Below are 115,343 nucleotides of genomic sequence, written 5' to 3' on the forward strand. Positions count from 1 at the left end.
TACTGAAATAACCGTTCCTTCGTCTGCTTCGGTAATGGTGTAACGATCACCAGTAACGCCCGTTGACCACGCGTAAACGAGCGTATCTTGGCGAATGCCATCAGCATCGCTGGCCGATGCAACAAGCTCGCCTCCGGCAACAAAATCGCTCCCGCTGATGGCAACGCTGCCGCGATTATTACCTTCTATCTCGTTGTTATCTTCACTACCACAGCCAACTAGGGCGGTAGCGACAACAGCGAGTATAAGTGATTTTCTAAACATGCTTTCTACTCCTGAAAGTTTCACTGTTAAGTATTAGCAGTCACCGTGTAGCTTGGGTCTTATTTGTGTCGCCGGTGACTGTCTTTTTACTTTGCGTAATGTCTGAGCCACAATTCGATTCGTGGCTTTTGCTTTTTGAGTAAGGCTTGAGGTATCTACTCACTTAGTATTTAAAGCTGATACCGGCGAATAAACGTGGGCCGTAGTCACTGACTTGACCTAAATTATCTTGTACAAAAAAGTCGTCTGAGCGTGGCGCGCTAAACAAATTAATTGCTTCGACTTTCACACGGATATTTTTGTTTATTTTATAGGAAGCACGTGCTTCCCAAACGCCTACCTCGTCAACATAACGCAGTCGCGTGCCGTTGCTTGTGTATGGTTGAAAATATTCGCTTCGGTATTTGTAGATTATGGCAGTATCAAAATCACCAATTTGGTAATACACCTGACCACTAAATACATGCTCAGAAAACCCAGGCACTGCACCAGGTGGAATAATGCCTTCGGTAAGCTGAATGGTGTTTCCATTGAGGTCGGTTACGAAAGTGTCGCCGTACAGACTGTCTTCAAACTCAAAATCAGTATCTGCGTAGTTATAGCCAATCTTTACACCTAAGCCATTGTCCCAACGGTAAGCAAACGACGCTTCAATACCAGCTAGGTCACTTTCTTCGTCTGTCGTCACGGAGTTGGTAATTGGAAGGGCAATATCTACGCCTTCAATGGTAAAGTTTTCAAGCACAGTTTGTTGCTGGAAGCCTCCGTTAAATTGCTTGTAGTAAAATCCTAAGGCAATGATGGAGTCTTCGTTTGGATACCATTCAAATGCAAGGTCATAGTTCCACGACATCAGTGGTTGCGTATCTGGGTTACCTGAACCATTGATGCCTACTAAGAGGTCTTCAATTGACTCAGGCGCATCGTCATCATCCACTTGAAAGGTACGGCTGTAGCTTAAGTCAGAGGGGTCCGCTCGCGACATACCGCGATAAATGCCGGCTCTTAAAAGGATGTCTTCGGAATAATCCACGACTAAATTAAAGCTCGGCAATACCTCGGTGTAGTCACCGCCCGCTTCAATTTGCTCAATAGTATCGTTCGTTTCTAGGCTTATAATCCCAAGTTCGTTGGTAACTATGTCAAAGCCTTGTCTAAATCCAATTGAGGTGACCTCGGTATTAACGACGCGTATGCCAAAGTTACCGCGAATAAATTTATTGAACATTTCAGTATCGAAGTTCGCCATGGCATACGCTGAGATAGTTTTTTCGGTCACGTCGATGGTGCCAGCGTTCTCATACTCAAGCTCAGGATAGCCAAATTCACCGCCTTGCGAAGCAACAACAGCTTGCGAAAAACAAACATTGTCATAGGTTGCCCATGAAGAGCCGGTGCCACTGGATATCACGTTGCCATCAGCGCCCACATTAGTGATGAGGTTTCCGTCTGACACGTTCGACAAAAAGTCAGATTCTGGGAAGTCGATTTGGCAACTTTGGAGAACATCTAATGCAGATGCCACGCCTTCATTTAAAACAAATTCATTTCTCGAACCATTGCCTTGCGTTCCACCTAGTTGCAGAAAGGTCAGTTCAGAGTATCGAAGGCCAGCCTGAATGCTGGTAAATGCCTCATGGTTTAAAACGTAATCAAAATCTAAGCGCCCGGCAAAAATTTCATTTTCTCTTGTATTTTCGCGGTCTAATCGAGTACGCAAGCTGTCGGTAAAGTTTGCAATATCAGTTACGTCAAAATCAGTGACTGTAAAATTCGGAATGTACTCACCTAGCTCCCAAGATATGAATGGACGGTTTGACGTACGCCCACGGTTAGAGATTTGCAGCTCTTCGCGTTTAGTTTGCGAGTAAGAAATGTCGGCAGTAACGGTGAGAGAATCATTGAAATAATGCTCAATGTTAAGACCCCCTCCACGGTAGTTCTCTTCACGAGAAAACTGTTCCCCGGCGGATTCAATTCGTTCTTCACCCGCCCACTGTAAAATGCCGCCAACGCTGTTGGTAATAAGGCTTTCACCAGTGACCCCTGGAGTAACACGCTTTTGTAAGAAAACTAAATCATGACGGGCCTCGGCCTGAGTTCGGTCCGAGATTTGTGCGTCTAAGTTAATATCCCACGCTTCAGATGGACGATATTGAAGGCCAAAAAACAAGGCATCTCTTTCGTCTGAGGTTTCGTTTTGACGAAAACTGCGGCTAGAGCCTGTCCAAGCGTAAGGCGTTCCTGTGCTCTCTGCACGACCGGTAGTTGGGTCGATAGCGGTTTGATAACCTTGGTTGTTACTTCCGCTGACTTGATCTTCACAATCACCCGCAGCGCTTCTAAAAAAGCCTTCGTTACTGTTTGTAGGGTCGTTTAAACAGGCCCACAAGGATGAACCTGATGGGCTAGAACTACGATACTCAGCTTCAGGTTGAGTAATATCCTGACGCTGCCAACCCACTGTTAAGCCCAATGATTGACCGTTATCAAACTCAAATTGGTCTACATAGCTTAAGGTACCTCGGTAACCAACATCACCATGAAGAGAATTATCAACGTTTGCTTGGTCAGGGTTATAGTTTGCTTTCACTTCGGCTTGAAAACGTTGTTCGCCAAACTCTAGCGGCTTCAAGGTTTCTAGCGTGATTACGCCGGCAACACCCCCTTCAATCATGGATGCGTCTTGCGTTTTATATATCGCCACCTTTTTCATTAACTCAGAAGGAAACTGCGAGAAGTTAACAGAGCGATCACCGCTACCATTTGTGGCCTCGCGCCCATTTATATGGGTAGCACTTAAAAAAGGACCCAGACCACGAATAGTGATTTCAGTTGCTCCGCCATTCTCGCGATGTGAAGCGGCCCCCGTGATTGATTCTAGTGCCTCACCAATTGAGAGAGCGGGCAAGTCGCCAATATCGGTAGCAGATAAACCATCGACTACTGTGGTTGCCTCACGCTTAATCGCGATTTGATCTTGGATAGTTTTCCGAGTGCCTGTTACCTCTACAACCTCAACGCCATTGCCTTGATTGTTTGTAGTTTCTGTTTGGGGCTCTTGTGCTGACGCGGAAAATGCAAAAGAGCTCGCAACACCGGCAAAAACGGCTACTTTCACCCATTTAGCCACAGGCGTCAGCGTAAATGTATCCTGATGTGTTGATGAGTCTCTATGTTTCCCTGATGACAACGACATATCGAGTTCTCCATTGTGTTAATGCGAGCATTTAAATGCTGTCCGCTTGTTATATTTATGTAAGTGGTTTGTTATCTTGCAATATAATCCATTAAAACCAATAACTCAACCAATTAAGCGACCAAAGCCTATACTCAAACCCACTATTGGCATTACCAATTTTATTTTAAGTGTAAGCGAGCGGCAAAAACACCCGTGTTTTCGAGGGAAGGTAGTTAGAAGCGGTAGCCGTGATGGCTGTTGTGAAGATGGTAGAAAGTGGCCTGCACGTAATCGCCGTCAGCACCACCATTGTTTTGGTTGTAAACGCCAGCTTTGAAGTACATATACTGATTGCCCGCACTGTATCCACTGCCAGACATATCATAAAATTTGGTGATATTTTGTTTGCCCTCACGGATTATGGTCACAAAGAGCACTTCGTTTTCTACGGTAATCTTATAAGAAAACTTCTCATTTAAGGCAATACCATCTTGTGGGTTGCTAAGCGTGTGGGATCGAGTGCCAATCATATTTATCCAAACATCATCAGCACCATTGATTTCGTGAGCAAAATAAATAGCGCCTTTGTCATTATTTGGCAGTTTGCGGTAATACAAACGAACAGGCTCGTCGTCTGTGGCGTGTATTTGGCCAATTATAACTCGACCTATCATTTTGTCGTCGCCTGTTGTTGACACACGATTGACCGCAAGACTGGCCTCTAAAGAACCTTCTATTCCTCCCGCCTTTCGCTTCATTGAGCCATGTGCATTGCTAAACACCCAATTGTTTTTAGTCACTCCTCGAACCTTTACTCGTGTGTCGCCTCGGCGCAGCATTTCACGTAATTCTGTTCTTGCGTATTTAGTATTTTTTGACGTTGTTGCACCCACATTCCAAGACGCGAACACCAAGCCACCATCGTCAGCAGTGTAAAACAAAGGCTTTAGTTCAAATCCCTCATCTAGCGATCTTTCGTAAATGGTGTCGGCTTTAGCATCTTCGTTGAGATCTGTGGGTAGGGTCAGTGACCAGTCTAGTAAATCAAAGTTTTCTCCGGGCTTTTTATTCGGAGAAAGGGCAGAAAAGTCACCCAACAATACGCCGTCTTGCAAGTTTTGATGAGACTCAGGAATAGTAATTTGCGCTTCAGGCTCTTTTGCATTGATAGGAGCTATAAAGATACATTGGCTCGTTAGCATTATTACAAAAAAGTGTATTCGTATTGCCATAACTCGCTTTAAGAATTTATTGGAAAGAGAGTTAACAGTATTTTTCATATTCGATTCCTATCCATATACTAAGTTGGCGGCGCTCAATGTTTAAAGCTCAGCATATAAACATCAGAGCATCTACGTGACTGTCGAATCTCTTTTTGACTTGCCGCAAGCTGAAAATACAGCCACAACAGCTTTGCTTCAATACCAAGTAGCACGCTAATATCGCTGACATTTAGCTGCCATGTAGCTGTCATATAAGTGCGTGGCTCTTATGGTATTTGTCTACCTTGGATAAGAAGAGCCGCCTCATTTGAATAACATGTAACTAAGTATGGAATTATTTGTCAACCAAATATTAAATAATTTATTACCAAAATTAAATATATTGGTAAGCAATATCGTTTATCGCTTGTTTTGCAGGGAGCATAAATAGACTTCAAAAGCATTTTGTTTTTTTATGAAGCTTTACTCATATTTAATTTATTCATCCTTAATTTACTCATCCTAAAATAACGCGCACCTACGATTTGGGCAACAATCAGGCGAGCATAATTTGGCAAATCAATCCCTTACTTCAGCACTCATTATTATCAATCATTAATAATAGATAAGGCATATCCATCTTTGTTGATTGTGTGATAGCGCTGTTAAACACGCTGTAATTGCGGATTTGTAAAAATATGATATCTGGCATCTTTGAGCTGCACGTGATGCAGGAAATTTTTCTGTGATGATTTCTTGGGCGGTTGTTACGAAGTATACCGCATATCTGCCTGCGGACCTGATACAAAATCGGGTCTGCCGACAGATATACGATGAATTGGTTAAGCTTATACCGCTTTTTTAAGCGCTGCTAAGCGCAGGCTCTTTTGCCCTTAAACGACTATTTACCTGCGTGTATCTTTAGCACTTTTCCATCGGGTGCGTCGGTAATTACATATAAATTACCGTCTGGGCCTTGCGCCACATCACGGATGCGATGGTCGAGCCCTTCAAGTAAGTTATTTTGTGCCACTACCGTGTCGCCATCCATCTCCAAATGCTTTAAATAGCGAAATTTCAGCGAGCCTATAAATAAGTCTCCCTGCCACTGAGGAAATACATCTCCGGTGTAGAAAGTCATACCGCTAGGCGCAATAGATGGGTCCCAATAAATTAATGGCTGACGCATACCGTCCATTTCGGTTTTATCGGTAATAATTGAGCCGTTGTAATTCACACCATAGGTGATGCTCGGCCAACCATAGTTGTCACCTTTGTTTAGGATATTGATTTCGTCCCCGCCCTTCGGACCATGCTCATGCGTCCAAATAGCGCCGGTTTGTGGGTGCATCGTCATGCCTTGAACGTTGCGGTGCCCATAGGTATAAATTTCAGGCGCCTTGCCATCAATAAATGGATTATCTGCAACTGGCTTGCCATCTTGGGTGACTCGCACAACCTTGCCAAAATGCGCGTCAGTTTCTTGCGCTTTTTCTTTAAACGAGCCTCTATCGCCAAGGGAAATGAAGACATCTCCTGTCCGGTCAAATGTGACTCTACAGCCAAAGTGAAATGCAGTATCTACTTTAGGAAGCGCTTGGAACACGCGTGTGACAGAAGTTAAAGCGCCATCTTTGAGCACGCCTTTGTGCACTTCACTTGAATGACCACCTTCGCCGGCAACCGACAAGCAAACGTAGACTTCGCTGTTACTCTCAAAGTCAGGATGCACTGCCAAGCCTAAAATACCACCTTGGCCTTCAACCACCGCGTCGGGCAAGCCTGGGATAGGGTCTGACAAGTCGCCGTTTGCCTTCATGTGAATAAGGCCACCGGCACGTTCAGTAATAAGAGCGCTGCCGTCGGGTAAAAATGCAATTCCCCATGGGTGCTTTAAGCCACTGGCTATTTCAGTCACTTCAAACTTCGTGTCAGCCATTACCTGCGTGCTAAGCAACATACTTGCGCTAAATGCGCTTAAAAGAAATGATTTCATACTTTACCCTTGTTGAGTTTGAGTTGCGCGTAACATCCAAGCCGTTTTTTCATGCACCCTCATGCGGTCGCCTACCAATGCAGCGGTAGACTCATCGTCTGCGTTCTGTGCAAGCTTTAACGCGTCTCGGCATGTTTTAACTACCGCTTCGTGCCCTTGCGTAAGTATGGTAACCATGTCTTTCGCGTCAGGCACACCGTCTACTTCTTTTATGCTGCTAAGTTGAGCAAACGATTTGTAAGTGCCCGGAGCGGCAACACCCAAAGTGCGAATGCGCTCTGCCACTTCATCAACCGCTAAGGCAAGTTCAGTGTAGTGCTCTTCAAACATAAGATGCAGCTCACGAAATTGCGGGCCGGTTACATTCCAGTGAAAATTATGCGTCTGCAAGTACAGGGTATACGAGTCAGCGAGCAAACGCTTAAGCCCTTCGGCAATCGCTAAACGATCTTTTTCATTAATTCCAATATCAATTTTAGACAAAACTGTCTCCTCATTGCTTAAGCCATTGTTATTTGTGGCTAGCTACCTGTATTTATAGGCGAATCTGAACCTTTTGGTTTAGTCTATTGAGCTGCGCATTCTCATATCTTGAATATACATATCTACGCTTTTTTCAGAGCCGTCTTCAAAGCGCAAAGTGATGTTTAGTTCCTTTTCTGCCTGAAGAGGCCCTTTCAGCCCCATCAACATAAAGTGCTTGCCACCGGGCTGAAATTCAACCTTTTCACCTGCATCAATCACCAATCCGTCTTCAAGTTCCATCATGCGCATCATGCCGTTATTCATTTCAGTGGTATGAATTTCAACCATATCGGCCACGCTCTCATCAACACTTGCACTAACAAGTCGCACCGACTTATCGCTAGAGTTACTCATCGTAATGTAGGCTGCTCCCGTGCGCGCAAGCTTAAACGTTTCTCGCGCCCACGCCTTTTCAACCACAATATGACTCGCCATCGACGCTTTTGCTTCTGACGCTGCCTCTGCAGTTTCATCAGCCGAATGATTGTGTGCAGACACCTTAAGGTTTAAGCCAAAAGCGCATAAAACTGCTAAAGAAATTACTGTTATTTTTTTCATGAATTACTGCCGTGATATAGGTTTTATTATTAGGCCAATAACATAGCGTCAAAAACGTAAACGGGCAAGAATAAGCGCATAAAACCGATGTCATTTGGCATCTGATGAATGAACTATTATTAGCTTGAGTCTACAAGCTTGAATGCGCTTTGATTTTTGCAAATGCGTGAGTAAATAAAAAGAAAAGAGAGACACTTGGCGTGGTAATCAGGTGGTTTATCGAAAACGTGTGAGCGAGAACGGGTGATTCTAGAAGGTGTGAATGAAGAAAGTGTGAAAATGGTGCCGACTGCCGGAATCGAACTGGCGACCTACTGATTACAAGTCAGTTGCTCTACCAACTGAGCTAAGTCGGCACACTTTACACAGAAATATTCTGAGCGGCGCATTTTATGAATTTACGCGCGCTTGTCAAGCCTCAATCGCAATTAAACGCTGCGCTTCACCGCGCAGTAACACAAAATATTCTTCAGGCAAGTATTGCAATAGCAGCAAGAGCTTTTCACCCAATTCACGATATGAATCGGCAACAACATTAATATGGCCCATTTTGCGTTTTTCGCGCACCTCTTTACCATACCAGTGCAGGTGACAGCCAGGAATACTAATCAGGTCACGCGAAAAGCTAGTGCAGCCAATGATATTTATCATCGCCGTTACGCCTTTGCTTGCGGTATCACCTAAGGGGAAGCCTAAAACAGCGCGTATGTGCTGCTCAAACTGACACGTATCGGCTCCTTTTTGCGTCCAATGCCCGGAGTTATGCACTCTTGGCGCAATTTCATTTACCAATAGCTCATCGCCCGATTGAAACAGCTCAACGGCAAGCACACCAATATAATTGAGCGCATTGGCAAGGGTTTCAAATATCTGTTCAGCTTGTTTTTGAACCGCAGCCGATACGGCTGTCGCTGGTGCTACCGACACATGCAGTTGACCCTCATGATGCAAATTCTCTGCAATATCAAAACAACATACATTACCTTTCGCATCGCGCGCGCCAATAATTGAAATTTCGCGATCAAAGCTCAGCATTTTTTCGGCCACTAACGGTACGCGTTTTAAGTCTAAGCTTGCAAAAGCATGCTTTAACTTTGGCAATTCTTCACTATTTATTAATCGCCACTGACCGTAGCCGTCATAACCGTCTCTGCTGGCCTTAAAAATAATTTTTTCGCCGAGGGCTTGTACGGCCGCATCGAGATCACTCACGTCAGACACAATGAGATGTGGACAGTTTTGAATATTGTTAGTGTCGAGCACGTACTTTTCGCGCACTCTATCGGCGCCGGTCAATATGGCTGCCATATTAGGATGTAATTTCCCGCTTTTTTCAGCCATATCCAGTAAATCTTCAGGAACGTGCTCAAACTCCGCGGTAATCACGTGCACATCAGACACCGCATACTCAATGCTCATGTCGAATTTACTTTTATCTACGGGGTTAATGACCTCACGGGCAACAACATCCACCGCATACACTTCAACACCGAGGGGGGCGGCGGCTAAGTACATCATTTGCGCCAGTTGTCCGGCGCCAAAAACTAGCACCTTCATTCAAGCTCCAAATTTTGATTTTCTAGCACGGTTGCGGTTTGTTTTTGCCTAAATGCAATAATATTTTGTCTAACACTTTCATCATTAAGCGCAATAACTTGGGCGGCAAGTAAGCCAGCGTTTGCAGCGCCTGCTTCTCCAATTGCAAGCGTACCAACGGCAACGCCTTTAGGCATTTGCACAATTGAGAGTAATGAATCTAAACCGCTCAACTGACTCGAACGCACCGGGCAACCGAATACTGGCAAATGCGTGTGTGCCGCTATCATGCCCGGCAAATGCGCCGCGCCACCTGCGCCGGCAATAATGACTTGGTAGCCCGCATCGGCAGCCCCTTCTGAAAAGGTCGTCAGTAGCTGCGGCGTTCTGTGCGCAGAAACCACTTTAGCCTCGAAAGACACGCCTAAATTTTTCAGCATTTTTGCTGCTTGCTGCATGGTGGGCCAGTCTGATTGAGACCCCATTACAATAGCTACCTGAGCCATGAATCATCCTCATAAGAGATATATACGCGCCAAGTTATCGATTAATTGCGCGGTAAAAACCCGACATTATATGCAAAACCATCAAAAAGAGCGACAACTGTCGCTCTTTTTCACACCCAATGGTAGTTTGCCCCATCGACAGGGCTTATGAAGATGCAGTGCTTACTCAGCGCTGTTCATATAATCGAGTGTTAAGTTAGTCAGCAGTTTTACCCCTAATTTCATGCCGCTGTCGTCAACAAAAAACTCTGGCGTATGGTGAGCTGGCGCTTCATCTTCCGGCACGTCTAGCGGCTTACCGCCTACCCAAAGATAAACGCCGGGTACTTCTTGTTGAAAAAACGAGAAGTCTTCTGCACCAGTTACCGCTTTAGAATTTATCACATTCTCTTGACCTGCCGTGCGCACTAACGTGGGCAACATTTGGTCCATTAAATCATGATCGTTGAAGGTAATCGGATAATTATAATCCAAAGGAAGTATCACCTCAGCTTCTGCGCGCATGCTTTCGGCAATGCCTTTAACTTTGCGCGGAATAGCTTCATACATATGCTCTCTAGCCGCTTCGTTTAGGGTTCTGATGGTGCCCACCATGGTGACTTCCATCGGTATGATGTTAGACCGATTGCCCCCCTCAATAGAGCCAATACTGACTACCGCCGCGTCGTCAATCACCTTGATTTCGCGGCTTACAACGGTTTGTAATGCCATAATAATTTGTGCAGAGGTCACAATTGGGTCTACGCTTTTCCACGGATAAGCACCATGGGCTTGTTTACCTTTTACAACAATTTTAAACGGGTCTACCGCGGCCATAATACCGCCATGACGATAGCGAACTTTACCCACATCGGTGTTGGCGCTAATGTGCAGACCAAAAATCGCGTCAACATCAGGATTTTTTAGCACGCCCTCTTCTACCATCACCTCAGCGCCACCGCGCTCACCTGTTGGCGCGCCTTCTTCAGCGGGCTGAAAAATAAACTTCACCTTACCGCGTAGCTTGTCTTTCATCTGCGTTAAAATCTCGGCAGCGCCCATCAGCATTGCTACGTGCGTATCATGGCCACAGGCATGCATCACAGGTACTTGTTTACCGTCGAGTTCACCCATTTGCACAGACTTATAAGGCAGGGCATTGTCTTCTTTTACCGGCAGGCCGTCCATATCGGCTCTCAGCGCAACGGTTGGGCCTGGTTTGCCTGAATCAAGCACCGCGACAACGCCAGTAATAGCAACGCCGGTTTGCACCTCGAGACCAAGACCGCGCAAATGCTTTTCAATATATTTTGCAGTTTCAAACTCGCGGTTTGAAAGCTCAGGATACTGGTGCAAATGATGTCGCCACTCAATCACCTTTGGCTCAATTGCGATGGCCTTTTGCTCTACCTCGTCGTTTGCCGAAGCCGCGCTAGCCGCAAATAATGAAGCCGAAAGCAAAGAGGCGCACACGCCTAAATATAGTGATTTAAATTTCATAGTTTATCCACATCTACAATTGTATAAGGCAATGATGATAACCATAGCCCAAGCGATACTATTTTACGAGACTTATGCTGGCAAAATAGGTTTTGGATTTAACGATTAAGAAATATTATGCAAATATGCCGAATTTTCATACAAGTTTTTGACAGCGATATGGCTTGTGGTTATGCTCAACGCAATTAAATGCTATCGCACCTTTAATTTTTGAAACTCGCACTTTCAAATTATGGTTTGTGAGTTACTTTGTGGCACTCAAATCTGTCAATAGCAAAGCGTTGTTTATTAGTTTTTTTAGCAGTTTTACATTCGTTGTTCATAAATAGCTGGCGCATACATTGCCAAAAAGCTAATTAATAACGGTTGTAAAATTAACAGCGGCGCTCTTATACAATTTGCCAAACACGATTTACGCCAGACGCTGAGAAATCAGCCGATAAAGGATTTTAGCGCGTTAGTGTTTGTTGCGTTTTAGCTCGCAGCAAACCATACCAAACAAACAGGAAACGGAATGAAAAAGGCTCTGTTGGGCATAATTTTGTTGATTACCATTGCAGCGGGCGTGCTGTACGTCAAATCGCCGCTGCGTCCGGTTAACTGGTATCCAGACGCCACTATTGGCTTAAACAATATGTTTAGCCCAAACACCGCTTTAAGTGCGGTGACTATTTATAACCGCAGTGCACTCATAGGCCCAGAAGATATTTACGTTAGCGATGACGGGATCGCGTATACCGGCCTTGCCAATGGCGCTATTGTGTCGTTTCCGGTGAGCTCTCCAAACAACTCTCGCGTTATCGCTAATACCGGCGGCAGGCCCCTTGGCATTAGAGGTGACAATGAGGGTAACCTCATTGTGTCTGACCCAATAAGAGGCCTTTTGTCTGTTTCGCTTGGCGGCAGGGTAAACGTATTGGTGAACTCTTTCGAAGGCGCCCCGCTGCGTTTAATCGACCATCACGACATTGCTGAAAATGGCGACATTTATTTTTCAAACGCCAGTAGCCGTTTCGGTATAGATGACTACCTTCACGATTTTTTAGAAGCCTCTGCCACTGGCAGTATATATCGCTACTCTCCTGAAAGTGGCGAGACAAACATGGTAATGAGCGGTATATTTTTCGCGAATGGTGTTGCTGTTGGGCCTAACGACGAATTTTTATTAGTCGCTGAAACGGGTAAATCGCGCATTTTAAAATATCACTTAAAAGGCAAACGTAAAGGCGAAACCAGTATATTTGCCAATAACCTACCTGCCATGCCCGACAATATCAGCTTTAACGGCACCGACACCTTTTGGGTCGGCATGGTGAGTTTAAGAGACTGGCGGGTTGAGGCACTTGCCGCATTCCCTGCTATAAGACGCATGCTAGGCGCGCTTCCTATGGAGTGGCTAGAGCCAAAAGAGGGCTATGGCTTTGTGCTTGGCTTCGATATTCACGGAAACGTGGTCGCCAATTACCAATCGCCCAATGTATATAATACGGTTACTGCAGCTTACGAACATAACGGAAACCTCTATTTAGGCTCGCTGCATTCAAACGGTGTGGCTGTGCTTTCGCTGGGTCGTTGATTTCTTAGCGTGGTTTTCCGCTCAGCCCTTTGCGCGCAAATGCGCAGGCATAAAAAAGCCCGTGTCGCCATAGGCTCACGGGCTGATAATACTTTAAGGAGATTAACCCTTTTGACGCTTCATTGAGTCAAAGAACTCATCGTTAGTTTTGGTCATCGATAAACGACTGATCAAAAACTCCATCGCATCAATCTCAGACATTTCATGCACAATTTTGCGCAATATCCACATCTTCTGCAGTTCGTCTTGCGTAGTTAACAACTCTTCTCGACGTGTACCGCTGCGATTAAAATCAATAGCTGGGAATACGCGCTTTTCAGCAATCTTACGGTTAAGATGAAGTTCCATGTTACCGGTGCCTTTAAACTCTTCGTAAATAACTTCGTCCATTTTAGAGCCGGTATCAATAAGCGCAGTTGCAATAATGGTTAAGCTACCGCCCTCTTCAACGTTACGTGCCGCACCGAAAAAGCGCTTAGGTTTGTGCAAGGCGTTTGCGTCTACACCGCCGGTAAGTACTTTACCCGATGACGGAATAACCGTGTTATATGCGCGAGCCAAGCGGGTGATAGAATCGAGCAAAATTACCACGTCTTTTTTGTGTTCAACTAAACGCTTGGCCTTTTCAATCACCATTTCAGCCACTTGCACGTGGCGGCTAGCAGGCTCGTCGAAGGTTGAAGCGATAACCTCACCTTGCACCAAACGCTGCATCTCTGTTACTTCTTCTGGACGCTCATCAATGAGCAATACCATAAGCTCGCAATTAGGATGGTTAGCCGCGATAGACTGAGCAATATTTTGCAGTAACAGTGTTTTACCTGCTTTTGGCGGCGCAACAATCAAACCACGTTGGCCACAACCCACAGGCGATGCTAAATCTAACACACGAGCGGTAATATCTTCGGTACTGCCGTTTCCGCGCTCCATGCGCAAGCGATCGTTAGCATGCAGTGGGGTTAGATTTTCGAATAAGATTTTGTTGCGAGAATTTTCAGGACGGTCAAAGTTGACCTGACTAATTTTTAGTAGGGCGAAATAACGTTCGCTGTCTTTTGGCGGACGAATTTTACCTGAAATGCTGTCGCCTGTTCGTAGGTTAAAGCGCCTAATTTGGCTCGGCGAAACGTAAATGTCGTCGGGGCCGGCAAGGTAGGATGAGTCGCTTGAACGTAAAAACCCAAAGCCGTCTTGTAGGATTTCAAGCACGCCGTCGCCGAAGATATCTTCGCCGCCTTTAGCATGTGCTTTTAGGATTGAAAATATAATGTCTTGTTTGCGAGCACGCGCCAGATTTTCCAAGCCCATATTTTCAGCTAGGGCAACAAGTTCGCTAATGGGTTTTTCTTTTAATTCGGTTAAATTCATGTTGGAGGGTCTTTGAGTTTATGTAAGGCAAACGAAATATATTCAGCTTGTAAGATAAATTAATTTGATTGACGTTTAGTAATCGAAATCGACGGTTGGACCGTTTCAGTTTGCGTGCTTGGTGCAAACTACAGATAAATGTTATGAAATGCCCTAGGGCGAAGCGATTACACTTGGTGAGTGTGCTAAAGGTAGCACCTTAATTCGTTATCGTCCAGTTTTACCGCAGATTTAATAAAATTTGCGATAAAAGTCAGTTTGGGTGCGAGTCACGGTCAAACTGACTTTTGTCAAAGCTATGCACAGCGCGGGTTTGGCATGAACATAAGGCAAACAAAATGCAGGCATAGCGCAAATGCTTAGATGTTGTCGTTCAAAAATTCGGTAAGTTGCGTCTTCGAGAGCGCACCAACTTTTGTTGCGGCAACCGCGCCATTCTTAAACAATAACAAGGTTGGAATGCCGCGAATACCGAATTTAGGCGGTGTTTCACTATTTTCATCGACATTCAGCTTACCAACTGTTACCTTGCCATCGAATTCGGTCGCGATTTCCTCTAAAATAGGAGCGATCATCTTACAGGGGCCGCACCATTCTGCCCAAAAATCAACTAAAACAGGACCAGATGCATTGATCACATCGGCTTCGAATTTGTCGTCACTTAACGCGATAATTTTGTCGCTCATTCTTTTCTCCAGGTTAGGAACTTGTCTGAGATGTTCAGATTTACCTAATAGTGTTATATAGAACCGGTTTTCAATGCAAGCAATGATAAGCTATAAGCTATGCCAACTACACATTTAACCAATACGTTATTTTCGTCGCTTCCGATCCACCCCTTAGTACTCAAGGCGTTGGAAGAAGCCAATCTAAATCAATGTACGCCCATACAAGACATGAGTTTGCCGCTTTTACTTTCACACAAAGATGTTGCAGGGCAAGCGCAAACCGGCACGGGTAAAACCATAGCCTTTTTGGTCGCGACATTTCATTATTTATTAAGCAAGCCTAAAGAGGTTACCAAAAATGGGCCTCGCGCTATTATAATGGCGCCAACTCGTGAACTTGCTGTCCAGATTTACAATGATGCAAAGCTGTTGAGTAAACACACTGAATTATCAGTTGGAGTAGTATATGGGGGCGAAGGTTATGAAAGTCAACGTGACACCTTAAACGCCGGCGTAGATATACTAATAGGCACTTGCGGACGCATCATTGATTATTATAAGCAAGACGTGTTCAGCCTCGAAAACATTCAAGTAGCGGTGCTCGACGAAGCCGACAGAATGTTTGATTTAGGTTTTATTAAAGACATTCGTTTCTTGTTCAAACGCATGCCACAGCCCAGCGAGCGCCTTAATATGCTGTTTTCAGCTACGCTCAGCTACCGTGTTCAAGAGCTTGCTTATGAGCACATGAACAACCCTATCAGCGTTGAAAGCACCCCCGACACAAAAACCAATAACCGCATTAGTGAAGAGTTGTTTTATCCGTCAAACGAAGACAAACCTGTATTGCTGCTTACGCTGATGGAAGAAGAATGGCCCGACAAGGCAATTGTATTTGCAAATACCAAAAACGATTGCGAATGGGTTGCAGGCTGGTTAGAAAACGACGGGCACCGAGTAGGTTTACTAAGCGGTGACGTGCAGCAGAAAAAACGCCTGAGTATTTTAGAAGATTTTACTAACGGTAAACTCGATATTTTAGTGGCAACCGACGTAGCCGCACGCGGCCTGCACATCGATAAGGTCACCCACGTATTCAATTATGACCTGCCCGACGACGCTGAAGACTACGTACATCGAATCGGACGCACCGGACGCGCTGGCGAACTGGGCAAAGCCATTAGTTTTGCTTGCGAAAAATACGCACAAAACCTAACGGCGATTGAGCTTTATATTGGTCATGATGTGCCGGTAACCGACTACAATCCGCTGTTTTTACTAGACGATGTAAAACCACCGCGCATGAAACCACGCAATACGCGCGGCAGACCGGGTGGCTCTAGAGGCGGTGCACGCAATACCAAAGGTCCGCGTAAAGACAGCAATCGTCGTCGTGGCCCAAGAAAGCCTCAGGCATAAAAAAGCTAAACATTGGCATCGAGTGAGCGAGCAGCGAATATGGGCGAATTTCAATCTTCTGCAACCCAAGACGAGTATTACGCGGCAGTTGATTTAGGTTCAAACAGTTTTCACATGGTAATTGTGCGCGTGCTTGCAGGCAGCGTGCAAATTGTGAGCAAAAATAAGCAAAAGGTTCGCCTCGCTGCTGGCTTAGACAAGCGCAATACCTTAAGCGATGAAAGCATTGAGCGCGGACTAGACTGTTTGCGTAATTTTGCCGAAAAGCTGCAAGACATCCCTCCCAAAAATATAAAAATTGTGGCCACCGCCACACTTCGCTTGGCCAAAAATGCTCAAGACTTCATTACTGCCGGTGAGAACATACTCAATCATAAAATAAGCATCATTAGCGGCGAAGAAGAGGCCAAGCAAATTTATTTAGGCGTGGCTTACACCTCGGCTAACCAAGGTAACTCTTTAGTTATTGATATTGGCGGCGCAAGCACAGAGGTCATTGTTGGCCGAGATTTACAGCCGGTCTATTTAAGTAGCCTAAACATGGGCTGCGTTACATATATGGAACGTTTTTTTACGGGCGGAAGCATTACCGAAGAAGGCTTTGAACAAGCCATCGCGCAAGCAAGCGAAGAAATAAACCAGCATGAAGACACCTTTTTGTGCTTTGACTGGGAGCAATGCTTAGGCGCTTCTGGCACACCGCAAGCGGTTACCGGCATTTTAGTTAAACAAGGTATAAATGACGCCATCCGCCTACCCTACCTGCATGAGCTAAAACAACTGTGCATTGCAGCAGGGCACATCGACACCCTTGAAATAGATGGGCTAGTGCCCGCCCGACAGGCGATATTTCCAAGCGGTTTAGCGATTTTGATAGCGCTTTTTGAACGTTTACAGATAAACAATATGCAAATATCTGGCGGCGCGCTTCGCGAAGGCATTTTATACGGCATGCTCGAAAACTATCAAAAGAGCGACCGCCGTCAACAGGGCATTAACCAGCTTGTTTCACGCTTTCATATCGACCCCCATCACAGCCGGCGCTGCCGAAAAATAGCGGTTAGTCTATGTCGGCAAATGTGCAAGCAAACCGATTTTTGCGACTTTGACACCGAAGTCATAACAGGTGCGGCCGCAGCACTGCATGAATTAGGCCTGCATATTGGATTTAAGTCTTATCATGAGCACGGCGCTTACATATTGTCGCACGTAGAGCTTACCGGATTTACTACGCTGCAGCGCATGATGATAATGCATCTGGTTAATATGCATCGCCAAGAAATTGATTTAAGCATTCTTAAAAACTACAAGAGCGCAATGAGGCAGATGTTGATTAACGCCATGCGCATTTTGCGAATTAGCGTTATTTTAGTGAATCGGCGTAAAGATGAAGCCATTCCTGAGGTATCTTTGCTGGTCAAAGACAATAACGAGTGGCATTTGCAATTTACGCAAGATATGAAAGTTGCCCATCCGCTGATCAGAACCGAGTTAGTGCACGAGTGCTGGCTTCAACACAAAGCCGGCTGGCAACTCATTTTAGATTAGTCAGACAATAGCTTAAACGAGCGATACCACGCATACAGGGCGATTGCCCCTAATATCACGCTGTAATAATGATGCTGACCTAGCAAATGAGCGGCGAGTGCGCCAATGCTGAGCGCAATCGCTAAATGGCCCGTGATACGCGCTTTCTGAATCCGAGCGGCCTGCTGCAGAGCCTGCTGATGTTGCTTTTCAAGCTGACGCGGCAGCTGCTTCATGTGCCTGAGGCCGTCATAAATTAAATCAGGCATTTCAGGGAGTTTTTCACTCCAAAACGGAAGATTCTCTTTTATGTGGTTGAACATTGCCTTAGGGCCAATTTGTTCTTTCATCCAATTTTCTAGGAAGGGTTTGGCGGTTTTCCACAAGTCGAGCTGTGGATAAAGCTGACGCCCCAAACCTTCAATGTAGAGCAAGGTTTTTTGCAGCAGCACCAATTGTGGCTGCACTTCCATATCAAATCGACGTGCAGTATTGAACAACTGCATCAACACATTTCCAAATGAAATGTCGGCCAAAGGCTTTTGAAAAATCGGCTCACACACCGTGCGAATGCCCATCTCAAAGTCGTCGATGTTGATGTCGGCGGGCACCCAGCCAGAATCCACATGAAGCTGGGCAACTTTGCGGTAATCTCGATTAAAAAACGCAATAAAATTTTCGGCTAAATAACGCTTATCGTCTTTATTTAGGGTGCCAACAATGCCGTAGTCGATACCAATAAATTTGGGGTTTTCAGGATGCTCGCGCGACACAAAAATATTCCCCGGATGCATATCAGCATGAAAGAAGCTATCGCGAAACACCTGCGTAAAAAATACCTCAACGCCACGTTCAGCCAAAACTTTAAGATTGGTGCCTTGCGCGATAAGTGCATCAATATCTGACACGGGAATACCGTAAATACGCTCCAATACAATGACCTGCTTGGTGCAGTGCTCGCTGTAAAAATGCGGCACATAAAGCGCATCAGAGCCTTCAAAGCTACGTTTAATTTGAATGCCGTTTGCCGCTTCTCTCAGCAGGTCGAGCTCATCTAAAATTGTGCGTCGATATTCTTTGACCACGTCAACCGGACGCAAGCGCTTACCGTCGGGTAGCCAGCGCTGGACCACGCGAGCAACCGAAGACAGTAAATCTACATCTGCCTCAATGGTCTGCTTAATGCCAGGGCGCAGCACTTTGATCACCACTTCTTCATGATTTTCTTTTAACTTAGCCGTATGCACTTGAGCCACCGACGCAGACGCAAGCGGCACCGGGTCAAAATCGTCAAACAGTTCGTCTAAACTATCTAAACCTAAGGATTCTTTAATAATGGATTGGGCTGCCTCAGAATCGAAGGGCGGTACTTTATCTTGCAGTACCATGAGTTCGTTGGCCAAATCGTGCGGAAGTAAGTCGCGGCGAGTTGACAGCATTTGACCAAACTTTATGTAAACCGGCCCGAGGGTTTCAAGGGCAAGACGCAAACGCCGACCTTTTGTTTCGCCTTTGTGCTGATTAGGCAACCAGAATATGCAGCGGCGCATCATCCGAAAATACCAAGGCCTAAAGCGTTTGGGGATGAGCTCGTCAAGACCATGCTGTAGCAATACGCTGCCTATGCGATAAATACGGCCAATTTTCATTTATCTTCCTTTGCGCTAACAAGCAAATTGATGCGGGCTTCGAGTCGTTCGGTGTCTGTATTTAAGCGCCGTACCTCGTCTACAAAATTCGCTACCATGACGGGGCGCACGGCAATGGGTTTTTCTTCTAAAGCGGCATCAGATACCATTTGCATAAACGCAGAAAACTGTTTTTGAGCATGCGCTTGAAAGGCTTTTGCCTGCGACACAAAAGTGTACGCTCCCGCGTCTCCCAAATACGTCGACAAACTCTCTTCAATATCAAACTCAATGCCTGCAAACAGCTGACTGAATTTTTGCACTATGGCTAAGTCGCCGTAAAAATCGAGCTTATTTTGTCGAATCAGCTTGGTAAGCTGACTGGTATGTTTGAGTTCAGGCAGCGCAAATAATGATACCGACACAAAGCACTCGTTGTCAGGCAATTCTTGTAGGGCTTGCTCGCTTGGCTTTTCGAGGTTAAGCACATCCACGCGCGAGTCTGAAAATTGAAAGCCAAGGGTAAGTTCGAGCTCTTGCAAATGCAAAACGCAGCGCTTACCGGCAAGTGGTGCCACTAACTCAAAGCCATTTACCGATATACCAAGGGCTTGGTTAATACCTAGCTCAATCGCGCTGCTAAGAGCCTGAGTCATCGGTATAGGCATACTAAAACTTGAATCCGCGGTGCAGGGCAACAATGCCGCCTGTTAAATTATGATAACTAGTTTGTTCAAAGCCTACCTCTTGCATCATGCCCTCAAGAGTATCTTGGTCGGGGTGCATACGAATAGACTCTGCCAAATAACGATAGCTCTCGGCGTCGTTTGCTACCAGTTGCCCCATGCGCGGCAATACATGAAAAGAGTAGGCGTCGTACACTTTACTCAATGCCTGTGAGCTCGGTTTTGAAAACTCTAATACCAATAAACGCCCGCCGGGTTTTAGCACTCTATACATACTCGCAAGCGCTGCCGATTTATCGGTAACGTTACGCAAGCCAAAGGCAATGGTGATTAAATCAAAGTGATTATCGTCAAATGGCAAGCACTCTGCGTTTGCCTGCACATAATCAACATTGCCAATAATGCCCATATTGGTGAGCTTGTCTTTACCCACTTTGAGCATTGAGTGGTTTATATCGGCTAATACGACTTGGCCTTTTGGGCCCACAATGCGGCTAAATTTTGCGGCTAAGTCGCCTGTACCGCCGGCTAAATCGAGCACACGCTGGCCAGATTTAACGCCACTGCAGTCAATAGTGTAGCGTTTCCACAAGCGGTGCACTCCCATCGACATAAGGTCGTTCATTATGTCGTATTTTGCGGCCACCGAATGAAAAACATCGGCCACCATCGACACCTTTTCGTCTTTTTTGACCTGCTTAAAGCCAAAGTCGGTGGTATCGCTTGTTGCGCTGGTGGGTTGCGCTTGTTTTTCAGCGTTTGCAGGGGCGCTTGATGTATCGGTGCTCATAGGAAATAACTCATTGATTTGATGCTGTTAAGTGTAGCGTAAAAGCCTTGTTGATTGTAGTTTTTGCAAACCTAGAATTATCAGCTGTAAATCAGCGCTGTCGATTGCTCCTAAGGCCCTGCTAGTTTATGCTTTGGCGGTCTAATTTAAATAACCTCAGCTGAGGTTAAATCGTCTTCTAAGAGGTCAACATGTTGAACAACCGAAGTATTTTGCTCGCGTTTTTACTAACAGTTTTGTGCTTAGTATCTCATCACGCTTTAGCGGCAAACCGTGCTATCGAAGCTGAGTCGCTCGTTGTCACTGAGCATAAAACTGAGATTAACGGCAAGCGCTTAAATTACACAGCCACTACCGGCACACAGCCGGTATGGAATGATAAAGGCGAGGCCACCGCCACGCTTTTTTACACCTACTATCAGCGCACCGATGTAAAAGATAAAAGTACTCGTCCGCTGATAATGTCATTTAACGGTGGTCCGGGCTCTGCCTCGGTTTGGATGCATGTAGCCTATACCGGGCCACGCATTTTGAATATTGACGACGAGGGATATCCGGTGCAGCCGTATGGCGTGCAAACTAACCCCTACTCCATTTTAGACGTTGCCGACATTGTGTTTGTTAATCCGGTAAACACAGCCTACAGCAGAGTATTGCCTAACAGTGCAGGCGAAATGCCCTCTAAAGATCAACAAAAAGAGATGTTTTTTGGCGTAAACGCCGACATCAAATATTTGGCCGAATGGCTAAACACTTTTGTGACGCGCAATGAGCGCTGGACCTCGCCCAAATATCTTATTGGCGAGAGCTACGGCACAAATCGCGTATCGGGATTGGCCCTTGAACTGCAAAACAGGCAGTGGATGTACTTAAACGGCGTGGTGTTGGTATCGCCCACCGAAATTGGCATTGAGCGCGAGGGGCCTGTTGAGGCAGCCAACCGCTTGCCATACTTTGCAGCCACCGCTTGGCATCACAACAAACTCGCACCCGATTTACAAAGCAAAGACCTGTATGAGGTACTAGAAGAAGTTGAGGCCTACACTATTGGCACCTACATTCCGGCACTTGCTAAGGGTGGTTTTATTAGCGAAGCCGAAAAGGCAGAGGTTGTTGCAGCTGTGTCGCGCTACTCTGGCCTGAGTGAAGAGGCGGTTAGCAGCAGTAATTTAGATATTAGCAATAACTTTTTTTGGAAAGAGCTACTGCGCGATGAAGGGAAAACCCTCGGCCGGCTCGATAGCCGCTACTTGGGTATAGATAAAAAACGCACCGGCGACCGCCCCGACTATTGGGCAGAACTTACCTCTTGGCTGCACTCTTTTACGCCCGCCATTAATCACTACATTAGAACGGAGCTTAACTATAAGACCGATATCAAATACAACATGTTTGGTCCTGTGCGCCCGTGGGATAGAAGCGACGACAACACCGGCGAAAATTTGCGATTGGCGATGGCGCAAAATCCGTATTTAAACGTATTAATTCAGTCGGGTTATTACGACGGCGCCACTAACTATTTTGACGCAAAATACACCATGTGGCAGCTCGACCCAAGCGGCCAAATGAAAGACCGCTTAAGCTTTAAAGGCTACAGAAGCGGACACATGATGTACCTGCGCCGAGACGATTTAGAGGCCTCTAATCAAGACTTACGCGAGTTTATACTAGGCACTATTCCCGCTGAAAATGAGCCTGCGCAGTACGCTAGATAACCGTGATATAGAAGGAAAGGCCTGCATGGAAAAGCCCTCAATAGAAAAATTTGCCCGCATTTATGAGCGGGCAGCTAAACGCAAGGGCGGTAAAGCCGCCCTTGAGAGCATTATTGCTAAACCCAAAAGTCGCAAAGAACTTGCACAAATTGACGACAGCAGAGTGCTCGCTGAAATGACAAAAAAGATATTTCAGTCGGGCTTTGTGTGGCGAGTTGTTAGGCAAAAATGGCCAAATTTTGAAGAGGTTTTTTGGCAATTTGATATTGATAAAATACTCATGATGCCCGACGAAATGATGGAACAAAAAGCCACTAATCCTGCGATTATTCGTAATTTGAATAAAGTGCGCACTATTCGCGACAACGCCATGATGCTTAAAGACATCAGCAACGAGCACGGCAGCGTGGGAAAATGGTTAGCAGACTGGCCAGAAGACGATACCGTGGGCCTCTGGGGCTACCTAAAAACGCACGGCGCGCGCCTAGGCGGTAATACCGGTCCGTATTCGCTCAGGGCGATTGGTAAAGACACCTATATGCTGTCGCGCGATATTGAGGGCTACTTTCGTGCGCACAAAATTATAGACGGCGGCCTCGGCTCAAAACGCAGTCAACTGGCCATCCAAAATACCTTTAACCAGTGGCGCAAAGAATCTGGCCGCAGCCTGCAAGAAATTTCAATGACCGTTGCCTATTCGTGCGGCGACAACAGCATTACAGTTGAGTAGGCTCGCTATTTAAGCGGCCTGCTCGTCTGCGTTGATGCCGCTGTGACGCAGCAGAGCATCAATATTTGGCTCTCGCCCTCTAAAGGCTACAAATAAGTCCATGGGCTCCTGAGAGCCGCCTTTTTCCAAGATATTTTCTAAGAAACTGCGACCGGTTTGCGGATTGAATATTCCCTCTTCTTCAAATCGAGAGAAAGCGTCAGAAGACAATACCTCGGCCCATTTATAGCTGTAGTAGCCAGCAGCGTAGCCGCCCGCAAAAATATGGCCAAAGCTGTTTTGAAAGCGATTAAACGCAGGCGGTGTAATTACCGACACCTTGCTTCTAACGTCATCAAGCACGGCCTGCACATTTGCACTGCTACCCGGCAGCTGATGCAGGGTAAAATCAAACAAGCTGAACTCAAGCTGCCTGAGCATTTGCATAGCCGATTGGAAATTTTTAGCCGCCAAAAGCTTGTCGAGCAAATCGCTTGGAAGTGGCTCCCCGCTCTCATAATGTCCTGAGATAAAAGCAAGGGCTTCTGGCTCCCAGCACCAGTTTTCTAAAAACTGGCTGGGCAGTTCAACTGCATCCCACGCTACGCCATTAATCCCCGATACGCCGCCAACGGTAACTTTAGTTAACATGTGGTGAATGCCATGACCAAACTCATGGAACAAGGTCACCACCTCGTCGTGCGTAAATAGTGCGGGCGTATCGCCCACCGGGCCATTAAAATTACAGGTTAAATAGGCAACTGGCGTTTGAATCTCACCGGCTGCGTTTGCACGTTTTACGCGGCACTCATCCATCCATGCCCCGCCCCGTTTTTTAGCCCGGGCGTACAGGTCGAGATAAAAGCTACCGCGCAGCTTACCGCCACCGGCGTTTGCCTTAGCGGAGTCACCAGCATCGCGGATTTCAAAAAATCGTACGTCTTTATGCCATGTGTCTACACCTTTTACCTCAATAATTTCGAGAGAATACAAGCGCGAGACCACTTCAAACAGGCCGGCAATGACCTTGTCTTCCGGAAAATAAGGACGTAGCTCTTCGTCAGACACCGCGTATTTTTGCTGTTTGAGTTTTTCCGAATAGTAGGCGTAATCCCACGGATTGAGTGAATCAACGCCGTGCGTACTTTTTGCAAACTCTCTAACCTCTGCCACGTCAGCAAGGGCTTGGGGCTTTGAGCGGGTCGCTAAATCATCTAAAAAGCCAATTACCTGTTCGCTCGACTCAGCCATTTTGGTGGCCAGCGAGTAGTCAGAATAACTCTCAAAGCCTAGCAGTTGCGCCATTTCATACCGCAAAGCCAAGGTTTGTTTAATAATGTCGGTGTTATCAAATCTAGCGTCTGGGGTGTCTAGCTCTGAGGCACGCGTACTGTAGGCACGGTACATCTCTTCACGAAGGGCGGCATCGTCAGCGTAGGTGATCACAGGCAAGTAGCTTGGAATATCGAGGGTGAATAAATAGCCGTCGAGTTCTTTTTGCTGGGCTGCTTGCGCGGCGGCTGCTTTAGCCGATTCAGGCAAACCCGCTAATGCGCTCTCATCTTTTATATGTTTGCTGTAGTTAAGCGTCGCGTCCATCACATTATTTGAAAATTGCGACGACAAATCTGAGAGCTCACTTCGAATTTGCGCAAAGCGTTTTTTCTTATCAGCTTCAAGCGCCACTCCCGACAGAGTAAAATCGCGTACGGCGTTGTCTACCACTTTCTTTTGCGGACCGCTCAGCGACTCATATTCGCTTGAACCTTGCAAGGCCTGATATAGCGCGCATAACTTTTCGTGCTGACCTAAATAGGTTGAATAGTCTGACAGCAGTGGCAAGCATGCGTCGTGCGCTTCGCGCAGTTCATCTGAACTCACAACCGAGTTCATATGACCAATCGGCGACCACAACTGACTGAGGGCGTCATCGGCTTGCTCTAAACGTTCGACTAAATTTGCGTAGCTTACTTCGCCGCTGGCAACAGCCGCTTCTACTTCGGCCTTACAGTGCTCAATTGCGTCTTTAATATTGGACACTATATTCGCTGTTTGAATTTTTGAAAACTGTGGAAGCGCGGGTAAATCAACAAGGGCTTGGCTTGCTGGAATGCTGTTGATCATAAAAAATCACCATCGGTTAAAGTAAATATATACACACGGCTAGAAGTGGGGGATGATCATAAAAACTCAAGCCTTTTAGCCACATTATCAGCCTTTGATTTTTGCCGCCACGAACAAATATTTGAAAGAAAACTTGAAATATCGGGTCATGTCAGCATAGTTATAGACAGCGCAACACAATAATGCAAAAAAGCGATGCAGGCTGGCGATGCGTTTAAACAATGCGCAGCAGCGAAGCACGCTATACCTTAAGCGAATGTATCACTTCACTTATTCATTACTAACATTGGACACTCATGACATCTTCAGACACTCATTTTGATTACATATGTATAGGCGGCGGCAGCGGCGGCATAGCCTCGGCCAATAGAGCCTCTCGCTACGGTAAAAAAGTGGCCATAGTAGAAGCAAAAGCCATTGGGGGCACCTGCGTAAATGTAGGCTGCGTGCCTAAAAAAGCAATGTGGTTTGGCGCACAAGTCGCAGAAGCCATTCATAAATATGCACCCGACTACGGCTTTGACGTAAAGGTAAATCAGTTTAGCTGGCAAAAACTCGTTGAAAGTCGCGATGCCTATATTGACCGCATTCACCAGTCGTACGACCGCGTGCTGGGCAATAATAAGGTGACGCTCATAAACGGTTTTGCCACGTTTATCGACAATCACACCATAGACGTAGACGGCACGACCTATACCGCCGACCATATCACCATTGCCGTAGGCGGTCGTCCAATTAAGCCGCCGGTTCCTGGTGCTGAGCTTGGTATCGATTCAGGCGGATTTTTTGACCTAGCCGAGCAGCCCAAGCGCGTGGTAGTGGTAGGTGCAGGCTATATTGCTGTTGAGCTAGCCGGTGTATTGCATTCTCTAGGCACAGAAACTCATTTGCTCGTGCGCCGCGATAAACCCCTTAGACATTTTGACGACATGCTCTCAGACACCTTGGTTGAGATTATGGAAGAAGACGGCCCTACTCTACATAAGCATACCGAAGTTGAAGCGGTTGAAAAGCAAAGCGACGGTAGCTTACTCGTTAAACTCAACGGCGGACGCACCCTTGAAGCCGACACCCTTATTTGGGCAATTGGGCGCGAACCCTCTACCGACAAGCTTAAGCTCGAAAACACTGATGTGAAGGTTGACCAGCGCGGTTACGTTATAGTGGACGAATACCAAAATTCGAGCGCAAAAAATGTGTACGCCGTGGGCGACAACATTGGCAATGTTGAACTAACCCCCGTGGCGGTTAAAGCGGGGCGGCTATTGTCGGAGCGTTTGTTTAACGGTAAGACCGACGCAAAAATGGACTATACCAACGTGCCCACCGTGGTATTTAGCCATCCGGCCATTGGCACCATGGGACTGAGCGAAAAAGAAGCGCGCGAAGCTTTTGGCGATAGCGTGAAAGTGTATAACTCGAGCTTTGCAGCGATGTACACCGCGGTAACATCGCATCGCCAAGCAACCAAAATGAAGTTGGTGTGCGCGGGTGACGACGAAAAGGTCGTAGGCATTCATGGTATCGGTTTTGGCATGGACGAAATTTTACAAGGCTTTGGTGTAGCGATGAAAATGGGCGCGACCAAAGCCGATTTTGACAATTGCGTTGCCATTCACCCCACATCAGGCGAAGAATTTGTCACTATGGACATTTAAGTCTGGAAAATGCACCCTAGACATTTGTATACTCTGGAAAACCATTATATATTGATCGTATTCAAATTCTCTTGAGTGATTTATTTTGGTTTTCTCTATCGTGTCTAAAGACTTTGATGTACTTGTAGAAAATAAACATGTTGGTCACTCGAAGAGTAAGCTCACCTTCAAGGGATTCCCCACCTTCTACAATAAAGCAGGACAATATATTAGACCAATTAACCTATGGCTAAACTACCTGCAAAATGAAAGGTGTAGAAAAGACATTTCCCCAGCCGTTAGGGCTATTAAAAGATATTGGGATTATCTTGAAAAGTATGAACTTAAGTGGGATAAATTCTATGCTACTAAGTCACTAAATCCTACATTTAGATATAGAAACGATGACCTATTACTTGCTGTTAAAAATGGGACGCTAAATGCAAGTACGGCCTCTTTATATATTCAACTAGTTATTAATTTTTATGAGTGGGCTGCACAACAAAAGCTTGTCAAGTTTTCACATTCTTCTAAACCATTCGATTATCAAATTGTACAAATTCCAAACCGTCAAATGATGCGTCACGTTAAAAGCAGCTTTAGTGTTAAGTCGACAGATTTAAGAATAAAAGTACCTCGTAGGACTATGCAACAGAGTATTAATCCTTTAAGTCAGGACGAAATAAAAATTTATTTTTGTAATTTACAAGAAGTAAATCCTGAGTTTAGACTACATCAATTGCTTCAGCTCAACGTCGGTTTAAGAATAAAAGAAGCCTGCACTTTCCCTCTTTCGACAGTAATTGCGCCGCCATATTCAAGCGCTCGATTCGATATATCAATAGGCCCATTCAATGGTGTTGCAACAAAGTTTGGTACGACGAGAACTGTTGAGATATCAGCCTCACTTATGAAAGAATTATATGATTATTCAGTTAGCGAGCGCCGATATAAAAAGTCCTTAAAGGCGGAAGATGATGATCGTAGTCGTTTGCTATTAAACCGAGAAGGAAAAGTGTTTTCGGTGAACACCATTCATAAACATTTTTACCGTGTAAAAAAGCAAATAGAACAAAAGAATAAATGTAACTTCTCGCACAAACCACATGATCTGCGTGCAACTTATGCAACATATAGACTAGCATCTTTGCTTGACTATTTATCTGAGAGTGACGCGTTATTATTAATTATGGGATGGATGGGTCACAAGAATGAATCAACAGTTTGGAAGTACATTCGATTTTTACGCCGCAATGAAATAAACCAGGAAGCTACATGTTTGTTAGACAAGTTTCTAGATGAGGCGCTAAATTGGAAACTGTAAACGATAGTGAGTTAATTTTAAAATTAAACAACGGTGTAAGCCAATTTAGGACTATTGATTTTGCGAGACTTAGATATAGAGGAGTGCCAGGAAAAAAACGATGTGACCTTAAGACCGCTAAACTTCTTAATCGCGATAATACAGTGCGACGCTGGTTTGCCTTTTTTAAAAATACAAATGACTACCGTGATACAACTAAAATTAGTTACTTCAACGAGTTAATTAAGTATGTACGCGTTTGTGATCTTGAACGCATAGATTTTGAGTCTGAAGTTGCGATTGTTGTCTTCGAAAGACATCTCGTCGAGCAAGTAAGACTAGGCAAGATCAATGTAAATTCGGCAAGAAAATCATATGCAGCTACAAAGAATCTTATGACAAGAGTTGTTGAGACCTCTGAAGCGTGGTTTTCTCAATATGCTCTTTTTCGAGCTGATTATAACCCTACAAGGTCCTATTCGGATAAAGAGTTAGCGGCTCTACTACGTGTATTGCACGCCTTATTTAAATGTTTACATCGGGGGATTTTTGACAACAGTCACGTAAACCAACACATTGGTTGTAAGACGATTCAATTTGTATATGAAGGCACCTTAGTCGATATTACAAGTCCTTTAACCAAATATTTTTGTTGTGCGTTTTTTTTGTTCTCATATTTCACCTGCGGAAATAGCACCACAATCCTTAATGTGACAACCAATAAGAAAAATGAAACAGACGATATATTATTTGAACATTCCGTACTCAAAGCTCGTGCCAACAAATATGTCTGCATATCAATTGGGGATAATGGAACATTAGATGTACCAAAATATGCACTTTCTTTTTTCAGAAAGCTATTGCAGGCAAGTTTAAAGTGCTCTGCAGCTCAACATCTTTTTTTCAAAGAAAAAAAAGGTGAAATAAAGCCTTTGGAATATACTGATGTTGCAAATTTTAGTGCATGGTTACAGCAAGCATTTGAATTAAAGACAGATGACAACAAAAAACTCAAACCTCTAAATACTAAGTTTAGAGCTAGCGGAAGTATGCGTTATTTCAATGCCACAGGAAGCGAAATAAAAACAGCATTTTTTCTTGGAAATACACCTCAAGTACTAAAACGCCACTATAGTACAGGCAATAAAAATGAAAATGATTCACAACTAAAATCAGCAGCCCTCACGTTAGAAAATGCAGTCCGATGCTCAGATATAGAGACTGCAAAACACAAAACACGTTCAGACATGGATGTCGAGGTTCTGCCCTATGAAGATTTTTTAGCTAAATACTCCAGTTCGAGTGCTCAGAAGACCCCACTTGGAACCGGATGCAAATCACCTTTTTCTGAACAAGTTGAAAAGTATAGACGAAAAATGAATTCTTTAGGAGACGAGACATTTGCTCAGTCATTATCCTGCGCGGACCTTACAAACTGCTTTTTCTGTAAGAATCAAGTGATTATCGAAACCATTGAAGATATTTGGTGCTTGCTTAGTTATAGAGAAACAATAAAAGAAAGCAGACAGAACCATCTTAGTAACTCTCAATTTGATAAAAATTACTCGGAGCTTTTAGAGCAAATCGATTCAATACTATTTAGTGTGTCCTCGGTTACAAGACGCAATGCAGAAAAAAAACTTTTAAGTTTTGGTCGACACCCTCTTTGGTCAGATGAGCTAAATCAATTTTATTAAGGGCTGACAATAATGATTCCTTTATTGGATTTACCAGATGAAGTTACTCGTGCAAACTACAATGATAATCAAACAGTGTTTTCCGCATATGAAAGCGAAAACTGGACAATTATTGATAGCATTCCCGTAAGCAAAAACTCAAAAGGTGGAATCGAAAGTACGTTTAAAGATGACCTATGGGACTTTACTGCTTATGTCGATGGCAAAATTTCATATAAAAACAAACTAATATTTTCTGATTTATCATGTGAAAAACTCAAGCGTGAGTGCAAGCTCGTTTGCTATTGTTGGTTATATGCAGCTGGAAATGCTAGAAAAAATGTCAATATAAAGCCATCAACGGTTTTTGCTAGGCATTCAAAGCTTATGTTCACATATAAGTATTTAGATAAAGCAAAACTAAAAACAATTGACAGTCTTTCAAACAATCTAAGATTTAATCTCTATTGCCAACATATCAAAAAGAGTCAATTGAGTACTGGTTCTATAACCTTAATATTAAATGCGATTAATCACATCGAGCGACTCTCTAAGATAGCGCCAATCCAATTCAGAAACCCATACAAAGGAACGAACCAAGATCTTATTAAAACGCTTGTTGTAGAAACAGACTCAGGAAAAAGCGAACAGTTTTTTGCAATCCCCACAAGACTAATGGAAAAGTGTTATAGCTACTGTATATCTAAAGTTGAGCAGTCATTTGAATATCGTGAAGATATACATGACGCAATGATTGAAATGAGAGAAAACTACATGCAAGGTAAACGTATTGTAGACAAAAAGATAGATACTGGGATTTGGAATTGGATTACAAAAGACTCTGATCAATATAAAAGTGAAGTTTCAAAACACAAGCCAAATTCTTACGATAGTATTTTATCATCATATTTTGACGGGCACCCTTTAGATAAAGAAATACCAAGAGATGCGCCGGGTTTCTATGGCTGGATAAGTGAGTTACAAACATGCTGCTTTATTCTGTGCGCTGCTTTCACAGGAATGAGGAGAAGCGAAGTCTATAGTTTGCACTCCAACAGCTACAAAAGTCATGAGTTGTTCGGTAAAAAATATCACACCCTAGAATCGACTTATTTTAAAATGACTCAAAGTCTTGGGGTTACTGCAGAATGGATAACAATTCCTTTTACAGAGAAAGTCATAGGTCTCGCAGAAGCAATATCAAGAAATATGCGGCATCAATTAATGTTAAGCGATAATCCATTGGATGTACACAAATCGAGCTGTTTATGGTTGGGCCAAAGCAATAAAAGATATTTACCAAAAGTCAGAAGAGAAGGGAATATGCGAAACAACTTTGACAAAATTGCTAAAAAGTCTGGCATGACTATGACTAAGGAAGATATCACTGAATTTAAATTAATCAACCCTAACTGCAGTGAACTTACCGCGCAAAAAAAATTAATAGTTGGAAACCTTTGGTCAATTACAGCGCATCAGTTCCGAAGAACTTTTGCGGTGTTTGCTAAGCGACATAATTTATGTTCAAGCATTGCCATAAAGCAACAGTTTAAGCATTTAGATCTCCCTACATCTGAGTGGTATGGAGAAGGCGGTTTAGCTGCTCGCCTAGGAGCCTTACACGAAGATAAAGAGCTAGGCGCCTTGTTAAGTAATGTTGTCATTGAAAACAAAACACAAAAAATTCATTCTTGGTATAATTCTGAAATAACCTTGTTTGGTAAGATGGGGCAATCTTTAGTAAGAGAAAGAGCATCATTACCCCAAATTTATAAAGATTGGGATGTAATATATGAACATGTTAAAGATGGCCGGTTAGACGTCGTTGGAACTCTGCATGCTTATTGTATGGCTGGATATGAATGCAAAATGAGTAACATGACTTCTCCCGCAAACTGCCAAGGGTGCGAAAATCAAATTGTAGACGAAGAAAACGCATTTGTATGGGGTAAGAGACGTGGTTGGTGTATTAAAATGCTCGAAGAACTTGACGAGAACAAAACATTAACACAATCCATTTATAGTCATTTGATAACTCAAGTTCGAGCAGCTGAAAAAATCATGACCTTTTTCAAAATCGAACATAAACCTTTTTTGTTTAAAGGAAATTTTCATGAATAAATCAGAAACAACATTGAGCGTTTTACAGGAAGCATTACAACGCTTGATAAGTGGACAACCTCAACGGGTATCAAAAACTCGCAGAATATCAGTGCGAGCAGTGGAGGAAGAAGCCGGGATGGGAGATGGTTCTGCATACTATTACTCAGGCTTTATTAAAAAAATAAAAAATATTCAGGTAAAGACGAAAAGCGTAAAGCCAAATTCATCGCTTGATCAAACACTCAGCAGCGTACGAAATAAATTAAAGAAGGAAATACAAATTAAGGAACGGTATAAACTGCAATTGGAAGAAGCAAGACTTAACCTGTCAATGTTGGCGACACAACATAATGAATTTATGCTTGAGATTCTACAACTAAAAGAGCGAATTAATGAACTCCTATCAGATAACACTACAGACATAAATTCAAAATCACCTTCATAAAAGTTTTACTTTTTTATGCTATTTAAACAACTAGCTACATTAGACTCCAATATCGGCTGAACTACTGTTTAGGTCACTAAATTATGATGTCATTCCGTAAGTGACTGAATTAAAGCGCTAATTATTGGCTTTTCGAACAACATTCTTAAGCGGTAAAAGTGTCGCAATGAACATATTTGTCTCAAAACAGGTTTATTAAATTTTTATCGATTAATAGTAAATCTACTAGGAACTCCTTAGTTAAGAGAGAGCAACAACCATATACGCAAGTATCAAAAAAAGTGTCTCTGAATTCAGCACAAGTAAGTTCGACTAAATTTTATTGTGAGTGAACGACAAGTATCGGATTAAGCACATGAATCAACTACATTTTGTTTAATTGTTTTTAGTTAACCGTTCGATGAATGTTTTTAGCTCAAAGATACTAAAACTACCTATATCGCCTTTGGTAAGGTTCCGAGCTTGAGACGGTGTAACGCCCAATACTTTTACGGTATTCTTTATAGGCTTATTAAAATCTAATAGATCGTGTATTTCAATCATTGCATCAGAAAGCTCTTTATCGATGACAGCTTGTTTTGATGACGTTGACGTAACATCAAAAATGTTTCCATAGTCAAATTCATAGAAGTAGTACCTTTGTAAGGTATTGAGTTTAATTCAACTCAATTAGTTTGAATAGTATGGCCGTTTAAATCACAAATAAATGTGTAGAATGGGACAGTGGTTATATCACTGGAAGTGGATATGTAATGCTGCTCAATGAATTAAAACATCGAATGTCTAATGTAAATATAGAGTGTACCGACGATATATTGACTTTGATGCGCGATATTGACAAGTCCATTTGTGCTTGAGCTTCTATCAATATGGCTGCTGCGCGTGCCGAGTATGTGATTTTATAGATTCCCCCTCTTCGCACAATAACAGCACCTGCAACGGATAGTTCTATACTCGAAAAATCTCTGCAGCGACTGATTCAGTCATGGATTTGTCCTCCTGATGGTTATAAGAATGTCGTGCAATTTATAATCTATGTGAGTTTTAACGGCTATTTGCATTCTAGGGCTGGAAATTGAAAAAATAATTGAACAGTCAAAAGTATCAGTTGGTTGGAAGCTTATATTTGGGTATTTAAGAAGTGGTGCTTTTGAGCCAAACCGGAATCTCAAGATATTGTAATTTTGATCGATTATTTATTAATTTGTGTGTTCGTTCAGTGCCAAATGCGGCTATTTCTCTCTCAGAGAAAGCTTGCTTTACTGCTGGAGCGGTCAGTCAGACGTGATTTATAAAAGAGCTGTCGCATCGAAAAATACGAAATAGGTAAATAGAATTTAGTTTTTTGAATTAAGCAGGACAATTTAAATCATCTTTTCCATAAATATTTCAAACCATAATACTCATTGAAAGTGCTCTAAATTTGCTGACGTTATCACAGACGTCATAGTTGGACTTTTTAAAGTTACGACCCCAAATAGGCGATCGCAATAGTCAGCTATCACCCTAAAAAATGTAGGGTACGAAAGTCCTTAGTATTTAAGCGTCAACACTAAAATCGCAAAAGCTTTGGTATGTATCGGTTGGTCTTGGACTGATATTTTAGAAAATCATCGCCATGCACGTTCTTCAAATAAGGCTCTTCAATTTTTCGAACAATCACTTCAATGCAAATCCAACATACAAAAGCACATGCCCAAAGCAGTATATGAGGGAACGTTATACATACTCCAATCCAAAGTAGGAAAATACCGAAGTAAATGGGGTTGCGAGACGTTGCGTAAATCCCGTGAGTAATCAGTGAAGTCCTTTCTTTCTGGTCAACCCCAATACGCCATGAATCTCCCATTTGAATTTGAGACAACAAGGTTACAGCAATTCCGCAAGCGCCAATCAAGGAGCCGAGAAGTTGAAATGGAGTTGAAGGAACAAATATGAGGGGCACGCGTCCTAAGTAACCAAAAAGAATTAGACCAAATCCTAGGCAAAATGTAACCACGAATATAGCCCCTGGCAAAATTTCTATTAACGGTGCGTTTCTAGATGCTGCTCTGATACCAAAATCACCATTTCTCTTATATTGTACAAAGCTCCTACCGAGGACGGCTAGCAATAAAAAACTACTAATTAAAATAAGCGAAACCATATCAATCCTTATCGTATATGTCGTTAAGAATATGATTGTAAAGTCTATACTTAATATAGAGTCAATAGGTACCTAAAAATCGTTCTGGTAAAAATTGGGCATTAATGAATAAATGCCCAAGAACACTACTGTTCCCCTTTACTATGCACGAGTCGATAGAGTACAGGCAGCACTACCAGTGTAAGCAAGGTTGACGATATTATCCCCCCGATTACCACTGTTGCCAAAGGCCGTTGTACCTCGGCGCCAGTACCCACGTTGAGCGCCATGGGCACGAACCCAAGGCTTGCTACCAATGCGGTCATTAAAACAGGACGCAATCTCGTAATGGCCCCTTCAACAATAGATGTGATGAGCTCCCCTGTTTCTTTGAACTGTTGCTTTATAAACGACAACATCACAAGACCATTTAGTACCGCAATACCAGAGAGCGCAATAAACCCCACGCCTGCGGATATCGACAATGGCATGTCCCTCAGCCACAGTGAGAACACGCCGCCCGTCAATGCAAGCGGAACACCGGTGAATATAATAAATGCATCTCGCAGCGAGTCAAACACCACCACTAAGAGCACCAAGATGACGAACAAGGTAGCAGGTACCACCAGAGATAAACGCTGACTCGCGCTTTCTAACTGTTCAAAGGTGCCACCATAGTCGAGCCAGTAGCCTGCTGGCAAATCCACTTGTTCAGCTATTTGGGTTTTAGCTTCATCAACAAAGCTGCCCAAATCGCGGTTTCTCACATTGGCGGTGACGACCACTCGTCGCTTACCATTTTCTCGGCTAATTTGATTCGGGACGCTTGAATAGCCTAATTCAGCTACCTCCGACAAAGGCACAAAACCGCCATCGGGTATCGCGATAGGAATATTCCCAATTGCCTCTAAATTACTTCGCGTTTGTTCATCAAAGCGCACCAGTAATTCAAAACGACGGTCACCCTCAAATATCAGCCCTGCACTATTGCCTCCCACTGCTGATGCTAACCACGCTTGCAAGTCAGTGACATCCAATCCATATCGCCCTAGAGCAATAGATTTAGGGTTAAAGGTAAATAATGGAATGTCGTCGACTTGTTCAAGCCGTGCATCTGCTACGCCATCTATGGATTGTAATACGCTGAGAATGTCGTTAGCCGAGGCGACCAAAGTATCTAAATCGTCACCAAATACTTTAATACCTAAATCTGAGCGAACACCGCTTATCAATTCGTTAAAACGCATCTGAATAGGTTGAGTGAACTCATAGTTATTTCCTGCCACCTCCTGTAAGTCTTGCTCTAACATTTCAACAAACTCAGCTTTAGAGAGACTGGGGTTAGGCCATTCATCACGTGGATGTAACATCACAAAGGTGTCGGTCACATTAGGCGGCATAGCATCGGTCGCTACCTCCGCTGTGCCGGTTTTGGCAAACACGGTTTTCACTTGCGGATAGCTCATGATTTTATCTTCAAGTGTTTTTTGCATCGACACGGCTTGTTCAATCCCCGTGCCGGGGATGCGCATAGCATGAAGTGCAATATCACCTTCATCAAGCTGCGGAATAAACTCCGTACCCAGTCTCGTTGCCATTACAATGCTGACCACGACAAGTGATGCAGCGCCCGCCAAGACAAACCATCTGAATTTAAGTGCGCCGCGCAAGATAGGTCGATACACCGACTTGCCCGCCACTATGATGGGGCTTTCTTTTTCACTGACTTTGCCTGTCATGAACATGGCAACCGCCGCAGGCACAATAGTGATTGAGAACACCATCGCTGCTAGCAGTGCCATAATCACAGTCGCGGCCATGGGATGGAACATCTTGCCTTCTACGCCTGTTAATGAAAATAGCGGAATGTACACGACCGTGATGATGAGCACACCAAACAAACTAGGCCATATCACCTCATTCGTGGCTTGAAAAACCAACTCTAGGCGCTCTTTTAATGGCAATACGCCACCTGAGCGCTTTTGGGCTTCGGATAATCGCCTAATGCAGTTTTCTACAATAATCACAGCGCCATCGACAATCAGGCCAAAATCCAGTGCGCCTAGGCTCATCAAGTTAGCCGATACACCATAATTGACCATACCCGTGATGGTCGCAAGCATCGCAAGTGGAATTACGGCAGCGGTAATTAGCGCCGCACGAATATTACCCAGCAATACAAAGAGCACCACAATGACCAGTAATGCACCTTCTACGAGGTTTTTTTGCACTGTATCAATCGCTTTATCGACAAGCTTTGTTCGGTCATAGACAGGGTCAATCACAATCCCACTGGGCAGACTTGCTTGTATGTCACCTACCTTGTCAGCGACTGCTTGTGCCACAGCGCGGGAATTACCGCCCACAATCATCATCGCTGTACCAAGCACGGTTTCTACCCCTTCTTGCGTAGCTGCGCCGGTTCTAAGCTCTTTGCCAATCGCCACGCTGCCAATGTCTTTCACCGTGACAGGAATAGAATTAACGCGTTTGACCACAACGTTTTCAATATCGCTAATGGTTTGTAACTGCCCTTGCGAACGGATCAGTATTTGCTGCCCATTACGCTCAATAAAGCCTGCCCCTTGATTGGCATTATTGCGAGCTAAAGCTTCATGAACATCAGCAAGACTTACCCCAAAGTTGAGCATTTTGAGTGGCTCAGGATTGACGTGATATTGTTTTACATAGCCCCCGATAGCATTGACCTCAGTAACGCCTTTTACTAATGAGAGCTGCGGTTTTACAATCCAGTCATGGATTTCTCGCAGAGCCATAGCATCATAGGCCTCGCCATTTTCTTGCCGGGCGTTTTGGTCGGCGCGAAGCGTATACATGAATATCTCACCGAGGCCAGTGGCAATCGGTCCCATTTCTGGCTCTAAACCTTGCGGCAGTTGGCTTTTTATCGCACCTAATTTGGTATTGATAAGATTACGCGCAAAGTAAAGGTCGGTGCCTTCATCAAACACCACCGTGACTTGCGATAAACCATAGCGCGACAACGAACGGGTGTAAGATAGATTAGGTAAGCCTGCTAGCGCAGTTTCCACCACAAAGGTAATTCGCTGCTCGGTCTCAAGCGGTGAATAGCCTGTTGCTTGAGTATTGATTTGCACTTGTACATTGGTGATATCAGGCACTGCGTCAATGGGTAGCTTGTTATAACTGAAAAAGCCCAAACCCATCACCAAAAAGGTCAGCATCAGCACCAAGCCTTTGCGCTCTATGGAGGTCCTTAATATGGATTCAATCATACAAGTACTCCTCTATCGCAATTGCCATCACTATAAACAAGGTAAGCGCTTATGCGTTGGATCAGAAAGTTCAGATGATTAATGATCATGTCCGGCCTCCGATTTTTCCAAGTCGGCTTTAAACAGAAAACTGTTGTTCACAACCACTACATCCGATACTGCAATACCGCTTAGCACTTCAATGTTATCAGCGTCTTGTTTCCCTAGACTGACAGGCTTAGGGTGGTATTCATCCCCCTTTTTAACAAAGACCACATTGTTACCCTCGTATTCTTGTATCGCTGTTTTAGGCACAAGCATAGAAACATCAAGCGTATCAATCGTGATATTACCTAACACAGCAGCACCAACCGGCCAATGTCCGGAGGTATTGTCAATGTTGGCGTAAGCAAGCACATAAGGTTGCTCATCAGGTGAGGGCAAAATATGACTGATAACGGTATCAAACGTTGAATCGGCCAGTGTGAGTTGCACAGCCTGTTGCTCTGCGACTGAACGGAGTTGATTAGGAAACACTTTAAGCTGCGCCCACACGCTGTCGTAATTCGCTAATGAGAAGAGCACTTGTCCATTAGACAATTCACCTTCGTTTGCATGTCTGGCAATGACAGTGCCCGCAAAGGGGGCGGTAAGCGAATAGCTTTTCAGGCTTTCATTGGATTCAACGACTGCCAGTGCAGCGCCTTTTTTGACTTTGTCGCCTAAATTGGCATTAACGCGTGTGACCACGCCATCAAATCTGGCGCGAATATGACTGAGCGAGGCAGGATCGGTAACAACATTACCATACACTGTCTTGGTAATGTTAAGGGTGCCTGCACTTACCGCTTGCGTCGTTACACCCACTTGTGCTGCCATTTCTTGGGTCATGGTTACAAACTCATTGCGATGCTCATCTTTTTTCTCATCGTCATGGTCGCCCTCGCCACTGATAGCAGCAAAAGAAATGAGTAATGCGCTTGCCAATAAGGCAACTCTGCATGAGGATAAAATAGTGATGGTTAGTGTTGAACGTTTCATTTTGACACTCGCTGAAAATTAGGGACTGATGATGTGGGTAAAGCAGACTGCGCCGATGTTGCCGAAGTGCTAGATAACAGCGTTGCCGTTAACGATTCAATATCAGCGGCTCGCTGATGGGCTTGTCTTGCTGAGTGAATAAGGGCTTGTTTTGCATCAAGCAGTTCTTGACGTGTACTCACCCACTCAAGGTAGCTAAAGCGACCATCAAGGTAAGCCTGCTCCACCAGTGTCAAGGCTTGCTCAAGTGGAGGGATAATTGCATCTTGCAATGTTTGTACATTAAGCAATGCATTATTCCTTGCCAAGAGTGCCGTATTGAGTTGGTGAAAAAGCGCTAAGGCAGCGCCTTGTCGTTGTTGCTCTATTTGATCAAGCACGGCTTTTTGTTGCTCGTACTCACCCAAGTTTCGCTCGCTAGCGAACAAGGGCATGCTGACCCCTGCCACAAAGGCGGTTTCATCAATACCGTTCATACGCCGAATGCCCGCTGTCCAACTCAAATCAGCTTGATTAGCCGATTGAGCTAGCCTGACTTGCGCCTCTTGGAGTCGATATTCCTGTGCAAACACATCAATGTTTGGACTATTGGCGACTTGCTCAAATAAAACCGAAAGAGATGGCGATGTTGACAATGCAAACAAATTGCCTTCCACTTTAGTAAAGCGTGGTGCTTGCTCGCCCCACATAATGGCGAGGCTTTTCATCATCGCCGCATGGGTTTGTTTAGCCGTGAGTACTTCAAGCCTTGCACGCGCCAGTGCTGCATCGGCGCGTTGTTGTTCAAATGCGGGAGATGCGCCTGCTTCAACACGTTTTGCAACCGATTGATAAGTGTATATCGCTAATGCTTGTGCTTCTTCATAAGCTTCAATTAAGGCTTGCTGCGCCAATACATCCACATAGCGGCGGGTGACCTCAGCGAGAATATCCAAGGTTCGGATTTGCTTTTGTGCCTCAATCACTTGTGACTTGGCGCTAGTAAAGTCACTTCGCGCTTGTAGTTTATCTCCAAACTCAATCACCGATGATAAGCTTAAGGTAAGCTCGGTATCTTTTATGCCAGAGACCTCACCAGTACCCAAAAAGTTTTCAAGCTCAATGCCAGCGTTTAATTCAGGTTTGAGTGCTGCTGTTTTTAACTCGCCTTCGAGCGCTTGCTGCTTAAAGGCAAATTCATGCAAATAAGGTGCATTTGCCAAAGTGCGCTTGATGGCACTTTCTAAGGTTATTGACTTTGTTTCGCTGTTACTTTGCAGCTGCGCATGGGCAGGCAAATAGGCAAAAACAGCTATGCTATACACGCTCAAGGCGCAGGTGCGCACCGAGCGTTTCAATGATAAAAATGTCATTGTTTACATCCTACTATTTCAAAAAATATTTCCCGCTACCGAGATAGCGAACCAAGATTTGATATAACTAGGAGGTGTATTTGGGCGGCCTAAGTAAGCGCGAGATTGGGGCGTCAATGACTTTTGACAGATAGAAAAAGGCGTGACCTTCGTTGACTAAAAATGGTTTGAGACTTGATGAATCCCCCACCCATTGGGTATGAGAGCCATGGCAATGACCGCAGTGATGGCAATCTGCTGGATTGTGGATATTATCTACTGATGAAGATGAATCTTGTGACGGCGAGTTGATAACAGCTTCAAGAAGTGATCTTGCGTTGTGCCCATCGTGCTCATCATGATTGTGCACTTCAGACAAATGCGTAACATCAAGCGTATGAAAGTCCAATAGACTGGCGACAGCCGTGAACGACTGACATAAAATCAGCATGATCACTAAATAACTCGTCGCTTTTGTTTTAAACATCTATTACTGTTCTTCCATAGTTTGGCGTGTGAAGCATAGCATAATGCACAGGATTTATCTGTTAACGAAAATCGCTAAAGCGCATCTGCCTCATCTCTGCACGCCTCATCAGCAAATTCAAATTCGATGGTCGTATGCACAAAATCATAGTTAGCAAGAGACGCCCTAAGCGCCTCTTTTAACTCGCTCATGGTTTGCAATGAAATATTCTGCGTTAACTGTATATGTGCAGTCATCACATTGTGCTCACCGTCGAGTGACCAAATGTGGAAATGATGCACACTGTCCACGTTATCACTTTCTAATAGAATATTGCGCACCTCTTCCAATTGCTTCTTATCGGGTGTGGCTTGCAAAAACAACAGTACGGTCTCTTTTAGATTACGGCCTACATTAAATAAGATAAAGAGTGTAAAACCAATCGATAATATCGGATCGAGTATCGCCCACGGCTTAAACATCAACACAATAGAGACGATGAGCACGGCTACCCAACCCAATACATCTTCTAACAAATGCCAGTTAAGCACTTTTTCGTTAAGCGTACTGCCACCGCTCAGTTTGTACGCCGCGAAACCGTTGACGGCAATACCAAAAATAGATAGCAGCAACATACCTTCAGCTTGTGGCATTTCAGGGTTAGATAAACGCGGAATGGCTTCAAACAAAATCCATACCGAGCCGGTAATTAATACCAAACCATTGATTAATGCACCTAACAAGGAAAAGCGCTTATAACCATATGAAAAAGTCTTGTTAGCCTCTTTATCACTCAGTTTGTTTAAGCCCCATGCCGTGCCGATTGACAAGCTATCGCCTAAGTCATGCACCGCATCGGCCATAATGGCCGTGCTATTGGTGAGCCAACCACCAATAAACTCGATAATGGTAAAGACCACATTAAGAAAAAACGCCCAACCGATGCGTTTGGATGCTTCACCCCCGTGTGAATGATTGTGGTGATGACTATGATTGTGACTGTGCATGCTTGATCTTATCTAATATTATTTGGTTACTTTGGCTGATAGGTAGCGGTTTAAATGGGCTAATGTTAGCACCGCCTGTATTGCCATTTGGAATAAAACCTACGGCAGTTTTTGTAAATGCGCCGATAAGCCTTAAGACTTGACCTAAGCATTCTTTTACGTCGCCATGTTTGAGTCCGTGTTTGAGCATGTAAAAATGCGCCACGCAATGAAGCTTTGTCGAGTGTTGTCCAATCACATGTGCATCTTCTAAATGTCGAAATGCGTCCTTACCTCTACCTTCGGAAAGTGCGTTCGAATATGCGTTAAGCTTTTCTTGTACAAATGGTTTAGCTGCTTGATAAAAAGTCACGACTGGCCTCCTGATAGTGTGTTCGCATTTTGATTTTCATTTAATTCTTTTGTGGCGTCTTTGAGTATCATCCAAGCACCGCGCAGCACAACGATTGAAACAACCATACCAATGATTAGATCTGGCAGGCGACTATCAAGCCATAGCACTAATACACCTGCTGCAATCACGCCCATATTGGCTATCACGTCATTGGCAGAAAATATCCAACTGGCTCGCATGTTTACGTCACCATCTTTGTGCTTACGAATGATCGATAAACACATCACGTTTGCCACCATGGCTACTGCTCCCATTCCCATCATAAGATGGGATACAGGCTCGCTCCCCATGATGAAGCGACGAATGATGTCGATGAGAATAATCACGCCAAGCATTAATTGAAAATACCCACTGACTTTGGCTGCGTTGGCTTTGTGAATAATGGATTTACCCACGGCATAAATCCCAATGGCATATATAACGGCATCTGCAAGCATATCCATTGAGTCAGCGATTAATGCCGTGGAATCAGCCAACAGCCCTACGGCTAGCTCAATGATGAACATGGCAGCATTGATAGCTAATAGCCAATAAAGTACACGTTTTTGTGATTTATCATTAATCGTGACTTCGCATCCACATCCACTCATATTGCCCCCAGCGCTATTATTTAGACACAGTGTAAAGTCTATACATGGTATAGGGTCAAGCCTTCTTAATCATTTCTTTGTAATTTGGTTTTTTTAGCACCTTTCAAGCCAAGCGCAACAAACAACAGCCCGAATAACACGGTGATTGGATGCACTAGCAAGCTATGAAGCATATTGATATCAGAGAAGAAACCGTGCGTGAGTGACACAATTGTAATTCCCAATCCTAGTAACACAAAAAATACTTTCATCATGAATCCTCTTGTTACTGACATAATTAGTTTATGAAAAAGTGCGTTTGCTTTACAAACAGTAAAGTGAAGTATAAAGTCTATACTTAGAATAGAGTCAAGAGTGGATGTGTTATGAAAATTGGTGAGTTGGCGAAACGCTCAGGTTGCAGTATTCAAACAATCAGGTTTTATGAGCGAAAAGGTCTATTATCCAAGCCCAAGCGCACTGAAGCTAATTACAGAAGCTATGATAAAACCTTGTTAGATGAATTGATTTTCATCAAGCAGTGTCGCTCGCTAGACATTTCAATGAAGGAAATTGAAACCCTGATCCATAATAAGAACAATCCAGAGCAGAGCTGTTCAAGTGTGAACAAACTCATAGACGAGCACATTTGCCAAGTGAACGAAAAAATAAAGGAGTTATCCTCCCTGAAATTAACACTTGAGCAAATGGCTCAATCCTGCGATGCCAACAAAACAATCAAAGAGTGCGGTATTTTAAGTGAGCTTACTGGGAGCTGATGTGGGTTTGTGAAAACTGGATACCAGTGACTTCGAAGAACGCCACGCCTAAATTCAGTTTTTGTTCAGTGCTCAAATTAATTTGACTAGATCACTTGCCAAAATATCGGCGGGTAGTATTTATGTAGTTTTTGTAATCTACTCCATGGGTTTTCAATAAGTACGGTTATTCTATTTTTCTTACGAAATAATCAATACAGATACAACATACTAATCCAATTTAAAAATATTCCCAGATAAATGGGATTCCTAGAATACCGATATAAGCCCGTTTTTATAAGGTTTTTTTCTCCATGGTCAACCCCAATGCTCCACGAGCGTCCCATTTGAATTTGCGCAATCAATACAATAATAATACCTTTCGCACTTACTGCTGGAGCGAGGTATCGAAGGTTGTCAGAAAAAACGACGCTCAACACAAAAAGCCCTATCGTTTCAAGCCAAATCAGTCCGATACTTACTGCAAAAGATATAACTAACCCTGAAGTGGAAACAATGTCAGCTAGCGGACTGGAAACTCTTAAAAAACGTAAGCCGTGATCGCGGGTGTAGTGATATTGCATCAGCATGCGTCCAATAACCGCAAACAGAATGAAACAAGTTGAAAGTAATATTGCCATAAGTCTTATCCACTGGTGCTTGCAAAAAAAAGTGCAATATAATTGCTCTAGTAACTAGAGGTTCAAGGGGTCTATTAAAAATGTTTTCAATTGGTGAGCTTTCAAAGCAACTTAATGTAAAAGTACCTACCATTCGATAATATGAAAAAATTGGGATTATGCCAGAACCGACAAGAACCTGCGGAAACCAAAGACGTTATACTGGTGTGCAAATTGAGCGTCTATCTTTTATAAAAATGCGCGCAAGCTAGGCTTTTCGATAAAGGCCATAGAAAGCTTATTAATGCTACAAAACGCTTCTTCAAATAGCTGTCAGGCAATAGATGATGTTGCGCGCGCTCATCTACAAAATGTTAAAACTAAAATAACCTTACTTAAGGAAATGGAAAAGCAACTCAGCCGCATGCTATCTGGATGTGATGATAAGGGGTGTTATGTAATTGAGTCGCTGGCGAAGTATGAGTTGTGTACTAGTGAGCATAGTTAGTTTGGTATTTGTAGGTTGTAAGCTACAAAATTGTGAGTAAAGATTTGAAGCGGTGACATACAAACTTATTCGGTTTTACTTACTATGAAACAGAAGGAGAATTATAGTTCACGTCTGGTGTGAACTGGACCTGCCAGTCAGCTCTTACAGCAGTCGAAAAGAGGTTTTATTGCGCGACGAATCAAAGTTTCAACTTGACCGGTTATCGATGGAGGTTGCCGTCAGTCAACCAGCTATTGTCTTTTTGCAGGTTTAAGCCAAAAAGAGCCGAGAGCAAATAGTCGTGCTAGCACAGCTAAAAACACCAAAGCCTCTTTATCTAGATATTTCTAAACTTGCAATGTGTTCCTCGATTTGTGCTTGAGCTTCTATCAATATGGCTGCTGCGCGTGCCGAGTATGTGATTTTATAGATTCCTCCTCTTCGCACAATAACAGCACCTGCAACGGATAGTTCTATACTCGAAAAAATCTCTGCAGCGTCTGATTCAGTCATGGATTTGTCCTCCTGATGGTTATAAGAATGTTGTGCAATTTATAATCTATGTGAGTTTTAAGTAACGAGATTTTTAATAGTTAATCAATTTTTTTGTAAACCTTCCGCGAAATAATAGACTTCCGAAAAAAGCGTCGGCCATACTCGTCGGTGAATCTGGTGTTAAAACAGAAATGCTAGACGTTTGCTTTTGCAGAATCCGAGTACTATCGAGATTATCTTTAGGTGCTTCATCTACCACTTTTGGTGGCAATAGGATTACATTCAGCGGCTTTTCAACTACTATTCTAGCAAATGTCGAATTGGGAATATCACAAGTAAGTCGTGTTGCATACTCTACTAACTTTGGTTGTGCCGGTGCGAACAAATGCGCTTCTCTGTTGTTATCTTCAGCACTTAAACGCATTATTCTTCCGAGCACCTGCCTAAAATGCAACTCAGTCTTGATCCTAGTAAGATGACAACAAACTTGAAGACGAGGTATGTTTGTGCCTTCACTCACCATACCAACCGACACAAGCCATTCAATATTGGTACGCTGAAAACGATCTATTATGTTTGCACTTTCACTATCTTTGTAATTAACAACTTGAACTGTTTTGTTAAGTTTTACTCTAAGAATTTGAGCAATTTTATTAGCATGTGTAATTGAGTAAGCAACAACAAGACCTGCCGCATTGGCGTCTGAAGTTTTTATTCTTTTAAGCCTATTACTTGCTTCTAGTAGGCAATGTTCTATCACAGCATCTGACTCTATTATTGATTGATAAGCAACTTCTGACTTTTCTAGCGCTAACGCGATGCTTTTGTAAATACTTCTTTCTTTTAAATCGTTTTCCACGATAATCTTGTCGTTGTCAATGACAGTAACATGAGGCGTGCGGCAAACGTCTTCTTCTATGGCTGCACTTAGCCCAAATTTATAATCACAGACTATCCGACCATTTTTATCACTATATTTAGATAACGTTACTGGCTTTTTGTCTGAGCGCCATGGTGTGCCGGATAGTGCTAAGGTGAACGTAGCTTTATTTTGAATATTTACTAATATGTGTTGGCCCCAAATATTTGAGTCAGTAAAGCTGCTGCCTCCACAATGATGTATTTCGTCAAAAATCGCTATTGTTCTATGTGTTTTGAAAATGTTCCAAAAAGCAGAATCTTGATGGCTAAGGGACTGATAGGTAACACACGCGCCGTATGCTCCAATTTTACCCGAAAGAGAAGCTGAGATTGTTTGCTCTATAGTGCGTCGCATTCCGTTGCAAGTGGTAATAGAAGGAGCGAAACAAATCACAAAGTCGATCCTATTTTCATGAAACAATCGCTTTACTACCTCTGCAGCCATTATCGTTTTACCGGCTCCCGGCGTGGCAAGACAGAGAAAGTGTTGGCGTTCTTCCGAAAATTTTTTTAAAACCTTATCAGCACAATCCGCTTGCCATTTTCTAAGTTGCATTATTCAAACTCAGAGATAAGTGTTTCAAGGACTTTTATGCGGCCGATAAGCTCAATATTATTCTCTTTGGCAACGTTGTATTGTTTTTGGACTTTATTGCGCATTGCTGGGATGAGTTCTGCAATCTCCTCGCACTCCTTGGTTTCGCCAGAACTTATTAAAATATCCATTTGATAGTTTCGCAATCTTTTTTTCAACATTGTAAGTTGGTTGAGTGGGATCATTTGCTCGATAGCTTGCTCATTAAATTCAATATTCTCATTAGTGTCGAACAGTTTATCGGTATTATTGAATTGAGCGCGCTTGCCAATAGATGGCGAGCTTTCAATCAGCCCATGCTTTAACAGCGTCTTGAACTGCCCGTTAATCCATCGACGCATATCACTTTTATTACGCTTTTCTTTACCTGATTTGAGAAGCAAATCTCTTATCCCAGTAACTGTATATACGACTCTTCCTTGGTTTAATAGAGTATTATACAAGTTCTTATTAGGTTTATAACATCCTCTGGCCATAACCTTCCTTTTTCGGTCTATTCGATTAATTTCAACTAAATAAAGAAACAAATGCGGATTATAGTCCGTGGATAATAAAGCCGCAACTAGCGATATTATTGTTTTTGATTTAAAGAATCCCAAATGTCCAAATTAGCCACTATAGTTGGCACAAATATCCGGCAAATAAGAAAAGAAAAAGGTTTCTCTCAAGAGGGATTAGCCCTTAAAGCTAAAATTGATAGAAGTTATGTTGGTCGAATAGAAAGAGGAGAGGTAAACATAACCTTGGAAGCCCTTTATGCATTAGCTACAGCTATCGGTTGTGACGCTAAAACGTTACTTCCTTAGCTATATTGCCGAAAACTTACATTCAACCTTCTTTCCCAATAAAGTATTCTATTGTTTGCCATAGGGGTTCTGTTAGTTAGCCCATTTTTATTTCTTGTTTTGAAAACTCTATTACCAAGTCACTACTTGTACTTGTTTGTGGTTTTTTCTTCAGATACTTTCGACAAGTATTGAATTCCAAAAGAAAGTAGTTAATTAAATTCTTATCTCGCCAAGCTGGAGAATGTATAGGTCTAAAATCTCCAATATTATTGAAAAAATCACCATAGTTAACAAACGACCGTTTATTTTACTTATATTCCGAATTCATATTAGTTTTAATTTTTGTTGCTTTGCTGTAAAACAACTCGTAAAGTTATCTATGTAAAGAAAACGGGCTTTTTGTTTATGAAAATTGGTTATGCTCGAGTAAGCACTGATGATCAATGCGAAGATGCACAAATTGACTCTCTTAAAGCTGCAGGCTGTGAAAGGATTTTTTTGGAGAAACTGTCCGGTAGGTCTAGTAATCGAACAGAGTTGGTACGAATGCTAGATAATCTCAGGGATGGAGACATCGTCGTTGTGCAAAGACTTGACCGACTAGGACGGTCACTGTCAGACCTCATTAAATTGCTAGATGGTTTCAAGAAACAGGATATCAAGTTCGCTAGTCTACATGAGAATATTGATACCACTACTGCAACCGGTGAGTTAGTGTTTCATATGATTGGAGCAATTGCTCAGTTTGAACGCCGTTTAATATCCGAACGAACAAAAGTTGGATTAATCGCTGCGCGAGCTAGAGGCCGGAAAGGGGGACGAAGAGCTAAGATGTCTCCATCTGATATCAAGAAGGCGCGTGCAATGTTACAAGATCCTCGAATGACAAAAACAGAAGTTGCTAAGCACTTTTGTGTAAGCCGCCCGACACTTAACAAGGCGCTATCATGACAAATATAGGGAACGTAAGCATGAGTTATAGAGAGATAAAATTAGAAACTGAAAGTGATGTTGAGCAAAAATTTATATACCAATTGCTCACAGCTGAAGAGCCTTTCGGCTTAGGATTTGCAGATCGTGATTTTGTAACAAAAAAAAGTATAAAAAAAATCAAAATAGACAAAGGTAACAAAAGCAAACTCTACTATCCTGATTATGCGATAGTCATCGATGGAGTTCCTTTGGCGATTATTGAAGCAAAGGCGCCTGGTGAGCTCGGTGAGGCGTATAGAGAAGGAAGGCTTTATGCAGCAGAGATAAATTCCTCCTATCCTAAGAACTCCAATCCTTGCACTTTAATTATCGCTACCGACGGCAATATCCTTGAGATAGGTTTCTGGGACAGTGAGCATCCTGCGCTAACACTTACTCTAGAAAACCTTGTTTCAACAGACCCTAAATTTGGTGAGCTTTTAGAATTAGCTTCATATCGAACTCTGCAAAAAAATGTATTTGAATTTCTAAAAGGAATTAAAAAAACAGCTCGTTATTTTAAACCAAAACATATGCTCGGTGGACAGTCGATTATCAATGAGACAGTTGGAGATAACTCCTTTGGTGCAAATGTTTCAATTGAGTATAAGTATCTGTTCAATCCAGACACATTTGAAGATCGGAATGCAATTGCTGAAAATGCGTATGTGACGTCGAAAAGAAAGCTATCGCATGTTTCACCAATTGACAAAATAGTTCGTTCTTCATTACCTAGTGCATCAAAAAACAGTACACAAATTGAGAATACCGAAAAGCCTAGAGAAATTATCTCATCATTGTCTAAGCATATAGGCTCTGCTCATGAAGTTTGTCTACTTGTCGGAAGTGTAGGATCAGGTAAGTCAACATTCACGGACTATTTAAAATTAAAGGCGCTACCAGAAGATATTAGAAATCAAACTGTTTGGTTAAATTTAAACCTGAACTACGCGCCACTAAGTAGAGAAAAAATTTATGATTGGACGCTGAAAAGCTGCATTGCAAGGATCAAAGACGTATTGCCGGAAACAGACTTTGATAGCCTCGAAACGATGTTAGAAATTTACAAAGATGATCTGGAAAAACTCAAAAAAGGTCGGGCAGCTCTTTTTTCTGAAGACTCATTAGAATATAGGCAATTACTTTCTGAAAAACTAGCAGATTTAGAAAATGATCTAGAGAAAACACTCGATCAAACAATATCTTATTTGAAACGTAAATTTTCAAAAACCACAGTTATTGTTCTGGATAATTGTGACAAGGGTAACAAAAACGACCAACTACTCATGTTTGAGGTCGCTACTTGGCTTAAAAAGTCTTTCAGCAGTATTGTGTTTTTGCCATTGAGAGACACTACATACGACCAATATAGAAACGTAGCACCGCTCGATACCGTAATAAAGGATCTTGTTTTCAGGATCGATCCTCCGCTTCTAGAAAGAGTAATATACGAGAGGTTGAGCTTTCTTTCACGTTCTCTTTCTTATCACTCCCAGAACTTTTCCTATACTCTTTCGAACGGTATTAGAGTTGATTGCGATAAAAGTGAAGTGGAAAGATATTTCAAATGCATCATTACGGCTTTATTCCAAGAGCAATTTTTCAAACGAATCATTGTTGGCTTAGCAGGCAGGAACATCCGAAAAGGCCTTGAGATTGTTCTAGATTTTTGCAAAAGCGGACACATACCGGAAGATTTGATACTGAAAATAAGGCAAAGCGATGGGCATTTTGAAATACCTGTGAATTACGTTTCAAAAATCCTATTCAAGGGAAACCGAAAGTACTACGACGATTCGGCTTCTTATATAAAGAGCCTATTTCACTCTTATGTTGAAGACGCTCTTCCAGACCCATTTATGCGTATTTCCATCTTAGAGCTTCTAAAGAGTAAAAGTCGGGAGTTCGGTCCTAATAAAATTCGGGGATTCCATAAGATTCAAGACCTTCTTAAAACTCTGCAGCAAAGTGGGCATTCACACCAAAGAGCTTTAAGTGAGATATCTGTTTTAGCTGACGCAGGCTGTATTTACACCGAATCTCAGGATAGCCATGTTGCCGACGACGATTTAATTTCAATAGCACCATCAGGTTTCATACATTTAGATTTACTTAAGAATATTTATTACCTATCAGCAATTTCTGAAGATACATTTTTTCGAGAGAATCAGGTAGCCGCAGGCATCAAAGACAACATAATTGGTAATGGTAAATTTAGTGTTTCTTCTAGGCAAACTGCAATATTGAACTCTAAGTTGTTACTCGATTACATGATTAAATATAAAGAACGATTTTTTGTGGGTTCCGTTCCAGTGTTAAAAGAGTCAGATATCGCTCATCTTGATAAGTTCTCAGAGGTTTTCAATTATGTGCAGCTAATAGCTAATAATGATGTGAAACTTAACGAGGTTTTTGAGTTAGAAAGACTTTACCCAATTGGGTCAGTTCATGAAGGGCAAGTGGTTTCTGTTCAAAATGCAGGTTTAATTGTTGAGTTCTCGCTCAATGGGTCAGGATGGGTGCATAAGTCAAATTTTAATGGAAGCTTATGTTTTGACGACATGGAAAATGGCGATTGGCTGAGTGTAGAAATCATTGATTACAATAACAAACACGGTCGTTTTCAACTAAGGGCTTTTGATTGAAAGCTCTGTCTGATATTTCAAGCCACTTTTAGAGTTAACGTTAGAACTTCGCCAAAACCAAGTAACGTAAAACCGATATTCGGCCTAATTATTCTGGAAATTTGTTTTCCAGACGTTTAATTCTGGTTTGATTTATTGCCAATTTTTCCGAAATCTGGAAAATTCGTGAAACATATATTGAGCTTACGTTTCCAGATTTTTTCCAGAACTGAATCTCAAGGGTAAATGAAAACTATGTAGACCTTTGTGACTGACGTTTGTGACAAATCATAAAACGTAAACTCTTTGTTAAATAAATGATAAGAAGCATGCGCTTAGTACTTGCATACTAGGGCATGCTTTTTTTTATTTTGAATGAAGAGGATTTATGCAAACGCCATCGCGGCCGGCAAACCGGCTAATAGCAACGCTCACAAAACCGAGCGCAGAACCGAGCGCTAACGAAAGCACAAAACACAACGTAACGCGCCATGCTATACAAGCTGCACAAACATCACCGAACTTAGCGGGTAAAAACCGTCAAAGACTACTGGCTAAGCTTGGCGCTTCAGCACTTTCTCTTGCTGTAGTGTTAAGCATTGGCTCCGCCAGAAGTTACGCAAACGAACAAGCGCAAACCGAGGCGCAAACTCAGGCACAACAAAACACCGCAACTTATATTCTCGAAAAGCCCACTAAACCAGGTGGCGGAGACCTAAACCCCGGCGTGTATACCCACCCAAAAAGCATTGCAGATTTTCAAGATATGAAGGTTGGCTTAAGTGTGCACTGGGGCCCGAGCAGCATCGGCGGTAAAGAAATTAGTTGGTCGCGCGGTAAAGAAATCCCGCAGGCAGAATACGACGCCTATTATAAACAATTTAACCCAACTCAATTTGACGCCCAAGCATGGATGGATTTAATGCATGAGGGCGGCATGAAGTACATCATGCTTACGTCTAAGCATCACGACGGCTTTGCCCTTTGGGATTCCAAACACTCCGACTACGACATAGCCAATACGCCATTTAAGCGCAATATTGTGGCCGAGTTGGTAGACGCAGCCAAACAAAACGACATTGTATTTGGCACTTATTTCTCCATTATTGATTGGTATCATCCCGACTATCAGCCATACGACCATGGTGGGCCCGGAGAGCTTTACCCCACCGACAGCACCACGCCAAACTTTGAGCGCTATCGCATGTTTATGAAGCAACAGCTGCATGAGCTTATAGTAGATTACGGCGCCAAAATTATTCAGTTAGACGGTGAGTGGGACCCAACATGGAACCATGACTTGGGCAGTCATTTGTATGCCTACTTGCGCTTGCTCGACCCTACAGTGATAGTTAACAACCGCACTGACGTGGGCAGAGAATACCTCGACCCGAATACGAACATGTGGGATTGGCAGCGCTATGCGGGCGATTTTGACGAGCGCGAACGCATGGTTGACTGGATTCAAAAAGAAAGCCATGTATTTGGCAAGAGCGTTAACCCTTGGCAAGCATGGGTAACCATTGACCAAGCGCAGTGGTCGTACAATAAAACGCCGCGCTTGCTCTCAAGCGACGAAGTCATTATTGATCTGGCAAAAACCATTGGCGATGGCGGTAACTACCTTATTAACTTAGGTCCTAAGCCCGACGGTAGCTTTGATGCAACCCAAGCAGATATTATCCGCACTCTTGGTAAGTGGATAAAAGCAAATAGCGAAGGCGTGTATGGCACAAGAGCAGGACCTTACGTAAACGAAGGGGTGTATACCTCTACGCAAAAAGGCGATAGCACTTTTGTATTTGTGTTAAGTGCGCAAGACGGCATGGTAGATATAACGACAGACGCAGATGCTACCAGCAAGTCCATTCAAAGCGTGATTGACAGTGAGGGAAATAAGCTAGGCTTTGACAAAACCGACACCGGCATTCGCATTACATTAAATGACGTGCCAAGTGCAGGTAATCCGGTAGTGATGCTAAAGCTAGACTGATGTTGCCGTAGAACATCACGAGCATGGGTTGACGTACATCCTTACACAAATAGCTATGCAAATACTCACGCATACATTCATGCAGATTCTAAAAAGCGCCGCTCAAGATTTGAGGGGCGCTTTTTGTTAGGCGAATGTAACATCGCTGTAAACGCAATAAATCTAAGCTGACTGACGCAAATTTGCTACAGTAAAAGCGTGATCCTGATGTTGGTAATCTACGAATAATAAGAGTAATATCAAACACGTACAGCTTGTTCTACTTAAGCTATTCTTGCTTGAGTTTATATACATCACATCAACAACACACAAGGGAAATTCATATGAATGATACGATACAAAAAGCATCAAAGTTTCGGGTTAAGAAGCTTGCTTGGTTGATAGCATGTAGCCCTCTCGCATTTGCTGCTCCTACAGCCTTTGCTCAGAGCCCCGACGCAAGCGCAAACAATGCTGCCGATAGCAGCGTTGAAAACATCAGCGTGATTGGTTCGCGCCGCGTAGGACGCACGGTTAACGACTCGTCGGTTCCCATCGATATTATTGATGCAGACGCCATTAGCGCAACCGGCCTAACCGAAACCAACATGATTTTAAATACATTGCTGCCAAGCTTTAACTTTCCGCAGCCTTCTATTACCGACGGCACCGACCACGTGCGCCCTGCCCAGCTTCGTGGCCTTGCGCCCGACCATACCTTAGTACTGGTAAACGGTAAACGCCGTCACACCAGCGCCTTGTTAAACCTAAATGGGTCAAGCGGGCGTGGTTCTTCAGCGGTCGATTTAAATGCTATTCCAGCTAATGCAATAAAGCGCATTGAAGTATTACGCGACGGTGCAGCCGCGCAATATGGCTCAGACGCTATTGCCGGGGTCATCAACATTGTACTAAAAGACGCCAGCGAAGGCGGCGAGTTTTCATTAACCTATGGCGCCAACGTCACCACCATGGACGGCGTACCTGACTTGGTCGGCGTAAGCGAAGATGCCAACGGCAACCTTGCCTTTACAGAAGGCGACGATAGAGAGCTTACCGATGGTCAAACCGCCACATTACGCGGCAACATGGGCTTTGAATGGGGCGATGATGGCTTTGTTCATATTTCAGGTGAGTATAGAGACCGCAGCAACTCAAACCGCGCCGACTATGACCAACGCGAAAACTTTGCGCGCACCGCAGACGGCAGCCTCGACGCACGCGAGCGCTTAGTAAACCGCTACAACCATAACTTTGGGAACGGTGCGGTTGAAGACTTTGCCCTATTTGTAAATACCGCAAAGGGCCTTAATAACGACATGGAATTTTATGCCTTTGGCGCAGCCAGCAAGCGTAACTCTAAAGGCTCTGGCTTTTACCGAAGAGCACAAGACAGCCGCAATGTGGCCGGTATTTATCCAAACGGCTTTTTACCCACCATAAAAACCGATATCAACGACTTATCGATTGTTAGCGGTGTAAAAGGTCAGGGTGACGTATGGGCTTATAATGTATCGATTAACCATGGTCGAAACGAGCTAGATTATTCAGTGATTAACTCACTAAACACCTCCTTTGGTTTGCAAAGCCCCACTGACTTTGATGCGGGCGGCCTTACCTACGAGCAAACTTTATTTAATGTAGATGCCAGTCGCTTGGTTGAGATTGACTGGATGTACAGCGACATGAACCTTGCACTAGGCTTTGAATATCGTAACGAAGGGTATGAAATTCGTGCAGGTGAGCCGGCCTCTTACGAGCGAGGAAACTTTGGTCCGGGCGGCGCCCCAACCGATCCAGTTGCCGGTCCTTTTGGCGCACAAGGTTCACAGGTATTCCCCGGTTTTACGCCAGCCTCTGCCGGTACCAACAGTCGTAGCAACATCAGCGCGTATATCGACCTTGAAGGCGACGTGATGGAAAACTGGAATGTTACCCTTGCGGGTCGTTTTGAAGAGTACAGTGACTTTGGCAATACCTTTAACTGGAAGATGTCGCATCGCTTTGATGTTACAGACGCTTTCGCGTTACGGGCGTCAGTTTCAACAGGCTTCAGAGCACCGTCGTTACAGCAGCAATTTTTTACCTCAGTAGCAACCGTGTTTGTAGACGGCGTACCAACCGAAACCGGTACATTCAATCCGTCTAGCGATGTAGCTGTGGCATTAGGCAGCCCCGGCTTAGACGCTGAAGATTCGACCAACTACAGCGCCGGCTTTACTTATACGCCCACCGCAGATTTCAACTTAACCGTTGATTTTTATCAGATTGAGATTGAAGACAGAATTGTGCTGTCGAATAACTTGTCTGGCTCTGGCGTTGAATCACTGTTAGCGGGCACCGGTGCAACGCGGGCAAGGTTCTTCTTAAACGCGATTGATACCGAAACTAAAGGCGTAGATATTGTTAGTACCTACACCCTCAATACCAACGATTGGGGCAGCGTGTTGTTTAACGCGGGTATTAATATTAACGACAATGAAGTGACCGATATTTTGCCGCCACCATCAGTACTACAAGGCATTGGCTTTGACCAAAACAACTTGTTCTCAGGTGTTGAGCTGCGACGATTTGAAGTGGGCTCGCCGAGCGACAAAATTAATCTAAGCGCCTCGTGGAGCTATGACGCAGCAGCCGTGACGCTTCGGACCACTCGCTACGGTGAAACGCAAGACCCATCATCGATTGCTGAGCGAAACGAAGTGTTAGACCCTAAATGGGTGACCGACATTGACGCAAGCTATCAGCTTAACGACAATATTACGCTCACTCTCGGTGCCAACAACGTGTTTGATGTGTACCCTGACCCAACGCGTGAAAATGTAGAAGATGTTACCACCTTCTCTCGCCTGTTTGCCTACAGCGGATTTTCACCCTTTGGTTTTACGGGCCGCTTTGTATACGGACGCGTAAGCTACAGCTTCTAAACGCAGCGGGCTCAAGCGCCTAAGACTCGGGTTTATACACCATAAGCTGCGAGTCCATTAACAAGAAAAGCGCCTGTGGATATTATTCCGCAGGCGCTTTTTTATTGGTATGAGTGCTTGTTTTGAAAAAGCTTAAGCTGTTTGTTTTGACAAAAGTTACGCAAATAGTTACGCCACCAGTTACGCCAAGCTCTTTTTCAAATCGCCTAACATTTGCGATAGCTTTATTTTGGTGCGCGGGCTTTGCAGTAAGGCATTTAAATGCCCCAAACCATTTTGCTCAAGCTGCTCGTTAAGTTGATACAGTTCAGGCTTGTGCGTTATAGCATAACTTAGGCTAGGCGCTCTGGCATAGCTTGAATCAGCCTCAAGGGCAAAGTACTCAGCCAGTCGGCACAGGCTGTAGCAAAACAAAATGCTTTGTTTTTCTTCTGGCGTAACATCAAGGTCTTCCCACTCGTTAGACAGTGGCTGATAGCTCAAACCAATGCCCTGATGCAGCTCTTTCGGCAGTTTCAAGTGCTGGGCAAAAACACCGCCCATTACCGCAGCGTTCGACTTAAATAAAGACTGCATACCACGAATACGCATGTAAAGCGGCGTTGAACCGGTATAAAAGTTAGCGGCCTTTGGCTCAATCGACAGCAAGGTTATGTCACCTAAATAACAAAGCAGGCAGCGCGTAGACAGTTCAGAGGGGTTTTCAAGGTTGGCTTCGCGGGCAACAAATAGCGCCATAGCGCTTGCTAAAAAGCTCGTTTTCCAGATTTTATCGTAGGCTTCTTGCTGAGCGGCACTTTCAAACTCAAAGCTTTGCGAAATCGCAAACTGCGTAGCCAAGTTTTTAACTTGTGCAATACCTAAATAAATTACTGCATGGTTTATATCGGTAATCGCTTTGCGCAGTCCAAAAAATGGCGAATTAGCCATATTCAACACCATCGCCACGAGTTCAGGGTCGCTGCGCACAATGTTAATGAGCTCTTGCGCATCGGTAATGCTTTTGCTCAAAGACATTAGTAGTGGATGAGGCTTACGGAGGCTTTTAAAGGTTTTGTCTGTTTTATACTCGCCTTGAAAGCTCTCGTAACTAAGCAGCTTTAAATCGAGAAGTTCGTCGGGGGCGTCAGGCACGTCTTGCGGCTGGTCAACAACAACAGGCTCACTAACCATTTTGCGCATGGGTTCAGCATGTGGATTAGCGTCTGCATAAATACTGCCTTTGCGCTTTTGCCTTACTTTTAGCAGGGTGTTGGAATATTCCTTACCGTTGCTTGAGTTTTTAATGCGCCACAACAGCAGCATCACCAATAAGATGATGGCAACAGGTATCAGTATGCTTGTAGTATCCATTCGCTATAATTTACCTAAAAGAGTTACTCGGGAGCGCCCCGATATTCTTATCATTTATACGTACTTTGTAGCATAAACCGCGAGGTCTTTCGGTATGTTTGCCAATACTCGCTTGTGCAAACACATGTGCCACCCGTAGTTACTTATAATGGGTTATCGGCACGGGGGCGGTTTTCTAAACCATATTCAGTGCGCCGTCAGACGAGCCGGCTAGGTCTGCAATACGCATTCTGTGACATTGCTCCATATGATGAATCACTAAACTGTCTTCGGGATCTATCATAAGTGCACCATGGAAGGATTTCATTGCATTCTTCCAGTCTTTTTGTTTGCGATACTCCACGCCCTGCTGGATCATCGAACCTGTTTTATAGCGCGAAAGCTGCACATCTTTGGGCAAGTGATTCAATATTTCGTAAACTTCAATGGGCTCTTTACGACCTTTTACTCGCACAAAATCTACAAAACGGTAGGCAATTTCGGTTTTCGAATCGAGTGAAAGTTGGTCTAAAAGCTGAGAACTTACAATAATGTCGGCATTATAACGCGGCGCTAAAGACTCCAAGCGATATGAGATATTTACGCTATCCCCAATTACCGTGGTATCCATGCGGTCATCGCAGCCTACAGTACCAATAATCACCGGACCAAAATGCACACCAACGCCAATCTCAATGGGCGGATAGTCTACGCTGTTACGCTGTTTGTTGTACATGGCCAACGCGGCTTGAAGGTCAATTGCGGCACGAATCGAATCGAGGGCTTTATTTGAATTGTTTCCGCCGGGGTGGTCGAAGAGCGCCATAATTGCATCGCCAATAAACTTGTCGATAAAGCCATTATTTTGATGGATGGCGTCGTTCATGCGTAAAAAATAAGAATTTAAAAACTTCATCAGTTCGTGGGGCTGCATTTGTTCCGATAAACCGGTAAAGCCGCGAATATCGCAAAACAAAATCGCTACCTCGTCGGCCGCTGCCTTACCGAGCTCAATTGAGCCGTCATTTTGACCTTTAATGTGGTCAACAAATTGTTTAGGCACAAACTTTTGAAAGGTTTTAATGAGGCGCTGGGCTTCGTCAGCTTTGTCTACAAAGCGGCGGTCGGTAAAAGGTGGCTCCTCCGCCTCGGGCTCCGGCTCTTCGTTAGTGTGCAGCTGCGGCAAATTGCCGAGCATGTTACGCGTAAGCTGCTTCAAGCGATTGCGCAAACGCACAATGGTATAGCCCATTGCACACACAGCAATAGACAGAAGTACAAGAAGAGGTATTGCGAATTGCCCAAACGACATGTAACTAACTCATTTCCCTAAAATTAACGTTGCGAGGTACTTACTCACCCGCATGTTGAATCGTATAGATTAAGATAATTAAAGCAAGGCTACAATCAAAACTATCAATCAATTTTAAATTGCCATGTTTTGAGTTGCTCAGGCGAGCGCTCTAGAATCCAAGCATAATCCTTGCAAACTTGCAGTGCGGTTCGTTTGGGGCGCGAATAGTGTAAGCGGCGAATCTGGTAAGGAGGGGGCAGACATTTAAAAGTCGCTTTTCGCCATCCTGGCCGCTCAGACGTGCACGTCCATGTGCACGTACGCTTTTAAATGTCGGCCCCCTCCTTACTTTTACGATTCGCCACTTACACGAGGAGCGTTGGTTTTTATTGGGTTTTGGGTTTTGGGTTTTGAGTTTTGTGGATGTTTTTGGAGGTTCCGCATCAAGTGCGGGACGACGTGGGTTGTGCGGGATGACGCTGGTTATGCGAGATGACGGCTTTTACCGTCATCTCCGTATCCCTTAAAAGTTGGCGCGTACGCCTAGCATTACCGAGCGTCCTGGCAGCGGCGCTAGGTTTTTCAAGAAAGACGTATGCACGCGTGCTTCTTCGTCGGTTAAGTTGCGGCCTTTGGCAAATAGCTCAATGTCGTAACCTTGAATACTCGTAAAGTACGACACGTTCGCATCTACCATAGTGTAAGCATCTGTTTCGTGCTCAAACTCCGCCACATTGTCTTGCTCAAACACGTGCATTACCTGAGCATCAATAAACCAGTTTTGATGCGAATACTCCGCACCAAAGGTTAATCGTGCTGGCGGTGTGCGCGGGAGCTCTTGCTTGCCGTTAGCAGTATCTACTCGAGAGCGAATAATATCGCCTTGTGTGAGCAGCTTCACAGAATCGCTCACCTGCCAATTTACCTGAAACTCAGCGCCGTACAATGTGGCGTCTGAATTGGTGTATGCAAATACTGGGAGCTCGTCTGAGTGGCCCTCTTCGCCATGTTCATGCTCGTCGTGATCATCATCATGTTCATCCATATGGTCGTCGTGCTCGTCCATATGGTCGCCTTCGTGCTCATCGTCGTGGTCTTCGTCATGGTCGTGCGAGAACTCAGCCTCTAAACCAGTATCGGCAAGGTAGTAGTAGTCGTTTACTTTGTTGTAAAACACGTTCACAACAAAGCCCACATCTCCGGCAAATTTACGCAAAGAAATATCGAGGTTGTTTGAGGTTTCCATCTCAAAATCAACATCGCCCAATTCAAAGTGGTCGCCCTCTAACTCATATAAGGCACCAATTTCATAAGTTTGAGTACCAATGTGCGGACCAAATGAGAAGAGCTCTGCGGTTGACGGCGCGCGTTCAGCGTACACATACGACACGCCTAAGTTATAGCCTTCTGCAAAATCCCACACCATACCGGCCGACAAGCTTATAGGTGCAAAATCTACGTTAATAGAATCTAAATCTGCGTGTTCATGGTCGTGGTCGTGATCACCATCATGCTCATCGCCGTGGTCTTCATCGTGATCTTCATCATGATCATCACCGTGGTCATCATCATGATCTTCGTCGTGCTCGTCATGCGAATGTAGCTCTAAATCAGGGGCAAAAACACTGGGCACGTCTATTTCAACGTACTCTACGCGCGCACCCAACTGCACCAATACATCACCAAAGTGTTTTTCTTCAATAAGACCTAAGCCAAACAGCTTGGTGTCAGATGCAGGGGTAAATGCTTCTTCGCCCACCGCTGAAAAATCGGTCAGCTTGGTATGCAAACTTATACCACCGCGCCAGCCGCCAATGGGCTGGTGCAGCGCTTCAATACGCGTTTCAAAAGTGTCGTTGGCAAAGCGGGTGCCCGGCTCACCGTTTTCAATTTCGGTGTGCACGTAATCGGTGTAGGCCATGCCAAAATTTACGGCACTTAACAGTTCGGTGTTTAAATTAAACTGACCGGCAAGCTGATAACGGTTTTGATTCAAATCGGCCATCACCGCCTCGGCTTCTTCGCTATGCTCGTCGCCGTGGTCGTCATCATGGTCTTCATCATGCTCATCGTCATGCCCGTGTTCGTCGCCATGGGCGTGTCCGGGAATGCCGTAAAGCGACGACAAATGCTCTACTGAAAATCCAACATGTCCGTCGTCAAAAATATAGCTAGAGCCAAGAGTAAAACCTTGAGTGCGGTACTGAGAGCTTTCAACTACGCCCTCAGAGCCCATTTCGTGCTCATGTTCTTCACCGTGATCTTCATCATGGTCGTGCTCGTCGTCATGCTCGTCGTCATGCTCATCGCCATGCGCGTCTTCGCTTTCTGCAAAACCTGGAATGCGGTAGTTGTTGGCGTCGCGGTAAAAGCCTTGAAAATTAAACGCAACATCGCCAATCGCGCTGCGAGCAAAACCCGATACCGCTTCTTCAGCGTTTACGCTATTGCGAGTAAGAGCTAACTCACCTTCTGTATCAGTGCTGGTGGGAATGCGATTATCTACTACGTTAACCACACCGCCAATTGCGCCGCTGCCGTAAAACAAGGTTGCTGGGCCACGTAATACTTCAATTTGTTGGGCCGACGAGGTTTCAGTGGCCACCATATGGTCGGGCCCCACGCGTGATGCGTCTGAGGCGTCTAAACCGTTTTGCGTAATAAGTACGCGAGGACCGTCGAGCCCGCGAATAATTGGCGTGCTCGCTACACCGCCATAAGCTGAACTGTGCACGCCTACTTCGTTGCGTAGCGTGTCGCCTAAGGTAGCCGCCTGCTTATCGTGCAAACGGTCGCCAGCGAGCACGTTCACCGGCGCTGCCGACTCAATGTTCGACGCATGAAACGCGCTCGCAGTCACGTCAAATACTTCTATTGAAGAGCTTACTACTTTGATATCAAGGTCTGATACGCCTTGCTCAGGCACCTGAACAGAGGTGCTTGAATGAATAAACGCAGGAGAGGCTACGTGTAACTCAATATTACCGAGTTTCACGTTTTCGAAATTAAAGCTGCCGTCGGCATTAATTGACACACGTTTATTAGTGCCCATGATCTGCACTTCACCCTCGGTGACAGGCTGGCCGAGTTGGTCAATAACCCGTCCGTTAATGGTATTGGCTGCGGCAAAAGAGCCTGCAAAGGTAGAAACCACAAGGGCTGTAGAAATAGCTGTAGCGAGATTAGTCCGTTTCATATGATATCTTCAAGTAGTTGTTATAGTATTACATCACAGGAGGGTTGTAATAGTATAACAATACACAAACAGATCAAGGGCGCGTGGTGTTTTTTTTAGGATTAGTTCTAGATGCAGATTTGTTGCACAAGACCAAAGAGATACCTTTAAAACACAACGAGCATAGACAGCAGGCATAAAAAACAAGATGATAGCGCTAACCACAGCTAGTTATTAATTATGCATCTATCGTTTTTTACCCAATATCTTAGGCCCTACCGGCATAGCTTTGCGCTAATCTTTATACTCATGGTGCTTGAGAGCGCCATTAGCTTGGCTATCCCGTTCTTTATTGGGCAGTTTGCCAGCGCGGTATTGCAAGAGGCTGCACCGCTTAGCCTATTTAATATAGAGTTAAATATGCATTATGGCTACTTAGTGGGCGCATGGTTAGGGCTCATTGTGCTGCAAACCCTTGCTCGCTATCAGGTAAGTTTTAGAGTGAATATGGTAGGCGCGCGTATTCTCACCAACCTCAGTTGCCGTTTGTACGACCATGTTCAAATGCTGCCGGTGAGTTACTTCAGCAAGCGCAAAAAGGGCGAAATTCTCTCCCTTATAAGTAACGACGCCAACGTCATCGCATATTTTATGTCGGGCATACTTACCGGCCTGGTACCGAGCCTGCTCATTGCCAGCGGTGCGCTTTTACTTATGGCCAGCATTAACATGCCGCTTGCGCTCATTATTGCTGTAAGCGTACCGGGCTTTTTAATTATTCTTAAACTTATGGGCCGTAAAATTCGTCCGCTGTCTGAGCAAGTTACTGCGCAACAAGCGGGTATTGTGTCGATTGCGGCTGAGAACTTCAGCACCATCAAACTGGTAAAATCGTTTAGCCGCGAAAAACAAGAGAGCGACAAGTTCAAGCAAAACGCCCAGCAAATGCTGAACTTACGGCGTCAGCAGTTTCAAATTCAGGCGCTTATATCGCCCCTTATTCAAATGCTTATATCGGTGGGTATTGTACTGGTAGTGTTAGTAAGCGCACTGCACTACCGAGCTGGCGAGCTGAGTATTGCGCAGTTAATTACCCTGCTCATGTACGGCTTGCTATTTGCCAAACCCATGAGCAGTTTAGCCGGCGTGTACGGGCAGTGGCAGCAGGCAATGGGTGCCTCTACCCGTATTATTGACGTGTTTAAAGTGGCCCCTGAAACCGACGACACCGGCACCCAAGAGTTTGTATTTAAAAAAGGCGAAGTTGAGCTTAAGCAGGTAAGTTTTTGCTATGAGAACAACAGCAATCGCGCGCCGCTTTTAAGCAAGCTAAATGCACAATTTAAAGCCGGTAGCGTGAATGTGATTATTGGCGCAAACGGCTCTGGCAAAACTACCCTACTGCATTTACTTATGCGTTTTATAAGCCCGCAAAGCGGACAGATTTTTATAGATAAGCAAGACATTAGTGAGTGCGGCCTGCGTTCTCTGCGTCGGCACATTGGGCTGGTATCGCAAGATGTGGCGCTGAGCCACGGCAGCATTTTGAGCAATATTGCATACGGCCAAAGTGAAGCCGATTTTCAAGCGGTAAGCACCGCCGCCAAGCAAGCCGGCGCGCACGAATTTATTAGCGCGCTGCCCAATGCTTATGACACTCAAGTAGGCGACAACGGGGTGTTGCTCTCGGGCGGTCAGCGTCAGCGCATATCGCTTGCCCGCACGCTTTTATTAAATTGCAATATTATTATATTCGACGAGCCCACCTCCTTTGCCGACAGCCACGGCAAAGCAGAGTTTGCAAAACTGCTCAGCACACAGCTACAACAGCATACCGTTATTGTGGTAACGCACGACCAAGCACTGTGCGACGTGGCAGATAAAGTGTTTACGCTTAAAAACGGAGAGCTCTATTAGCGCTTCGTTGGCGCTTAGTTAGCGCTGCAAACTGCAAAATTTTGTTTTGGCTTATGCGATGTAATACATTGTTTACCTAACACTCGCTTAAAAGGAATCGATAACGCATGATCACCTCCACCACTCGTATCAAAATAGGCGACAACGCCCTTATGCAAAAAGTGAGCGACGAAATGGTTATTCTCGACTCACAGAGCGGCCAATATTACACCCTTAACGACATGGCCACTGAAATGCTCGAACACCTACAAAACGGCCGCAGTATTGAAGAAGTAAGCGCGCTTATTTGCAAAGAATATGAGGTAAGTAAGGCAGAGGTTAACAAGGACCTTACCAGCATGGTGAATACCCTGCTCGAAAAACAGCTCGTTATCAGTGAATGACCCGATAAACAATCACATGCCCATTATCGGACTGTAAAAATTGCTGACACTAAAATATAACTACCTGATATTACTAGAATCTCTCTGGTATTTGCGTAAATGGGATCGCATCATAGGCGGCAAAGCCTTTGAGCAGTGGCAGGAGTATTTAGATGCCTCCAGTAAAAATGCTTACGCTACAAATTTAAGTTCTGCGCAAATGCAAAAGCTGCGTAAACACATAGATGCCATAGTGCGAAAATATCCAAAAGAGCTTAACTGCATGCGCCGCTGTTTAGCGCTTAAAAGCATGATTGAGCGGCGCGGCGGGCACTGCACCCTTCACATAGGCGTTAAGTTTACGGGTACTGAAGCTAAGGCCAGTAAAACCCTCGCCGCCCACGCCTGGCTGAGTGCGCAAGGAACACTCATTAACGACACCCCCTCACAAATAAGTCAATACCAAGAAATTACCCACAACAATGCCTTGTTTGGTAAGAATGTTAGTAAGAGCAATACATAAATCAGCTTTTAACAATATGCGCTTGATACCACGACTGCACCAATATTGCGTAGAGTAAATCTACATTGAGCGAGGGTTTGGGAGATTGTACGAGTGCGTCGAAGATGGCGAGTAACTTTTGGTTGTTAACCAAACCTAGATTTTGTAAACCCTCGTGCTCGAGCAACTTACGTAACTGGACCCTATTTTGCTGCACGAGCTTGGCAAAATGTTGGTCGAACACCGTTTTATGAGTATTCCAACAAACCTGCTCTGGTAAGTACTCACTCATGGCCTTGCGCAGCAGAAGCTTGGGATACTTTCCGTTAATATGCTCATGTTGGTCTAGCTCAAAGCTAAATTGCGCGATGTGTTTGTCGAACAAAGGATGATGCACGTTTAGGTTGTATTGGTCGAACACGGCCTGATACGAGCGCATACTGTTGTAAGTAGACGTATTAAACAAACCCTCGTAGCGAGCATAGCGCGTGAGGCCTTGTTTGCCCGACGCAAAGGGGTTTTGACTAGCCATATTATATTGAATATTGCGCACTAGCTCAGCGCTTTTATCGCGAAGCCACGGCGGAATATGCAAGTTACGCTCAACCATGGTAGTACTCAGCGCTTTTTGCCTGTTAGCAAATTGCAGCATAGTCAAAATGTCGTAATGTAGCAGCGGGCTTAAAAACACAGAACGAAGCGCCCGCCAAGCAGAAAGCTTGAGCTCACGCGCCCCGCGCACCACTTCTGCAAGCACACTTAAGTCGCCTTTTTTTAAACGGTCGTAGTAAACAAAGCTGTGGCCCCAAAACATTTCGTCGCCACCGTTACCAGTAAGTAACACATTGGCACCCGCAGCTTGCATGAGCTTTGCCTCTTCATGATATTTAGGCGACAGCACCATGCCTGGGCTTTGAGGATGCGTAGGATACAGCTCTGAAAAACTAAGCTCGGTGTATTTACCGAGCTCAATAAAATGCGACTTAGCAAAGTCATAGCGGGCAATCATGGCTTGAATATTGTCGGTTTCGTCGCAGCTTTGTGTGTTGGCATAGGTGTGCGACACACTGTGCAACTGCGCCTCAGGATGCGGTAAAGCGTTAAATGCCAAAGCACTCACACTAGTAGAGTCCATACCCCCACTAAGCTGCGTGAAGATTACCTCATTACTTGAACCACAATAACGAGCAACACTGGCCTTGAGCAAAGCAAGCAAATGCTCCGACACCTCACCCGCTCTCGTCATTCCGGCGAAGGCCGGAACCTCCCAAAACTTCCGCTCATGCACCGCGCTTAACCCTAACTCAAGCACACAGGCTTGCCCCACCTGCCCAATATGCAAGTACATCGATCTATTAGGGTCGGGCCGCCCTGCCAACCACATCGCAAGCGAACTTACATCGGGCTCAGCGCTTATTAACTCAAGCAAAGGCTCCAAGCTAGAGCACAGCACATAAGTGCTTTCAAACGCGCGCAATTCAGATGAGCGCGCGTAACATAACTTAGCGTAAAACACCGTTTGCGGATTAAACGCCGACACCGCCACGCTTAACTTACTTGCAGCAGCATTAACCACCATGCAAGTAAAGTCGCCGTTTAGGGTATGGAGGTTTTCAATAAATGTTGGCGCGCTTTTGCACCCAAACGATGCAGAGTTGCACCTAAAAAAGTCATGCTTGCCCATACGCGAGTGCAAGAGCATAGGTATATGAGGATGATCAAGAGAGCCGCTCAGCTCCTGTTCGGTAAGAGTATTTTCACCGCCAGAAGCGCGCTCTGCCGAATGAACGAAAGAGTGAACAACAGAGTGTTCTACAGCATAATTAGCCACATGGCCCAGCACACAAACATCGCTGATAAAACTTTGCGTTAATGCTTGCTTATGTTTAACCGCATCGCCTTGCAAACCGTGCTGTATAGCCTGCCAAGCATCACGCGCTTGCGGCCCGTAAACGGCAAACATAGTCTTCATTTAGGCCTTACTCACTGCATTCATATACTACTCTATGGATGTATTTATTAATTAGGAATTGCCTGCACTACATGCAAACCAAACGCAAATCAAACGCGTATGCAGAAACATACAATTAGTGTAAGTTGTAGCAAGCATCATAATGCAAACAATGTCATATTAATGCAATAAATAGCAGCTAAACTTTATTCAATTATTAACAAAAAATTAACGTGTAAGCTGTTGGTTTTAAAAGTAAATTTTTGTGTCAGGTTCTTTTACAGATCAACATAGCAGTTGTATGTACAACTAATTATACTTAAGTACACAGTTGAAATAGCAGTAGTTTTTTGTAATGGCTTGATTATTGCAGTCATTTCAGCCATTCAACACTAGCATCAATTCCGGTGACGTACTGACCGCTAAAACGCGCTCTCTACTGGTTTAAACAAAAGGATATATCATGTTAAAACAAGCAATGATTGGAATGAGCTTATTAGCCGCCTCATCTTTTGCTAATGCAGCGCTAATTGTAAGCCAGTCGGCCATAACAGGCGCAGACATGGCCGGTATGGAAGTTACAGTTACTTTTGCAGACAGCACGAGCGAATCAGTACTTTGGACTGTGGTCAACGGCACTCCAGGCACCGGCGGTACCGCAATCGAGAACGCTGAAGCGCAATCGGGCGGCGCATTTGCCGACACTTGGGCACTTACCCAAGCTGGCTTTACGCTTGGCGGCGTTCAAAACGGCATCTTTTTCGGCGACTGGGAGCTTACAAATTTAAGCGCTCAACAGGCAATTATTGGTTTAAGTATAAACGGCTGGTTAGGTAATGGCGGTATCGCGTTCGACTCAATTGCGAGCAATACCGACGAAGGCACGCCAGGTTCTGGTAGTGGTCAAGCATTTATATCTAACCTGCCTGCAAGCGGCCAATACTTTTTGCAAGTAGATCCTGCATACGATGATTTGTTCTGGCAGTTAGGTATAGTGTTTAACACCGGCTTAAATGCTCAAGACAGCATCTCATTTTTTGCAGATACAGAGCTACTAGCTGAAGTGTCTGCTCCAGCCACTATCGGTTTGGTATTAGGAAGTTTAGTGTTGTTTGCGCGTCGTTCACGTGCATCAGTTAAAAGCACTGTTAACGCATAAGGTGCATTAAAATGAATAAAACAATCGAAACAAATCAAACAAGTAAAAAAGCGTACGTTAAGCCAGTAGTTACAAACCCTGGCAACTTAGCAGAGCTAACGCAAGGTTTTTCTGGAAGCATTCCAGACGAGCAAGGCGGACAAACAAAACGTAACCCTTTCCAAGGGTAACGAGCAAATACGAGGCGCAAGCATCAGCAAAAGCGCCCAATGCCTACCATGTTAAACAATATATATTCAACGCCCTTACACGGCGTTGAGTTGTTTTTGTGCGAGCAACTTTTTAACGAAAGCTCTCGCCAACTGCCCTACAGCTTGTTGATTCAGTACGGCAGCATAAGCGAGCCAAGCACAAAGGCACTTTGGGAATTACAAGATGCGGGTGCTAACTACAGCACTCACCTAGCACTTTTTAGAGCGAGCGCAGACTCCTATGTGCTGAGTGTAGACTGCGAGGGTAAAGGCAAATTTGCTATTGGCCCAGGCAGCATCACAATTGATTGGGAAGATGGCGGCACTAGTGCAGCGCACTATTTTCAAACCTTAGCGATATCGCTTTGGTTAGAGCTGCAAGGCGTAGTGTGCATACATGCGAATGCGGTAAAGGTTGGCAATAAAACCGTTGCGTTTATTGCGCCAAGCGGCATGGGTAAGTCAACAATAAGCGCTTATATGCAGCAGCAGGGCTTTGCATGGCTTACAGACGACATGCTTGCGCTGCATCAAACAGTTAGTGAGCAAACTTGGGTAGTATATCCAAGCTGGCCAAAAGCAAGAATGTGGCCCGATGCAATAGAGAGCGTTGGCGTAAGTGGTAACGATAAACTCAGTAAAGTTCATAAGCGCTTTGCTAAACTTGAGCTTGAGTTACCCGATAACGATGCATATAGCGGGACAAAGCTAGATGCTATTTACATTTTAAGCAGAAGCGGTGCACAACTTGCATCGTTAAAACAAAATACACGCTTGTTAGCCCCCTCGGGTAGTTACCTCAGTGAGCCAACAAGCAATATTGCACTAAGTGACATTAGTAGCAGCACTGCTCTTATGGCACTGCTGCAAAACAGCATCTTAGGCAATGCTTATTCAAGCTTAGCGCTTGAACAAGCAAGATTTAGCCAACTGAGTGAGTTGGTGAGCAATGTGCCCATAAAGCAATTGCATTACCCAAGCGGGCTGAGCAACCTTAACCATGTTTGCAAGCTCGTGTTAGAAGATTTACAGTACCTAGAGCCAAGCTAAGGCTTAAAGGCGTTATTTGCCTGCAAGCAATATGCATAGCTCAATAGTTATACCCTATATGGAAGTGTTAAAATGGATAGGATCAAAACCGGCATAATTAAAGATAACAGCAACACCTTCGGGTCTGTTTATCGTTTGATTGATATATGCATTATTCACTTGAGCATTTACCTGTCTACTGCGCTGTACGCGCAACCCTATTCTCGCGAATATTTTATGCTTGCCTTATTAGGTGCCTTGGGTTTTGCGCTTATTGCAGAGTCTTTTGCGCTATATCGCAGTTGGCGTGTGGGCACATTTAAAGAAATTACTTTTTACACCTTTGTAAGCTGGGCACTTTCAGGCGCTTTAGTGCTTATTGGCTTGTTTTTTACCAAAATGTCGGACGACTATTCGCGCGTGGTACTGGCCATTTGGTTTGTTACCGGCTTTATGGGCTTAGTAGGCTGGCGTGCAGTATTCAAAAAGTTTTTGCACAGCATGCGCAAGCGCGGCCACAACACCCGCAGCATTGCCTTATTTGGCTTAAGTGAAAAGGGTATACGTTTAGCGCGAGAAGCTCAAAACAACCCTGAAATTGGCTATAAACTCAACGCAGTATACGACGACCGCAGCATAGAACGTCTCGACCCTGAATATCATAGCCTCATAAAGGGCAACGTAGAGGCGGGTATAGAAGCTGCGCGAAACAATCAGTTTGACGTAATTTATATTGCGCTGCCCATAAAAGCGCAGCACCGCATTCAAGGTATGCTTGAAGCCTTTGGCGATACAACGGCCACTGTGCATGTAGTGCCCGACCTGTTTATGTATTGCCTTATGCACGGCCAAATGGCACACCTTGGCGATGTACAAACAATAAGCGTGTACGACAACCCAATGTCGGGCGGTGTAGCCGCCATAAAAAGACTCGAAGATATTCTGCTTTCGGTAATTGCACTTGCAATACTGGCAATTCCGCTTTTAGTTATTGCTAGCGCTATAAAGCTCACCTCTAAAGGACCAGTAATATTTAAGCAAGACCGCTACGGCCTGAACGGGCGCAAAATTAAAGTGTGGAAGTTTAGAAGTATGAAGGTTATGGAAAATAGCCAAGTAGTAACGCAAGCCAGCAAAGACGACCCGCGCATAACAAAACTCGGCAAGTTTTTACGCCGCACATCGCTCGATGAACTGCCTCAATTTATAAACGTGCTTAAAGGTGATATGAGCGTAATAGGTCCGCGACCTCATGCGGTAGCCCATAACGAAACCTATCGCAAGCTAGTAAGCTTTTACATGCTGCGCCATAAAGTAAAACCTGGCATAACCGGTTGGGCACAAGTTAACGGCTGGCGAGGTGAAACCGACAGCTTAGACAAGATGCAGAAGCGCATAGAGTTTGACCTTGAATATATTCGAAACTGGTCGCTTTGGTTGGATTTTAAGATTTTGGTTTATACGGTAATGCGAAGCTTTACTGATAAGAATGCGTATTGAGTTTGTTATGATAGTATCCGATAGCAAGCAGTTCATATTTTTGCATATACCAAAAACTGCGGGAACTAGCGTGCGAAAGAGCTTAGTCCCTTATGCAAAACCCGGTGAAAGTGATTATTTTTCAAAGGCACTTAGACGAATAATGGGACATTACACCCCATATCGGTTTAAGGAGTTTAGATATCATCCCCACTTGACTATGCAAAATGCAAAGCGGCTAATGCCTGCCAGTCGGTTTAATAATTATTTTAAATTTGCGTTCGTCCGTCACCCAGTCGATTGGCAGTATGCGATTTTCAGACACATACTATCTCACAGGCATATTAAAGCATTTGAGAAGAGATTCGACTTCATATACCGCTCAAAATCTTTTGACGAGTACATTACTTGGCGAGTAACAAACGGTGCGATCCCACAAATTTTCCAAATGATCAATGAGGACTTGATTACTGAGGTAGATCGTGTCTACAAATTTGAAAATTTGCAGGGTGACTTTGAAATCCTTTGCCGTAAATTAGGCATTCCGAATGAACTTCCGTTTTTAAATAAAAACTCTTCGAGTATTGCGAAGCCTGTTTCGGATTATGCTAGAAACCTAATTTATGACGCCTATAGGTTAGACTTCGAGATGTTTGGGTATGGTATTGAAAGCGTCGATGACCAAATGACTTATCAAAAAAATTTGAAAATCGAGCAGGTAAGTGAAATTTTCTCTAATATAGGCGAGGAATATGATGTTTGGGCTCTTAACAAATGGAAAAAATAAAAAGCACCATGAACAAACACACTGAATAAGCTTAACTAACAACATGGGCAAAATTCCACACATCAAGCACTTAAGCAAATTGTTTAATCTGCGCTCTTTGCAGTTCGCTTTTCTATTAGTTACTGGGCAAGCGGCAACAATCTTTGTAGGAATTTTTTTGGCAAGGACACTTTCTATTCATGATTATAGCATTTACGTTATAGTAATGATGCTTAGCGCTCTCAGTGTCTCTCTATCTTCTGGTGGAATAAACATTGGCTTCACATCCTCAGTAGGTAAGGCGTGGCCTGAAAAATCGCAGGTATCAGGTTTATTAAGTTTAGCTATCAAAATGAGAAATAAGCAGGCCGCTGTAGTCTTTCCGTTGATATTGCTTTTTGCCTTTTTTTTACTTTATCGCAATGAAGTTAACATTTTTAGTTGTTTACTTCTTCTCACATTAATTGCAGTAAATTTATATTTAGACATCAATACCCGACTATTTGAGAGAATTCTCTCGTTCAGAAGAATGTTGACGGACATTCAAAAAATTAATTTTTTTTCGTCAATTCTAAGACTAGCTTCAATTTTGCTGTGTTTTACTTTCGGCCTTTTAACAAGTGAGACTGCTTATATAATAACAATACTAGCCTTGCTTCTAAAAATGAATCTTACGAAACAACAAAACACTGATTACTACAACAACGATTCAACATATAGTAAAGAGCAAGAAGCTGAATTTTCATCAATAAACAAGCGACAGTACCCATCTACCATTTTCGATTGTATAAAGGGACAAATAGCTGTTGGGATTCTAGCAGTATCAGCAAATAGCGAGTTAGTCGCAGCTTATGGTGCATTAAGTAAGGTCACACAGATTTATTTACCAATTCTTATCTTACTACAAACTTTTGCAATAGCTCACTTTGCCCAAATACAACAACGCATAATCGCAAACTTGAGTTTTTGGTTAGTCCTATCATTGCTACCAGGTTTGTTCTTAGTATCTATATCTAGCTACTATCCTCATCTAATTTTAAATGTTCTCGGTCCTAATTATACCGGCTTTTCTAAAGAACTGTTACTTATGTCTTTATCAGTGACATTTACCGGTTTTACAAACGTTTTCTACACTTTGGTAATTAATAGAGGATGGAACAAATATGTTTCAATCCAAATACCCTTAGTGGCTATTTGGCTTTGCTACTGCTTTGTCTTTTTAGATTTTAGTATTTTAACAAATATAATATTTATGAATGCCTTAATACCGCTTGGATTATTAATTGCCACATTTGTTAGTCTTATAGACGGAATTAGGTCAAGGAAGATGGTTAAGTAAACTAATATGAATAATCTATCAAAACACCACATAATATTGGAGGCTCCAAATAAATCTCAAAGATCTTCAACACCAAAATTTTTAAACTTAAAAACCTCGTTATTGAATGCGATACTACTCTTCATTTTACTATTTTTTTTCGTAATACAAACAGTCATAGCAACTAGCCTTGCGAACATAAGCGCCTCAATCTTTATCGTAGCTTCAACTTTGATAACAGCTTTCTACTTCTCTCGTGTAAATTTGTACATATACCCCCTATCTTCTTTTTGTGTGATTTCTTTCAATTTTTCCACGCAATCTGGTGCATTATTAGTACAGTCACTATCACTTGTGCCTGTTTCTTTTAATTTGGAATTACCTATACTCACATTTTTTTACCTTTTCGTGTTTCAGATTACACTTATAATTTCACATCATTTATACACTAATTGGAATTTAGGGCAGACCATTCGCTGTTTCATGACCACGAATATCCTATCAAAACTCGGATTATTCAGAGAAATACCGAACTCACAATTCTGGTTCATGGGGTTAGTTGGCCTGTTTTCGGTCGGAGTTAAAGCGTTAGTAGATATACAATATGGGAATGTAGTAGGAAAAATGCTTGAAGGTTTAATGCCGTTTGTGTATTTCCCGTTTCTTTTGATATTTAAATCACAGCAAAATAAGCTTTCAACTATACTAAATTTGCTACTATTTACACTGATCCTGATTGTGTTTGGAATTATGCAAAATTCAAGGGGAACGTTTTCGGAAGCTATTGTTATAGTTCTATTCGTTGGACTTCTTTACTCTCTTTATAATTGGAGAGTAGTGCTGAGCAACCTAAAGCCGATCCTTCTTTTTGGTTTCTTCGGGTTAATACTCTTTGCAATTCTTAGCGATTTGGCAAAGGTAATGGTTATAGTGAGACCTCAGAGAGAGCATATCGCTGGAATTGATTTAATATTACTTACTATTGAAACATGGATGAATCGAGAACTACTGGATGCCTATAGCCAATCGATGGCTATGGATACGTCAAGAGATTACAACGAAGTGTATATTTCAAATCCTATGCTAGGCAGGTTGATAACTACTAAGTTTGAAGATAACCTAATATTGTACAGCACAAAGCTAAACTTCGAAGAAAGTATCATTGTCTTAAATGCCACTATTGAAAAAACGATAGCTTTGTTGCCCACTCCAGTTCTCAATTTGTTCACAACTAGCATCTCTAAAGTAGAGTTAGAATATAGTATTTCTGATTTGGCATGGTATTTACAGAGAGGAAGCGGTTTAGGTACATACAGGGTATCGCCGCCACTTGGGCACGGGTTAATTCTATTCGGACATTATTTCTTCTTTGTTTCTATTTTCGTTTTGCCAATTGTATACACTTTGGTAGATAGCTTTTGTAAAGTAACCAAAAAGAACACGTATTTTGCTTCAATATTTTTGATTCTCATTTATGAACTTTATAAGCTTTTTTCCGTTGGTTCTCTCATAGGGCCAATCGAGTTTTTCGCTCGAACGATTCCTCAGTTAATTTTATTTTATATCGTTTTTTCGCTTATTTTTAAGGTTAGATACCGTGCGTTTTGAAACTGTAAAAAAAATCCGCCTGTTGTACATCGGGAGCAATAATGGAACCAGCGGGCAACGGATAGCTGCTTTTCGTAGATTAGGTATTGAGGTAACTGTGCGTGACCCAGTAAGTTTTTCTCCTATTTCAGAGAAGCTACTTTATAAATGCCTATTCGAATTTGGGGGCATCTTGATAGTTAACTTTATAGCGTTAAAGATGACAAGAAGTCTTAAAACGACCGAAGCAGACATCGTGTGGATTAATGCTGGTGACTTAGTTTCTCTTAATTTCGTCCGTTGGCTCAAATCTAAATACGGATTAGTTGTGAACTACAATAATGACTTGCCATTCGGAAACAGGGATAAGCGACGTTGGTATCATTATAAACGCTCTGCTAGAGCTTACGATTGTCTGATGGTAAGGAGTAATACAGACCCTTCTTTGCCTTTCAAATATGGGACTTCTTATGTAGTTTTTATGTTAATGCTAGCCGACGAGGTCGAGCATGTGTGTGGAGTTCAATTTTTACCAACCTTTGAACAAAAAGAAGATATTGTATTTATAGGCACTTGGTTCAAAGAACGCGGTAGTTTCATCGAAACACTTATTAACTATGGCCTAAACATAGCTATCTATGGTGATCGGTGGGAGAAATGTGAAAATTGGGAGAGATTAAAAAAGTATCACAAAGGAAGGGCTCTTTCAGGTAAAAAATATATTGAGACTTTGGCTTCCTATAAGATTTGTATAGGTCTTGTGTCGGAGGAAAATAATGATCTTCATACTAGAAGAAGTATCGAAATCCCTCTTGCAAAGAGCGTTCTTTGTACGAAACGAACTTACGAACATGAATTAATGTACAGTGAAAATGAAGAAGCAATTTTCTGGGAATCACCCGAAGAATGTGCCCGTAAATGCGCAGAGTTACTTTCTGAACCTTTAAAAATTAAGGTAATGAGCGAAGCAGGACATGCTAGGGCGATAAGAAATAATTTATTCAATGAGCCTTTTTTAAGCGGCGTATTAAGTCATTTGATTAACAGGGGAAATTACCAGTAGTGAAAGTGATATTTATTACTCACCCAAACTTCATGAAATCCAAGAGCATGCCGCTATTCGCTAACATGTTGAAGGAAATGGCTCAAAAAGAGGGGATATATGAAGATACATGGTGTCCTAAGCCGGTTGTCTACACAGCTTTTTTCGGCGAAAAAGTTGCTAAATGGTTAGGTTACATTGATCAGTACCTAATTTTTCCATTTCTTCTTTACAGAAGACTCAGTCGAATAAAAACTGCAACGCTATTCGTGTTTACTGACCAAGCATTAGGGCCTTGGATGCCGCTATTTAAAAAAGTTCCTCATGTTGTCCACTGTCACGATCTGCTAGCTTTACGGTCTGCTCTCGGTCAAATATCGCAAAATAAGACTGGGCTCAGTGGTCGTATTTATCAATCTTTAATAAAGGCAGGATTTCAGAAAGCCTCTCACTTTATCTGTATAACCGAGAAGACAAGAAGTGATTTATGCCAGTTTGGAAAGATCGAAAAGAAAAATACTTCTGTCGTTCACAACCCTTTACATTATGATTTTTTTCCAATGGCGAGAGAAATAGCCGCAGGAGAATTAGAAGGCAAGCAGATTGTTGAATCAACACAGAGTTTTTTATTACACATAAGTGCTGGTCAATGGTACAAAAACTTGGAAGGAGTTATCGAACTATATAATCTTTATAGTAGTACAGTTGTCAACCCTCTACCGCTGGTGATGGTAATCCCAAATAGCAACATAGTTACGTCATACTTAGATGCAAAAGGTTATGACTGCGATATTCGAATACATTCAAACTTGAGTATTGAAACAATACATAGTCTATATTCAGCAGCATCGATATTTTTATTTCCGAGTCATCAAGAAGGTTTTGGGTGGCCCCTAATAGAAGCTCAGGCTTGCGGTTGTAGAGTGCTTACAACGACAGCACCGCCTATGAACGAAATAGCAGGCGACCATTCATATTACGTTGATGAAGTACAAAATGAAGATATTCATGAATGGGCAAAAAAAAATTGTCATATTCTTTGTAAGGCTCTGAATATCACAGGTGTGGACCTAGAGAAAGAGAGAATAAAGTGTTTGGAGTGGGCTAAAAATTTTACCAAACAAAAAAAATTCGGCGAATACTTGAAGGTTTACGATATTGAGTATAAAAAACAGTCTAATGCTTGTATGTTAGGGTCGAAATTCAATGTACGCTAGCAAGAACGCATAGATAAATTGTTAAGGAGAACATTCTGAAAATTTTACGAGTAATTCCGTCACTCGACAAAAAAGACGGTGGCCCAGTTAATGGATTGATAAATTCTACGCCGTTACTTGAATCTCTTGGTTTTGCAATTGATATTGCAACTTTCAAGAATGAAGCGAATTTGGAGTATATAAGCGACGAATCAACAATTTTTGAGTTTGATAGTTATTTGGGTACTTATAGTTTTTCACCATCATTTAACAAATGGCTCCTCGCAAATTTAAAAAATTACAATGCCGTAATCATTCATGGGATTTGGCAGTTTCATTCATATGCGGTTGCAAGGCACTGTAAGAAACAGAAAATCCCATTTGTTTTATTTACGCATGGTATGCTCGACCCCTATTTCAATTCAGTCTCTTTTTTCAAATATATAAAAAAAGTTCTCTATTGGAAAGTGTTCGAAAATACAACACTTTCACTTGCTTCGAGAGTACTTTTTACCAGTGAAGAAGAAAAAAGGTGTTCCGCTCTTTCATTTTCCCCTTACGAAGTAAACGGTGAAGTCATTGCTTATGGTTCACCGGATTTAAGCATAAAGAACACTAGCACTAATAGATTTTATGACACGTACCCACTTTTAAAAAATAAACAAATTTTTTTATTCCTATCCAGAATTCACCCCAAAAAGGGTATCGAAGTTTTAATAAACGCAATAAGCAGACTCGAGAAGAGCGGGAATGACGTTGCTTTTTGCATTGCGGGTCCGATAAACGAGAGCTACAAAACTAAATTAGAAGCACTTATTTCATCTCTCAATATATCGAATAAAATACATTGGCTGGGTATGTTAGATGGTGAATTGAAGCATGGCGCCTTTAAAGCAGCAGACGTTTTTATACTGCCATCATTTCAAGAAAATTTTGGCATTGTAGTAGCGGAATCATTAAGCCTTAGTACACCTGTCATAATTTCGGACAGAGTAAACATATGGCAAGAAATAAAAGCCTCTAAATCAGGTTATGTATGTGAACCGTCAGCCACTGGTTTAGTTAAAGCTATCGAGAAATGGAATACGCTAAGCTCTGAAGAGAAGAAGATAATGAGTAAAAATGCTAGAAGCTGTTACGAGAGTCAATTTTCTTTGCAAGAGTCTGCTAAAGATATTGCACGAGTAATTAGAGATATCGCTGCTGTATCCCCTTAGGAAGTATGAACTGTTGGTGAGAGCGGACAAGGAAAATAGAATGAAAACTCAACTACTACAAAAGTTTGAAATGCCTAATGGATTCAGAGGTAGGAATAAATTTATAGTACAAGCTTGGTGGGTTATTCAATCAAGTCTTTTTACTCTTTCCCCGCAATTCATGTACTCTTGGCGAAGTTTTCTTCTGCGCTTATTTGGCGCCGAAATAGGAAAAGGAGTAATTATTCGCCCATCGGTAAGAATCACTTACCCATGGAAGCTCAGAATCGGCGATTACAGTTGGATAGGTGATGAAGTATGTCTTTACACTCTGGGAGAAATTGAAATTGGTTCAAATACTGTAATTTCGCAGAAATGCTATATCTGCACCGGTTCTCATGAATATACTTCAGAAGCATTCGATATATATGCTCAGAAAATAACGATTAAGGATCAAGCTTGGTTGGCTACAGACGTATTTGTTGCGCCTGGTGTATCCATTGGAGAAGGGACGGTAGTAGGAGCTCGCAGCAGTGTTTTTAATGATTTACCCGAAGGCATGATATGTATAGGAAATCCAGCAAAACCTCTTAGGAAGAGAGATAGTAATGAAACTCGCACTAAAAAGCCTTAACTATTCACCAGAGTTAACAGGCATCGGGAAATACAATGGTGAAATGTGCAGCTCACTTGCACAGAAGGGAATCGACGTAACTGCAATCGTTGCACCTCCCTACTATCCTGACTGGAAAGTTAATCAGGCCTATTCTGCTGTGTTTTATAAAACCGAAACGATTGAACAGGTTACTGTTCAGCGCTGCCCTTTATATGTGCCCGCGAAGGTAAGTACTCTTAAACGCTTGCTTCATTTATCGAGTTTTGCGCTTAGCTCTGGCATTCGCTTGTTTACGCATGTGTTCAAAAGCCCTGATGTAATTGTACTGGTGCAACCTACGCTCTTTTGCGCACCTCTCACGCTCTTATTTGCAAAACTTACTAACACTAAAACCGTGCTCCACATACAAGACTTTGAAGTAGATGCGCTCTTTGGCCTCGGCATGCTTGGTGAAGGCAAAACAGCTAGCTTGGCGCGTAGAGTCGAAAAGTGGCTTACCTGCAAGTTCGACAGGGTATCTACAATCTCCTATTCCATGATAGAGAACGCAAAGCGCAAAGGCGTACCGGCTGAAAAAATCATACATTTTCCAAACTGGTCAGACACCGATTTTGTAAGCCCTGATACAAACGGCGATGCACTCAAGCAAGAGTGGGGCTTAGCACCTACTAACAAGGTTGTATTATACGCTGGTAACATTGGCAACAAGCAAGGCTTGGATATTGTGTTAGATGCAGCCCAAGCATTTAAGGCCTCACCAGAAGTTAAATTTGTAATGGTAGGCGCAGGCTCTTATGTAGCAGAGTTGAAGCAACTTGCTGAACAAATGCAATTATCCAATGTGCTTTTTATGCCCCTACAAGCATGGGAGCGCGTGCCTGAAATGCTTGCCCTTGCTGATATTCACCTAGTTATTCAAAAACGCGGCGCTGCCGATGCCGTGCTACCTTCAAAACTCACTAACATATTATCGGCTGGCGGCCATGCTATTGTTACTGCCGACCAACACACCGAACTCGGTAAAATACAGCAAAAACACTCAGGCATTTACACCTGCATTGAGCCAGAAAATGCCACAGCACTTACCCAAGCTTTAAATCAATTACTCGCGAGCGATTTGAGCAAGCACAATGATGTAGCGCGCCAGTTTGCTCTGCAATATTTAAACAAAAACAAAATACTGGATAAGTTTATAAGCGAGTTAGAAGTACTCGCCAATGTAAGCGCTGCAAGTTCAGTATCAATAGACGAAGACGAGGACTTAACATGTCACAAAAAGTAGCATTAATTACCGGCGTTACCGGTCAAGACGGATCTTACCTTGCCGAGTTACTGCTCGAAAAAGGTTACAAAGTACACGGCATAAAACGCAGAGCGTCTTTGTTTAACACTCAGCGTGTTGACCATATTTATGAAGATATCCACGTTGATAACGCCAACTTTGTCTTGCACTACGGTGACCTATCCGACTCGTCTAACCTTATACGCATAATGCGTGAGGTTGAGCCTGATGAAGTTTACAACCTTGGCGCACAAAGCCACGTGGCAGTATCGTTTGAAGCACCCGAATACACTGCAGATGTAGATGCTCTAGGCACACTTCGCTTATTAGAAGCTATTCGCTTTTTGGGCCTAGAGAAAAAGACCAAGTTTTATCAAGCCTCTACTTCAGAGCTGTATGGCTTAGTACAAGAAATTCCTCAAAAAGAAACCACACCCTTTCACCCGCGCTCCCCTTATGCTGTAGCTAAAATGTATGCGTACTGGATAGCGGTAAACTATCGTGAGAGTTACGGTATATATGCCTGTAACGGCATTTTGTTTAATCACGAATCGCCTCGTCGCGGTGAAACCTTTGTTACTCGCAAAATCACGCGAGCGCTCGCTAACATATCGCAAGGGCTTGAGAAGTGTTTGTTCTTAGGCAACATGGATGCACTGCGCGACTGGGGCCACGCAAAAGACTATGTGCGTATGCAGTGGATGATGCTGCAACAAGACACACCCGAAGACTTTGTTATTGCTACTGGCAAGCAAATATCAGTGCGTGAATTTGTGCGCTTATCGGCTAAAGAATTAGGCATAACGCTAGAATTCAGCGGCGAAGGTGTAGACGAAATTGCAACTGTAGCGGCTATTGAAGGTGACAACGCACATGCGCTTAGAGTTGGCGATATAATTGTTAAAGTAGACCCGCGCTACTTCCGCCCGGCAGAGGTAGAAACACTATTAGGTGACCCTACCAAAGCCAAAGAAAAGCTTGGTTGGGTACCCGAAATTACCGTTGAAGAAATGTGTGCCGAAATGGTGCAAAGCGACTTAGAAGTAGCCAAACAGCATGCGCTATTAAAAACCCACGGCTATAAAATTGCCGTTGCCGTAGAGTAAATTTAATGGATTCAGAGCTCTAATTTTTTCCTATCAATATTAAAAATACATAGAGAACGCTAGTAGGATGATCAAATGAAAAAACTGTTTATTTTTGTAACCATAACTTTGTTTCTTATTGAATTTATTCTTTACACAATTGGCTTTAAACAGTCACCTCTGTACAAAGCCAGCAATGAATACGAATACATTTACAAAGAAAATCAGTCTATGAATCGGTTTGGAAATCAAATTTTAGTCAATGAGTACTCTATGAGAAGCAAACCGCTCGTCAATGAAGCTGATGAATTCAGAATTCTTTTATTAGGTGACTCTGTAGTAAACGGAGGTAATCTAACAACTCATTCGGCATTAGCGACCTCGTTGCTTGAAAAAAATTTACAAAACAATTATGGCGATAGCTATAGAGTTTTGAATGCTTCGGCCGGCTCTTGGGGGCCTGACAATGCGGCCGCGTATTATAAAGAATTCAACAATTTAAAAGAGTCAGCTGTCGTTGTTATATTTAGTAGCCACGATGCGGGCGACCAAATGACCAAGAAGCCGATCGTCGACATTCACCCTTCTTACCCAGGCAAGCAATATCCATTGGCTATTTTTGAACTTATAGACAGATATATCGTTCCCAGAGCGCTTCGTTTATTTAAGCGGAACAATACTAAACTTGCTGTTGATGAAGAAAAGATTGAAGCAGCACTTAATCCAGGATGGGAGAGTATTTTGAAATTAACCCAGCAGATGGATACACCGCTTCATATTTATCTTCATGCGGATATCCATGAACTATCAGCCGGCGAATACAACGAACAGGGGCAGAAAATAATTGAATTTGCTCGTAAAAATAAAATACCGATCACTTTTGATTTAGGAAATGGATTATCAGAAATACATTATCGAGATAGTATTCATTACAACGATGAAGGACAAAAATTAATGGCAGCACTTCTGCAACCGGTGCTGCGCGGGATTATCAAAGATGCGGTTGACAATAAAACCTTGCCGCATGATTAACCTGTGTCCACTTTAACAAAATATATTTCGATTTATCGGATTAGCAAACATCTTGCTAACTAATAATTAGTGAATCAATGCAATTGAAGATGTTTTTAGACTTCATACCAACAATTTAAGCTAAGAAATGGTATGCGTGATCTCAAAATATTTACAATTTTTTCGTCTTTCAAAAAAATAACTATTTAAACCCAGACAGGGATTAATATGACGTTTGTTAAGCTAAATTTTTTGAGCCTGAATGAATTTAAAGGGATAAACCAATATGAAAACCGTATTTGTAGCCGGGCACAATGGCATGGTGGGCTCTGCAGTTGTGAGGCAGTTAGAGCGGGCTGGTAACTGCAATGTAATTACGCGCTCTCGCGCGCAGCTCGATTTATGCGACCAAACTGCTGTGTCGCAATTTTTTAGCACCAACAAAATAGATGAAGTGTACCTTGCTGCCGCAAAAGTAGGCGGCATTATTGCCAATAACACCTACCCTGCCGACTTTATTTACCAAAACTTGATGATACAGAACAATATTATTCACAGCGCACACTTAAGTGATGTGAACAATTTATTGTTTTTAGGCTCATCTTGCATTTACCCTAAATTGGCTGAGCAGCCCATGCGCGAAAGTGCCCTACTCACCGGCACACTCGAACCAACTAACGAACCCTACGCTATTGCAAAAATTGCCGGCATTAAAATGTGTGAGTCATACAACCGCCAGTATGGGCGTAACTATCGCTCGGTAATGCCCACTAACCTTTATGGGCAAAACGATAACTTTCATCCTGAAAACTCCCACGTAATTCCTGCACTAATTCGCCGCTTTCACGAAGCAAAGCTTGCTAATAGCCAAGAGGTGGTTGCTTGGGGTAGCGGTAAGCCCATGCGCGAGTTTTTGCATGTTGACGACATGGCCGCAGCCTCTATTTTTGTAATGAATCTTGATAGCAAAACCTATGAAGCCAACACACAAGATATGCTAAGCCATATTAACGTAGGCTCAGGCCGCGACTGTACTATTCGCGAATTGGTTGAAACAGTTGCGAAAGTAGTGGGCTTTGAAGGCAGCATTAGTTTTGACACAAGCAAGCCAGATGGCGCGCCACGCAAGCTTATGGACGTAAGCCGCTTGGCAAACCTGGGCTGGAAGTATCGTATTGAGCTTGAAGATGGCCTGCGCAGCACATACGAGTGGTTTTTAAACAACCAAGACAAGTTTAGAAAGTAGCATGTTTTTAAGTATCAATGACTTTACTCAGGTAATTAAAAACACGCCGCTCGTTTCATTAGACCTTGTGATCACCAATAGTGAAGGTAAAGCACTTTTAGGTAAGCGTAACAATCGCCCAGCAAAAGGTTTTTGGTTTGTGCCGGGCGGTCGTATTATGAAAAACGAGCCACTTAAAGCCGCATTTGAACGACTCACCAAAGAAGAACTAGGCCAGCAAATGGAATTACAGCAAGCTGAGCTTATTGGGCCCTTCGACCATTTTTATGATGACTGCGTGTTTGGTGAATCACCCTCTACCCATTACGTAGCCATAGCCTATAAGCTAAAAATATTGGGCGATTTAACCAACTTACCTGTTGAGCAACATAATAGTTATAAATGGTTTGAGATTGATGAGTTGCTAAGTAGCGCCGAGGTACATGAGCATACAAAGTGGTATTTTAAGGGGGCTTAACGCTTCACCTTAAAAAGCTTATACATTAAGCCACCCATTATGCGCTTGATGTAATAATACGGCGCATATACAGCGTTAAACGAGCCGTATTTTACATGCAACTCAGCGACTGGTGGGAAAAGCATCTCTTGTAATAACTTAAGCGACCTAAAAGACAGACCTCTTTTAGAAAGCTCCTGCATCACGTTACCCATTGGCTTATTTATTGTCATTAAATAATCATATTTCGTGCTTTGTTTGTGCGTGTTTAAGTCGCGCTGCAAATCAGATAAACCGTTAGAATTAAAATACTCACCGCACAAACCAAGGGCAAAAGCGGCTACTTTTGAAAAGTGTTTATTTGCACACAGGTCCAAAAGTAAATTGCGCTCACTGTCACTAATATTGTTGATAAGTAAATGGATATCGTAAAACCAAATGAGCTTTATCAAATCGCCCTTTTGGCGATGATGCAGCATATGAAGTAGTGCATGAATAAGTGCAAAGGGTTTGGAATTAAGTGGAATTCCGTTGAGCCGCTCGGCATTTGCATTCCGATAGAGTTCTTCAAAAGTAAATTGTTTAGCTACTGCAATATCGTTTGACAGCTGCGTGTGTATATCAAAGTCTAATGCGATCCCATGTGAGAGCACTTTGCGCATAGAGTACTGTTGCACAATTTCAGTAGGACTCCATCCTCTCGGGTTCACAAACCCAAGGTGCTCTAGAACTTTAGCGGCACCTTCTTTGTCTTTTTGATCAATCAGAATATCTACATCAGCACGTTGTCGGTCAGTTGGCTTATTGTAAGCTGTATGGGCAAGGGCAAATCCTTTTAACACAACATACGGTATTGATGCGTTTTTCAATGCATTGAGCGCGTTTAAAGCGGCTGAATCTATCAATGCCAGCTTTATGGTATTACTTGTGGCAAATTTGCTTAAGGATTTATAACAATCTGAGCTTTTGCTAATAGCCGCATTCGCTAATACTTGTTCAACTACACCATTTTCAATAGCTGTTTGAACAATCGCAGTCGCTTGCCCCTCTGATAGAGGTATTGCTATCGAGCTAAGAGCGTTTGACGATATCAGGTTGGCGATTAACGCTCTTTGGTCTGAAGAGTTATTCATAAAGGGCATTTGAGTTTACAAACATCATATGCGGTTAAGCTGCTTGAGTGATGTAAAAAAGGATGCAACTAGCACAACGGCCAAACACGCATAAAATGCGTATAAACTCATATCTGTAAAGCCAGATTCCACACTCCATATTGCGTGAACCAGACTTAAAATACCGGCTATCACTGCCGTTCCCCATTGCACCTTTTGATTGTTGGTTTTATAGGTCCAATATTTAACTAAAAACACGAGTGTAAACAAACTGAATAACTGTTTAATCACAAACTTACCACCTTGTAATTGGCTGGCAGCTTTAGTGACAGCGTTCGCTTTATCTATGCATGTTACGGCACAAGTAATTGTGTATTCATAAATCTCCCATGCCATTAGCCCGCATAAACTAGATACAGCCAGCAATACACCAAGGCTTCGGATATTCTTAAATAGTGTATGTTGAGCCTTTATAAACCATTGAGTAAACACTAAACAAACAGAGGCACTCAAAAGTGAAATCAAAATAAACGATGCAGGCTCAGCAGCAAATAACCGAAATATAAAAACGATATTAAATGCGAAGCATGCAACAAAAGCTCTTAGCGCTAAAAACTCCTGATTTTTGAACCGTTGGTTTTTGATCAACAGTGCAATGGTAAAAGAGCCAAGCACTATGAGCAAAATATTAGCGGCACTCACAAGCAAAACGGCTTGTTCTGAAATCATACGAACTAACAAGCTAATGCCTATTGATAAAACAGCACACATGAGTAACTGAGAGCCGACGTTAGCATCTTCTCTTTTGGAAAAAAGCAGCCTTAGCAGCGCGCCTATAAACCAGCCCAACAGTGCGCTGAGTGCATTGCATATGAGATCCCAATATTGGCTTGTTCGCTCAAGCAAAAATAGTTGAAGTACTTCAATAATTACACTCAGTAAAAATCCTAACAATAAGCACCATAAGGCTTGCTTTAAATTTGCGCTAGACGGTTTTAAACCAATACATGCACCTATAGGGAATAACAAAAATAAATTTGAAAAGGCATCAAATGAGCGGAAACTCCACGAAAAGCTCTGAATCTCATTAAATTGGAAGGTAAACGGTGAAAGCGTTATCACGAATGCAATTAATGCAAAGTAAATGGCGATTTCGTTGAGTAGCCCATTGTTGCGCCGAGCATGCATCATCGAAACAAACCATTCTGAGTATGGATTGCTATAGTGAAGACATAAGCGTTAGTCATAAGAACTTAGGCTACAACGCGAATGCGTTCTTTCAATAAAGACTGAGGGTTGCTTACAAATACCTTTGTTAAATAGTCTGCATCAAACTCATCTTTTAATTCGGTATAAACCTTACCCAAATCGGGCTGTCTGCCCTTTAAGTTGTGGCAGTCTGATGCCACTGCAAACACTTGGTTTTTGCGCATTAGGTCAAGCGCCATGTGTTTAACATCGTCGCCAAACTTACCGCTTAAACTACTCGCGGTTATTTGTATGGGGCAGCCTTTTTTTATGTACCACTGTAGTTTTTCAGGTTTGTTTAAAAAGGTTTTGTTGCGCTCTGGATGCACAATAAGCGGCAGAACATTTTGTGCAATACACCAACGCACTAAATTGTCGCTCCCGTGCGGTACATCAATGCGTGGAAATTCGAGTAAAAATACTTGTTTACCATTCAACTGGCCAAGCCAAGGAATTTGCTTATTGCTGATCAGCGGCATTATTTCAGCCCCTATTCGTACCTCTGCGGCAAGCCTTAGTGTAATGGACAGGCCTTTGTCTTTCACCCTCGCCTGAAACTCACTAAATGCTTTGAGTAATCCAAGCTTTGTATTGTTATAGCGCCCTATGTGTATATGGGGCGTAAGCACTTGCGTGGTTACGCCTTGATCTATCGCCATATTGAGCATATCAAACGATTCGCCAAGCGTTTTAGCGCCGTCGTCTACACCCGGTAATATATGGCTATGAATATCAATCATTGTTTACACATAGTTAAGCGGGTTTAGCCTCAGCCCCCTTGTTAACGCCTTTTGCATCGTCGGTGCCATAATATTCACCTGCATAGTAATGGTCGCCGTAGTAGCTTATTTTTTGCGGTTCAGCGAGGGTTAATACTGCTCCAATTACATTCGCGTTAAGCTTTTGCAAGCGCCGTACAGCCTCTTTACTAGCCTTAATTTTTGTAACCTCGGCACGTACGGCTAGTATTACACCATCTACTTTTGTGCCAATCACAGTAGCGTCACTTACGGGTAAGGTTGGCGGGCCATCTAAAATAATATGGTCAAAGTGCTTTTTAAAGGTATTCAGCGCATCAAAAAACTTGTCTGACGACAGCAGCTCTATTGGATTATGCGGAATAGTGCCGCAAGTAAGCACGCGGTAGTTAGAGTGCTCGCTTGGCTTAAGCAAGGCTTCTTTCAGCTCAATGCTGCCAGCCAAAACATCAGTTAATCCTGAACGCGGCGGAGCATTTAAGTTTTTAGCTACACTTGGTTTACGCAAATCTACTTCTAGCAATAATGTTTTACCCATTTGACCGTAAGCAGCGGCAAGGTTCATGGCAAGTGTCGACTTACCTTCTGCACCGGTGGCCGATGTAACCAGTATTGTTTTAGGAGGATTGTCTATGTTCGAAAACATAAGTGATGTGCGCACGGTATTAATACTTTCGGTAAATACTGAGCGTAAATCTTGTAAGTATTGAAGCTCTGGAATACTGCCTATCTCTTTTTTCGCTAGCTTAATTGTCATACCAAGGCTGGGCACATTGAGATTTTCTTCAATCGACTCGGGTGTGCGGAAGGTGTTATGCAGCGCCTCTCGTAAAAACGCCGTTACCACGCCTAAAAACAAACCTACAAAGAGGCTTAAGGCAATAATGAGCTTAACGTTTGGCTTAACCGGAAACTGAGGCACGGTAGCCGAATCAATAATTTGCACATTGGAAGCGGTAAAATCGCCTTTAATGTTCGTTTCCATCAGTCGATTTATAAACGACTCATACACTCGGCGGTTGTTTTCTACCTCACGCTCTAGGGCAGTAAGCGTAAAACTTGAGCCCTGTAAGGACTGAATGCTGTTACGCTCTTCCGTTAACAAACGCTGAATATTGGAAACTTGTTGCTGAGCTAGGCGATAGTCTGACTCAATGCGGTCTACTATTTTAGCAATTTCTTGATTCAAGCTCGTTTGTACGCTTTGCAATTCGCTACGAGCGGCAATCATCTTGGGATGCTTTTCTTTATAGCGCTGAAAAAACTCATTTACACGGCTTTGCAGGCGCGCTTCTTCTTTAACTAACGCAGATGTTGTATTGTTCTCCAATACTGGCGTGAGTGAATAAAAGGCTTTTGAGCCCTCGGGCAGGTCTTTTACTTCGTCGTGTAGCTCTTTTTTAATCGACAAATTGCTTTGTGCATTCAGCAGTTGATTGCTTAGCGTTTGAATACGAGAATTCGAATCTCTCTCTTGCAGATCAGAATCCATTATGCCTTGCTGCATTCTAAAATCGCGCAGCTTGTTTTCTGACTCGGTAAGCTGCGCTTTTAAATCGCTCGACTGCTCTGCAAGCCATGCCTCTGTATTTTTTACTTCGCCCAAGCGCGCTTCGAGGCCAAATTGAATATAAGCTTGCGCCACTGCATTAATAATTTCGGCAGCGAGCTGCGGGTCGGGCGACTGATAGCTTATGTTGATAACTTGGCTTTGCTTACCACCGCTTACTGAGATATTGCTTTGCAACTCTGTTGCTAGCATTACCTTAAGTTCGTCGTCAGTTTTAGGGGTCGGCTTTGCATTCGCTTGAGAGTTACCCAGTAATGCACTCAGTTCACGCTTTATGCTCGCCATCGAAAAGCTCGATTTAGGCTCTCTTGCTTTTTGTTTCTGCTCTTCTTTGTATCGCTCTACTAAAGAGAGCTTGTCTACCACGGTTTCAGCAATTGCGCGCGACTGAATAATTTCGTATTGCGTTTCGTAAAACAAAAACACGAGCGCAGTTGCTACATATTGTTCTTCGCGGCTTGCCGATGGCGCTTGCGGGTCGGCCAAAATTTTAGACGTTGCCTGATAAATAGGGGTGGCGGTTGACGCTACATACACACCCAAGCTTAAGCACAGTAATGCGATAAACGCGATTAACCATTTAGCGCGCTTAATCGTTCGCCAGTATTGCCCTATGTCTAGCACTTGTTCTTGCTCAAACTGCTCTGACGTATTCTTGTTGGGTGTAAAATCCATTTGCTTAACTACTCTTGTTTGTGCGAATTACATACTCGCCCGTAGGCCAGTGTTTATATGTGTTTAAAAAAAGCTCTCTTCGATTGTGATCACATCGCCTGGCTGTACTTCGGCGTTTAAATCTACGCGGGTAGGCGCTGTGGTGCTGTTTTCTGGCAATAAATATATGGCGCTTTTTGATGCTCGCTCGGTAAAACCGCCGGCAATAGTAATAGCCATTTGCACTGTCATTCCTGTGCGGTAAGGATAGCTACCGGGCTTGTCTACTTCACCGTTAATATAGAATGGACGAAATTCCACCATGCTCACGGTTACTCTTGGCTGTTTTAAGTAGTCTGCTAAAAATAGCTCAGTAAGCAGGTTCTGCGCTTCAACCACGGTTTTACCTTTTACCACCACCTGCCCGAGTAATGGTACAGATATCGTGCCGCTTTCAGATATTTTGGCCTCTTTTACGTCGAGATCGGGCTCATTAAATACCGCGATTGAAATCACATCGTCGGTAGACAGCTTATATTCTTTGTTAGCTTGTGCATTAGCCGTTTGTGCGCCCATTAATGCAAGCATTAACAATCCGAATAAATAGGAGGTAATTGAAAAGCCTTTGGTACTCATAGGTTGTTTGCTCATGTTTTATAAGTTGCTCTTGTTTCTTCTGCTGAGTTTACGGTTTTGCCATTTTAAAGGCCAAGTAAGCTTGAATAAGCGCGCAAACCCAAATATTTATAATTTAATGTACGCATATTAACTTGCTCGTGCAATAAGGCTTCAACGCTAATCAAACGCAATTTCTACGCCAATAGTAAAGCGAGAATTATCAAATTCTCTTATTACAGTATCAGAACTACGTGTCATATATTCTGCAGCCGCGTAAACGTCTAAGTAGTTTAGGGCGGCGTAACTTACCGACAACCTAGCTCTGTGCGTATCGTCAGAGCGCTTATTGCTGCCGCCGCCAAAGTCATCTTTACGATAAATATACTTAGCTTGTAATGCCATACGGCTACGTAATTGATTTTTCCAACTTACACTAAAGTCGGTTGTTTCGAGCCCAGCGAGCACTAGTTCTGCGTTATCGCGCACTGCTCTGCTTAGCGCAATAGTAATGATTGAGTCTGTGTCGGGCTTGTAGTCTACATCGACAAAATAACTGAGGCCGTCGAGGTCGGCGACTAAAGGATTGTCAAACTGAGTATCTTGATAACCAACGCGCAAAGACCCTTCGGTTTTAGCCGTGGCCTCCCACGTTACGCCAGTTAAATAGCTGATTTGGTCAAACGACTGATTCACGCCAATTGCGTTGTCAGACTTTACATCGGCTGTGCGAACTTCAAAAATCATGCGCGATTTTGGTGCAACACGCCAGAAAAAGGTGCCTGTAATGTCGTCTGAAGTTCGGTCTCTAAATTCTTGAAAGTTGTTGCTGTAGTCAAAGGTTTGTTTGCCGTACTTAAACACTACCTGACCTATACTAGCGCTGGTGCCATACGCTGTTTCAAAGTTAAATCGTGCTGTATCAAATTCGTTAAATTCTGATACACCTGTGAGCACTTGATTGTTGATGCCCGGCTCTTCTACTTGGTCGGCATACTGCAAACCAAGTTTTGCGCTCCACTTGGCGGTTAAACTCAAATTGAGTTCGGCTTTGGCCTTATGATTGTTGTAGTTTACGTCTGAATTATCACTAAAAATAGCATACTCACCTTCATAGCCTACGGTAAGTTTATGCTTGCCATACAGGCCGACGTAACCTGCAATAGGAGATACCTGAAATATGGTGTCTGACTGCTCGTCGTTTACTCTAAATATGTTGTCGTCGAATATGATTTTACTGTCGGCGCCAAAGGCAAACCCTTCGGTTTGTGCATAAACCGTAGGTGACAATACAGCACCAGATAAAAACAGCGTGATCATGGCGCTATTGAACGCAGCGTGCTTGTTCTTGTGCTTATTTTTATGACCAGATACGTGCAGGGGCGCTTGCGTTGCGCTTTGATGAGTAACTTGTTTCGCTTTTTGCGCGTTTATTACTTTGGCTATTTGTTTTGATAACATTTTCAATCAACACACCCTCTTGCTTGCCTTAGCGATACTGGTCAATATTCCATTAAGCGGCGGCTGCACATCTATTCGCATATTAAATTCATTAACTGCGACTGCTTCGCTTACGCGCGTTAGTTTAGCAAAAGCGAGTGTTGATGCCTATTTATTTGCGTGCGTAATTTACATGACGTTTTGGTATTGGATTTGCGATTCGCCTTGCCCTTTACAATACAAGAAGAGTTAATACACAAAAACCTAAACCCTCACACCCCAACCAAAACCACCACTACCTCAAATGGCCTGATCACAATTGCCCTGTCGGTTACAAAGCTCTTTGCTTGGTCGCTACCCATACGCCATAGCGTAACTTTGGTAGAGGCCATAAACCCAAACGGTAGCGGCATGTCGTGTACGTCATAACTCAGGTTATACGCAATAAAGGCGCGCTGCTTACCCAGCGTGCGGCTGTAAGCAAGCAGGCCTTGATGGTTATTGGCTTCATATAATGCAAATTCGCCTTGTGTAAGCACGGGGTAATTAGTGGTGAGGGTGTTTAGCTGGTTTTGGTGTTGGGTTAGTTGTGGGGGTGCTGTTTGGGGGGTTCCGGCCTGCGCCGGAATGACGGGGGTGGGGGTTCCGGCTTTCGCCGGAATGACAGTAGTGGGGCCTTCGGCGATAGGCTCTGCGTTTTCAAGGGGTGAAAATGCTATGTGCGCTAAATAGAGCTTCAGTTGTTTTAGTAAGCGTTCTTGTTTCGCGCTTGTGGCGCTCTCTTGCCTTGGTGCATCGGCACTGCTTTGAGTGGCGTTATATAGATCTGTAAACTGCCTGAATATGCGGTGGGTATCTTTATTTAGGGCGCTAGTGTTTTCAAAGCTGGTTTCTGAGATGTTTTCTTTGGTATTAGCAGCCTCGGGGGTTTGGCTTGCTGTTGAGCTAAGTATCAAGTTTAACTGCTCGGCCACTTGCTCTATGTTGGGTGTGCCGCTGTGCGTTAAAAATAGCTGCGCCGATAAATGCTGCCACTTTGCTTGTTGAGCAGGGGTAAGAGGCTCGCTTTGCTTGTTTTCAGTGCAAGCGAACACAATAAAAATACTTAAACCAGCTAACCCGTATATAATATGTCTCATGATATTATTTTTAACCAAATTAAACGCGGAATCGTAGGTAATGTAGACAAGCTAACCTTGATAATGAACTTTTGACTCAAATTTAACTCATATCTTTGACTACGGTACCGATATTTCTTATACTGCTTGGCGAAATTTTATACACCAGAGCTGCTTGTAAGTAGCCGAAAACACAATAACACTCGGGATGCGCATGAACTTAATCACATTTGCTTTACTGCTGACTGCGGTAACGTTAGCTTCATTTTTGCTTTTATACACCTATAAAATTGATAAAAGAACTAACGGGAGCCATAAAAAGATTAATTGGCAACACGGCGCCAAAACCGAGATAGTAGCTTTAGACGAGCCTTCTTACATGCAAGCAGACGCCAAAGCTCACGAGTAGTAGCTCACATTCCACCTCCCGCAAATAATCCATAGTTGTATTCCAACTTAACTCGCAAACCTACAAAATAGTGCTGTATTAAAATGGAAGTTACGCCTCTCACCAAATGGAATTTAATGGCTTGGATACCATGTGTATCCGGTACACTAGACTTTTCTCGATTCAGTGTTGACCTCGTTCAACGCTCGCAAAAAGACGATATAGACTTTCCAGTATCAGCCTCATACGTAGACGAGCACGACATTTCTAGGGTTGTACCAAGAGTTCGGCATTGCATAACCAGCACCGTTTATGATTGGAAAGACCTGCCAGAAAGTCAATCAGACAAAAAAACTAGTGGAAAATATCGCATCATCACCCTTTCTGAGACTAACGAACAAGGTGACCTAGAGGGAGATGCATTTATTGTACTTCACGACTATGTGTTGCAAGACGAGCAGTTTAGCGGTGATATCTTAAATCCCTTGCGCGCATTAGAGGATGATATTAGCAAGTACCGGCAAGCAATAACGGAAAATCTGTATTCTCCCTCATTTGTGCTTCAGACTAGTGATGTAGCGAAGCAGAAGAAAAAAATTAGAAAGTCAATTTTGTCGTGTGCAAACACCAGGTTACGCAATCATATTTACCATGTGAAATATCTTATAAAACCCAGTGGCATTACCTTACTAAAATATCAAGACAGGTTGGATATCGATAATTTAAATTATGTTCAGGACGCTGACTTATTTGAAAAACGCTTACATCATAAATTCGTTGCAGAAAAAACTACTTTCATATTTCTAAAATCCATACTTCATATCCATAAACATCATAATGAAAACGAAGACAATATCACGAGCGTGCACGCGATCAATCACGACAATCCAAGACTTACTGCCTTTCGGTTGATTGAAGATATGCAGAAAACTGCTATTGAAATAAAAAATAAAGAAATCCAAAAGGCAGGTGTGACCGAACATTACTTCGATGGTTTTGTATCTTATTGTCACTCTCTAATTCTATCGCTTTTACGTATGGAGGTATTAGATAGTAAAGACGCGAAGCACTTTATTGCTTTTTTTAATAATATGCTTAATTCATGGCGGTCAATTTCAGAACGAAATCAGGCAGAAAAAGACGCTTTAAAAGAGGGCAATACAGAGTTTCTGCAGTTAACATCACTTTTTGTTGCGTCAGTCGCATTGATGATTTTCACGTTTATTCGCTACGCTTCTGCGATGACTGCTGGCGCTTCAGATCAAAATGTCGAATCGAGGCAAGCTCATTGGATACTTGAATTTTTTGAACAACCTAGCGGAATATTAGACATAGTTTTTTGGATATTCGTTTCGGTGCTGGGTATGATTTGCTTTCGACTGGCATCTAATCCAAATAGCCCGGTTAGACGACTAGCAAATTCTGTTATTCAATCTAAACACTTCGGATTAGCAGGCCTAAGAAAATTGTTGATTTTTATTATTGCTACTGGCTCTACATTAATCTTTTATCTGAGTTACTTAGCACTTAATGCTTAAGCTTAACCCTTTTATAAAGTAGCAACCTTATTCTTATCTTTTGGCTTTTCAAATGTTATTGGCTACACCTTCTAACCTTAGGGTTTTCCCAAAAAAAAGGGCACACTTTGCAGTATGCCCTTTTCGGTAGAATCTATTACTAGATAGCTACGATGTTCTCAGCCTGTGGGCCTTTAGCACCATCGGTTACAGCAAACTGTACACGTTGGCCTTCAGCTAGGGTTTTAAAACCGTCGCCAGAAATCGCGCTGAAATGAGCGAATACGTCTTTACCAGACTCTTGCTCAATAAACCCAAAACCTTTGCTTTCATTGAACCACTTAACGGTTCCTGTAGTTGTATTAGACATAATAATATTATCCTGAAATTTAAATAAAAAGTTGCCTTCAAGAGGCTTGAATAGCTTAAAAATAGAGACGGTACTTAGAAACTGCAGGACGAGTATTACGAATAAAACAACGAAATGTAGGATGTAAATGTTGGACTTCTTTCTAGCTGCGGGCAGAGTATAGAGATAAACACTCTATGTCCACCCTTATTTCAGTTTATTTTTAGGCCACTGTAATTACCAGCTTCACAACTCCTTCTCTGCAAACTCTGCTAGGCGGCTTCTTACTACGCCGTCTAGGCTAATTGTGGCGCTGCCTGAGAAGTTTTTAAACTTCTCAACAATGTAGGTAAGGCCCGAGGTGAGCGCATTTAGGTAGTTGCTGTCTATTTGCGTGAGGTTGCCGGCGCAAATGAGCTTAGTGCCCTCGCCGCAGCGGGTAATAATGGTTTTAAGCTGCGAGGCGGTTAAGTTTTGCGACTCATCTAAAATCACTATGGCATTTTGCAAACTGCGCCCGCGCATAAAATTAACCGACTTAAACTGAATGTTGGCCTTTTCCATGATGTAGCTCATAGAGCCTTTGGTGTTTTCGTCGTTTTTATGCAGCGCCTCAAGGGAGTCGGTAATGGCTGCTAGCCACGGCGCCATTTTCTCTTCTTCTGTGCCGGGTAAAAACCCTATGGATTCGGCAATTTCAGGGGTTGAGCGCGTTACTATAATTTTGTCGTACATGTTCTTTTCAACCACCATCTCAAGAGCAGCGGCCAGCGCGAGAAGGGTTTTACCACTGCCCGCCGGGCCGGTGAGTACTACCAAATCAATGTGTGGGTCGAGCAAGGTATAAAGCGCCATTGCCTGACCAATATTTTTAGGGCTTATCCCCCACGCTCTACGCGACATTAAGCGCTCATAGCCAAGGTCGAGTACATCGAGCGTGGTGTCGTCCATGGCTTCAATAATGCCTGCAAAACTGTGGGTCTCGTCTACTAAAAACTCGTTTATGTAAGGGTCGGGAACAAGGCTTTTATCGAGCTTGTGCAGGGTATCGCGTCCTTCTGTTACGCTCTCTACGGTTTTTACCTTCGACCAAAACTCGCCCTCAAATTCGTAATAGCCTTTGGTAAGGTATTTTATGTCGGTAATAAGCTGGTCGGTGCGATAGTCTTGCACCTTAGACATCCCTGCGCCCTTTGCTTTTAAGCGCATGTTTATGTCTTTAGTTACCAACACCACCTCACGCGGCGCATGCTGGGCCTGCAAATGCAAAGCTGCATTTATAATGCGGTTGTCGTTTTCGTTACTGGTAAATACCTGCTGGGTTTTGTTCATGCTCAAATCAGCAAATATCGACAAACTACCCGACGGCGACGCCTGCCCCGAACCTAAGCCGCGCATACTTACCCCTTCGAGCATTTGCTCTGGCGAGGCGTCGCGCAGTAAATCTTCCATGGCCCGTATCGACACTCTTGCATCGCGCGCTACGTCTTTTTTACTGTCTTTTATATAGTCGAGCTCTTCAAGCACGGTCATGGGCACTACTACGTCGTGCTCTTTAAATGAGGTAAAGGCTAGAGGTTCGTGCAGTAAAATGTTGGTGTCGAGAACGTATAATTTGTTTAAGCGGCTGCTGGCTTCGCTTGAAGAAGCCTTGGAAGTGTTCTGAGCGCCATGCTCGGCTTGGCTTTGCGGCATCTATAACTCCGTTTGCTTATTATGATGTTTGTCAGCCAGTTTTGAAACGCGCGCTTAGCTGCAAACCTTCGGCAACTTAACCATAAACAAGAATCGGCTTTTTATCACGCGTTTTTTGCCCCGCGCGCAATTTATGCAACAAATGTTGCACTGCTTTTGTGCTTATATCCCTTCTTTGGCTGACAAGCCCCGCCCAGAAGATTACAATTGCCGCTCATAAATACCAAACATTAAGTGGGTAACAAATTACATGGCAGATAAGAGCGATTTCGCGGTTGGACAACGATGGCTAAGCAATACTGAAACTAATTTAGGCTTAGGCGTGGTAATGGCCATTGATTTTAGGTCGGTCACGGTGTTGTTTCCGGCGGTAAACGAAGAGCGCAACTACGCCATATCGCAAAATGCCCTTACCCGCCTGCAGCTTTCTGAAGGCGAAAACGCCCCTCATGTAGACGGCTGGCAAATCACAATCGACAGTATTCAAGAACAAGACGGTTTAATTACCTATACCGGCCCGCGCAGCGACACCGGCGAAACCGCAAACATTGTTGAAGTAGCCCTCGACCATGGAGTAAAGCTCAATCAGCCTGAAAAGCGCCTTGCCCACGGCCAGCTCGACTCCCCTAAATGGTTTGACACTCGCTTGGCCTGTTGGCAACAGCAGCACGAATTTGCCACCTCAGGCGCGGTTGGCTTGGTGGGTGCGCGGGTTGAGCTTATTCCTCACCAAATTCATATTGCGCACGAAGTTGGCTCGCGTTACGCCCCGCGCGTACTGCTGGCCGACGAAGTAGGCCTTGGCAAAACCATTGAAGCAGCGCTAATTATTCATCAGCAAATACTCACCGGCCGTGCCCAGCGCGTGCTTATTTGCGTGCCTAATTCGTTGGTGCATCAGTGGTTAGTTGAAATGCTGCGCCGCGTGAATTTGAGCTTTTCGGTGTTTGACGAAGAACGCCTTGAAGCGGTAAAAGAAGGCGCAGCCGATACCGGCGAAAACCCCTTTGATCAGGAGCAGCGCGTTTTGTGCAGCACCGACTTTATTGCCCAAACTGAAGTTTTAGAGCTTGCAGCCAAGGTAGACTGGGACATCCTCGTGGTAGACGAAGCGCATCATTTGCATTGGTCGCCCGAGTCGGCCTCACCGAGCTACGACGCAATAGACACCTTGAGCAAAATTGCCAAAGGCGTTTTGCTACTCACGGCCACTCCCGACCAGCTCGGCCACCAAAGCCATTTTGCGCGCCTGCGTTTATTAGACCCTGCGCGTTTTCATAGCTACGACGCCTTTATTGAAGAAGAAGCCCATTATGCAGAGCTTGCCGCCGCGGTCACGCCGCTCATTGAAGATGAGCCGCTTAGTGATGACGACGCTGCCGCTATTGCCAAATGCGCGCCGGGCGTGAATATTGATAAATGGGATTTATCGCAAGCTCAAGACCGTAAAGGCTTATTGCGCGAATTAATTGACCAGCACGGCACGGGGCGTTTGTTGTTCAGAAACCGCCGCGCTGGCATTGAAGGTTTTCCGGTGCGTAAAATTAATCCGTATCCGCAGCGCATTCCTAAAGAATACGACCTTGCCCTTGCTATGCAAGACGACGTGAACCAAGCGCTGCATCCGGAGCGCGCCAGCATGCTCGACGAGTCATGGCCTGCATACGACCCGCGGGTGGCGTGGCTATGTGAGTTTTTAGCCTCGCACAAAGACAAAGTGTTGCTTATTTGTGCCTACGCCAGCACCGCCTTACAAATTGCCGAGTACATGCGCGCTAAAACCAGCATTCGCCATACTGTGTTTCATGAAGGCATGAGCATTGTTGAACGCGACAAAGCCGCGCATTTTTTTGCTACCAATGAGCAGGGCGCGCAAATTATGCTGTGCTCTGAAATTGGCTCTGAGGGCCGAAACTTTCAGTTTAGCCATCATTTAGTGTTGTTTGATTTACCCCTTAACCCCGACTTACTTGAGCAGCGCATAGGCCGCCTTGACCGTATTGGCCAAACCCGCGATGTGAATATTCATGTGCCTTACTTTGAAAACACCGCCCAAGAGGTACTGTACAATTGGTATCACTACGGCCTTGGCGCGTTTACGCAAACCTGCCCGGTAGGCTCGCAGGTATGGCAAGGGCTTAAAGACGAGCTGCACGCCGCACTTGCCTCCCCTACCGATAAAGAAAACTGGCAAGACGTGGTAGAACAGGCCAATACCTTAAGCAAAGAGCTAAAAGCGCAAATTGAGCAAGGCCGCGACCGTTTATTAGAACTCAATGCCTCGGGCGGCGACAAAATAGACGAAGTAATGGACAACATTGTGCGCGCTGAAAACCCGGTTAATATGCTCAAGTTTATGACCCGCCTGTTTGACGCCCTTGGCGTGGTGCAAGATGAAAAAGATGATAATACCTTTGTGATACGCCATGGAGAGTCGATGCTGTTTCCGGTGCCGGGCATATCAGAAGAAGGTTTGGAAATTACCTATAAACGTAGCGTAGCCACGCAGTTTGAACATGTAAACTTTATAAGCGGCGACAGCGAGCTTGTGACCCACTGCATAGACAGCGTGCTGACCGACGTAGTAGGCAAAAGCAGCATTTGTTTTGTGAATCAAGAAGACACGCCAGTAGGCGCATTTTGGATTGAAATTATTGCCGTGCTTAATCCTGTGGCCGAGGCTAGCCTGCAACTGTATCAGTTTTTACCGCCCACCCCTATTAGAGTGTGTGTAGATGCAAAAAACCAAAATACGGATATTGAGTTTGAGCCTATTTTTAAGGTAAAACCCAAAATGGCGCAGCAGCTGATAGGCGCACTCATGCCGCAAATTACAGCAGGCATTGAAGCGGCGCTTAATGAAGCGAGCCTTGAGCTTAGCGATATTAAACAAGCAGCTCTAACGAAAGTAAGCACTAGCTTAAGTGGTGAAATTGAGCGTTTAAGCGAGCTTAAAAAACTTAATCCTGCAATTAGGCAAGAAGAAATAGACTACATTGTGCATCAGCAAGAAAAGCTCACTCAGGCGATTACCGACGCCGAGCCAAGTTTAGACAGCGTGCGCATTGTGGTAAATAATCGCCGCTAATGTTGTTTAACTATTTACCGAGCGCATTGTCTAGTGTTGTGCATAGCGCATCACCTAACGTTGTGCATAGCGTTGTGCCTCGCTTCATGTATTACTGAACATGGCGATAATTAACTACAAGCCGCCTATGCACCCATATTTGGATTTTGTGCATCGCGACAACGACCTACTCGTGCTCAACAAACCCTCGGGGCTGCTCAGCGTGCCGGGCAAAGCGCTTGAGCACAAAGACTCACTACAGCTAAGAGTGCAGCGCGTATACCCTAGCGCAACAGTAGTGCATCGCCTCGATATGGCCACGTCGGGCTTAATGCTTTTTGCATTAAATAAGGCGAGTCATCGCCACATATCGCGCCAATTTGAGTTACGAGAAGTGAGCAAAACCTATTATGCCCGCGTGTATGGGCATTTAAGTGAGCCCACAGGCAAGGTAGAAGCGCCACTCATTTGTGACTGGCCTAATCGGCCAAAACAAATGGTAGATACCGAACGCGGCAAGCCCGCACTGACCTATTTTGAGGCGCAAAGCCAAGGTAAATACTCAACCTTGGTAAAGCTAAAACCTCACACCGGCCGCTCGCATCAACTGCGCGTGCACATGCTACACATTGGTCATGCGATACTAGGCGACAGGCTATATGCCCAAGGCGAAGCGCTCATAAGCTCAAAACGCCTGCTGCTGCACGCACAAGATATAAGCTTTACCCATCCTCGCACCGAACAAACAGTATCGTTTTACTCACCCCATATGTTTGATGCAGAGCCCTAGCGCACCTAGCAAGCAACTTTTGATAAGTTTATTCCTGCTGGTAAATTTCAGCGATTAAGCATCATATATGCGCTTTTAGTGCCGATAAACTGCACATGAGTACATATTATTTGTTTAAAAAAAGTCATAAGCTGAGCCGATGCTTTGCCTTCGCGTTTATGCTACTTGCTGCATGGGCAGGCGCTGGTGTTTTGCCTGCTTACGCGCAGTCGGGGCTTGATTACATGGCAAACGATATATCAGCCACCATGCTTACCGACGAATATCAGTTGATTGACGTAGTGTTTGATGAAGGTAGCGAAAGCGAAACCAAACACCAGTTTCCAGTGTTTGTTACCCCTTCTGAAAAGGCCATAAGCATGGGCACTTTTTTTGTTGTGTCAGACGTGTCCTACAACGGTGCACAAATACAAAGCTTAAAAGACCTTGCGCAAGAAATGGCGCGCGTAGGCTGGCATTCGGTAGTTATACCGGCCCCGCAGTTGATGATGGTCATGGCCGATGTAGATGCCAAGCATGCCGCACAGCAGGCAAAAGACAATGAGCAAAACAAGGGTGAAGACAGCCCTGAGCAGGAGGAGAGCTCTGAGTCAGCCACCGAACAAAAGCAAGCAACAGACCAGGACAGCCCTGAGCAGGAAGACAGCCCTGAGCAGGAAGACAACCCTGATCAAGAAAACAGTCCTGAGCGAGAAAACAGCCCTGAAGACGCAGAAAACCCCGAGGCAAAAGCAGATGCTAACGCGGCGCCCGCCGCAAATGCCAACTCACCCAATATACAAACCAATTTAGCTGCAAAAGCGCATCAAAGTCAGTATGAGCTAGCCTATCAACATGCGTTTAGCGGGTACTTAAACATTTTTTTAAAAGCTGCCATTGATGCCACCGAGCAGCAAGGCTATCAGCTTATTTTTGCCCAGGGTATGAGCGCACAAGCCTTACTCGGCAACAGTCATTTAGTACACAGCGCAATTCGGACTAAAAGCGCAAATGAAGCAGCGCCTATTCCAGAGCCAATAAAAATCAGCCCCGACGCTTTGGTCATAAACAACGCATACTGGCCAGAACGCACCATTAATAACACCATAGCCATGCGCGCAGCTAAAACGCCTATGCCGCTACTCGATTTAGTTAGCCCGCACGATAATATGTGGTCTAAGGCCACCGAAGACAAACGCCAAATTTCGGCGCGCGTCGAAATTAAACCTCACTATCGCCAGCGCGACATTATTGCCACGCATCAAGGCCAAAACAGCATCAGCATGGCCCGCGAAATTTATGGCTGGGTTACTTTTTTGGGCTGGTAGGCAACACTTCGAATAAAACTTCATTATATTTTCATTACGTATTCATATACTTAAGACTAAATGCTAGATGAGCACTGGCGTTCTGTGCGCAGTGACTATACTGAGGGTAATATATGTAAACAGGCATCATGGGTGTTAGTTAGCGAATTCGTCGACCAAAAAGCAGAGCAGTTAGCATTCTATTTAGAATCCTACTGGCAGGACAAAGTTGCCTTTAAAGAAATGGACTGTTTTATTTGGGACGTGCTTGAAGAATGGGCCGCCATTAAAAATGCAGATACCCAAATGTATACGCATAAAGAACGTGTGTTCTGGCATGTTATTTATCAGGTGCAGTTTGTGGGTGGGCACAGCCTGCGACACGACGCCAGCGTAAGAGATGAAGTGCAGCTTTACACCCTCTATTTAAAAGGCGGCAAGCCTTGCCCCTTAGACGTTATTGGCATGCGCCCTTAACATCACTCACCGCCTAGTCAGCGCCTATTCAGCGTCCACTCAGTGCCTACTCAGCAAGAACGACTTTGTTGCGTCCCGACTCTTTTGCTTTGTACAGCGCTTGGTCTGCAGCCTCTAACCACATAAGTGGACGCGTGTAGCTACTGTTAAACTCGGCAATACCGGCACTTATCGTGAAGTTAATTTCAATATGCTCGTGTTTTACCGCATAGCGCTCTGCAACAAGACGAATACGCTCACCCACAACTCTTGCGGTCTCGGTATTGGTATCGGGCAGCAACACCACAAATTCCTCGCCGCCATAACGCCCCGAAATATCGGTTTCTCGGGTGGCTTTACGAATTAACATTGCCAACGACTGTATTACTCTATCGCCAGCTTGGTGACCGTGGGTATCGTTTACCTTTTTAAAGTGGTCAATGTCGAGCATTAGCACTGAAATTGGCTTTTTATTGCGGTAGGTAAGTTTAAACTCGCGCTCAAATCGCTCTTGCCAGTACCGACGATTAAACAATCCGGTAAGTCCGTCTACCCGGCTAATGACTTTGAGCTCTTCGTTAAGTTTTTCAACACGCTCTTTACTCATTGCTTGGTCGGTCATGTCGTAAACCAATATGCAGATGCGGTCTACTTGGCCGTTTGCCGACGCAATTGGCAAAATCGTGATGTTCTGGTACATGTGATCGGAGCTTGATGTGATAGGACGGCTGGTACCAAATTTAAACAAGTACTGACGCTGCTCCCAAATCACAAATACCGGCGTGTTCATTGAAAACACTGGCTGACATTTATTAATCAGCCACTTGCGGTCTATTTCTTTAAAATAAGCAAACAGTGACTTTCCTTTAATTTCACTGGCGCTCACGCTGCTATGGTTTTCCATAAACTGATTAAATTGATGCACGGTAAAGTCGGCATCTACTACCACTATTCCCACTTCAATTGAGTCTAAAAGTGCATCTTGCCAGTTATGCGCTGAGCTTGATGTGAGCGCTGAGCTTGATGAGGCCGTTGCTGCCATAGCAGCGCTTGTGTTTTGGTCCTTAGTATTAGCGCCGCTCATGACCTAACCCCCGTAGTCGCGGTAAGGCGTTCATTGTTTTGCTGGGCAACTAGCAAACGCGAGAAGGCCGCATCAATGTCTTTGTCGGGTATCACTAGCAGCAATTCAAAGTTAATATTTTCGCTCGACACCGAATATGCAATTTCGATTACCAGTACCTTTTCCCAGCGCGTGATGCTGTTGTCAACAATGTCGTCTAATCCGCAATGAATGCCAAGCAGTATGGGCGTATTGTGCGTAAAGTTTAGCTGCAACTGCTCTGACAGTGCGTTTAAGCAGGCACCAATAATAATATTCGACACATCCATAAGTGCTTCAATTTCACCGCCGTCGGTGCTTTGCTCGCTGGTATCAGAGCCTAGCAGCTGCTTAATTGCTGTTACGTTGGCATCGTTAAAAATAATTAAGGACTCACCCTTAATGGCTGAGCTCACAAAGCCTTTAGACACCGCAGACACTCGCTGCTCGCTGTCAATATTGGTAAGCATCATCGACAGCTCATTAGCGTGCACAATCGAAATATTGGGAATAGGTAAGTCTACGAATTTATTCAGTAACTTGGCGAGGTTTTCGCCGGCACGGCCCATGGCAACGTTGGCAACTTCTCTAAAGGCGTCGAGCTTTTCGTCTATGGTATCGCCGGTGATCACGCTGCTGTCTTCACTGCGTTTAACCGCGGTGGTTTCACCGTCGTAAATGCCGTATTTATCTAAAATCGCGGTGAGTTTGGCGTTATCAATTGGCTTTCTGATAAAGTCTAATGCGCCCATGGCCATCATGCGCTTACGCGCTTCTTCTTGCACATCTCCCGACACTACAATTACCATCGAAGGTAGGTCGCGTTTGCGGATCACCTCCATGGTTTGATAACCGTCCATTACCGGCATATTCAAATCGAGAAACAGAATATCGCCTTTACCCGCTTCAATTTGTTCAATCGCCTCTTGGCCATTTACCGCATACGAGATGTCTACATCCCACCCGTCTGGAAGAGAGCGTGCCATGGCTTTGCGCGCAAACGCAGAGTCGTCACAAATTAACACGGGAAGAGACATTACAAGTCCTTTTAAATGAGATTAGCTCAATGTATGGCGTAACATAACACAACACCCTTTTATACCGCAAAAGGATAGGCTATGGGCGGGTGACACTGATAGTCGTGCACCTGAAAATCGTCGGTACTTACCCACGTTTCAATATCTTTTAGCGACTTTATATCAGGGTTAATGCTCAGTGACGGCATCGGAAATGGCGCGCGCTTAAGCTGCTCATTTACCATTAAGTCGAGCTGATTTTCGTAAATATGAGCATTCACGATCTTATGATAAACCTTACCGGCTTTATGCCCGGTAATTTGAGCCATAAGCGCAAGCAGAACAAAGCACTGCGGCATGTTAAAGGTAAGCCCTAGAGGCACATCGCAGCTTCGCATATAGCTCGTTAAATGCAGGGTATCGCCGAGTAAAGAGAATGTGTGGGTATGCATGCACGGACGAAGGCAGCCTAAGTCAAATTCGCCGGGGTTGTAAAAGGTGATAATTTCGCCCCTGTCGTCAATGCCTTGGCTTAGATTATTTACCACCTTTTGAAGCTGGTCGAGCGAGCTACCGTCGGGCTTTTGCCATGCTCTGCCCTGCACGCCGTATACGCGACCCATATCGTCTGTGCCTTTACGCGCAGGATTTGCCAGCCAAGCTTGGTTTTCGTTTGCGTTGGCGTTCCAAGTGTTGCAACCAATGGCACGAAACTGCGCGGCGTTGTCGTAACCTCGCAAATACCCGAGTAATTCAGCAATGGCAGCTTTGTAAAAGCACTTGCGGGTAGTCACTAACGGAAATGCATTGGCACCTACATCATATTCAAGGTCGGCGTTTACCACCGTTAAACATTTAATGCCGGTGCGCTCATTAGTCACCCAAGTGCCTTGTTCGGCAATACGTTGGCAGAGTTGTTCGTATTGATTCACCGCGTATCCTTTTTATTTCTTTTTGGCTTTGCGTTTAACGCCAGCGCCAGTTTTATCATTAGCATGCGCAACTGCAGGATTGTTTTTGTAGGCGTATACCATTAGGCCTAAGCCCGCCAGCATCATCGGAATGCTGAGCATTTGACCTTGGGTAATAAGCGAGCCGTAAAGGTCGGCTAAGTGCGCGTCGGGCTGCCTGAAAAACTCCACTATAAACCTAAAGCTTCCGTAGCCAAGTAAAAACAAACCGCCCACCGCACCCGTTGGACGAGGCTTGGCAGAGTAAAGCCACAGCAATAAAAACAGCGCAAGGCCCTCTAGGGCAAACTGATAGAGCTGCGAGGGATGACGCGGATCTGGGCCTGCACCCGGAAACACAAACGCCCACGGCACGTCGGTTACCCGGCCCCAAAGCTCACCGTTTATAAAATTGCCAATACGTCCTGCCCCTAAACCAATAGGCACAAGCGGCGCAATAAAATCGCCCACATACAAAAACGACCAGTCCTGCTTTTTAGCGTACATAAAGGCTGCGGCAATTACGCCTAAACATCCGCCGTGAAACGACATTCCACCTTCCCATATCTTAAATAAATACAGCGGGCTTTCAAGAAAGGTTGAAAAGTTATAAAACAGCACATAGCCCACTCGACCGCCTAAAATAACGCCCATAAAGCACCAAAAAAGAAGGTCTGAAAGCTGGTCTTTGCTCCAGCCGGTGCGCGGCAATCGACGGGCGGCCAAAAAATACGCGGCGGCAAAGCCAATTAAATACATCAAGCCGTACCAGCGTAGGGCAAGCGGGCCAATTTCAAAAATTATTGGGTTTATTTGCGGAAAAACTAGGTGGGTTCCATCTGCCATTGGCTACTCAATTCCTATCATCATTCGAATGCTTACCAACACTAAAAACACAGCAAATATGCGTTTGAGCTTTACGGTATCCAATTTGCTTGTGAGTTTAGCACCGATGCGCGCGGTTAACATAGAAGTTATTACTATCCCAAGCGTTGCCGGCAAATAGACATAACCTAAGGAATACGCGGGTAAATAAGGGCGGTTCCATCCTGCATAAATAAAGCTGGCAGTGCCGAATATAGCAATTACTACGCCGCAGGCACTGGCACAGCCTATGGCTTTTTTAATGTTCACTCTAAACCATACCAAGGCAGGTACAATAAGCGCGCCGCCGCCAATTCCCATGAGCGCCGACACAAAGCCGCTACCTAAACCAATGCCGCCTAAAATGCCTTTGTTGACCTCATGCTCTGAGCGGCGGTGGCGATTAAACACCATTTGCAGCGCTATCAAAATCACCAGCGCGGCAAAAATACGCTGCAGCATCACCCCCGATATCATACTGGCAAACTGCGCGCCCGCCACCGCGCCTACGGCAATGCCAAACGCGGAATACTTGAAGATGTTTTTGTCGAGATTGCCTAAGGTGTAATGCGATCTGGCAGACGACAGCCCAGTAAAAATTACCGTAGAGAGAGACGTGGCCACCGCAATGGGCATGGCGTTTTCAATGCTCATACCCAGCAAATGCTGAAACAAAAAAATAAGGGTAGGAACAATAATCAAGCCGCCGCCAATGCCGAGCAGCCCGGCCATAATGCCAGCCACCGCGCCAATCCCTAAACACAGCAGCATTAGCAAAAAAACGGGGTCCATTTCTCCCATTAACGCGCGCCCGCGCGAATGAGTCCGCCGAGGCCTTTTGAGTCGAGGTATTTATTGAGTAAGCCCTGCACTTGCTCCGGGCTTTGTTGAGATAAAATTTCCGGCAAAAGAGGCTCAATTTCTGTAATTTTAGTATTGCGAATTACCCAATTAATTTTGCGTAAGCTGTGCGCATTCATACTGAGCTTGCGATAGCCCATGGCCATTAAAATTACTGCGCCTAAGGGCTCACCCGCCAGTTCTCCGCATACCGTAACCGGTACTTTATTGGCTGCCGCACTTTGCTGTATTTGACACAGCGCGCCTAGCACCGACGGATGATAGCTCGAATACAGCGACGACACGCGTGTATTGTTACGGTCTACCGCCAGTAAATACTGTGTTAAATCGTTGGTGCCCACCGAAAAGAAATCTACACGCTGGGCGAGTTGATCTAGCTGAAACATCACCGCGGGTACTTCAAGCATAATGCCCACGGCAGGCTTAGAGAGCATTTGGTTTTCGCTTGAGGCCTCTTCTTTTACCTCTAAAAAAGCTTGCTTAATTAAGCGCTTAGCCTCATCTACCTCATTCACGCTGGTGATCATGGGTAGCAAGATATGCAAATTAGACAAACCAATACTGGCGCGCAGCATCGCTCTGACCTGCACTAAGAATATGTCGGGGTGGTCGAGTGTTAAGCGAATTCCGCGCCAGCCCAAAAACGGGTTTTCTTCATTAATCGGAAAGTACGACAAGGGTTTGTCGCCGCCCACATCTAGCGTGCGCATGGTAATTTCTTTGCTCGGATGCTGGCTCAACACGCTTTTGTAAAGCTCACATTGCTCGCGCTCTGAGGGAAATCGCTCGCGCATCATAAATGGAATTTCAGTGCGGTATAAGCCAATGCCATCGCCCTGTTTAAACTGCTCCATTTCAACATTCGCAGTTAAACCTGCGTTGACCAACAAAGACATCTTTTTGCCGTCTTGGGTAAGTGATGCTCGGTCGCCCTCTTCGCGAATTTTACGATACAGGCCTTCTTCTTCTTCAATCAGCTGTTGATAATGGGCTTTAAGCGCGGTGTCTAAATTGAGCACCACCTCGCCTGAATAACCATCTATAAATAGCTCTTTTGCTTTGAGCAGGCTAATAGACACACGCTGCAGGCCCATAACCGCCGGCACGCCCATGGCGCGCGCTAAAATAGCCGCGTGTGAGTTGTTCGACCCTTTAATAGAAATGATGCCGGCTAATCGTTCCCGTGGGAACTCTGCTAGCATAGGAGCACTCACCTCTTGCGCAACCAAAATGCAGGCCTGCCCGGAGGGTACCTGAGACGCTAAATCGCCGTCTTGCTGCAGAATGTTATTTAAAATACGGTTAGACAAATCAACAATATCCACCGCACGCTCGCGCATGTATGGGTCTTCCATATTTTCAAAACGCGCCGCGTAACGCTCTACTACAAACTTAAGCGAGCTTGAGGCGTCCCATCCTTGATGGATTTCTTTTTCAACTTCGCGCCCGAGGCTGTTGGCATCGAGCAGCTGTTCATAAAGCTGAAAAATAGCGCGCACGTCGTCTGGTAACTTGTCACTCAAATCGGCCGACAGCTGTGCAACTTGTGCTCGCGTGATTTGCACCGCATCGCGGTACTTTGTAATTTGTCCTTGAATGTCAGTGTTTTTGCGCGGGATCAACTGCGCTAGTTCATGCTTAAAGTTAACCGCGTAACCTATCCCCATCGCCAAACCCGGTGAGCCCGGGATACCGTTTACAGTGCGTTGGTTAAAGGTGGTGTCAAGCTGAGTAGATGGCGTATCGCCGCGCATTTCAGCGTTTACGATTTCAAGGGCAATTTGCGCCGCCAGCGTCACTAAAAAGGCTTCTTCGTCTTCGCTAAACCGCCGCGCTTGGCGCTGCTGCATGGTAATAACGCCCAAAACCTTACGCTGATAAATTATCGGCGTACCAATAAAGGCATGATAACTGTCTTCGTTTACTTCGGGATAATGTTTAAAGCGCGGGTGAGACGGGGCATCTTCAATATTAAGCGGCTCCTCACGGTCGCCAACTAACCCAATGAGGCCCTCATAAAAACCAATTTTTACCTTCCCGATGGCGGTGGCATCTAGGCCGTCGGTTGCGGTCAATATTAAGTGCTGTTTTGCGTAATTGGTCAGGTAAATACTGCAAGAATCTACCTGCATGGTCTGCTTGACCATACTGACTAGTCGGGCAAGCGCAGCATCGAGGCCGGGGATTTGGCTCACTTCCTGAATGATTTGCTTGAGACTAGTTAACATAAAGGGCCTTCAGATGGGGACTGATATTAGCGTGATTTGCGCCTGCGCCCTTTTTTAAAATTATTCGGTGCGTGCGGGCGCTGAGTGGGCATGGCAATATTCACAAACTCACTTAACACTCTGCGATAAACGTCGCGTTTAAACGATACCACGTTACGAATAGGATACCAAAAGCTCACCCAGCGCCAGTCGTCAAACTCAGGATGACCACAGGCGGCCAAGTTCACGTCCTTTTCTTGACATGTTAGCTGGAGCAAAAACCACTTTTGTTTTTGACCAATGCAAACAGGATCACTGCCTTTTCGAATCAATCTTTTAGGAAGTTTATAGCGCAGCCAATTTCGGCTCACGGCAAGGATGTTTACGTCTTTTTCTTTCAGCCCAACTTCTTCGTACAACTCTCTGTACATAGCTTGTTCGGCTGTTTCGCCTTGGTCAATCCCCCCTTGCGGGAACTGCCATGAATGCTGGCCATATCGCCTAGCCCAGAATACCTGACCTTGTTTGTTGCATATGATAATGCCAACATTCGCGCGGAATCCTTCGGTATCAATCACTTAGATTACCTAGCGCGGTTATGCTTTAATATGTCATCATTCTTTCATAAACTTGAATTTATTCAAAGTAAATGTTCTTAAATAGCCCATTATTGTGATTAATCTATCGTCTCCTACCTCTGTAGAGGCTCTGCTGGAGCGCGCTCGCGACATAGCAGGCTTGAGCTTTGGCGAGCTAGCGGGCCAGCTAAATGTTGCCATACCAGAGAATTTTAAGCGGCAAAAAGGCTGGACCGGACAATTGATTGAAAGAGCCCTCGGCGCGAGTGCCGGCAGTAAGCCTATTCAAGATTTTCCGCAGTTGGGCATTGAACTTAAAACCCTGCCGCTCAGCTATGCCAATACCCCTCTTGAAACGACTTACGTATGCTATGCACCCTTAACCGACATTGCGGGCATTAGTTGGCAAACCAGTAACGTGCGCAATAAAATTAGGCAGGTGTTGTGGATACCGGTGCAGGGTGAGCGTGAAATTCCCGTGAGCGAGCGCATTATCGGCCATGGTTTTTTGTGGCAACCCACCGAACGTCAAGACGCCTTGCTGCAACAAGACTGGGAAGAGCTTATGGATTTGATTGCATTGGGCAAGGTAGAGAGCATTACCGCTCGCATGGGTCAATACATGCAATTACGCCCTAAAGCGGCCAACGGCAGAGCCCTCACCGATGCCATCGGTCATGACGGCAGCCTCATTAAAACCCGCCCGCGCGGCTTTTACCTGCGCAAAGAATTCACGCAATTGGTGCTTAATAGCGTATTTGGTCAATAGCGTATTTGGTCAGCAGCGTGTTTGGCCCAGTGTGCTCATCCCCTTTGTCATCAATCGGTAAGCTTTGTAAAGCTATGTAAATCTACTGAACCGAAGTTAAAAACGCCTGACTTAAAGCACGTATGACCGTGCTTTGAATGCACAGTACCTAAGGTGTTTTGTGTGTTTCCAAGCAAACGCCTTTTTTGCTTCGCTGCTAGCTTAATTTAACGTTCGCACGTCTCGGTCATCAACCCGTTGTAGCAACATTCAGCAGGCAATATGCCGCACTGAATACAATCATATATTTCATGGAGAGACTTGATGACAAGCGCCAGTTACACCCCTTTGTTTATAAGACTATTATTAATGAGCTTTTGGCTTTTAGCCTTAAGTGCCTGCGGTTCTAGCAGTAGCGACGATGATGAACCCGGCTACGTAAAACTTTATAACGCCTCGCCTAATTCACCCGATATATTTTTAACCCTCGACGAAGACCTAGACGAAGATTACGATGAAGAGTTGGAGCAAACATATTCGGGAGTTGGCTATTCTGAGGCGCTTCGTGATGTCGAGGTACCATCGAGAGACTACTATGTGGAACTGGCCTATCAAGATGAAGACAGTAGCCTTAGAACAGACCTAGCACTTATTTTTGAAAGTACACTTTATGTACCGCCTGAAACTATCGTCATGTATGTTCTTAGCGAAGACTTTCCAAACCCAGTCATCACTGAATTCCAAATACCGGTAATTGATGACGACGACGATACTAACGACGACCTGTTTAACTTACGTTTTTTAAACTTGCACCCCGATTATGCAAGCCTCGATGTGTATATGTCGAAATCGGATGAAACCTTTAACGAAGCGGTATTGATGGGTACGCACGGCTACTTAGCCTTATCTGACAATAACAAACTCGATGAAGACCAGTATACCTTCTACATCACGGAAGCTGGAAGCAGTGAGATTTTGTTTGAATCGGTGGAAGTGTCGTATCCGTTTAGCAATCAATATATTTTAGCAATCCGCCCTAACTTCGGTGCTGACAGCACGCCCTTTGTCATTGATAACATTGGGCGTACCTCAAACACTGAATATCAGTCGAGCAACGCTCAATCGCAATTTAGGCTCTACAACGGCATTGAAGTTAACGATTTGATGCCTAGCTATCGCGGCAGTATCGAGGTCAGCGCAGCCATGCCCTTGTTTGCTGATGAAACATTTCAAGTGCTAACGAGCAATCTTGAAGCTGGTGAGTTTACTGATTTCTTTATTACTGAAAATGGTGATTATGAATTTAACGTAAAGTCTGGTGGTACAAGCGATTACCTTTTACAAAACCAACTTATTAGCTTACCCGCTAATGCCCAGAGGACCTTATTTTATTACACCAGTGAAGAGTCGGTAGATGAAGACGGCGATGGTGACATAGACGAAAACGGCGACGGGATAATTGATCAAACCGAGGCCATTATTCAAACCTTAGTGGTAAATAACAGCAACCAAACGCGCCTGTACGACCACGAAATAAAAATAATTAACTTAGTTGATGATGATGAGTTTAGCGGCGTCACCTTTTATTTTGTGCAAAGCGATGAAAGTATTGAGACGGCTAGCAACCGACGCACCGCTGGCTTAGCAACCTTGCAAACTCTTATTCTTAGAAATAATACCTACGAGGTGTATGCAGTTGCCAATATTGATGGAAGAGAAATTATTTTAAACAGTAAGTTACTCACATTAGATGAGGATAGTCGCGAGCAGTTTTTAATTTTTGAACGTGAGCCAAACTCCGCAACAGGATATGAAATGCGCTTTGTGGATCAAACGCCTTAAATGCAGTTGAGACTCTAATGTCTACGCGGCATTGAACGTGACCAAGGGAGGGCTTAGGCTTAGGCTTAGGTTTAGGCTTGGATGCTGGTGAGAGTGAGGATGTGGGAGAGGGAAAGAGCGAGAGCGACTTGCTTCACGCTACCTTTCCAATCTCAAATCATCCCCGCTTTTTGCTCAAACGACGTTTACTTTGAGCCCTTTGCTAATACTTTCACGTTTTCAGGCGTTGTGTCGTTGAGCGCCTCTATTTGAGCTGCGCTGGGGGTCTTTTCTTGTTTGGTATTGTCGTTGCTATATTGCTCGTAGCGCTTCATTTCTTCTGCTTGTTCGCGCACGTCTTCAGAGTCTTGCTCTAGATAGCGTTCACAAGTGATGGTAATGGCGTAGCTAAACACTGCACCCACAAGCACCACAATCCAGCATAAATACACCCACACAAACAAAATGGGCACAACCGCGAGTGCCCCGTATATCACCTGATACGACGGAAAGCTCGACACATAAAAAGCAAAACCCTGTTTAGAGAGTTCAAACAACACCGCCGCCAGTACTGCGCCCCATATGGCATACTTTGCTCTTACGGGTCGATTAGGCACCACCATGTATAGCAACATAAACGCGCCGATGGCCGCTAAACTAGGAACGGTTTTTAAAAATGCAGTGCCAAAGCCAGGGGTGTAGTCGTCTGCAAACTCGGCAATTGTGGCAAGGTAGGAGCTTACCGCGATGCTCGACCCTATTAACAAAGGACCAAGAGTGATCACCATCCAATAAATGGCAAAGGTGTAAATCATAGGGCGCTGGGCTTTGGTTTTCCAAAGGTGGTTAAGCGTTTTGTCTATATTTGAAATTAACAGCAGGGCCACAACCAGCAAGGTACCAATGCTCACAGCCCCCATTCCAGAGGCATTGTTCACAAATTCGGTGATATGCGTTTGCACCACATCGCCTGAGGCCGGTACAAAGTTGCTGAAAATAAAATCTTCAAAATGCCCACGTAGGTCGCTAAAGGCCGGAAAGGCCGACATCACCATGAAAAACACCATGATAACGGGCACTAACGACAACAGGCTCACATAGGCCATATGGCCCGAAGATACAGTAATACGCTCAGTTTTTAATTGAGTGAAGAAGGTTTTGATGATGTCGATTACCAATGGCTTACGCGTTTGATAATACTGTTTTGCGCCTAACTTTGCGTCTAACAAAAAGCTCAATGTGCCGGTTCCCTTTGCGAAAGAACCTCTAGTTTACTCGCTATTTGCGCCAGCACCAAATTCCCTTGATGCTGCGTGCGCATATTCTTGTTAGCTGTCAACTAGCCCTGACGGCGCAAACCTAGCATATGACAAATAGCAAAGCTCAGTTCGCTTCGATTAAGCGTGTAGAAGTGAAAGTGCTTTACGCCCTCTTTAGCCAGCACTTTTACCATATCCATGGCGATATTTGCGCCCAATAGGTTACGGGTGGCTTGGTCGTCTTTGTCGAGCCCTTCGTACATTTTATGCAGCCAACCGGGCACATGAACATTAGTAAAACCTGCAAAGCGCTGTAGGGTTTGGTAATTAGTCACCGGCAGTATGCCCGGAACAATGTCTAAATCGATGCCGGCAGCAGCGGCTCGGTCTCTAAAGCGTAAAAACACGCTAGTATCAAAAAAGAACTGGGTGATGGCCTCATTTGCGCCGGCTTCGGCCTTGCGCTTTAAGTTGAGCAAATCAAATTGGTCGTTACGCGCCTCTGGGTGCTTTTCAGGATAGGCAGCCACTGAAATATCAAAATCTGCCACCTCTTTTAACAGGCTCACCAAGTCGCTGGCGTACATATCGGTTTTTTCAGTACCTTCTGGTAAGTCGCCGCGTAGGGCAACGATGCGGCGTATGCCTGAATCCCAGTAGTCTTGCGCAATTTGTTTAAGTTCGTCTTTGCTGGCATCAACGCAGGTTAAATGAGGAGCGGTAGGAATGCCTGTTTCAGTATGGATTTTTTTAACCACAGCGTGCGTACGGTCTCGCTCGCCGCTATTTGCGCCATAGGTAACCGACATATAGCTTGGGTTTAATGGCGCTAAACGTTCAACCGACTTCCAAAGCGTGTTTTCCATTTCAGGCGTTTTGGGCGGAAAAAATTCGAACGACACGTCGATGTCTCTGAGTTCAGAAAGCGATTGATTGAGCGCGTCGATGCCCTGTGCGTAAGATACCATAATAAACCTTTATAGACGTTTAGACGTCTAAACTACGCAAATAGCGTCTAGACGTCAAGCAGTTTACACGTCTAGATTGACCTTTTTATTATTCCAGTTAGACTTTTCATATAATTAAAATAAACAACGGCACACATTATGGCGCAGTGGAACGGAAAATATATACACCCTTATGCAGAGCATGGCAAAAAATCAGAGCAGGTAAAAAAGGTGACCGTGTCGATTCCTATCAACGTGCTTAAAGTGCTGACCGACGAGCGCACGCGCCGTCAGGTGAATAATCTGCGCCATGCTACAAACTCTGAATTATTGTGCGAGGCGTTTTTACACGCCTTTACCGGACAACCTTTACCCGACGACACTGATTTGAGAAAAGACAATCCAAATCGTATACCGGCACAGGCGCGTCAAATCATGCAAGAAATGGGAACCGAGGCAGAAGAGTAGCCAACACGCCCATTTGCAACGAGTTGGCCCAAGCCCTAGCTTTTAATAGTGGCGATAAAATCGTCAGACTGTTTTATGGCATCGTTCATTTCTTTGATGAGCGCATCCACATCGGTCTTAATAGTGCTTAATTCGCCTTGCAATGAACTTATCGCGTTCGCGTTTAGGTTATGCTTTAAATACAGCACATTGTCTTGTAGCGAGGCAAGCACGGGCGCCATACTCGCTTCAACCTTGCGCATCGACCGAATCAAGGCCTCATAATTACGTCGGGTAGTCCTGAGTTTAGATGAGCTATCTCGGCGCAAGTTAGCATTAGTGATTTCACCCAGCTCTTCTTCCCATTCTCGAAACAAAGACTCGGCAACCGCTTCTACTTTATTGATTCTATCTGATACTTCTTCGGCGCTTTCTTTGCTGTCTTCGTATTCGTCTTTAAGCTCTTCATATACATCTTGTAGCTCACCACCATCAAAATTAATCAGCGCGCTAAATTCTTCAAGAGCGTCTGCAAATTCTTCCTGCGCTTCTTTTTGCGAGTCTTGTGCATCTTCAACGCGGTCAACCAAGATGTCGCGCTTTTCTACGCCAATTTTATCCCACATACTAAAGTACGCATCGTCTATAGCCGATTGGCAACCCGCCATCAGCACGATTGCGCCTGCTGCTAAAAATATTTTATGAACCATGTTGCATCCTTTACCTGTACGTTAATTCATGCGATTGTAAGCATCAGCGCTTTACCTGCCTTACAATACCTGTTGAGCCTTTGCCTGCTTGTGTAAGCCTAGGCTTGAGAATGAACGTAAGCATACTACATAACAATAAAAAGCATAAGTATACGAGGGGATGACGTGTCTATTCAGTCTTTTAAACTACCCGTTTCCTATGGCCACACCCTCCATGTGGAGGTAGCAGGAAATCCAGACGGCATCCCTGTGCTGTATCTTCACGGAGGTCCAGGGGCGGGTATAAATGGTAATTATCAGTGGCCTTTTGACCTTCAGCGTTACATGGTGGTTGCGTTTGACCAACGCGGTTGCGGTCACTCGCAGCCTTTTGGCTGTTTAGAGCACAACTCCACTGACGACCTAATAGAAGACATCGAAGTGCTGCGCAAGCATCTTAATATTGATAGCTGGTATGTGTTTGGTGGGTCTTGGGGCTCTACTTTGGCCTTATGCTATGCCATTGCCCATCCGCTGTCAGTACGCACGATGATACTGCGCGGCGTGTTTCTTGCCCGCCAGCAAGATTTTGACTGGTTTTTAGAGCCTGGTGGCGGCGCGGCGCAAGTATTTCCAGATGCCTATAGTCGATTTTACGGGCAAGTAA

At 44.1% G+C, this 115,343-nt stretch carries 98 protein-coding genes and 1 tRNA gene (2 of these 99 cut by a window edge); 46 read left to right on the forward strand and 53 right to left on the reverse strand.

Translation table 11 applies throughout. The annotated features are described in order from the left end of the window. The 11 genes from ACFO4O_RS11455 to ACFO4O_RS11505 form a co-directional block, all read right to left on the reverse strand. A protein-coding gene (locus tag ACFO4O_RS11455) for a VCBS domain-containing protein (protein ID WP_382408625.1) crosses the window boundary here: on the reverse strand, positions 1-264 show its start. It extends 3,387 nt beyond the left edge of the window; the window shows 264 of its 3,651 coding nt (coding positions 1-264); its start codon is at positions 262-264; its stop codon lies beyond the left edge, outside the window. A gap of 163 nt (positions 265-427) precedes the next feature. Then, on the reverse strand, positions 428-3,463 hold the full coding sequence (locus ACFO4O_RS11460) for a TonB-dependent receptor (RefSeq protein WP_382408627.1): 3,036 nt from the start codon (positions 3,461-3,463) through the stop codon (positions 428-430). A 215-nt stretch (positions 3,464-3,678) separates the two neighbouring features. Continuing rightward, positions 3,679-4,725, reverse strand: a complete 1,047-nt coding sequence (locus ACFO4O_RS11465) for a polysaccharide lyase family 7 protein (RefSeq protein ID WP_382408629.1) — start codon at positions 4,723-4,725, stop codon at positions 3,679-3,681. A 35-nt stretch (positions 4,726-4,760) separates the two neighbouring features. Beyond that, positions 4,761-4,919, reverse strand: coding sequence for a hypothetical protein (locus ACFO4O_RS11470; RefSeq protein WP_382408631.1), 159 nt, complete (start codon positions 4,917-4,919; stop codon positions 4,761-4,763). Between the two features lie 629 nt (positions 4,920-5,548). Then, positions 5,549-6,643 (reverse strand): PQQ-dependent sugar dehydrogenase, encoded by a 1,095-nt coding sequence (locus ACFO4O_RS11475; protein WP_382408633.1) that lies wholly within the window; start codon positions 6,641-6,643, stop codon positions 5,549-5,551. 3 nt (positions 6,644-6,646) lie between these two features. Then, the gene (locus tag ACFO4O_RS11480) at positions 6,647-7,126 is read right to left on the reverse strand and encodes a Dps family protein (protein ID WP_382408635.1); all 480 of its coding nucleotides are present in this window, start codon (positions 7,124-7,126) and stop codon (positions 6,647-6,649) included. Between the two features lie 78 nt (positions 7,127-7,204). Continuing rightward, a complete protein-coding gene (locus ACFO4O_RS11485) occupies positions 7,205-7,726 on the reverse strand; it encodes a copper chaperone PCu(A)C (RefSeq protein ID WP_382408637.1) in 522 nt (173 codons plus the stop codon). Positions 7,727-8,006: 280 nt separating this feature from the next. Continuing rightward, positions 8,007-8,082 (reverse strand) — tRNA-Thr (locus tag ACFO4O_RS11490). A 55-nt stretch (positions 8,083-8,137) separates the two neighbouring features. Then, the gene (locus ACFO4O_RS11495) at positions 8,138-9,283 is read right to left on the reverse strand and encodes a 5-(carboxyamino)imidazole ribonucleotide synthase (RefSeq protein WP_382408639.1); all 1,146 of its coding nucleotides are present in this window, start codon (positions 9,281-9,283) and stop codon (positions 8,138-8,140) included. Next, the gene (gene purE, locus ACFO4O_RS11500; RefSeq protein WP_382408641.1) at positions 9,280-9,768 is read right to left on the reverse strand and encodes a 5-(carboxyamino)imidazole ribonucleotide mutase; all 489 of its coding nucleotides are present in this window, start codon (positions 9,766-9,768) and stop codon (positions 9,280-9,282) included. The genes ACFO4O_RS11495 and purE overlap by 4 nt, the downstream gene beginning before the upstream one ends. 162 nt (positions 9,769-9,930) lie before the next feature. Next, positions 9,931-11,247: an amidohydrolase gene (locus ACFO4O_RS11505; protein ID WP_382408643.1), complete on the reverse strand. Its 1,317-nt coding sequence runs from the start codon at positions 11,245-11,247 to the stop codon at positions 9,931-9,933. A gap of 514 nt (positions 11,248-11,761) precedes the next feature. Between ACFO4O_RS11505 and ACFO4O_RS11510 the strand changes: the two genes are divergently transcribed. After that, complete coding sequence (locus ACFO4O_RS11510) at positions 11,762-12,823, forward strand: strictosidine synthase family protein (protein ID WP_382408645.1); 1,062 nt, start codon at positions 11,762-11,764, stop codon at positions 12,821-12,823. A gap of 102 nt (positions 12,824-12,925) precedes the next feature. Here the strand turns inward: ACFO4O_RS11510 and rho are convergent, their stop codons facing one another. Both rho and trxA read right to left on the reverse strand, forming a co-directional pair. Beyond that, positions 12,926-14,191, reverse strand: coding sequence for a transcription termination factor Rho (gene rho, locus ACFO4O_RS11515; RefSeq protein ID WP_382408647.1), 1,266 nt, complete (start codon positions 14,189-14,191; stop codon positions 12,926-12,928). Positions 14,192-14,550: 359 nt separating this feature from the next. Then, complete coding sequence (gene trxA / locus ACFO4O_RS11520) at positions 14,551-14,877, reverse strand: thioredoxin TrxA (protein WP_382408649.1); 327 nt, start codon at positions 14,875-14,877, stop codon at positions 14,551-14,553. Positions 14,878-14,976: 99 nt separating this feature from the next. On the opposite strand from trxA, the gene rhlB reads away from it, so the two are divergent. Further along, the gene (rhlB, locus tag ACFO4O_RS11525; RefSeq protein WP_382408651.1) at positions 14,977-16,278 is read left to right on the forward strand and encodes an ATP-dependent RNA helicase RhlB; all 1,302 of its coding nucleotides are present in this window, start codon (positions 14,977-14,979) and stop codon (positions 16,276-16,278) included. A gap of 39 nt (positions 16,279-16,317) precedes the next feature. After that, entirely contained in the window at positions 16,318-17,826 is a 1,509-nt protein-coding gene (locus ACFO4O_RS11530; RefSeq protein WP_382408653.1) for a Ppx/GppA phosphatase family protein, read from the forward strand. Here ACFO4O_RS11530 and ubiB read toward each other — a convergent pair. The 3 genes from ubiB to ubiE are packed head-to-tail and all read right to left on the reverse strand — an operon-like array spanning position 17,823 to position 20,909. Then, positions 17,823-19,454, reverse strand: a complete 1,632-nt coding sequence (gene ubiB, locus ACFO4O_RS11535; RefSeq protein WP_382408655.1) for a ubiquinone biosynthesis regulatory protein kinase UbiB — start codon at positions 19,452-19,454, stop codon at positions 17,823-17,825. The genes ACFO4O_RS11530 and ubiB overlap by 4 nt on opposite strands. Then, a complete protein-coding gene (locus ACFO4O_RS11540; RefSeq protein WP_382408657.1) occupies positions 19,451-20,089 on the reverse strand; it encodes a ubiquinone biosynthesis accessory factor UbiJ in 639 nt (212 codons plus the stop codon). Before ACFO4O_RS11540 ends, ubiB begins: the two co-directional genes overlap by 4 nt. Before the next feature lie 13 nt (positions 20,090-20,102). Beyond that, positions 20,103-20,909 (reverse strand): bifunctional demethylmenaquinone methyltransferase/2-methoxy-6-polyprenyl-1,4-benzoquinol methylase UbiE, encoded by an 807-nt coding sequence (ubiE, locus tag ACFO4O_RS11545; protein ID WP_382408659.1) that lies wholly within the window; start codon positions 20,907-20,909, stop codon positions 20,103-20,105. A gap of 191 nt (positions 20,910-21,100) precedes the next feature. Between ubiE and ACFO4O_RS11550 the strand changes: the two genes are divergently transcribed. Together ACFO4O_RS11550 and ACFO4O_RS11555 are read left to right on the forward strand one after the other, a co-directional pair. Continuing rightward, the gene (locus ACFO4O_RS11550) at positions 21,101-22,624 is read left to right on the forward strand and encodes a S10 family peptidase (RefSeq protein ID WP_382408661.1); all 1,524 of its coding nucleotides are present in this window, start codon (positions 21,101-21,103) and stop codon (positions 22,622-22,624) included. A 40-nt stretch (positions 22,625-22,664) separates the two neighbouring features. Continuing rightward, positions 22,665-23,354 carry a DNA-3-methyladenine glycosylase I gene (locus tag ACFO4O_RS11555; RefSeq protein WP_382409578.1) on the forward strand — a complete coding sequence of 230 codons (690 nt, stop codon included), beginning with the start codon at positions 22,665-22,667 and terminating at the stop codon, positions 23,352-23,354. 9 nt (positions 23,355-23,363) lie between these two features. On the opposite strand, the gene prlC is transcribed toward ACFO4O_RS11555, so the two are convergent. Further along, positions 23,364-25,457 (reverse strand): oligopeptidase A, encoded by a 2,094-nt coding sequence (prlC, locus tag ACFO4O_RS11560; RefSeq protein WP_382408663.1) that lies wholly within the window; start codon positions 25,455-25,457, stop codon positions 23,364-23,366. A 296-nt stretch (positions 25,458-25,753) separates the two neighbouring features. On the opposite strand from prlC, the gene gorA reads away from it, so the two are divergent. From gorA to ACFO4O_RS11585, 5 genes are all read left to right on the forward strand, one after another. Beyond that, complete coding sequence (gene gorA / locus ACFO4O_RS11565) at positions 25,754-27,115, forward strand: glutathione-disulfide reductase (protein WP_382408665.1); 1,362 nt, start codon at positions 25,754-25,756, stop codon at positions 27,113-27,115. Between the two features lie 100 nt (positions 27,116-27,215). Further along, positions 27,216-28,418: a site-specific integrase gene (locus tag ACFO4O_RS11570; protein ID WP_382408667.1), complete on the forward strand. Its 1,203-nt coding sequence runs from the start codon at positions 27,216-27,218 to the stop codon at positions 28,416-28,418. Continuing rightward, positions 28,406-30,094: a hypothetical protein gene (locus ACFO4O_RS11575; RefSeq protein WP_382408669.1), complete on the forward strand. Its 1,689-nt coding sequence runs from the start codon at positions 28,406-28,408 to the stop codon at positions 30,092-30,094. Before ACFO4O_RS11570 ends, ACFO4O_RS11575 begins: the two co-directional genes overlap by 13 nt. A gap of 12 nt (positions 30,095-30,106) precedes the next feature. Continuing rightward, positions 30,107-32,194: an integrase gene (locus ACFO4O_RS11580; protein ID WP_382408671.1), complete on the forward strand. Its 2,088-nt coding sequence runs from the start codon at positions 30,107-30,109 to the stop codon at positions 32,192-32,194. Next, complete coding sequence (locus ACFO4O_RS11585) at positions 32,187-32,621, forward strand: hypothetical protein (RefSeq protein WP_382408673.1); 435 nt, start codon at positions 32,187-32,189, stop codon at positions 32,619-32,621. The genes ACFO4O_RS11580 and ACFO4O_RS11585 overlap by 8 nt, the downstream gene beginning before the upstream one ends. A gap of 1,552 nt (positions 32,622-34,173) precedes the next feature. Here ACFO4O_RS11585 and ACFO4O_RS11590 read toward each other — a convergent pair. From ACFO4O_RS11590 to ACFO4O_RS11630, 9 genes are all read right to left on the reverse strand, one after another. Then, on the reverse strand, positions 34,174-34,767 hold the full coding sequence (locus ACFO4O_RS11590) for a methyltransferase family protein (protein ID WP_382408675.1): 594 nt from the start codon (positions 34,765-34,767) through the stop codon (positions 34,174-34,176). Positions 34,768-34,892: 125 nt separating this feature from the next. Then, complete coding sequence (locus ACFO4O_RS11595) at positions 34,893-38,003, reverse strand: efflux RND transporter permease subunit (RefSeq protein ID WP_382408677.1); 3,111 nt, start codon at positions 38,001-38,003, stop codon at positions 34,893-34,895. Between the two features lie 78 nt (positions 38,004-38,081). After that, entirely contained in the window at positions 38,082-39,023 is a 942-nt protein-coding gene (locus ACFO4O_RS11600; RefSeq protein WP_382408679.1) for an efflux RND transporter periplasmic adaptor subunit, read from the reverse strand. Further along, a complete protein-coding gene (locus tag ACFO4O_RS11605) occupies positions 39,020-40,375 on the reverse strand; it encodes a TolC family protein (RefSeq protein WP_382408681.1) in 1,356 nt (451 codons plus the stop codon). Before ACFO4O_RS11605 ends, ACFO4O_RS11600 begins: the two co-directional genes overlap by 4 nt. Positions 40,376-40,442: 67 nt before the next feature. Beyond that, a complete protein-coding gene (locus ACFO4O_RS11610) occupies positions 40,443-40,841 on the reverse strand; it encodes a hypothetical protein (protein WP_382408683.1) in 399 nt (132 codons plus the stop codon). Between the two features lie 74 nt (positions 40,842-40,915). Then, positions 40,916-41,827 (reverse strand): cation diffusion facilitator family transporter, encoded by a 912-nt coding sequence (locus ACFO4O_RS11615; protein ID WP_382408685.1) that lies wholly within the window; start codon positions 41,825-41,827, stop codon positions 40,916-40,918. Further along, complete coding sequence (locus ACFO4O_RS11620) at positions 41,808-42,179, reverse strand: DUF3703 domain-containing protein (protein WP_382408687.1); 372 nt, start codon at positions 42,177-42,179, stop codon at positions 41,808-41,810. Before ACFO4O_RS11620 ends, ACFO4O_RS11615 begins: the two co-directional genes overlap by 20 nt. Further along, positions 42,176-42,811, reverse strand: a complete 636-nt coding sequence (locus tag ACFO4O_RS11625) for a cation efflux transmembrane domain-containing protein (protein ID WP_382408689.1) — start codon at positions 42,809-42,811, stop codon at positions 42,176-42,178. Before ACFO4O_RS11625 ends, ACFO4O_RS11620 begins: the two co-directional genes overlap by 4 nt. A 65-nt stretch (positions 42,812-42,876) precedes the next feature. Next, positions 42,877-43,065 (reverse strand): hypothetical protein, encoded by a 189-nt coding sequence (locus tag ACFO4O_RS11630; protein ID WP_382408691.1) that lies wholly within the window; start codon positions 43,063-43,065, stop codon positions 42,877-42,879. A gap of 111 nt (positions 43,066-43,176) precedes the next feature. On the opposite strand from ACFO4O_RS11630, the gene cadR reads away from it, so the two are divergent. Continuing rightward, entirely contained in the window at positions 43,177-43,569 is a 393-nt protein-coding gene (cadR, locus tag ACFO4O_RS11635; RefSeq protein WP_382408693.1) for a Cd(II)/Pb(II)-responsive transcriptional regulator, read from the forward strand. A 191-nt stretch (positions 43,570-43,760) separates the two neighbouring features. Here the strand turns inward: cadR and ACFO4O_RS11640 are convergent, their stop codons facing one another. Then, the gene (locus ACFO4O_RS11640; RefSeq protein ID WP_382408695.1) at positions 43,761-44,189 is read right to left on the reverse strand and encodes a methyltransferase family protein; all 429 of its coding nucleotides are present in this window, start codon (positions 44,187-44,189) and stop codon (positions 43,761-43,763) included. Between the two features lie 158 nt (positions 44,190-44,347). On the opposite strand from ACFO4O_RS11640, the gene ACFO4O_RS18115 reads away from it, so the two are divergent. Together ACFO4O_RS18115 and ACFO4O_RS11645 are read left to right on the forward strand one after the other, a co-directional pair. Continuing rightward, positions 44,348-44,440, forward strand: coding sequence for a hypothetical protein (locus ACFO4O_RS18115; RefSeq protein WP_465253834.1), 93 nt, complete (start codon positions 44,348-44,350; stop codon positions 44,438-44,440). Positions 44,441-44,472: 32 nt separating this feature from the next. Continuing rightward, the gene (locus ACFO4O_RS11645) at positions 44,473-44,676 is read left to right on the forward strand and encodes a MerR family transcriptional regulator (protein WP_382408697.1); all 204 of its coding nucleotides are present in this window, start codon (positions 44,473-44,475) and stop codon (positions 44,674-44,676) included. Positions 44,677-44,991: 315 nt separating this feature from the next. Here ACFO4O_RS11645 and ACFO4O_RS11650 read toward each other — a convergent pair whose 3' ends face one another. From ACFO4O_RS11650 to ACFO4O_RS11660, 3 genes are all read right to left on the reverse strand, one after another. Continuing rightward, on the reverse strand, positions 44,992-45,171 hold the full coding sequence (locus ACFO4O_RS11650) for a hypothetical protein (protein WP_382408699.1): 180 nt from the start codon (positions 45,169-45,171) through the stop codon (positions 44,992-44,994). 73 nt (positions 45,172-45,244) lie between these two features. Continuing rightward, entirely contained in the window at positions 45,245-46,630 is a 1,386-nt protein-coding gene (locus tag ACFO4O_RS11655) for a DEAD/DEAH box helicase (RefSeq protein WP_382408701.1), read from the reverse strand. After that, entirely contained in the window at positions 46,630-47,145 is a 516-nt protein-coding gene (locus ACFO4O_RS11660) for a hypothetical protein (RefSeq protein ID WP_382408703.1), read from the reverse strand. The genes ACFO4O_RS11655 and ACFO4O_RS11660 overlap by 1 nt, the downstream gene beginning before the upstream one ends. A 123-nt stretch (positions 47,146-47,268) precedes the next feature. Here ACFO4O_RS11660 and ACFO4O_RS11665 point away from each other — a divergent pair, with 123 nt between their 5' ends. The 5 genes from ACFO4O_RS11665 to ACFO4O_RS11685 all read left to right on the forward strand — a co-directional run bounded on the left by ACFO4O_RS11665 (position 47,269) and on the right by ACFO4O_RS11685 (position 55,952). Continuing rightward, complete coding sequence (locus ACFO4O_RS11665; protein ID WP_382408705.1) at positions 47,269-47,475, forward strand: helix-turn-helix domain-containing protein; 207 nt, start codon at positions 47,269-47,271, stop codon at positions 47,473-47,475. 387 nt (positions 47,476-47,862) lie between these two features. Beyond that, the gene (locus ACFO4O_RS11670; protein ID WP_382408707.1) at positions 47,863-48,408 is read left to right on the forward strand and encodes a recombinase family protein; all 546 of its coding nucleotides are present in this window, start codon (positions 47,863-47,865) and stop codon (positions 48,406-48,408) included. Positions 48,409-48,428: 20 nt separating this feature from the next. Then, positions 48,429-51,074: a type I restriction endonuclease gene (locus tag ACFO4O_RS11675; RefSeq protein WP_382408709.1), complete on the forward strand. Its 2,646-nt coding sequence runs from the start codon at positions 48,429-48,431 to the stop codon at positions 51,072-51,074. A gap of 367 nt (positions 51,075-51,441) precedes the next feature. Further along, positions 51,442-53,046 carry an alpha-L-fucosidase gene (locus ACFO4O_RS11680; protein ID WP_382408711.1) on the forward strand — a complete coding sequence of 535 codons (1,605 nt, stop codon included), beginning with the start codon at positions 51,442-51,444 and terminating at the stop codon, positions 53,044-53,046. A gap of 323 nt (positions 53,047-53,369) precedes the next feature. Beyond that, a complete protein-coding gene (locus ACFO4O_RS11685; protein ID WP_382408713.1) occupies positions 53,370-55,952 on the forward strand; it encodes a TonB-dependent receptor plug domain-containing protein in 2,583 nt (860 codons plus the stop codon). 180 nt (positions 55,953-56,132) lie between these two features. Here ACFO4O_RS11685 and ACFO4O_RS11690 read toward each other — a convergent pair whose 3' ends face one another. The 3 genes from ACFO4O_RS11690 to ACFO4O_RS11700 all read right to left on the reverse strand — a co-directional run bounded on the left by ACFO4O_RS11690 (position 56,133) and on the right by ACFO4O_RS11700 (position 61,774). Then, complete coding sequence (locus tag ACFO4O_RS11690) at positions 56,133-57,305, reverse strand: HDOD domain-containing protein (RefSeq protein WP_382408714.1); 1,173 nt, start codon at positions 57,303-57,305, stop codon at positions 56,133-56,135. Positions 57,306-57,480: 175 nt separating this feature from the next. After that, on the reverse strand, positions 57,481-58,596 hold the full coding sequence (locus ACFO4O_RS11695) for an adenylate/guanylate cyclase domain-containing protein (protein WP_382408716.1): 1,116 nt from the start codon (positions 58,594-58,596) through the stop codon (positions 57,481-57,483). Between the two features lie 505 nt (positions 58,597-59,101). Continuing rightward, positions 59,102-61,774, reverse strand: a complete 2,673-nt coding sequence (locus ACFO4O_RS11700) for a TonB-dependent receptor (RefSeq protein ID WP_382408718.1) — start codon at positions 61,772-61,774, stop codon at positions 59,102-59,104. Positions 61,775-61,993: 219 nt separating this feature from the next. Here ACFO4O_RS11700 and ACFO4O_RS11705 point away from each other — a divergent pair, with 219 nt between their 5' ends. The 3 genes from ACFO4O_RS11705 to ACFO4O_RS11715 all read left to right on the forward strand — a co-directional run bounded on the left by ACFO4O_RS11705 (position 61,994) and on the right by ACFO4O_RS11715 (position 64,555). After that, positions 61,994-63,670, forward strand: a complete 1,677-nt coding sequence (locus ACFO4O_RS11705; protein WP_382408720.1) for an ABC transporter ATP-binding protein — start codon at positions 61,994-61,996, stop codon at positions 63,668-63,670. A gap of 107 nt (positions 63,671-63,777) precedes the next feature. Continuing rightward, complete coding sequence (locus ACFO4O_RS11710) at positions 63,778-64,053, forward strand: PqqD family protein (RefSeq protein WP_382408722.1); 276 nt, start codon at positions 63,778-63,780, stop codon at positions 64,051-64,053. A gap of 40 nt (positions 64,054-64,093) precedes the next feature. Further along, a complete protein-coding gene (locus tag ACFO4O_RS11715; RefSeq protein ID WP_382408724.1) occupies positions 64,094-64,555 on the forward strand; it encodes a lasso peptide biosynthesis B2 protein in 462 nt (153 codons plus the stop codon). Position 64,556: 1 nt separating this feature from the next. On the opposite strand, the gene ACFO4O_RS11720 is transcribed toward ACFO4O_RS11715, so the two are convergent. Beyond that, positions 64,557-66,506 (reverse strand): asparagine synthase-related protein, encoded by a 1,950-nt coding sequence (locus ACFO4O_RS11720; RefSeq protein ID WP_382408726.1) that lies wholly within the window; start codon positions 66,504-66,506, stop codon positions 64,557-64,559. A 442-nt stretch (positions 66,507-66,948) separates the two neighbouring features. Between ACFO4O_RS11720 and ACFO4O_RS11725 the strand changes: the two genes are divergently transcribed. From ACFO4O_RS11725 to ACFO4O_RS11800, 16 genes are all read left to right on the forward strand, one after another. Beyond that, on the forward strand, positions 66,949-67,644 hold the full coding sequence (locus tag ACFO4O_RS11725; protein ID WP_382408728.1) for a hypothetical protein: 696 nt from the start codon (positions 66,949-66,951) through the stop codon (positions 67,642-67,644). An 11-nt stretch (positions 67,645-67,655) separates the two neighbouring features. Continuing rightward, complete coding sequence (locus tag ACFO4O_RS11730) at positions 67,656-67,814, forward strand: lasso RiPP family leader peptide-containing protein (protein WP_382408730.1); 159 nt, start codon at positions 67,656-67,658, stop codon at positions 67,812-67,814. Positions 67,815-67,862: 48 nt separating this feature from the next. After that, positions 67,863-68,885 (forward strand): phosphoenolpyruvate carboxykinase (ATP), encoded by a 1,023-nt coding sequence (locus ACFO4O_RS11735; protein ID WP_382408732.1) that lies wholly within the window; start codon positions 67,863-67,865, stop codon positions 68,883-68,885. A gap of 72 nt (positions 68,886-68,957) precedes the next feature. After that, positions 68,958-70,364 (forward strand): undecaprenyl-phosphate glucose phosphotransferase, encoded by a 1,407-nt coding sequence (locus ACFO4O_RS11740; RefSeq protein ID WP_382408734.1) that lies wholly within the window; start codon positions 68,958-68,960, stop codon positions 70,362-70,364. 7 nt (positions 70,365-70,371) lie between these two features. Beyond that, positions 70,372-71,130, forward strand: a complete 759-nt coding sequence (locus ACFO4O_RS11745; RefSeq protein WP_382408736.1) for a sulfotransferase family 2 domain-containing protein — start codon at positions 70,372-70,374, stop codon at positions 71,128-71,130. Positions 71,131-71,173: 43 nt separating this feature from the next. Continuing rightward, positions 71,174-72,448, forward strand: coding sequence for a polysaccharide biosynthesis protein (locus tag ACFO4O_RS11750; RefSeq protein ID WP_382408738.1), 1,275 nt, complete (start codon positions 71,174-71,176; stop codon positions 72,446-72,448). 462 nt (positions 72,449-72,910) lie between these two features. After that, positions 72,911-74,035, forward strand: a complete 1,125-nt coding sequence (locus ACFO4O_RS11755; RefSeq protein WP_382408740.1) for a hypothetical protein — start codon at positions 72,911-72,913, stop codon at positions 74,033-74,035. After that, positions 74,025-75,077 (forward strand): glycosyltransferase family protein, encoded by a 1,053-nt coding sequence (locus tag ACFO4O_RS11760; protein WP_382408742.1) that lies wholly within the window; start codon positions 74,025-74,027, stop codon positions 75,075-75,077. Before ACFO4O_RS11755 ends, ACFO4O_RS11760 begins: the two co-directional genes overlap by 11 nt. Next, positions 75,077-76,273 (forward strand): glycosyltransferase, encoded by a 1,197-nt coding sequence (locus ACFO4O_RS11765; RefSeq protein WP_382408744.1) that lies wholly within the window; start codon positions 75,077-75,079, stop codon positions 76,271-76,273. The genes ACFO4O_RS11760 and ACFO4O_RS11765 overlap by 1 nt, the downstream gene beginning before the upstream one ends. A gap of 95 nt (positions 76,274-76,368) precedes the next feature. Then, complete coding sequence (locus ACFO4O_RS11770; RefSeq protein WP_382408746.1) at positions 76,369-77,469, forward strand: glycosyltransferase; 1,101 nt, start codon at positions 76,369-76,371, stop codon at positions 77,467-77,469. Positions 77,470-77,509: 40 nt separating this feature from the next. Continuing rightward, positions 77,510-78,082, forward strand: a complete 573-nt coding sequence (locus tag ACFO4O_RS11775) for a putative colanic acid biosynthesis acetyltransferase (protein ID WP_382408748.1) — start codon at positions 77,510-77,512, stop codon at positions 78,080-78,082. Continuing rightward, the gene (locus ACFO4O_RS11780) at positions 78,057-79,346 is read left to right on the forward strand and encodes a glycosyltransferase WbuB (protein ID WP_382408750.1); all 1,290 of its coding nucleotides are present in this window, start codon (positions 78,057-78,059) and stop codon (positions 79,344-79,346) included. The genes ACFO4O_RS11775 and ACFO4O_RS11780 overlap by 26 nt, the downstream gene beginning before the upstream one ends. Next, the gene (gmd, locus tag ACFO4O_RS11785; protein WP_382408752.1) at positions 79,331-80,452 is read left to right on the forward strand and encodes a GDP-mannose 4,6-dehydratase; all 1,122 of its coding nucleotides are present in this window, start codon (positions 79,331-79,333) and stop codon (positions 80,450-80,452) included. The genes ACFO4O_RS11780 and gmd overlap by 16 nt, the downstream gene beginning before the upstream one ends. A 75-nt stretch (positions 80,453-80,527) precedes the next feature. Continuing rightward, complete coding sequence (locus tag ACFO4O_RS11790) at positions 80,528-81,463, forward strand: hypothetical protein (RefSeq protein ID WP_382408754.1); 936 nt, start codon at positions 80,528-80,530, stop codon at positions 81,461-81,463. A 265-nt stretch (positions 81,464-81,728) separates the two neighbouring features. Beyond that, positions 81,729-82,688, forward strand: a complete 960-nt coding sequence (gene fcl / locus ACFO4O_RS11795; RefSeq protein WP_382408756.1) for a GDP-L-fucose synthase — start codon at positions 81,729-81,731, stop codon at positions 82,686-82,688. A gap of 1 nt (position 82,689) precedes the next feature. Then, positions 82,690-83,145, forward strand: coding sequence for a GDP-mannose mannosyl hydrolase (locus tag ACFO4O_RS11800; protein WP_382408758.1), 456 nt, complete (start codon positions 82,690-82,692; stop codon positions 83,143-83,145). Here ACFO4O_RS11800 and ACFO4O_RS11805 read toward each other — a convergent pair. From ACFO4O_RS11805 to ACFO4O_RS11835, 7 genes are all read right to left on the reverse strand, one after another. Then, on the reverse strand, positions 83,142-84,257 hold the full coding sequence (locus ACFO4O_RS11805) for a nucleotidyltransferase family protein (protein ID WP_382408760.1): 1,116 nt from the start codon (positions 84,255-84,257) through the stop codon (positions 83,142-83,144). The genes ACFO4O_RS11800 and ACFO4O_RS11805 overlap by 4 nt on opposite strands. A 24-nt stretch (positions 84,258-84,281) precedes the next feature. After that, complete coding sequence (locus ACFO4O_RS11810; protein WP_382408762.1) at positions 84,282-85,427, reverse strand: VanZ family protein; 1,146 nt, start codon at positions 85,425-85,427, stop codon at positions 84,282-84,284. A 62-nt stretch (positions 85,428-85,489) separates the two neighbouring features. After that, complete coding sequence (locus ACFO4O_RS11815) at positions 85,490-86,224, reverse strand: tyrosine-protein phosphatase (protein ID WP_382408764.1); 735 nt, start codon at positions 86,222-86,224, stop codon at positions 85,490-85,492. Between the two features lie 13 nt (positions 86,225-86,237). After that, on the reverse strand, positions 86,238-88,487 hold the full coding sequence (locus tag ACFO4O_RS11820) for a GumC family protein (RefSeq protein WP_382408766.1): 2,250 nt from the start codon (positions 88,485-88,487) through the stop codon (positions 86,238-86,240). Between the two features lie 63 nt (positions 88,488-88,550). Beyond that, complete coding sequence (locus tag ACFO4O_RS11825; RefSeq protein ID WP_382408768.1) at positions 88,551-89,117, reverse strand: polysaccharide biosynthesis/export family protein; 567 nt, start codon at positions 89,115-89,117, stop codon at positions 88,551-88,553. Positions 89,118-89,261: 144 nt separating this feature from the next. Then, on the reverse strand, positions 89,262-90,542 hold the full coding sequence (locus ACFO4O_RS11830; protein ID WP_382409580.1) for an outer membrane beta-barrel protein: 1,281 nt from the start codon (positions 90,540-90,542) through the stop codon (positions 89,262-89,264). A 251-nt stretch (positions 90,543-90,793) separates the two neighbouring features. After that, the gene (locus tag ACFO4O_RS11835) at positions 90,794-91,660 is read right to left on the reverse strand and encodes a hypothetical protein (RefSeq protein WP_382408770.1); all 867 of its coding nucleotides are present in this window, start codon (positions 91,658-91,660) and stop codon (positions 90,794-90,796) included. Positions 91,661-92,164: 504 nt separating this feature from the next. Here ACFO4O_RS11835 and ACFO4O_RS11840 point away from each other — a divergent pair. Continuing rightward, positions 92,165-93,565 (forward strand): hypothetical protein, encoded by a 1,401-nt coding sequence (locus ACFO4O_RS11840; protein ID WP_382408772.1) that lies wholly within the window; start codon positions 92,165-92,167, stop codon positions 93,563-93,565. A gap of 139 nt (positions 93,566-93,704) precedes the next feature. On the opposite strand, the gene ACFO4O_RS11845 is transcribed toward ACFO4O_RS11840, so the two are convergent. Next, on the reverse strand, positions 93,705-93,914 hold the full coding sequence (locus ACFO4O_RS11845; RefSeq protein WP_382408774.1) for a cold-shock protein: 210 nt from the start codon (positions 93,912-93,914) through the stop codon (positions 93,705-93,707). A gap of 225 nt (positions 93,915-94,139) precedes the next feature. Continuing rightward, complete coding sequence (locus ACFO4O_RS11850) at positions 94,140-95,588, reverse strand: PhoH family protein (protein ID WP_382408776.1); 1,449 nt, start codon at positions 95,586-95,588, stop codon at positions 94,140-94,142. Positions 95,589-95,838: 250 nt separating this feature from the next. Here ACFO4O_RS11850 and rapA point away from each other — a divergent pair, with 250 nt between their 5' ends. From rapA to ACFO4O_RS11870, 4 genes are all read left to right on the forward strand, one after another. After that, positions 95,839-98,676, forward strand: coding sequence for an RNA polymerase-associated protein RapA (rapA, locus tag ACFO4O_RS11855; protein ID WP_382408778.1), 2,838 nt, complete (start codon positions 95,839-95,841; stop codon positions 98,674-98,676). Between the two features lie 100 nt (positions 98,677-98,776). Then, positions 98,777-99,445 carry an RluA family pseudouridine synthase gene (locus tag ACFO4O_RS11860; RefSeq protein WP_382408780.1) on the forward strand — a complete coding sequence of 223 codons (669 nt, stop codon included), beginning with the start codon at positions 98,777-98,779 and terminating at the stop codon, positions 99,443-99,445. Between the two features lie 95 nt (positions 99,446-99,540). Then, positions 99,541-100,752 (forward strand): DUF3530 family protein, encoded by a 1,212-nt coding sequence (locus tag ACFO4O_RS11865; protein WP_382408782.1) that lies wholly within the window; start codon positions 99,541-99,543, stop codon positions 100,750-100,752. A gap of 60 nt (positions 100,753-100,812) precedes the next feature. Further along, entirely contained in the window at positions 100,813-101,208 is a 396-nt protein-coding gene (locus ACFO4O_RS11870) for a hypothetical protein (RefSeq protein ID WP_382408784.1), read from the forward strand. Between the two features lie 46 nt (positions 101,209-101,254). Here ACFO4O_RS11870 and ACFO4O_RS11875 read toward each other — a convergent pair whose 3' ends face one another. Genes ACFO4O_RS11875 through rppH form a run of 7 tightly spaced genes read right to left on the reverse strand, consistent with a single transcriptional unit; the run spans position 101,255 to position 108,765 of the window. Further along, positions 101,255-102,229, reverse strand: a complete 975-nt coding sequence (locus tag ACFO4O_RS11875) for a sensor domain-containing diguanylate cyclase (RefSeq protein ID WP_382408786.1) — start codon at positions 102,227-102,229, stop codon at positions 101,255-101,257. Positions 102,230-102,267: 38 nt separating this feature from the next. Further along, the gene (locus tag ACFO4O_RS11880) at positions 102,268-103,326 is read right to left on the reverse strand and encodes a response regulator (RefSeq protein ID WP_382408788.1); all 1,059 of its coding nucleotides are present in this window, start codon (positions 103,324-103,326) and stop codon (positions 102,268-102,270) included. 59 nt (positions 103,327-103,385) lie between these two features. After that, complete coding sequence (locus ACFO4O_RS11885) at positions 103,386-104,237, reverse strand: thymidylate synthase (RefSeq protein ID WP_382408790.1); 852 nt, start codon at positions 104,235-104,237, stop codon at positions 103,386-103,388. A gap of 12 nt (positions 104,238-104,249) precedes the next feature. After that, positions 104,250-105,101 (reverse strand): prolipoprotein diacylglyceryl transferase, encoded by an 852-nt coding sequence (lgt, locus tag ACFO4O_RS11890; RefSeq protein ID WP_382408792.1) that lies wholly within the window; start codon positions 105,099-105,101, stop codon positions 104,250-104,252. Between the two features lie 3 nt (positions 105,102-105,104). Next, on the reverse strand, positions 105,105-105,911 hold the full coding sequence (locus ACFO4O_RS11895; protein WP_382409582.1) for a sulfite exporter TauE/SafE family protein: 807 nt from the start codon (positions 105,909-105,911) through the stop codon (positions 105,105-105,107). A gap of 8 nt (positions 105,912-105,919) precedes the next feature. After that, entirely contained in the window at positions 105,920-108,208 is a 2,289-nt protein-coding gene (ptsP, locus tag ACFO4O_RS11900) for a phosphoenolpyruvate--protein phosphotransferase (protein WP_382408794.1), read from the reverse strand. A gap of 26 nt (positions 108,209-108,234) precedes the next feature. After that, entirely contained in the window at positions 108,235-108,765 is a 531-nt protein-coding gene (gene rppH / locus ACFO4O_RS11905) for an RNA pyrophosphohydrolase (protein WP_382408796.1), read from the reverse strand. 88 nt (positions 108,766-108,853) lie between these two features. Here rppH and mutH point away from each other — a divergent pair, with 88 nt between their 5' ends. Then, positions 108,854-109,534, forward strand: a complete 681-nt coding sequence (gene mutH, locus ACFO4O_RS11910) for a DNA mismatch repair endonuclease MutH (RefSeq protein WP_382409584.1) — start codon at positions 108,854-108,856, stop codon at positions 109,532-109,534. Positions 109,535-109,882: 348 nt separating this feature from the next. Then, complete coding sequence (locus tag ACFO4O_RS11915) at positions 109,883-111,355, forward strand: hypothetical protein (RefSeq protein WP_382408798.1); 1,473 nt, start codon at positions 109,883-109,885, stop codon at positions 111,353-111,355. Between the two features lie 185 nt (positions 111,356-111,540). On the opposite strand, the gene ACFO4O_RS11920 is transcribed toward ACFO4O_RS11915, so the two are convergent. Further along, on the reverse strand, positions 111,541-112,572 hold the full coding sequence (locus ACFO4O_RS11920; RefSeq protein WP_382408800.1) for a virulence factor BrkB family protein: 1,032 nt from the start codon (positions 112,570-112,572) through the stop codon (positions 111,541-111,543). Between the two features lie 101 nt (positions 112,573-112,673). Continuing rightward, on the reverse strand, positions 112,674-113,561 hold the full coding sequence (gene metF / locus ACFO4O_RS11925; protein WP_382408802.1) for a methylenetetrahydrofolate reductase: 888 nt from the start codon (positions 113,559-113,561) through the stop codon (positions 112,674-112,676). Between the two features lie 138 nt (positions 113,562-113,699). Between metF and metJ the strand changes: the two genes are divergently transcribed. Then, positions 113,700-114,008: a met regulon transcriptional regulator MetJ gene (metJ, locus tag ACFO4O_RS11930; protein ID WP_382408804.1), complete on the forward strand. Its 309-nt coding sequence runs from the start codon at positions 113,700-113,702 to the stop codon at positions 114,006-114,008. Positions 114,009-114,043: 35 nt separating this feature from the next. Here metJ and ACFO4O_RS11935 read toward each other — a convergent pair whose 3' ends face one another. Beyond that, positions 114,044-114,697, reverse strand: a complete 654-nt coding sequence (locus ACFO4O_RS11935; RefSeq protein ID WP_382408806.1) for a DUF2959 domain-containing protein — start codon at positions 114,695-114,697, stop codon at positions 114,044-114,046. Positions 114,698-114,862: 165 nt separating this feature from the next. On the opposite strand from ACFO4O_RS11935, the gene pip reads away from it, so the two are divergent. Beyond that, positions 114,863-115,343 carry the 5' portion of a prolyl aminopeptidase gene (gene pip, locus ACFO4O_RS11940; RefSeq protein WP_382408808.1) on the forward strand. It continues 467 nt past the right edge of the window, so the window shows 481 of its 948 coding nt (coding positions 1-481); it begins with the start codon at positions 114,863-114,865; its stop codon lies beyond the right edge, outside the window.

Origin of the sequence: Glaciecola siphonariae, assembly GCF_042652645.1 — a bacterium.
GTDB classification, from domain to species: Bacteria; Pseudomonadota; Gammaproteobacteria; order Enterobacterales; family Alteromonadaceae; genus Glaciecola; species Glaciecola siphonariae.

Excerpts from the sequence above, each read along its gene's own strand:
- ACFO4O_RS11830 (WP_382409580.1), bottom strand. The coding sequence starts at position 90,542 with ATGTTATCAAAACAAATAGCCAAAGTAATAAACGCGCAAAAAGCGAAA.
- ACFO4O_RS11580 (WP_382408671.1), top strand. The coding sequence starts at position 30,107 with ATGATTCCTTTATTGGATTTACCAGATGAAGTTACTCGTGCAAACTAC.
- ACFO4O_RS11630 (WP_382408691.1), bottom strand. The coding sequence starts at position 43,065 with ATGATGAAAGTATTTTTTGTGTTACTAGGATTGGGAATTACAATTGTG.
- ACFO4O_RS11810 (WP_382408762.1), bottom strand. The coding sequence starts at position 85,427 with ATGATGCATGCTCGGCGCAACAATGGGCTACTCAACGAAATCGCCATT.
- ACFO4O_RS11640 (WP_382408695.1), bottom strand. The coding sequence starts at position 44,189 with ATGGCAATATTACTTTCAACTTGTTTCATTCTGTTTGCGGTTATTGGA.
- ACFO4O_RS11605 (WP_382408681.1), bottom strand. The coding sequence starts at position 40,375 with ATGACATTTTTATCATTGAAACGCTCGGTGCGCACCTGCGCCTTGAGC.
- ACFO4O_RS11650 (WP_382408699.1), bottom strand. The coding sequence starts at position 45,171 with ATGACTGAATCAGACGCTGCAGAGATTTTTTCGAGTATAGAACTATCC.
- ACFO4O_RS11665 (WP_382408705.1), top strand. The coding sequence starts at position 47,269 with ATGTCCAAATTAGCCACTATAGTTGGCACAAATATCCGGCAAATAAGA.
- ACFO4O_RS11875 (WP_382408786.1), bottom strand. The coding sequence starts at position 102,229 with ATGGCAGCAACGGCCTCATCAAGCTCAGCGCTCACATCAAGCTCAGCG.
- ACFO4O_RS11815 (WP_382408764.1), bottom strand. The coding sequence starts at position 86,224 with ATGATTGATATTCATAGCCATATATTACCGGGTGTAGACGACGGCGCT.
- ACFO4O_RS11755 (WP_382408740.1), top strand. The coding sequence starts at position 72,911 with ATGACCACGAATATCCTATCAAAACTCGGATTATTCAGAGAAATACCG.
- ACFO4O_RS11645 (WP_382408697.1), top strand. The coding sequence starts at position 44,473 with ATGCTACAAAACGCTTCTTCAAATAGCTGTCAGGCAATAGATGATGTT.
- ACFO4O_RS11600 (WP_382408679.1), bottom strand. The coding sequence starts at position 39,023 with ATGAAACGTTCAACACTAACCATCACTATTTTATCCTCATGCAGAGTT.
- ACFO4O_RS11800 (WP_382408758.1), top strand. The coding sequence starts at position 82,690 with ATGTTTTTAAGTATCAATGACTTTACTCAGGTAATTAAAAACACGCCG.
- ACFO4O_RS11655 (WP_382408701.1), bottom strand. The coding sequence starts at position 46,630 with ATGCAACTTAGAAAATGGCAAGCGGATTGTGCTGATAAGGTTTTAAAA.
- purE (WP_382408641.1), bottom strand. The coding sequence starts at position 9,768 with ATGGCTCAGGTAGCTATTGTAATGGGGTCTCAATCAGACTGGCCCACC.
- ACFO4O_RS11485 (WP_382408637.1), bottom strand. The coding sequence starts at position 7,726 with ATGAAAAAAATAACAGTAATTTCTTTAGCAGTTTTATGCGCTTTTGGC.
- ACFO4O_RS11550 (WP_382408661.1), top strand. The coding sequence starts at position 21,101 with ATGTTGAACAACCGAAGTATTTTGCTCGCGTTTTTACTAACAGTTTTG.
- ACFO4O_RS11780 (WP_382408750.1), top strand. The coding sequence starts at position 78,057 with ATGAAACTCGCACTAAAAAGCCTTAACTATTCACCAGAGTTAACAGGC.
- ubiB (WP_382408655.1), bottom strand. The coding sequence starts at position 19,454 with ATGAAAATTGGCCGTATTTATCGCATAGGCAGCGTATTGCTACAGCAT.
- ACFO4O_RS11590 (WP_382408675.1), bottom strand. The coding sequence starts at position 34,767 with ATGGTTTCGCTTATTTTAATTAGTAGTTTTTTATTGCTAGCCGTCCTC.
- ACFO4O_RS11750 (WP_382408738.1), top strand. The coding sequence starts at position 71,174 with ATGGGCAAAATTCCACACATCAAGCACTTAAGCAAATTGTTTAATCTG.
- trxA (WP_382408649.1), bottom strand. The coding sequence starts at position 14,877 with ATGAGCGACAAAATTATCGCGTTAAGTGACGACAAATTCGAAGCCGAT.
- ACFO4O_RS11685 (WP_382408713.1), top strand. The coding sequence starts at position 53,370 with ATGAATGATACGATACAAAAAGCATCAAAGTTTCGGGTTAAGAAGCTT.
- ACFO4O_RS11540 (WP_382408657.1), bottom strand. The coding sequence starts at position 20,089 with ATGACTCAGGCTCTTAGCAGCGCGATTGAGCTAGGTATTAACCAAGCC.
- ACFO4O_RS11790 (WP_382408754.1), top strand. The coding sequence starts at position 80,528 with ATGAAAAAACTGTTTATTTTTGTAACCATAACTTTGTTTCTTATTGAA.
- cadR (WP_382408693.1), top strand. The coding sequence starts at position 43,177 with ATGAAAATTGGTGAGTTGGCGAAACGCTCAGGTTGCAGTATTCAAACA.
- ACFO4O_RS11585 (WP_382408673.1), top strand. The coding sequence starts at position 32,187 with ATGAATAAATCAGAAACAACATTGAGCGTTTTACAGGAAGCATTACAA.
- ACFO4O_RS11660 (WP_382408703.1), bottom strand. The coding sequence starts at position 47,145 with ATGGCCAGAGGATGTTATAAACCTAATAAGAACTTGTATAATACTCTA.
- lgt (WP_382408792.1), bottom strand. The coding sequence starts at position 105,101 with ATGGCAGATGGAACCCACCTAGTTTTTCCGCAAATAAACCCAATAATT.
- ACFO4O_RS11710 (WP_382408722.1), top strand. The coding sequence starts at position 63,778 with ATGATCACCTCCACCACTCGTATCAAAATAGGCGACAACGCCCTTATG.
- ACFO4O_RS11670 (WP_382408707.1), top strand. The coding sequence starts at position 47,863 with ATGAAAATTGGTTATGCTCGAGTAAGCACTGATGATCAATGCGAAGAT.
- ACFO4O_RS11470 (WP_382408631.1), bottom strand. The coding sequence starts at position 4,919 with ATGACAGCTACATGGCAGCTAAATGTCAGCGATATTAGCGTGCTACTT.
- ACFO4O_RS11530 (WP_382408653.1), top strand. The coding sequence starts at position 16,318 with ATGGGCGAATTTCAATCTTCTGCAACCCAAGACGAGTATTACGCGGCA.
- ACFO4O_RS11615 (WP_382408685.1), bottom strand. The coding sequence starts at position 41,827 with ATGCACAGTCACAATCATAGTCATCACCACAATCATTCACACGGGGGT.
- ptsP (WP_382408794.1), bottom strand. The coding sequence starts at position 108,208 with ATGTTAACTAGTCTCAAGCAAATCATTCAGGAAGTGAGCCAAATCCCC.
- fcl (WP_382408756.1), top strand. The coding sequence starts at position 81,729 with ATGAAAACCGTATTTGTAGCCGGGCACAATGGCATGGTGGGCTCTGCA.
- ACFO4O_RS11610 (WP_382408683.1), bottom strand. The coding sequence starts at position 40,841 with ATGTTTAAAACAAAAGCGACGAGTTATTTAGTGATCATGCTGATTTTA.
- ACFO4O_RS11845 (WP_382408774.1), bottom strand. The coding sequence starts at position 93,914 with ATGTCTAATACAACTACAGGAACCGTTAAGTGGTTCAATGAAAGCAAA.
- ACFO4O_RS11720 (WP_382408726.1), bottom strand. The coding sequence starts at position 66,506 with ATGAAGACTATGTTTGCCGTTTACGGGCCGCAAGCGCGTGATGCTTGG.
- ACFO4O_RS11675 (WP_382408709.1), top strand. The coding sequence starts at position 48,429 with ATGAGTTATAGAGAGATAAAATTAGAAACTGAAAGTGATGTTGAGCAA.
- ACFO4O_RS11820 (WP_382408766.1), bottom strand. The coding sequence starts at position 88,487 with ATGGATTTTACACCCAACAAGAATACGTCAGAGCAGTTTGAGCAAGAA.
- ACFO4O_RS11745 (WP_382408736.1), top strand. The coding sequence starts at position 70,372 with ATGATAGTATCCGATAGCAAGCAGTTCATATTTTTGCATATACCAAAA.
- ACFO4O_RS11465 (WP_382408629.1), bottom strand. The coding sequence starts at position 4,725 with ATGAAAAATACTGTTAACTCTCTTTCCAATAAATTCTTAAAGCGAGTT.
- rapA (WP_382408778.1), top strand. The coding sequence starts at position 95,839 with ATGGCAGATAAGAGCGATTTCGCGGTTGGACAACGATGGCTAAGCAAT.
- prlC (WP_382408663.1), bottom strand. The coding sequence starts at position 25,457 with ATGATCAACAGCATTCCAGCAAGCCAAGCCCTTGTTGATTTACCCGCG.
- ACFO4O_RS11460 (WP_382408627.1), bottom strand. The coding sequence starts at position 3,463 with ATGTCGTTGTCATCAGGGAAACATAGAGACTCATCAACACATCAGGAT.
- metJ (WP_382408804.1), top strand. The coding sequence starts at position 113,700 with ATGGCGCAGTGGAACGGAAAATATATACACCCTTATGCAGAGCATGGC.
- ACFO4O_RS11475 (WP_382408633.1), bottom strand. The coding sequence starts at position 6,643 with ATGAAATCATTTCTTTTAAGCGCATTTAGCGCAAGTATGTTGCTTAGC.
- ACFO4O_RS11840 (WP_382408772.1), top strand. The coding sequence starts at position 92,165 with ATGGCTTGGATACCATGTGTATCCGGTACACTAGACTTTTCTCGATTC.
- ACFO4O_RS11625 (WP_382408689.1), bottom strand. The coding sequence starts at position 42,811 with ATGAGTGGATGTGGATGCGAAGTCACGATTAATGATAAATCACAAAAA.
- ACFO4O_RS11775 (WP_382408748.1), top strand. The coding sequence starts at position 77,510 with ATGAAAACTCAACTACTACAAAAGTTTGAAATGCCTAATGGATTCAGA.
- ubiE (WP_382408659.1), bottom strand. The coding sequence starts at position 20,909 with ATGAGCACCGATACATCAAGCGCCCCTGCAAACGCTGAAAAACAAGCG.
- ACFO4O_RS11740 (WP_382408734.1), top strand. The coding sequence starts at position 68,958 with ATGGATAGGATCAAAACCGGCATAATTAAAGATAACAGCAACACCTTC.
- ACFO4O_RS11915 (WP_382408798.1), top strand. The coding sequence starts at position 109,883 with ATGAGCTTTTGGCTTTTAGCCTTAAGTGCCTGCGGTTCTAGCAGTAGC.
- ACFO4O_RS11880 (WP_382408788.1), bottom strand. The coding sequence starts at position 103,326 with ATGTCTCTTCCCGTGTTAATTTGTGACGACTCTGCGTTTGCGCGCAAA.
- ACFO4O_RS11835 (WP_382408770.1), bottom strand. The coding sequence starts at position 91,660 with ATGAGACATATTATATACGGGTTAGCTGGTTTAAGTATTTTTATTGTG.
- ACFO4O_RS11690 (WP_382408714.1), bottom strand. The coding sequence starts at position 57,305 with ATGGATACTACAAGCATACTGATACCTGTTGCCATCATCTTATTGGTG.
- ACFO4O_RS11700 (WP_382408718.1), bottom strand. The coding sequence starts at position 61,774 with ATGAAACGGACTAATCTCGCTACAGCTATTTCTACAGCCCTTGTGGTT.
- ACFO4O_RS11595 (WP_382408677.1), bottom strand. The coding sequence starts at position 38,003 with ATGATTGAATCCATATTAAGGACCTCCATAGAGCGCAAAGGCTTGGTG.
- ACFO4O_RS11895 (WP_382409582.1), bottom strand. The coding sequence starts at position 105,911 with ATGGACCCCGTTTTTTTGCTAATGCTGCTGTGTTTAGGGATTGGCGCG.
- ACFO4O_RS11850 (WP_382408776.1), bottom strand. The coding sequence starts at position 95,588 with ATGCCGCAAAGCCAAGCCGAGCATGGCGCTCAGAACACTTCCAAGGCT.
- ACFO4O_RS11735 (WP_382408732.1), top strand. The coding sequence starts at position 67,863 with ATGTTAAACAATATATATTCAACGCCCTTACACGGCGTTGAGTTGTTT.
- ACFO4O_RS11705 (WP_382408720.1), top strand. The coding sequence starts at position 61,994 with ATGCATCTATCGTTTTTTACCCAATATCTTAGGCCCTACCGGCATAGC.
- ACFO4O_RS11865 (WP_382408782.1), top strand. The coding sequence starts at position 99,541 with ATGAGTACATATTATTTGTTTAAAAAAAGTCATAAGCTGAGCCGATGC.
- ACFO4O_RS11695 (WP_382408716.1), bottom strand. The coding sequence starts at position 58,596 with ATGTCGTTTGGGCAATTCGCAATACCTCTTCTTGTACTTCTGTCTATT.
- ACFO4O_RS11510 (WP_382408645.1), top strand. The coding sequence starts at position 11,762 with ATGAAAAAGGCTCTGTTGGGCATAATTTTGTTGATTACCATTGCAGCG.
- ACFO4O_RS18115 (WP_465253834.1), top strand. The coding sequence starts at position 44,348 with ATGCCAGAACCGACAAGAACCTGCGGAAACCAAAGACGTTATACTGGT.
- metF (WP_382408802.1), bottom strand. The coding sequence starts at position 113,561 with ATGGTATCTTACGCACAGGGCATCGACGCGCTCAATCAATCGCTTTCT.
- gmd (WP_382408752.1), top strand. The coding sequence starts at position 79,331 with ATGTCACAAAAAGTAGCATTAATTACCGGCGTTACCGGTCAAGACGGA.
- ACFO4O_RS11725 (WP_382408728.1), top strand. The coding sequence starts at position 66,949 with ATGTTAAAACAAGCAATGATTGGAATGAGCTTATTAGCCGCCTCATCT.
- ACFO4O_RS11505 (WP_382408643.1), bottom strand. The coding sequence starts at position 11,247 with ATGAAATTTAAATCACTATATTTAGGCGTGTGCGCCTCTTTGCTTTCG.
- rho (WP_382408647.1), bottom strand. The coding sequence starts at position 14,191 with ATGAATTTAACCGAATTAAAAGAAAAACCCATTAGCGAACTTGTTGCC.
- ACFO4O_RS11730 (WP_382408730.1), top strand. The coding sequence starts at position 67,656 with ATGAATAAAACAATCGAAACAAATCAAACAAGTAAAAAAGCGTACGTT.
- ACFO4O_RS11935 (WP_382408806.1), bottom strand. The coding sequence starts at position 114,697 with ATGGTTCATAAAATATTTTTAGCAGCAGGCGCAATCGTGCTGATGGCG.
- ACFO4O_RS11805 (WP_382408760.1), bottom strand. The coding sequence starts at position 84,257 with ATGAATAACTCTTCAGACCAAAGAGCGTTAATCGCCAACCTGATATCG.
- ACFO4O_RS11495 (WP_382408639.1), bottom strand. The coding sequence starts at position 9,283 with ATGAAGGTGCTAGTTTTTGGCGCCGGACAACTGGCGCAAATGATGTAC.
- gorA (WP_382408665.1), top strand. The coding sequence starts at position 25,754 with ATGACATCTTCAGACACTCATTTTGATTACATATGTATAGGCGGCGGC.
- ACFO4O_RS11680 (WP_382408711.1), top strand. The coding sequence starts at position 51,442 with ATGCAAACGCCATCGCGGCCGGCAAACCGGCTAATAGCAACGCTCACA.
- ACFO4O_RS11860 (WP_382408780.1), top strand. The coding sequence starts at position 98,777 with ATGGCGATAATTAACTACAAGCCGCCTATGCACCCATATTTGGATTTT.
- ACFO4O_RS11870 (WP_382408784.1), top strand. The coding sequence starts at position 100,813 with ATGCTAGATGAGCACTGGCGTTCTGTGCGCAGTGACTATACTGAGGGT.
- ACFO4O_RS11825 (WP_382408768.1), bottom strand. The coding sequence starts at position 89,117 with ATGAGCAAACAACCTATGAGTACCAAAGGCTTTTCAATTACCTCCTAT.
- rhlB (WP_382408651.1), top strand. The coding sequence starts at position 14,977 with ATGCCAACTACACATTTAACCAATACGTTATTTTCGTCGCTTCCGATC.